Genomic DNA, 115343 nt, shown 5'->3' on the forward strand with positions numbered 1-115343 from the left:
GCCTTTGAACAGTGTGATGCCAATGCTGAGGGTGCATTGGTGTTGCAAGCCAGATTGGGCAAGCGTTAGATCATAAGGCTCGGCTAATTGCCAGAGAATTTTATCGACAATTTTTTGGGTTGAAGCCATGGCTTCGCTGTAATCGGTGCTGAGTTCAGACAATATAATAATAAACTCGTCACCCCCAAAGCGAGCGACTGTGTCGGTTTCCCGAACGGCTTGCGTTAGGCGCTGGGCGGTTTGTAATAAGAGTTGATCGCCAATGTCGTGCCCATAGTTGTCATTTAAAGGTTTAAAGTTGTCTAAATCCAAAAATAGCAAAGCGGCATAAGTTTTTTTGCGTTGCCCAAGGGTTTGCTCTTGTTGTAAACGCTCCATCAGTAAACGGCGGTTGGGTAGCTGGGTTAAGCTGTCGTAAAGAGCGAGTTGCTTAGTGGCTAATTCTGATTGTTTTTGTTGGGTAATATCCCAGGCGATGCCGCAAAGGGCGTATACACTGCCGTTTTCATGTTTTAGAGGAATTTTAACGGTATGAAGGACTTTAACCACTTCTCCAGCATCGTTTAGAACAGATTCTTCTCTATGCGACTCTTCACCTTTTTCAAAGACTTTGCGGTCCTCAATTTCGGCGGAATTGGCAAAATCTTCATTGAAAAAACTGTGATCAGTTTTACCAATAATATCCCGCAGCGGGGTTTTAAATAAATTTTGAACCGCCTTGTTCACATAGGTAAAGCGCATTGCTGGGTCTTTGATAAAAACAAACGCCGGAATGATGTTTAGGATGGTATTGAGCTTGGTTTCATTTTCTTGCAAGGCAAGTGTGCGTTCTTGAATTCTTTGTTCAAGCGTTTCTTGGGTATATTTAACTTGTTCAATCAGGCTTTTAAACTCAGTAGAAAGGGTGTCCATTTCTTGAGAATAACCCCGTACAGAAGTATTGGGCAATTGGTGCGGGTCAACCCGAAATTGTTGAACGGACTGGGTGAGTTGCACCAGCGGTTGGATAAACAGTGCATGATTCACGCGGAATAAGATAAACAAAATCAGCAAAATCAGTCCAGACAGCGTGGACACAATAAATAATGGGTCTATAAAAACCAGCTCATCGGGTTCAAACAGCGTGATGTTAAACCAGCCGATTTCAGGTAAATAAGTGATCCCAATCAGGCGCTGATTACCGTCATCGTGGCTCCAGAAGGTTTTGATTTGTTCAACACTGTTAGCAGACTTTAATTGTTTGGCAAAGGTTTTAATGGTGTTAAGGTCTTCTGGATGGCTGAGTAGAAAACTTAAGTTTTCTTGTTCTGAGGGTGGCTTAATAAAACTGGCTAAATTGATGCGTCTTTCATCTCTGTCTAATTGAATATTGAGATTTTCATCTATAAACAGATTGCGTATGCCTGGTTGGCTAATGTCGACACTTTGTTTTAAAAACGAATCTAGTCCCAGTCCAGTGCCAATAATGCCAACGACTTCACCTTGGTGTTTGAGCAGGAGGTTTATCCAAACCTTAGTGGTGCCCAGAACAGTGTCTTTGTTGACATTAATTTGATACGGACGGTCGGTCAGTTGTATGGCGCGGAAAAACCATTGGTCGTCAGCAGTCTGGGGGTTGAGCGTGTAGGCTAAGGGATTATTTTGGCGGCTGTTATCCGCATCATTGTAAAAATAGTGTTGGGTTTTACGAAAGGCGGCGAAAAAGCTGTGGTCTTGAAATTTTAAACGGTAATTTTCTAAAACGGCTAGGCCGGCTTCTCGGGCAGCTAAGTCGTTATCATCTAATGCCATGGCCAGCAGGGCAGGTTCTTGCGCCATTTGCTTGGCAAGTGCGGTTTCTTGCAGAATGGGTTGAAGCGTACGGTTTTTATCAAAAAATAACTGTTTTTCAATCAGGCGTTGCGCCCAGTATTCGTTCAGTGATTGCGTGGCCAGATTGGCGTAATACCAGACACCTAGCATAAAAACTAGGAAGACACCGCCCAAAGCTAAGAGGAGTTGGTTTTTGATTTTCATAGAAACGCTTGAATCAACCTATTCATTTTATTAAGGATATTCTAGCTCGTTATGCTGAGCTTGTTGATTTAATTGAGGCAATTTTGTTGCAAAATAACAAAATAAAACTGCCAATTAACGAACTGAAATCGTTAAAATTGGGAAATTAATAGAATTAGGGTGGTTTAACAATGACGCTGAAAGTGCAATACAAAATTTTAGACAGCCGTTTGGGCAACGAAATTGAAATGCCACATTATGGCACTGCGGGCTCTGCAGGCTTGGATTTACGCGCTTGTATTAATGCGCCCCTAGAGTTGCAACCCGGGCAAGTGGTGATGATTCCAACCGGCATGGCGGTGCATTTGAATGACCCAGGGTATGCGGCAATGTTACTGCCGCGCTCGGGCTTGGGACATAAGCATGGCATTGTTTTGGGGAACTTGGTGGGCTTAATTGATTCAGATTATCAAGGGCCATTAATGGTGTCTTGCTGGAATCGTGGCGATACGCCTTACACCATTCAAGTGGGGGAGCGAATTGCTCAGATGGTCATCGTCCCCGTGCTACAACCCCTGTTTGAACAGGTGGATGATTTTGGCGAAGCAACGGCGCGTGGACAAGGCGGATTTGGGCATACTGGAACACATTAAGGAATAATGGAGCAGGCAGATGGCAGTCACTTTAGATATTAAAAACATGACCTTTGAAGAAAAAATTATGACGATGGAAGCACTTTGGGATGATTTGGTGCAAAGTGCCAATGACATTAAGAAAGCAAATAAAACAGAAACATCCATATTGCCTGATTGGCATGAAGATGTTTTAAAAGAGAGGCTACTGGCCGCTCAGGAAGATAAAGCTGAGTATTCAGATTGGACAGAGGTTAAGGCAAGGCTAGAAAAATTATGAAGCACATTCGTTTGTCGCTTCGTGCTGAACAAGACTTAGAAAAGGGCTTTGCGTTTTATGAGCATCAACAAATAAAACTAGGTTATTACTTTTTAGATAGTCTAAAAGCAGATATTGATTCATTAGTGATAAAAGCGGGTGTGCATCAGGTTACAAAATTGGGGTATTTTGTCATGATTGCTCGGCGTTTTCCCTATGCCATTTATTATCGAGTTGAACAAGATTTGGTTTTGGTGGACGCGATTTTAGACACACGACAAAATCCACAATCTATTACGCAGCGATTTTCCTAGTGAACCAATTTAAGAAATAAAGGATTTTTATTTATGTACATGACTCACGAAAATGAACACGAATACCGTTTTGGCACGCATGGTCCAAAATACTTAACTTTGGGCCCAAATGTCGATTTAGGCGTGGTGGTGATTACACCCGGTGAACATCACCCTTGCCACAAACACACCATTCAAGAAGAATCTTTTTTAGGGCTTGAAGGCGAATGTGCGGTATATGTGGATGGCGAGCGCGTGGTGATTACGCCAGGCGTGTATTTGCGTTGTGATCCAAATGAGGCGCATTATTTCCGCAATGAAGGTGATGTGCCATTTAAGGCAGTCTTTATTAAAGCCCCGCATCTAGAAGAAAAAGATTCGGTTTATATCGACTGGGAACCCGGTCAGCCGTTTGTGAAAGAGGGCGTTTAAGTGAAAAACTTTTGGAAAGACAGCGAAGCAACCAGTATTCAAAATGATTTAGAGATGCGGGTTTACACCTCGCGTTTATTGGGCAAAGACATGAATTTGGTCATGCACGGCGGCGGTAATACCTCGGTTAAATCCACGGTAAATGGCGAAGACATTTTGTATGTCAAAGGTTCTGGCTGGGATTTAGAAACCATTGAACCTGCGGGTTTTGCGCCGGTCAAAATGTCGGCCTTAATGGCGATGGCACAGCTCGACAGCATGAGCGATACTGACATGGTTGCCCAACAAAGAGAAGCAATGATTGATGCGTCAGCCCCCAATCCGTCGGTTGAGGCCATTTTGCATGCCATTATTCCGTTTAAATTTGTAGATCACACCCATGCAGATGCGCTAGTCACCTTAAGCAATACCCCAAAAGGCGGCGAGCTGTTGCGCAAACTTTACGGCGACAAAGTGGTGTTTGTGCCCTATGTGATGCCAGGATTTATTTTAGCCAAAGCGGTGTATGAGCAAACCAAAGATTTGGATTGGTCAAAAGTTGAAGGCATGGTGCTTGAGCATCACGGTTTGTTTACCTTTGCCGACACAGGCAAAGCCGCCTATGACAAAATGATTGAATTGGCCGGCAAAGCCGAAGATTATTTACGCAAAAACAGCAGCTTGCCTGTTTTGGAAGACGAACAAGGCATTTCAGAAGACTTTTTTTACGAATTGTTTGAAGCCGTTGCCGAACTCAAATACCCCGATGCCCCCGAAGACATTATGGGCGCCTTAAACGAATCGAAAGTATCGCAAATTTTTGCGGCACAACCCGATGAAGTGATTCACCAAATCAGCGTACTCACCCCAGATCACATTATTCGCACCAAACAAAAACCCCTGATTTTATCTGGACGACTCGAGTTTATACGCGAAGAATTAGCGGCTTATGTTAAGCAATACAAAGCCTACTTTAAAAAATACGCAAAAAACGAAACCTGTTTAAATGTGGCGCCGAATTATGCGGTGATTAAAGATGTTGGCTCGATTGCATTTGGTAAGTCTGAAAAAGAAGTGCAAATTATCCAAGACATCAATGACCATACCTTTGAAGCCGTACTACGCGCCCAAGCCTTTGGCGGATACAAACCCTTGTCTGCGTGCGAGTTGTTTGAGATGGAATATTGGGAATTAGAACAAGCGAAGCTGAAGAAGGCTTGAGATAAGTAATTGGTGTCAAAGTAAAATTAATTTAAAGGGCGAATGAAAGCAGGCTAAAGCCTGCGCCCCGAGGAGTTTGAAAACTTAATGGGGCGAAGGCTTTAGCCTTCTCATTTTTGGAACCAAAGGATCTACGCCAACTGTGTCACTTTTTTGTTTCGCCAAAAGTAATTGAAAGTAATTGGGGTCAGAGTGAAATTAATTTAAAGGGCGAATGAAAGCAGGCTAAAGCCTGCGCCCCGAGGTGTTTTAAAAACTTAATGGGGCGAAGGCTTTAGCCTTCTGATTTTTGTAGCTAAGGGTTTTCGCCAACCGAACGGCTAAACTTTAGATATCAAGGAGCAACGATGCAAGATGTTTTATTGGCCTTAGATGCGGGCACTGGCTCTGGTCGTGCGGTGATTTTTGATACGGCGGGTCATCAACTTGGCGTGGGTCAAGAGGAATGGACTCATATCAGTGAACCGAATGTGCCCAATTCCATGGCGTTTGATTGCGCTGCCAATTGGCCATTATTGTGTCGTTGTATTAAAACGGCTATCCAACAGGCCAATATTCAACCGGAACAAATCAAAGCCATTTCTTCCACCTCCATGCGCGAAGGCATTGTGCTTTATAACGCGCAAAAGCAACCTATTTGGGCAGTCGCCAATGTGGATGCCCGTGCGGGTGAACAAGTGAAATGGTTGCATCACACTTATCCCGAACTTGAAGCAGAGTTTTATGCCGCATCTGGCCAAACCTTTGCGTTAGGCGCTTTGCCGCGCTTGTTGTGGTTGCAACAACATCATCCCGAACGCTTTGCACACGTGCGTCATATTAATATGATCAGTGATTGGGTGCTCACCGAACTCTCGGGTGAAATCATTACCGAGCCTTCTAACGCCGGAACTGCGGGCATTTTTGACCTTAAAAGTCGCCAATTTTCACCAGGCCTGGTCAAAATTTGTGCGGATTTAGGCATTTCTGAGTCGATTTTTCCAAGCACGATTGAAACCGGTACGCCGGTTGGCGTGGTGAGCCAAGCGGCTGCTGAGGCCACTGGGCTTACAGCCGGCACACCCGTGATTGCTGGCGGGGGTGATGTACAGTTGGGTTCGGCAGGTCTGGGCATTGTAGAATTGGGTCAGTCGGCGATTTTGGGCGGCACTTTTTGGCAGCAGGTGGTGAATATTCCTGCAGACACACCACCGCCTAAAGACATGAGTATTCGGGTGAATCCGCATGTGGTACTCGGTATGTCGCAGGCCGAGGGCATTACTTTTTTCAGTGGACTGGTGATGCGCTGGTTTAGAGATGCGTTTTGTGAGTTAGAAAAACACCAAGCCGCCGCGCAGGGTGTGGATACCTATACCTTGATGGAGCAACAAGCGGCGCAAGTGCCGGTGGGGTCTTATGGGATTTTGCCAATTTTTTCAGATGCCATGCATTATGGCCATTGGATGCACGCCAGTCCGTCGTTTATTAATTTGGGGCTGGATGCCAGCAAATATAACAAAGCGTCGATGTTTCGTGCCTTGCAAGAAAACGCCTGTATTGTGTCGGCATTGAATCTGCAAGCGATTGAAGCGTTTTCTGGGGTTTCAAGCGACACCTTGGTGTTTGCGGGTGGGGCAAGTAAAGGTCAATTATGGCCTCAGATTTTGGCCGATGTCACCGGTAAAACCATTCAAATTCCCGAGGTTAAAGAAGCCACCGCCTTAGGTGCCGCCATGGCAGCTGGCGTGGGTGTGGGTATTTATGAGTCTTTACCTCAGGCGGCTAAAACCCTGGTGCGCTGGGAGAAAACCTATGCGCCCAATCTTGCAAACACTGCGCTGTATGCGCAAATTGCCGAGCGTTGGCAGGCGGTTTATGTAGAGCAACTCAATTTGGTCAAACGAGGGCTGACCGAGTCTTTGTGGAAAGCCCCTGGACTTTAAGAGAACCGCATGACAGACGTTAATTCATCCATTTTTAAAATGTACGACATCCGCGGCAAGGTGGATAGTTCGCTCACTGAACAAACGGTTTATTGTGTGGGCAAAGCCTTGGGGTCAGAGGTGGTTAAAGCCGGTGGTAAAGCGATTGCCTTGGGGCGAGATGGTCGTTTGTCTGGCGAGCGTTTTCGTGATGCCATTGTAAAAGGCTTGCTGGAAACCGGTTTGCGTGTGATTGATTTAGGGTTGGTGCCGACGCCGATGGTGTATTTTGCGGCAGCCACCTTGCCCGAGGTGCGTTCTTGTGTGGTGATTACGGGGTCGCACAATCCGCCGCAAGACAATGGCATTAAAATGGTGATAGAAGGTGTCACCCTCTATGGTGCTTACATTCAAACCTTGTTACAGCGCATTTTAAATGATGACTATCTGTTGCAACCTAATGGCCAATATGAAACCTTAGACATTTTTGCAGACTATCAGCAACGCATTGCCAGTGACATTCAAATCGCGCGACCCTTAAAAGTGGTGGTGGATGCGGGCAATGGAGCGGCAGGCATTGCTGGGCCTGCGGTATTGCGTGCGATTGGTTGTGAAGTGATTGAGTTGTTTTGTGAGATTGATGGTCGTTTTCCCAATCATCATCCTGACCCAGCCAAACAAAAAAATTTATTGGACTTGATTGCTGCGGTCAAAACCCAGCAAGCCGATTTGGGCATTGCTTTTGATGGCGATGGCGACCGCTGTGGCGTGGTAGATAATTTAGGGCAGTCGCTCTATGCCGATCGCCAAATGATGCTCTATGCTAAAGATGTACTCAGTCGTCAGCCGGGTGCTGAAATAATTTATGATATTAAGTGCTCCTCTCTACTGGCTAAAGAAGTCGAGGCCGCCGGCGGCAAAGCCACCATGTGGAAAACCGGACATTCGTTTATGAAAGCCAAAATGCGTGAAACTGGTGCCGCCTTGGGCGGTGAAGTGTCGGGGCATATTTTTTGGCAAGAGCGTTGGTTTGGGTTTGATGATGGTATTTATACCGCTGCGCGCATGTGCGAGATTTTGGCCAAACAACCGCTGAGTGCAGCCGAGCTATTTGCCAGCCTGCCCAATGCCTTTAATACCCCAGAGTTAGAAATTGCCTTTGAAGAAGGCGAACATTATCAATTTATGGAAGCCTTTAGGGCCTTAGCCCCTTTTCAAGATGGCAAAATTTTTGCGTTGGATGGCATTCGGGTGGATTATGTGGATGGCTGGGGTTTAGTGCGCCCGTCTAATACCTCACCGGTAATTACCCTAAGGTTTGAAGCAGATAATTTAGAGGCCTTAGAGCGTATTAAGGCAAGATTTAGGTACAAGATTTTATTAATTAAGCCAGATTTGGTTTTACCCTTTTAGGATTTTAATGGGGTTATAAAAGTTATTGTCAGTAATTATCAGTATTTTTTTGTTGTTATTTTTTAGGCTTTGTGCAAAATGGTTCGAAAAGTTCAAATCAGCGCGGAAAACTTTATGCAAGAAAAATTACGAGCAGCTCTAAAAGCCATTCAAGGTGTAAAAATTCCGGATTTACCTAAAGAAATTATGGAACTGGATCAAGCTCTTGGATCGCGTTTTCCCAATAATCAACACATCACTGAAATCATTGAAAGTAACACCAAACTCAGTGGTGAAGTGTTGCGCATTGTTAACTCTCCCGCCATGAAGGCTAAAACCCCCATAAACTCCATTCGCAAAGCGGTGGATACGTTGGGGTCAAACAATCTTAAAAACTTGGTGTTGTCGGCTTGTTTACAAAATTTATCTAAGACACCACCGGTGGTCGATATTATTGAGCATTCTAAAGATGTTGCTTATTGTTGTGCCGAACTGTCGGAAGTGGTTCATGATGTGTCTCGTGATGAGGCGTACTTGGCTGGCCTGTTTCATAATGGCGGTTGTTTAATGTTGGCAACCAAAGACCCAAATAATTATCTAAAGGTTTTTTCCAAGCTCAATACCAATGCCCAGCAAGGTGTTGAAAGAGAGCAAGAGCTCTATGGTTCAAATCATATGTTTGTCGGAATTTTGCTCGGGCAAAAGTGGAAGTTACCCGTTAATTTGCTCAATATTATTATGAAACACCATTCCCCCTTGAGTAGCTTACAAAATGATAAATTGCGCAGTATGGTGGCAATGATGACCTTGGCTAATTTTATTGTGAATGAGGTTGCTTATGGAGCTTACATTACTGAGCAAGCCCAAAATGAATTTAATGAAGCGCAAGCAGAGTTAATGATATCCAGTGCGCAGATTAATTTAGTTAGAAATGCTTTGTTATCGAGTGGCTAAATAGTCCGTGATTCTTTTGACCGCCTCGGTTAAACGCTCGGGTGAGGTGGTATAGGCCAATCGTATATGGTGTTTGGCTTTAAATTCTCCAAAATCTTTCCCCGGGGTCACCGCCACTTTGGCGTGATGTAAAATATCCAACGCCAGTTGCTCGGCATTATCCGTTAAATTTGACACATCCCAGTACACATAAAATGCGCCTTGCGGTTGAACGCTGACTTGCCAGCCGGCTTGTTGCATGGCGTTTAATAAAGCGTTACGGCGCATTTCAAAAGCTTGACGACGCTCTTCCAGTTGCGCCAAGGCATCTGGCTCTAACACGCGCAAAGCACCATATTGCGACAGCGTTGGTGCGGCTAAAAAGAGGTTTTGTCCCAGTCGGTCTAAAATGGGCATTAAAGCCAACGGCGCCACCAACCAACCCAAACGCCAGCCTGTCATGCCAAAAAATTTAGAAAAAGAATTAATCACCAACACATTGTCAGGCAAGTTGGGGTGCGCCAAAATCGATTCGGCAGGACGCTGGTAAACCAAGCCTTGATAGATTTCATCGACCAATAAATAGGCATTTTGCTTGGCGAGAAACTGCGCCATTTTAACCAGTTCAGTTTGCTCAATAACGGTGCCAGTTGGGTTCGCCGGACTGGCGACCATCACCACCTTAATACCTTCTTGCCAATGCGCTTGCAGCAAGTCACTATTGAGTTGATATTGGCTACTGGCATCCACCGGCACACTGATGACTTGCCCATGCAGTAAATTGACAAACTGGCGATTACAGGGATAACTAGGGTCGGTGAGCATTACCTTGTCCCCGGGATTTAAAATGGCAGTGAGCAACAACTGTAAACCAGAGGACGAGCCGGGGGTGAGCATAATGCGTTCCATAGGCACTTGCGCGTGATAAAACTGGCCGTAAAACTCAGCCAACTTTTGACGCAAGGCGGGTAAACCTAAGGTGGGTGTGTAATGGGTTAAACCGGCTTGCATGGCTTGATTAACCGCCTCATGCACACAAGGCAGGGAGGGGAAGTCTGGCTCGCCAATTTCAAGGTGAATGATGTCTTGCCCAGCGGCTTCTAGGGCTTTGGCTTCGCCTAAAATTTTCATGACATGAAAGGGTTGTACCGCCGCTGCAGTTTTGGATACCGGTAGATGGGACATCTTGTTTTTCCTAATGACGATAATCCGCACATTCTGACTGAGAGTTGAGCAGATGACAATCTTAACTCACCGAAAAGATTCCCCAAAGTTCATAAAAAGGTCATAAATTTAACCAGGCCTGGGCAAAATAAACTCTATTGGATTTTGGAATAATTTTTATGTGGCCTCGCAAATTTGCGCATATAATCTTAAAGTTATTATCACTAGAGCCTATTTTTAATTTATGAGTCGATTCAAAGCGCTGCAGCAAATTATGGTCATAACCAGTATTGTGTTTGTCATATCTGGTTATTTCGCGCACCAAAAAATGCAGCAAGAAAATGCCATCTTTGAAGCAGAAATTTTAGGGATTGAAACCATTCGTCCTTTTAATGAGCTGCTGAAGTTATTGCCAGAGCATCGTGGCCTGACATTTGGCTACCTCTCAGGTGAGCAAAATTTTGCTGCACAACGCCAACAAAAACATGATGCCATTAATCATGCGTTTGGCGCATTGCAAAATCATCTAGACAAGCGAGCGCAGCAAACCAAGGAGCAGGCCAGTTTTACTCAATTAAAAGTGCAGTGGCAAACGCTAGAATCACAGCTCTATCCTGCAGCCGTTGTGGATGCAAAACAAAGTTTTGAGTTGCATAATCAACTGATTAGCCAACTGCTGTTATTCTATTCTGAGGTTTCGGATGACTACAAACTCACCCTAGAACCCGATTTGGCCAACTATTATCTCATGGATTTATCTTTTCACATTTTGCCGCGTTTGGTGAACGAAGTGGGTCAAGTGCGTGGTTTTTCGGCAGGATTGGCGTCATTACAAGATTGGTCTAAGGTGAATCAATTTGAGTTGATTCAATACATCGCAGATGCCAAATATGTGATGGAAGATTTAATCAAAGCACATCGCATTTTAGAAAAAGCACTGCCTAATCAAAAAGTTGTTGATATTGCAGAACTCTATGCTGCAGAAAATAAATTAGATGCGTATTTAAGCGATAGTTTGCAATTATTAGCAACTGATACTGCCAGTTTTGTTAGCCAAGATCGTTTTAAAATGGGCACAGAAATGCTGGGTTATTTGTTTGCAGAACAAAACATGGCTATGGAGTTTTTATATCAGCGGCTCAATCAAGCCTTGACCATTAAAAAGTCTGATCAAAGGCTGTTTTTAATCGGATTATTTTTCAGTATTTTGTTGGTGAATGCCTTGGTTTATGTTGGCGCGCTTCGTTATTCGCAAAAAGTTGGCAAAGAGAAACGCCAAGTTGAACACCAAGCTGCACGCAATCAAGCCTGGTCTGAAGCCATTATTGAGTCCAGTACCGATGGGATTCATGTGCTTGATGAGAAAGCCAATCTCGTATTTTGCAACAACGCATTTGCACAGATGTTGGGTTACAGCAAAGCAGAACTTTTAAACATGTCTGTGTTTGATTGGGACACTAAAAATGACCCCGTTGAAATTCGGCGAGAGATGTTTAATCAAGCCATTATGCATATGGACTCGATGAGTTTTGAAGCCTTGCATACTCGTAAAGATGGTACTTATTTTTATGTAGAGCTGATTGCTCAAAAAATGGTTTTTGATGGTAAAACCTATATGTTTGCCTCGGCGCGGGATATTGATGCTCGAAAGAAAGCAGAAGTCAGCTTGCAACAAACTCAGAAAGCGCTAGAAGCCTCTTATGCGGAATTGTCTGAGCAAAATGCCAAACAAAAAGAAATATTCGCCATTATTGCCCACGAACTGCGCACCCCTGCCGCCGCCATGCAAATGATCTTGTCACAAGAAAATGTGGTCGAAAAATTGAATCGGGGCAAAATGTTGTTAAAAACCTCGAATCATCTGCTGACCATTTTAGATGACATGCGTGCCGTGATTCACCCAGAAGCAGTTTTGGAGGGCAAGGTTGAAGATGCCAAACTCCATAACCTAATTTATGACGCCATTGCTTTACAGGGCAAGTTGTTAAAGTCACATCAATTGCAACCCAACTTTGTGGCAGATAAAGCCGCCAAACTGTTTTTTCATTTTAATGTGCAGCTGTTGCGCCAAATTGCGTTTAACTTGGTTAAAAATTGTGCGCTGCACGCTCAGGCAAGCCATCTGTGGGTCAGTATTGTGTTGTTGGATGAGCAAGACGATTGCATGACCTTTGAAGTGCATTTTAGAGACGATGGCAAGGGAATTTCTGAGACCGATCAAGCGAATCTCTTTCAAAAATTCTCGCGTGGCAATACTGAGGCGGGTGGTTCTGGTTTGGGGCTGTATTTAAGTCGGCAATTTGCGCGTGAGCATTTGGGCGGTGATTTAATTTATCAACCTAGCCCAGAAGGCGGCAGTGAATTTATTCTAACGGTCACCTTAAACAAAGCAAACCCTCAAGAAGCCAATCATCCAGCATCGCCTACCGATGCTTTGAACGATTTATCTGGTTATCGATTGCTACTGGCAGAAGACGATTTGTTGATTCGGGAACTCACCCAAGTTATGCTCGAAGAAAAAGGCGCGCAGGTGGTTGCCTTTGAGAATGGACAAAAGGCGCTTGAAGCCGCACAATCTCAAACTTTTGATGCTGTCATAACCGATGCTTTTATGCCGGTCATGGATGGTTTTGAGTTGGTAGCGCAACTTCGTAAGTTGGGCTATACCCAACCGATTATTGCGGTCACCGCAGCCACAATTGGCTTTGAGTCCAAGCGTTTAGTAGAAGCAGGTGTAACCGGTGTGATTAGCAAGCCTTTGGACATGGCAAAATTATTACAGCTCCTTGCCTCATCAAAATCGATTTAAGTCCCACACTTATTTAAACTCCTAATTTCATAATGTTAAAATACGCCAAATCTTAATAAAAAGTCCCTAAAAACAACCAGGCCTGGTTGTTTTTAGGGATTTTTGGCCGTTTTTAACCCATTTTTTAGGAGTGATTTATGCCATCATTTGACATCGTATCTGAACTAGACAAACATGAATTAACCAATGCCATCGACCAAGCCAATAAAGAAGTCACCACGCGTTATGACTTTAAGGGCACCGATTCTAGCTACGAGCTCAAAGACACCACGGTCACTTTAAAAACCCAAACCGAATTTCAATTGAATCAGATGTACGACATTTTGGTTGAAAAAGCCAACCGTCGTGGCATTGACATTAAGTGTATGGAAGTGAAAGACCCAGAATTGCAGTTAAAAACAGCTAAGCAGGTCATCGAAATGAAAGAAGGCTTAGATGCACCCATCGCCAAGAAAATTGTCAAAGCTATTAAAGACTCTAAGTTAAAAGTACAGGCCGCCATTCAAGGTGACAGTGTACGAATCACCGGCAAAAAGCGTGATGACTTGCAAGATGTGATGCAATTGTTGCGTGGTATGGAAGATTTAGAGTTGCCGCTGCAATTTAATAATTTTAGAGATTAATTTCCGCTAGAATTGACTGGTTATTTCACTCATTAACACAAAGGCCTTTTGCCATGAGAATCCAAAAAAGCATGAATCTTAATAAACAACAAGCCCAAAACATCGCCTCGGTTTTGGCCGAAGCGTTACCTTACATCCAACGCTTTTCTGGCAAAACCATCGTGGTGAAATATGGCGGAAATGCCATGACCGAAGATACCCTAATGGACAGCTTTGCCCGTGACATCGTATTGATGAAGCTGGTCGGCATGAACCCTGTGGTGGTTCACGGTGGCGGCCCTCAAATTGGTGATTTATTAAAACGCATCGGCAAAGAATCTAAGTTTGTGGATGGTATGCGTGTCACCGACGAAGAAACCATGGATGTGGTTGAAATGGTGTTGGGTGGTCAAGTGAATAAAGAAATTGTGCATTTGATTCATCGTCATGGCGGTAATGCCGTGGGCCTAACCGGTAAAGACGGCCACATGATTGAAGCTCGCAAAATGACCATTACCAAAAGCACGCCAGGTATTGATGTGCCAGAAATTATTGATATTGGCCATGTGGGTGAAGTGGTGCGCATTAACACCAGCGTGATTGATATGTTGATCAAAGGTGATTTTATTCCGGTGATCGCACCGGTCGGTGTCGGGCAAGATGGTGAATCTTACAATATCAATGCGGACTTGGTCGCAGGTAAAGTGGCCGAAGCCTTAAAGGCAGAAAAGCTGATGTTGCTCACCAATACGGCAGGTTTGTTGAACAAAGAAGGCGAATTGTTGACCGGCTTAAATGCCCAAAAGGTAGACGCTTTAATCAAAGACGGCACCATTTACGGCGGTATGTTGCCTAAAATTCAATGTGCGTTGGATGCGGTGCATGGCGGCGTGAAGTCATCACACATTATTGATGGTCGTGTTGAGCATGCGGTGATGTTAGAAGTATTCACCGATGAAGGTGTGGGTACTTTGATTACTTCGCGTTAATTGCCGAACCCATTAACTTTTTAATAACGCCCTGAAATTTCAGGGCGTTTTTGTTTACGAGAGCAGAATCATGGATTTTTATGAGCAGGGCGTGTTGTTGTTGGTATCCTTGGTGGCCAACTTTTTTTCGGCCTTAGCCGGTGGTGGCGCAGGGCTTTTGCAATTGCCGGCCTTGTTATTTTTAGGCTTGCCCTTTGCCGTGGCTTTAGCTACTCACAAGGTCGCCAGTGTGTTTTTGGGGTTGGGTGCGACCGCCAGACATTTAAAAAGCTCAACGCTCAGTTTAAAGTTTGTGGCAGTGGTGTTGGGGTTTGGTTTACCCGGTGTTGTTTTGGGTGCCAATGTTATTTTGCACATTGAAGAGCATATCGCGCAATTTGCGCTGGGTGTTTTAACCTTGGGCTTAGGGGTGTATTCCTGGAAAAAACCCCAGCTGGGGCAAGTGCTGAACTTGCAAAATCAAACCTTCAAGGGGTTGATGTTGGGCGGTGGTGTGTTGTTTTTAATTGGTGCTTTAAACGGCTCACTGACCTCAGGAACAGGATTGTTTGTCACCTTGTGGTTGGTGCGCTGGTTTGGGTTAGATTATAAAACGGCGGTGGCTTATACCTTGGTATTGGTGGGCATTTTTTGGAATGGCTCTGGTGCCATTACTTTAGGTTTGCTGGGCAATATTCAGTGGGATTGGTTACCTGCCTTAATTTTAGGGTCTTTAGTGGGCGGTTATTTTGGCGCACACTTGGCCATAGTTAAAGGCAATGCTTGGGTCAAGCGAGCGTTTGAGGTGATTACCATTTTGGTAGGTTTGGCGTTAATCTACAAAGCGCTTTCTAACTAAACAACCTACAAAAAAGCGGCTAAAAAAGCCGCTTTTTGTGTTTTTGCTTTGTTTAAAAGCGTTTAAAAGTATTTAAAAGTGTTGTGAAGGGATTAAAACTCACCCCATTCATCATCGTTGTGGTTTGAAGTTGCGGCTGCTTTTTTAGGCGCAACGGCTGGAACTGCTCTAGGTGTTGTCGTTCTAGCCGCTGCCGTTGGTGCTTTAGCTGCGGGTTTTGGAGCCATTGTGCTGGTTTTAGGCGCACTGGCAGACGCTTTGGGTTTGTTGCTCGGCGCTTCTTTTTTGTGCGATGAAGCAACCACGCGTTCTGCAAGGCTGAGGTTTTCAATCACTTTAGCACTGACTTCATCTAGGTTAGTAAATTCACGCTCTAGGGTGACTAGGTCTTGAATTTTATGAGCTTCTAAAATGCGTTTAATGGTGGCGTGTAATTCTGCGTGATATTTTTCCACTTGTTGCATTTCAGGTAAATGCGCATAAGCTTGTCCCGCAGGGCTATAGAACCATTTGCCCAATCCACATTCACGATGATCTGTCGCCACTTTTTCATTGATTTCAACTTCCATACCATCGACATAAGCGCGGATGAGTCCTTTCCATTGACGGTGTGCACGACGCGCTTGGGCAAAAGCAAATTCGCCCGTTTGCATGGCCGTGCTAAAGCCGATTTGGTCAAGGTCAATTTTAAAGGTGCTAGAAACTTGAATCACTTCTTTTGCTTGGCGTCCCATTTCATCAGTGCGCGCGGCAGTTTCATCCACTAGGGCGGCATTTTTTTGCGTGGCATGGTCAATCGAGGTAATGGCTTGGTTAACCTGCTCAACGCCTTGCGCTTGTTCCGCAGTGGTTCGGGTGATTTCACTGACTAAGCCACTGATTTCTTCAATGGATTTATTGATAACTTCTAAGGCTTCACCAGAAGCTTTGGCAAGCTCTGCACCTTGATGGACTTTATCGACGGTGTCATCAATTAGGGTACGAATTTGTTTTGCCGCTTCGGCAGATTTGCCAGCCAAGCTGCGAACTTCAGAAGCAACTACCGCAAATCCACGCCCATGTTCGCCCGCTCTAGCCGCTTCTACCGCGGCGTTTAAGGCCAGTAGATTGGTTTGGAAAGCGATACTGTCAATCAAGGTGGTGATTTCTGAGATCTTGTGGCTGGCATCGTTAATTAAGTTAATCGATTGAATGGTTTTATGAACCACTTCATTAGCCTGGCGCGCTTCGTTAAGCGATGTGGTGGCTTTTTCATTGGCTTCAGTGGCATTGTCGGCCGTGTGTTTGATGGTGGAGGTAATTTCTTCCATACTGGCAGCAGTCTGTTCTACCGCTGCGGCTTGCTGTTGGGTTCTGGCTGAAAGGTCATTAATGTCGCGAGCTATGGCTTGCGCACCTTCTGATAACTTGTAGATAGAGTAGTTTGATTGTGACATCAAGCTTCCCATGTTGGTTACGGAGTTATTAATGCCGTCTTTTAAGATGGCCAGCGTGCCTTCCATTTCTGATTTAATACGTCCGTTTAAATTACCCGTGCCTTGGTTAATCATCACATTAGTGGTTTCAGAGATGGCTTCTTGTAACTTATCTAAAGAGGCATTGATATTGTCTTTTAAGACTTGCAATTCACCTGAGGCTTGGGCTTTGATACGGCGTGTAAAGTAACCACGGGCAACCTGACTCATCAGTTCATTCACCTCATGGAACACGCCTTGCAAGATGGCCATGGCAGACAGGGCGGTTTGCATGGCTTCTTTAAATTGCCCGCTGACTTGCAGTTTGGGCTCATAATGAAATTTCCCTTCGCGAATGTAACTTAATACTGTGGTCAGTTCAGCGAAAGTTTTATCAATGTTTTCGGCACTGCGAGTCATGTTATGGTTAAGCACTTCATAGTCGCCTTCATATTTCATCACACTGCTGGCTTTAAAGTTACCCATTGATATCTCGCGTAAAATTCGACCGGCTTCGCCCATAACTACCTGAGAAGATTGCATTTGATGATTATAAGCCGATGCAATTTGCCCCATTTCATCAGAGTAACGGTCATCTAAACGCACTGATAGGTCGCCATGCTGTGCCGCATGGTGAATGGCTTTAACCATATGTTTAATCGGGCGTGAAACATTGATATAAACAATCCAAACCAAGATTAAGGTGATAATCAGTATGGCAATAGATACTTTAATAACCGAGTTAATCGCGGTCGCTTTAGAAATAGCGTTTAGTTTATCGATTTTACTGAGGTCTTCGGTAATCAGTTGGTAACCAATCAGCTCATTTCGTGCATCATAAATTGGAAAGCTACTGAAAAAATGCTCAGCGCTCAATAAAGCCCCTTGGGTGATAAGTTGTTCAATATCGATGCCTGTAAACCATGCCAGTTCTGGTGCTTGAGTATCGGTTTGAGTGGCTAGGGTGTAGTTACCCAGTTTAGGGTTACTGGCTTCTTTATTGGCAATGCTGACGGCACTGTCACTGAGGACAACAAAGTAGTGGGTATTGTTTTTGGCTAAGGCAGCTTTCAGTGCGGTAATGGGCGTAATGACCTCAAGTGAGCCGATATATTTGTTCGTAGCGTCATGGCTAAAAACTGGAGATAAGCTACGAATGGCAATGCCAGTGCGACCCAGTTCAAGCGCAGCCATGGCTTTTTGGCTTTTGATGACTTGATTGACAGAGAATCTAAAACTGGATAATTCATCATCAGACTTGTCGTTCCAACTTCTTAAAAATGAGGTGGCATCTGGGCGGTGAATTTGAACCTTGTATTTTTCTGCCCCAACCATTTCATAAGCGGGCAGTTTTTCGGCTAAGACGGTTTTGGCTAATTCATTGCCTTGATCTGCCTCTAAGCTTTGCTGAATTTGAGCGTTGGTTGCTAAGCCGATGGCGGTGTTCAGTCCAGCCATTTTCAAAGCGTCTAGTTTATCGGCAATTTGCTTTTGCAGGGTGTCATGGCGTTGATTGGTATTGGCTTCAACCGCATTTTCGTATTGCAGTTTGCTTGAAACGCCAGCCATGATAATGCCCAATAACATAATGATGATGGCAGGCACCATCAATTTGCCCATAATGCTCAATTTTGCATAGGGGTTGTTTTTAGCCCAAAAATATTGATTTGGTGTGTAAACACGCGCTTCATGAATCACCATTTTTTTGGCGTTAATTTGCTTGTAGGCTTCAGTTGCGGCGCTAATTTCTGCAGGTGTGGCGGGTTTGCGCACAGAAATATAACCGACGCATTGACCATTTTCAATAATGGGGGATGCATTGGCTTTTACCCAATAGTGGTCACCATTTTTGGCGCGGTTTTTAACGATTTGAGTCCAAGATTTACCCGCCTTTAAGCTGTCCCACATATCCTTGAAAACCGCAGAGGGTACATCTGGGTGACGCAATAAATTGTGAGGCTGACCAATCAATTCTTTTTCTGAATAACCACTGACATGAATGAACTCGAAATTGGCTTCGAGAATCGTGCCATTGAGGTCCGTTCGAGAAATTAACCGAAAGTGTTCAGGCATTTCAATCGCATTTTGGGTAACAGGTAAATTTTCTCTCATGGCGTTTCTTCTTGTATTGTAGAGCTGTAAAAGGTAAAGCGTTTTTAAAGGGCTCGTAAGACTTGCTGCTACGAGAGCTGTAAAAAAACTTTAAGGGTTTTTGTAAACAAAGCAGAAAAAGTGCCAAGGTTTTATATCGCTATAACCCCTTGGCCTTTTATGGCGCTAAATTATTGAGTGATTTCTAACTCAACACGACGGTTTTGGGCACGGCCATCGGCAGTGTTGTTGTCCGCGATAGGGTTGCTCTCGCCCATGCCTTTTGCGGTGATGCGGTCGGCAGCAATGCCTTTAGATTCTAAGTAAGTTTGTACTGCTTTAGCACGCTTTTCTGATAATTTTTGGTTGTAAGTGGCTGCACCACGGTCATCCGTAAAGCCAGTGACCACAACACCTTCGGTTGGGTGGGCATTTAGGTAATCCACATATTTGTCTAATTGCGCTTGCGCATCAGCGGTTAATTTATTGCCATTGGTTTTAAAGAACCCACTGAATGCCAAAGGCTTTGCGACCGCAATAGGGGCTTCTGCAACAGGAGCAGGTTCGGCAACGATGGCAACAGGGGTAGGTTCAACAACAGGTGCAACAGGGGCAGGCGCGGCTACTGGAGCAGGTGCTGCTACCACTGGCGCAGGCTCTGGCCAACCTTCACATTTAGCGGTTGCTAATTCTTTAGTCCAGTGAATGGTGCGCACACAACGACCCCAAGAATCGCGCACGATGTCGCCATCTGTGTCTTTGGCATAAGCACGGTTGCCGTCATGGCGAATATCGCCTTCCCAAGCAATGGCTTGACCTGAAAGACTTGAAATGCCTAAAGCGATGGCAAGAGGGAGTAATTTAATTTTCATAGGGTTTCCTTAAGTTTGTTAATGAAAAAAGTGTTTAAAGCTGAATGGGGTTATTGAGCCGTCACGCTGAGTTCTCGGGGCCGAATGAGGTTGACCAATTTACCTGCCCCAGCGCTCAGTTGCGTCCAGTCATTTGGCATAATAAAAACCGCCAAGGCAGCCGTTGGAAAACGCTTGGTTTCAACGGTCGCTGTTTCTTCTGACTGGTCATGTGCCAAAAAAGACACTAATTTTTCTAAACCAGGGTTATGTCCTACCAACAAAATGCGCTGTGCTTGGGGGCTTTGAGCCAGGGTTTGTAAAAGAGTGTCTAATTCGGCTAAGTAGAGTTCGTCTAAATAAAGTGTGTTGATTTGGTTGTCTGGGTTGATGCGTCTAACGGTTTGGGTGGCGCGTTTTGCGGTGGAGCTGAGAATCAGGTCTGGTAACAGTTTTTGGTCTTCTAGCCAGCGCAACACTTTAAGAGTGGCTTTTTTGCCGCGTTCGGCTAGGGGGCGTTCAAAATCGTCCAGTTCTTGTTTCCAGTCTGATTTTCCGTGGCGCAAAATCAGCAGTTCACGCAATTGACTCATGGGATTAAATTCCGTAGGTTTCTCGGTAAGACTTCATTGCCTCTAGGTATTCGGTTTTTTGATTGGCTTCTAGGTATTCAATAATATCGTTTAGGTTGATGATGCTAATCACCGGAATGCCATAGTCATCCTGTACTTCTTGAATGGCAGAACGAGCGCCTTGTCCTCTTTCCATGCGGTCTAGCGCAACAATAACACCGGCCGGTTTCGCGCCTTGCGCTTTAATCAGGTCCATAGACTCACGAATCGCGGTACCGGCGGTAATCACATCGTCAATAATCAAAATATCGCCTTCCAGAGCGTGGCCAACAATGTTGCCACCTTCGCCGTGATCTTTGGCTTCTTTGCGGTTGAAAGCATAGGGTTTGTCGATTTGAAATTCTTGCGCCAAACACACACTGGTGGTTGCGGCTAAGGGAATACCTTTATAGGCTGGGCCAAACAAAACATCAAAGTTAATCTCGCTATGAGCGATGGCACTGGCATAACCTTTAGCCAGTTGAGCGAGTTGCCCGCCGGTGTTAAATAAACCTGCGTTGAAAAAATACGGGCTTTGACGACCCGATTTTAGCGTAAAACTACCTAGTTTTAGCACGCCAGTTTGCATAATGAATTCAATGAATTGCGCTTTGTGAGATGGGTTTTTCATAGGAGATTTATAAGGCTTTGTCGTTATAAGAAATTTTGTGTAAGTATCGCCTTTATCCCTACGGATATCAAGTTTTTCACGGAAATTTTCTCACGCCATTTGAGCTTAATCGAAACTTGGCACGCTTGATGCAATAGAGCCGTTGATGAAACAATAAAACTGTCAGTAATTTGACGATTCGAGTTGCTGGGAAACAGATAAAGGATAAGATTATGGCGATTGATTTAAGAAAAATAGAACCACTGGGCTCAAAAAGTGTCTTGTTAGAACAGGCTTTGCGCCGTCATCGTCAAAATAATGGCCACTCTGATATGAATATTGATGACGATGATATGGTGGCACCGGATTATGCTTGGCTAAAAGAAGATAAAACCGCCATTGAAAGTTTGGTGAAGCAAATGGATTCGTCGATTGGACAGTTGGCTATTCAAATGCGTGACCTAGAGCAAATGTCTGAAAAAACGCGTGCCAAGGTTGATAAAGAACAACAGTTATTGTTTAAACAAATTAAAACACTCAACGGTTTATTGAAAAAACAAGTGGATATTTTTACCCATGTAGAGCGTCAAATGTCTGACATTGAAATGAATCAAAACAGCATTATGCCGCAGGTGGGTATTGGATTGGTGGCTGGCTTAATGTCTGCGGTGACCATTTTAGCAACTGCCCCTTGGATGACGCTTTTAATGGAGCATTTGCGCGCCATGTAATTTATACTCCTAAGCTTATTATTTTGTTTAGGAGGCAACATGCAGCTGTCGGTGGTGTTTAATCACAAGTTAACCCCCTTATCTGATAAATCGATTTACCATATGCAATTGTCCGGTGACGCAACTTTGACTTACGAACCGGGCGATTGGCTTAAAATTACCCCTCAAAATCAACCAGGCCTGGTTAAAATTCTGCTCGAAAAACTCAATTTAAGCGTTTCTGAAACCCTAGAAATTCGCCGAGTGGGTCAGGTGACGGCTGGACAAGCCTTGTTAAATCACCTTGAAATTACCCAGCTCAATCCCGCCATTCTTAATAAAATACAACGCCAATTTGATTTAAAAATCTGGCCAGACCGCAGTGCTATGATGGCGGATGCCATGGGCAAAGATATTTTAGATTTATTAGAGCGCTTTGATTTTTTGCTTGAGTTGGGCGTGGAGTTTTTAGAACTCTTGTCGCCGCTCGCCCCGCGTTATTACTCGATTGCCAGTGCGCCAAATGCTCAAAATACGCTGGATTTACTGTATCGTGAAGTGGTCAGTTGTTGTGAAAAGCGTCAACGCTTGGGTGTGGCTTCGGGTGGTTTGGCGCAAAAGACTGCAGGTGATCTTGTGGCGGCGGAGCTCAACACCAATGCGGCTTTTAAACTCCCCGAAACCTTAGCAACGCCCATTATTATGGTGGGCGCTGGCACGGGTTTGGCGCCGTTTAGAGGGTTTTGCCAAGCACGCTTTGCGAATCCGCAGGCTTCTGAAAACTGGTTGTTTTTTGGTGAAACCCACGCCAAACAGTGTTTTTTGTGGCAAGACGAACTGCAGCAATGGCAGGCGCATAGAGGGTTGCAGTTGTTTTGTGCGTTTTCTCGTGACCAAGCCCATAAACGCTATGTGAGCGATTTACTTTGGGAGCAGGGTAGTGATATTTGGGCGTTGATGCAACGCGGTGCAAACTTGTATATGTGTGGCAGTAAAACGGGATTGGCTTTGGGGGTGGAGCAGGTAATGCTCAAAATTCTGCAAGACATTGCGGGTATGGATGAAGAATCTGCCAAAAATCTCTGGCAAAGTTGGAAAACCCAGCGGCGAGTTCAATTAGATGTTTATTGAACGCTATTGAGCCGCTGTGAGATGGGTTTGCGAGATGGGGTTATTTAAAAGTCAGCGTAAAACCCGCCAGCGCTAAGCGTTCGGCTTCTATGTTTAAGTCTAAGCGCGTCAGCGGATGTTTATCCAGCCAGTTGCTTTCAAATTCAAGATGAACATGGGTTTCTTGCTCGATAAAAATGAGTGGCAAGATTTGATCATTTTCACGCCCACGGTGGATACGCACCGCCAAACGCAACAACAGGGTTAGAAAAGGCAGTTTTGAGCGTTGTGGTTTGGGAAGGTTGTCAAACACTTCGGGAATAAATTTACCGCGATGATTGAGCAACATGGCCGCCAACATCAATTTTTCTTGTTGTGAAAACCCCGCCAGATCAGCATTTTCGGCAATATAGGCACTGTGGTGTCGGTAACGCTTATAGCTTAGTGCCATGCCCACTTCGTGAATTTGAGCCGCCCATTCTAATAGTTTTTTATAAGAATAATCTGGGCTGTGCAGTTGCCAAGTATTGTGTGCTTGGTGATATAAGCATAAAGCCGTTTCAGCAATGAATTTAGCTTGTTGAATATCCACCTTCATCCACTGTTGTAACGCGCTGATGCTGATTTCTCGGGCATCTTCGGAGTGCAAACGCCCAAGGGTATCAAAAATAAGTCCTTCACGTAACGCATTGGCAGAAACCTGCATGATTTCAATTTTTAATTCTTCAAAGGTCACCATGAGAATGACCAGTCCACCCAGTAAGACGGGCACGCGCTCTTCTTTAAGCCCAGGAATCTCAGCTTGTTCGATATTGCCCACTTCTAACAGTTTTTCACACAGACGCTGCATACCTTTGAGGGTAATGCCATCTTTGCTCCATTGGTTTTCTTCTAGGATGGTGCCAATGGATTTAATGGTGCCAGATGCACCGATGGCGGTATCCCAGCCTAAGCGCATCAATTTACGATAGTGGGGGCGCAACACTTGGCGGCAATAACTGAGGGCGCGGTCTAAGTTGGCTTGGGTAATTTCGTTGTTATTAAAAAATAACTCAGAGACACTGACGCAGCCCATTTCGGTGCTGGTGAGGTGGTCATAAGAAAAATCTTTACCAATAATGTATTCGGTTGAGCCACCGCCTATGTCCATAACCAAACGCTGTTCGGCGTTTTGAGGTAAGCCGTGTGCCACGCCAAGATAAATCAAGCGTGCTTCTTCTTGCCCTGGGATGATTTGAATTTCGTGGCCGATGGCTTTGCGGGCAGCTTTGAGAAACTCGCGACTGTTTTTGGCATTGCGCAGGGTGTTGGTGCCCACGGCACGCACCTGTTCGGTGGGAATGTGTTTAATCAGTTGCCCAAAGCGCTCCAGACAGGCGATGCCGGCTTCAAAGGATTCTGCGGACAACATACCGTTAGAGTCGAGCCCGGAGCGTAGTCTGACCATTTCTTTGTGCTTGTCAATCACTTGCATTTGTCCAAGAACATCACGCGCAATAATCATGTGAAAACTGTTCGAGCCCAAGTCTATCGCGGCGTATAAATCTTTAGAGGACTGTTCTGGGGCGGTTTCTTCTGAGGGTTTTGATACAGGGGTATCAAGCTCAAGGTCATGTTCGGTCATAAGCTGCTACAGATTAAGAAAGAGGTGTATTTTAACCCAAAAAAAACTTGTGGCGACGACTTTGGCCATTGAAGATGCAATTGATTCGTTTAGGGAACCCAGAAAACATGGACAACAGCAAATCGGCTAAAGAATCCTGCCAAGCTGAAAATGCTTATTTGGCAGGTTTTTTAAGGACGGTTTAAGAGTATTTTTCAATCAGCGTTTTTTGAGCGCTGAATGCCAGTTTGGTAGCCGTGACTTGTTTGGGTACATAGGTGCCGTCTGATTGCAGTACCCAAGCCCCAATGTTGTCTTCCAAATAAATGGCCAAACCTTCGGTATAGACCTGTTGAAAACAATCTTTATCTAAGATAGGGAAGCAGGTTTCAACGCGCGATAACAGGTTGCGTTGCATCCAGTCGGCACTAGAACAATAGAGTTCTGGTGAGGCTTGGCTGTTTTCAAAGTAGTAGATGCGGTGATGCTCTAAGAAGCGTCCAATCACGGAAGTTACGGTAATGTTTTCTGAGAGATTGGGAATGCCAGGTCTTAAGCTGCAAATACCCCGCACAATCAAATCAATTTGCACGCCAGCGTTTGAGGCTTCATAAAGCGCATCAATAATGCCTTGCTCTTGTAAGCCGTTCATTTTAGCGATAATGCGTGCCGGTTTGCCGAGTTTGGCATTTTCAGCTTCGCGTTGAATTTTGGCAATCATACCGCTGTGAAGCGTGAAGGGAGATTGCAACAATACTTCTAGGTCTTTGGTGTCGCCTAAGCTGGTCAATTGCTGAAAGATTTTAGACACATCACGGCAAATCGCTGGGTGAGTGGTAAACAGCCCAAAGTCGGTATAGAAACGCGTGGTGATGTGGTGGTAGTTGCCTGTGCCCAAATGCACATAATGGCGCAATAGGTTTTCTTCGCGGCGTACCACCAAAATCATCTTGGCGTGGGTTTTATACCCCACCACACCATACAAAACATTCACGCCCGCATCTTGCAAACGGTTGGCTTGGATAATGTTGTTGTCTTCGTCAAAACGCGCGCGCAATTCCACCACCGCCGTCACTTCTTTGCCATTGCGAGCCGCTTTTTCTAAGGCATCAATAATGGCCGATTTTTCACCCGTACGATAGAGCGTCATCCGAATGGCCAATACATCTGGGTCATTAGCAGCCGTTTTTAAAAAGTCGATGACGGGCGTAAAAGAGTCATAAGGATGGTGCAATAAAACATCTTTGCGTTTAATGCGGTCAAAAATAGATTCAGGTTGTTTGTTGCGCTTGAATAGACGCAAAGGGCCTTGCACCGCTTTATTGCCAGGTAATTGGCGTTGTGCGTAAGGCTCAAATGATAAGTCAGGACGATTACACATATCGGGTACGGCATTGATACGATGCAGGTTGACAGGGCCACGCACGCGATAGAGTTGGTGCTCTTTCATGTTGAATTGATCTAGCAGATATTCATACATGGGTTTTGGACATTGGTCTGAAACCTCAAGGCGAATCGCACCACCATATTGACGACTGGTCAGTTCGCCTTGTAAGGCTTTCATAATGTCATCGACTTCTTCTTCATCGATAAAGAGGTTGGTATTGCGTGTTAAACGGAATTGGTGACAACCGGTGACCATCATGCCTGGGAAAAGACGCGATACATTCGAGTGCAAAATGGACGACAAAAACACGAAATCGTTAGGACCATCGGTGGCATCTGGCGGTAATTTGATAATGCGTGGTAAAGAGCGTGGCACCTGCACGATGGCTAAACCATTGGAGCGGCCAAAGGCATCTTTGCCTTCTAAAGAAACGATAAAGTTTAAACTTTTATTGAGTACGCGCGGAAACGGATGCGATGGGTCTAAACCCATCGGGCTTAAGACTGGGTGCAAATATTGGGTAAAATAGTTGCGCATCCATTCTTTCTGTTGCTCGCTCCAATGGCTGCGGCGTAAAAAGCGAATGCCTTCTTTTTCGAGCGCGGGAATAATAATGTTGTTCAGTGTGTGATATTGGTCTGTGACCAGATCATGCGCCACAGCAGACAACATTTGAATAGCATCTTCAGGACACATATCATCAGGACGCGTGCGTGCTGCCGAATCTTTGGTCAACTCGTACATACTGGCCAAGCGTACTTCAAAGAACTCGTCCATATTGGTACTGGAAATGCACAGAAACTTTAAACGCTCTAACAACGGAATTTCAGGGTTCTTAGCCTGTGCAAGCACACGACGATTAAACTCTAAAAGACTTTTTTCTTGGTTGATATAGTTAGGGTGTTCTGTAATATCGATTTGCATGGGGCGTCTCAACTAAAAATGAATCTAATATTTTACGGATTTATCACTTGAATAAAATGACAGTTGAATGAAATAAGTGAAATAACGAACTTATTCAGGGTCTTTTTTGGGTTTTGTCGCGTTTTCCGAAGCAGTAGACGTTTCTGCATTGGGTTTATGGCAGCCGCAACTGGGCACCATATCGACGCCACCCGGATTACCGGGGTGGCAGCGTAAAATGCGTTTGATGCCGAGCCAGCCGCCGCATAGCACCCCATGGCTTTGAATGGCTTCTAGGGTGTAATGTGAGCAACTGGGGTAAAAGCGGCAACGCGGACCTAGCAAGGGGCTAATAACCCATTGATAAAATTTAATCAGCGTTATCAACACCCATTTAATGGGGTTGAGTTTAGACCAGGGGATTTTTGATGGGTTCATGGAGTGCTTTTGGGGGAATGATATTGTCGTGATGTTGTGCATACCAAGCTTCAAATTGCTGGGCATTAATGGGTTTGCTGAAGAAATAACCTTGCACCATGTCACATTCGTGTTCGCGTAAAAATTCGAATTGTTCTAGGGTTTCAACCCCTTCGGCAACCACTTTCATTTTTAAGCTGTGCGCCAGCTGAATGATTGAGCGACTGATAGAAACATCGTCTTCATCGCCCGGAAGCCCGTCCACAAAAGACTTATCGACTTTTAAAATATTCAGTGGAAAACGCTTGAGGTAACTGAGTGAAGAATAGCCTGTTCCAAAGTCGTCCACCGATAAAGACAAGCCGCGCGCTCTGATGTCATTAAATAGCTCAATATTGCTTTGGGCGTTAGACATGATAGAGCGTTCTGTGAGTTCCACTTCTAGCAGGTGGCTGGGCAATTTAGCCGTTTGCAAAGCTTCGTGTAATTTATCGGCTAGGTTTTTTTGCTCTAATTGTTGGGCGCTGATGTTGATGGCGATTTGTAGGTTCGCTAAATCCGTGTTTTGCCAAGCCAATAATTGTTTGATAGCTGCTTGAATAACCCAGTCGCCGATTGCCAAAATTTGTCCGGATTCTTCGGCAATGCTGATAAACATATCGGGCGGTACAAAGCCTAAGTCTTTGCTGTTCCAACGAATCAAGGCTTCAACCCCAATGACTTTTAGCGATTGGGTTTCGATTTGTGGTTGATAGAATAACTCAAATTCATCATGGTTTAGGGCAAAGCGCAGATGTTTTTCAATGAGTAAATGCTGTGAAAGTTTTTCTTCCATGCGGTCTTCGTAAAGCGTAAAAGTATTTTTGCCTTTGAATTTGGAATGATACATGGCTGAGTCTGCATGGCGCATCAGGGTGTCTAAATCTTGACCGTGTTGCGGGTAGCTGGCAATGCCCACACTGCAAGAAATTTGGATTTCATGGTCGTCTATTTTAATGACTTTTTGAAGTTGTTCGATAATGCGTGTAGCGGTTATTTGCGCCGCATTGGGGGTAACATTGTCTAAGAAAAACAAGAACTCATCGCCCCCAAAACGGCAGAGATGGGTGTTGCGTTGATTGCCGCGAATAGCGTTTTGAAAGCGTAAAGCCACGATCTTTAATAACTCATCGCCCACCGAGTGCCCAAGGGAATCATTGACCTTTTTAAAGCCATCTAAGTCTATAAACAGCAGTGCGGAACTTAATCCTAAGCCTTCAGAAAGTATTTCTGTGACCTTATTTGAAAAATAAGTGCGATTTTCTAGGCCGGTCAGGCTGTCATAAAATGCCAGGCGTTTGATTTCTTCTTCTTGAGAGTGGCGTTCTGAAATGTCTTCAATAAAAAACGCCAGCTCTTGACGCGCATCTAGCGTCAGTTTTGAAACGGCAATCTCGCAATTAATGATATTGAGGTTTCGTTTTTGCAGTTTTGACTGGGCCTTAAACGATTTTTTATTAAACAGGTCGGCAGATTTTAGGATGTCTTCTGACTCGTTACAGACGATAAGGTTTTGAATTGTCTTACCAACAGCTTCAGCATGACGATACCCAAATAAGGTAGCGGCACTGGGGTTCCAGTTGGTAATGAGCCCGGTTTCATCGGTGAGGATAATGGCATCGTGTGCCGCCGCCATAAACTCGTTAAGACGATTTCCTTCAAGTTTTAAATGTTGGGTATAGTCGTTATATGCTTTGAAAACAAGCCAGGTTGCGATCAAGGCTAAGGTTGTTAAAAATGCAATGAGCAGCAACTGAATCCAAGGCAGATTTTGCCATGCCAGATAGTCAATTTTGAGTTGAAAGGGCGTGTTGAGTAAATTAAGTGTCAGTTCATGGTGCGAAGCCAGCATGGATACCATAGTGTTTGGCGCTGAATGGGCAGGGGAGAAGGTATATTGGTCTAGTTGACTACTGATTAAATTAGCTTGTACCCAGTCATCACCGAGGTTCTTTTCAAGTAAGCTACTGAGTAAACTTTGTACATGATAAGCACTGAAAGACAAACTTTGCGTGGGTATCAACTCTTTTTCAATTTGTGCCCAGAGCGGTTCGTGGTGCCAAATAATGATCATTAAGGGTTCGTTAAATAAATGTACCAGAAGGGACTGGGCGTTTTTTTGTTGCAGCATGGCTGCCAGTTTGGTTTGAAAGTTTGGTAAGTCAGAGAGTGTTTTACCTAACAAGGCTTGAGTTTTGGGTTTGAAGGGAAAAACCTGATCGATCACATAGCCTTTTGCATACGCTTGAGTGGTTTGGTCATCTTGTGCAAAACGGCTTAAAGTTAGGTTTTCATAGCCTTCCTGATATTTGTCGGCAAGCCATGCGGATATTTGCGCTGGCTCCCATTCTTGAGCAGTTCCGAGAGCAACAAAAGCGGCATTTTTTTGTGCCAAACTGAGGCTTTTAATCAACATTGGATTGGCTTCAGACTGGGTTTGATCGAGTGCAATGTCCGTATTTATAAGTTCATTGGCTTGGGTTTGAACGAAGTCTTCAATTTTAACTTTTAAAGATTGTAATTGTTCTTTATAGGCTAAGTTTTTAGCGTGATATTGATAGGTGACGAGCAGCAGTGTTAAGGCCAAAAACAGCAATAATGCAGCGACCAGGGTTTTGCCGGGTTCTAAAAGTACCCGTTTGTAACGAAGGATTCTATCGCTGGCATAAGGTTGTGGGTTGATGGCTGTTTTCATAGGTTCATATTTTAGGGCATTGAACTGTGATAAAGCTGAAAATTCCGTGGAATTCGCAAGTTTGGGAATTTTTTGGCGGTGGTTGCATTCACCCAGGTATCAAAATGGTGATTGGGCACTATCGGGATTTGCGCAGGTTTTAAACCATTTAAAATCTCTAAACTACTCATGGCGGCCCATTCGCCTTGTTCTTTGGCAGATTTGGTGATACCCAAATTGGCATAAGCCAACATCCAGGGTTGGATGGCGACCAAAGGTTTGGTTTGGTGTTTTGCAATAAATGCCAGATTGGCTTCCCTGTCCCAAGTTTTAAAAGGTTTGTAGCTGCCCAGAACAATCAAATCGACCTTGTCATCTTGGTTAAGTTTGCGAAAAGCCTCTTGCCAGGCTTTTTCGTTAAGTGTTTCTATGCCAAAACCTAGCAGGCGTTCTTTGTTTAGGGCTTCTTCAAAAAATTGGATATTGCGTTTTTCGGTGATTCCCGTGGTGCTGAGATAGACAATTTGATGATTTAACGAGGTCATTTTTTGAAGGGTTTGAAGTACGGCGGCAAAGTTGGATTTTTCAATCATGCCGGTGGTGTTTTGATAGGGTAAACCATAGGCCTTTCCGGTTTCATTCACCCCACAAAACACGGCAGGTAAATCGCTGTCGCGATAATAGGGCATTAGCACTTCTTTGACCGCATTGTCGTCCGAAAAAATTAATAAGTCTGGCGCAAAGGCTTGAATAAATTGCTGGGCATCCTCAGCGCGTTGTTTTAAGGCAGCCTCATCTAGCAACTGTTTAGAGTTCATGTAAAAAGTATCGATTTGACAGTGCGGGCTTAAGAGGGGTTTTAGGCCAGATTCTAATTCTGCTTGCCAAGCATAGCTGGGTTCGTAAGAGGCGATATAAGCGCATTTGGGCAGGGCGCTCATTTCAGCGACAAGCGGTTGGCTTAAAAAGGTGCTAAGGCCAATTAAAAGCACAGCCAGCTTAATAATAGCTTTGTTAGTTTTGCGCATGGCTGAGGTGTGTGGTGAATTCAAATGGCGTTACTCTAGCAAGGTTGAACAAAAATCACTTAAGGTTGCCCAATTTATTTTAATCGACATATTACTGTATTTTGTAGTTAAAATGTTAGCGATTCCAAAACGGCGCGCATCGCCCCGCAAAAACCTTAAAAGGAGTGTTTTCTCATGTCAACTATCTTGATTACTCAAGCGACCTTAGTCAATGAAGGTCAGCGATTTGAAGCGGATGTTTACATCAAAAATGGCCGCATTGAAAAAATTGCGTCGCAGATTGATCAAGCGGCTGACCAAGTCATCGATGCCAAGGGTCAAATTTTGATGCCCGGCATGATTGATGACCAGGTACATTTTCGTGACCCAGGATTAAATGCCAAAGGCTCTATTGCCACTGAGTCAAAAGCCGCGGTTGCGGGCGGAACCACCTCCTTTATGGATATGCCCAATGTTAAGCCCGCTACGGTCACCAATGCTATTTTGGAAGAAAAATATGTGCTGGGTGGCCAAACATCTTGGGCCAACTTTTCATTTTATCTGGGCGCAACCAATGACAATATTGAAGAGGTTAAGGCCTTAGACCCTAACAAAAGCTGTGGGGTAAAAATCTTTATGGGTGCTTCAACCGGCAATATGTTGGTCGACAGGGAACAAACCCTGACCGATATTTTTACCTATAGCCCCACCCTCATCACAACACACTGCGAAGACACACCGATGATTCAAGCCAAAGAAGCATGGTATCGTGAAAAATATGGTGAAGATGTGCCGATGATTGCGCATCCTGAGATTCGCTGTCGCGAAGCCTGTTATAAATCGTCTAGTTTTGCGGTGGACTTAGCCAAGAAAACCGGCGCAGATTTGCATATTTTGCATTTAACCACGGCTGATGAGATGGCCTTATTTGAGCCAGGTCCGGTGGAGGGTAAAAAAATCACCGCCGAAGCCTGCACCCATCATTTGTGGTTTTACGATGCAGACTACGAAACCTTAGGCAGCCTAATCAAATGTAATCCCGCCATCAAAAAACAGTCAGACCGTGATGCCATTCGCCAAGCGGTGATTGATGGTCGCATTGACATTATTGCCACCGACCATGCGCCCCATACTTGGACAGAAAAACAAAACAAATACTTCACTGCGCCAGCCGGTTTGCCACAGGTGCAACAGTCTTTGGTGTCTTTACTAGATTTGGTGCATGAAGGCGTTTTTAGCTTGGAGTTAGTGGTACAAAAAGTGGCGCATAATCCGGCGATTCGTTATCAAATTATTGAGCGTGGATTTATTCGTGAAGGTTATTGGGCCGATTTGGTATTGGTGGACATGAATCGTCCGCACGTGGATGACAAGGCAAACAATCTTTACCATTGTGGCTGGTCACCGTGGGAAGGTCACGAGTTTAAGTCGACAGTTATGACGACCATAGTGAATGGCGAGGTGAAATACCATCAAGGACAATTTGCGGCCTTTACCCCAGGGCAACGCTTGCTGTTTGATCGACGCAAATAAGACAGTGTAAAATCGCATAATTTAAGCGTATTTTTACTTAAATTTAACCAGGCCTGGTCATTTTTAAGCGTGAAAACGCAAGGGATTAGGCGGTTTTATGGCTAATTAACTTTTTTTGCTTGCGGTTTTTTAAAGCCCCGAGTAAAGTTTTATAAAATTCATTTCTAAGGTAATCAACATGTCACAAGTATTTATCGGTCGCCAACCTATTTTAGATAGAAATATGCAGGTTTTTGCTTACGAGCTGCAATTCAATCAAGGCTTAAACCCCGGTAAAGAAGCCATTCAAGCCACGGCAGATTTAATTGCTAAAACTGAAACTGAAATTGGTTTTGACGCCATCGTCGGTAAGCACGCCGCCATGATGAAATTGCCAAAAGAACTGATTAAAAAAGATGTTCTGCCCAGCTTTGATCCGGATAAGCATGTGGTGTTAGAAATCCCTAACAATGTCACTAAAGATGTTGAGGTGCTTAGAAATCTTAAAGAATTGAAAAGCACGGGTTCAACCATCGCTTTGGACAACTTTATTGATGATGACTCCAGCATTAAGTTGGCTTCTATCAGTGACTTTGTCAAAATCGATGTCGAAAAAAACTCCGAAGTGAAACTGAAAAAAATTCTGGAAGAGTTGCACGCCAAAGGCGTCAAAGTCATTGCTGACCGTGTTGAAACGGAAGAAATGTTTAATTATTTGAAAAAACTCGGCTTTGACTTTTTCCAAGGATATTTTTTCACGAATCCTGTCATCATTAACGGCGAAAAGCTCTCAGGTAACAAGCTAACCCTATTGCAACTCTTAGCAAAAGTGAACGATCCCAAAACTGATTTTCATGAACTTTCTACCATTATCGGTCACGATGTGGGTTTAACCCATAAGTTGTTAGTTGCGGTCAATAATCCGGCCACGCTGATTCCGGTTAAAGTTGAAAGTGTTGCTGATGCTTTGAAATATATGGGTTTAAAACGCTTAAAGTTTTGGGTCAATATGTTAATGCTGTCGGGTATGGACGATTCGCCACAAGAATTATTAGTCACCTCCTTAATGCGCGCCCATTTTTGCGAGCAACTGGCAGTGAAAGCTGGCCATGTTCATGATAAAGACAGTTATTTCTTAGTGGGTCTATTCTCTAACCTGGGCGCATTTTTCCGTTCGCCCATCGGTGAAATCTTGGCAGAAATGCCCTTGGCGCCTGAAATTAACGATGCCCTTGTAAACAAGAAAGGCCCTATGGGTGAAGCCTTGAAATGTCTAGTGGCTTTAGAACAATGCAACAATTCGGTGACGAAATTGCAGTTTGAAACCTTGGGTATTTCAGAAATTGGCAATATCTTTATGTCATCATCTGCTTGGGCCCAGCAGGTTGTTCAAGACTGATTTAGTCAAACAGGTAAATGCGTTACAATTAAAGGCCGGGCTTTCCCGGCTTTTTTATTCTTTTCAGAAAACTGGATACACTTATGGTCATGCAATCAATTAACCCCGCCACTAACGAACTGCTTGCCGAGTTTGACACTTGGGATGACGCCACTTTAGATGAAGTGATGACGCAAGTCAGCTATGGCTTTGCAGACTGGTCACAACTGACGCCTTTAGAAGACCGCTGTTTGTTGTTGCGTCGCCTAGCCGATGTTTTGCGTGATGACCAAGATTTATTGGCTGAACTGATTACGCTTGAAATGGGCAAACTCTATACCGAGGCCATGGCAGAAGTCGAAAAGTGTGCCGTATTGTGTGAGTTTTACGCCGACCATGCCGATGAGATGCTGGCCGATGAGTTGGTAGAAACAGATGCTTCGAAAAGTTATGTGGCTTATTTACCCTTAGGCGTTATTTTGGGGGTAATGCCCTGGAATTATCCCTTCTGGCAGGTGATGCGCTTTGCAGTGCCAGCGGTGACAGCTGGTAACTTAGCGGTGTTAAAACACGCCTCTAATGTGCCGCAATGTGCCTTAGCCTTAGAAGAAGTCTTTCGTAAAGCCGGTTATCCAGACGGAATTTTCACCAACTTGATGATTACTTCTAGCCAAGTTGAACAAGTCATTCGTCATCCTGCGGTGCAGGGTGTGGCGCTGACCGGCAGTGAAACTGCTGGTCGTAAAGTTGCCAGTATTGCCGGTTATGAGCTGAAAAAAACGGTTTTAGAGTTGGGTGGTTCGGATGCGTTTATCGTGCTTGAAAATGCCAATATGAAAGCCGCCATTCAAGGTGCTTTAAAAGGGCGCTTTCAAAACATGGGGCAAAGCTGCATTGCGGCCAAACGCTTTATTCTGGATAACTATATTTCTGAGGATTTTATTGCAGATTTTAAAACCGCCATTGAAGAACATTTTGTGGCGGGTGATCCGATGGATAAAAACACAACGCTTGCCCCCATGGCGCGTCAAGATTTGTTAGACGAACTGCACGATCAGGTCATGCGTTCGGTTGAATTGGGTGCTGAGCTTGTCTGCGGCGGTTATCAATTGGATCGGGAGGGTTGTTATTATGCGCCGACCATTTTGAAAAACATTACCAGCAATATGCCCGCATTTAATGAAGAATTTTTTGGCCCAGTGGCCATAGTGCTTAAAGCTTCTGAACCAGCCCATGCGCTCGGCCTAGCCAATGCCACGGATTTTGGTTTGGCAGGCTCTGTGTGGAGTGATGATTTGGCAACGGCAGAGTCCATAGCGATTGGCATGCAATCGGGTGCCAGTTTTGTGAATAGCATCAGTTTCTCTGACCCCAGAATGCCCTTTGGCGGTATTAAAAACTCAGGTTATGGACGAGAGTTGTCGGCTGAAGGACTGCGAGAATTTGTCAATATAAAATCTGTTTGGATAAAGTGAGCCAGTTATGAATTTATTATGGAAAACACTGGCAGACCTCAAAGAACCCGCCATTTTAATTCGTTTGTTTATCCCTTTTGCAGCAGGCTTGGTGCTGGTCTCTTTATTGGGTTATGGTATTTTTGGTTTGTTACTGACCAGCGATTGGGTGTTGCAAAGCACGGTTGTGCAAGATGCGCAAACTTGGCAAATGCACGCCGAAAGTACCATCGGTGCCATTCCCTTAATTGGTGGGTTAATTTTGTGGTTTATTGGCTTGGCAGTCACGGTCATTGCTGGCGTGTTGGGGATTATTTTAGGCAGTTATTTGGTGTTACTGTTTGCCATGATTATTACCGGCTTTATGACGGATACCTTGGTGAAAACCGTCCAGCAAAAACATTATCCGCATACCGCCTATAGCGGTCATGGAACAACTGCCGGTATGATTTGGAAGTTGGTTAAATATGGCCTGCTGATGTTACTGTTACTCATCGTCACCATTCCTTTGCTCTTTATTCCACTGGTCAATGTGATTTGGTTTTGGATGCTCGGTTTTATGTTTTTTCGCTATTCAATCGTCTTAGATGTTGGGCAAGTCATTTTGCCTGAGCCGCTTTTCGAAAAACTTAAGCCTATGACCAACTGGGAACCCACCATGGCAGTGGGCATTTTGTTCGCCCTGAGTGTCTTCCCAATGGTGAGTTTTTTTGCGCCCGTGTTGGCTGTGATTGCTTTGTCACACTATTACTTAGACCAACTCTCTCTTGAAAGACCTAACCCTGCCGACATTTCGTAAAACCTACAAACGATAGCGCGCTATTGATTTTTAGATTGGAATTGCAAGCAGGCTAAAGCCTGCGCCCCAAAGAAAACAATTGTCAAAGGGGCGAAGGCTTTAGCCTTCCTGGATTTTTACCTCTAGCGTTCAAGTGCTTTTTCACTATTTATGACGCTTGTTATAAGGTCGCTTTTTAGGTTTGTATTTTTAAATAGGACTTTTGCCCCGCGCCCTTGTTACTTTTTGGCTCGCCCAAAAAGTAACCAAAAAGTCGACCCTCTCATCATTTCTATGCCCCTAAAACTCAGGACTGGAAAGTGGCGAACTCGCTTCGCTCAAACAGCGCCACTTTTTCTCCAGTCCTTTCGTTAAGGGGCATCACGAAATGATTCAAAGGGAACTCTGGATATTCTGACAGAGCAGTTTGTCCTTTCAGAAAAAAAGTGACAAGAGTGCAGGGCAAAATTTCAAGAAGGCTAAAGCCTTCGCCCCTTTGAAAACACCTCACTTCGGGGCGCAGGCTTTAGCCTGCCTTTGTCTTAAACAAAAAAGCCACTCTGTTGAGTGGCTCTTTAATGTGCTGATTTATTTCTTTTTAGGCTTGCTGGGCGCTTTGCCTAGGCGTTTGGCTTTGGCGGCGATTTTTTTCTTGTGGGGTTTCTTTTTGGTTTCTGCGGCTTTTTTAGGATTGACTTTAGGTTCTAATCCTTTGATCTTTGCCACAGGAATTTTTGTTTGTAAGTGGAATTCAATGCGCTGTAAGTGACGGTAATCATGGGCTTCAACTAGGTTTATGGCAATGCCCACGGCTTGCGCACGACCGGTGCGTCCGATGCGATGAATATAAACATCACCACGGAAAGGCAAGTCGTAATTGATAACATGGGTGATATTGAGTATATCTAGCCCTCGTGCCGCAACATCACTCGCAACCAATACTTTGATGCGACCTTGTTTAAAGCGGGTGGCCACATCTAAGCGTTTGGCTTGGTCGAGATCGCCATGCAGGGCGCTTGAGCTGATTTCTTGGGTTTGTAACCAATCACTTAATTCGATGGCGCGTTCTTTCTTATTGCAGAAAATAAGGGCGCTGACACAGCTTTCATCTTTTAATATGGCTAACAATAGCGCGTTTTTGTGGGTTTTATCATCTGCGTAATAAACCACCTGTTGAACTTGGCTGGATTGTTGGTTGGGCGCATCGACTTGAATAACGGCTGGTTCATCCAAAATCTCATTAGCAAAACGCTCTACCCCTGAGCCCGATAAGGTTGCTGAAAAACATGCGCCTTGAAAGTCGCCTGCAAAGGTATCCATAATGGCCGCCACATCTGGCCCTTGCCCCATGTCGAGCATGCGATCGGCTTCGTCGATAATGAGCATTTCAATGTCGCTTAAATCGATAGCGTCTTCGCCAACCATGCCGATTAAGCGTCCTGGGGTGGCGACGATGATGTCGGCAGGTCGTGTGAGGTGTGTTTTTTGTTTGGCTAGGTCAAAGCCCCCGGTGATGATGTTAGAGGTAATGTCGCAATGTACCCCCAGCTCTTTGACCACCTTGTGAATTTGAAAAGCCAGTTCACGCGTGGGCGCCAGCATTAAAATGCGGGCTTTGGTTTGATAAGCTGGGCTAGGATGGTCGAGCAAATATTGTAAAGCGGGCAATACAAACGCCGCGGTTTTTCCGGTGCCAGTGGCTGCACCCGCTAAAACATCCCGACCTTCGAGCATTTCAGGAATGGCGGCCGCTTGCACGGGCGTGGGTTTGTGAAAGTGGTTTTCTCTCAGGGCTTGCAATAAGGGTTCGTCTAGGTCTAGCTCATCAAATGTCATGCGTTTCTTCTTTAATAGATTATTCAGTGACTATTTTATAACAAGGCTCGTAGTGGGCATCGCCTAATTTCATGCGTTTTTGTTTAACAAAGTCTTTGAGCAGGTTATCCATCTCGCGCATGATTTCAGGGTCACCATGAATATGGAAAGGCCCTTTTTCGGCAACCATTTGCACCGCATCTTGTTTAACATTGCCGGCAACTATCGCTGAAAATGCTCGGCGCAGTTGGCTGGCGAGTAAATGGGGCGGTTGATCTCGATTGAGATTTAGAGCGGCTACATTTTCATGCGTTGGGTTAAAGGGTTGCTGCACTTCATAAGGAATGTGGAGTTTCCAGTTGAAATAATAGGCATCGCTGTTGTTTTTGCGGTATTCGCGAACGCGTTCAAAGCCATTGCTCATAAAATCAGCGAGTTCTTCAGGTTGTTCAATAAACACTTCAAATTTACTGCAAGCGCTTGCGCCCAGTGTCAGCTCAATAAAGCGTAAAACCGAGTCAAAATAGTTGCGATAACTTTCGGGTGCGGTAAAGGCCACAGGGAAAGGTAAGTTTTGGTTTTCTGGGTGCATCAAAATGGTGAGTAGATAGAGAATTTCTTCCATGGTCCCTGCACCACCCGGGAAGATAACAATGCCGTGCCCAAGGCGCACAAAGGCTTCAAGGCGTTTTTCAATGTCTGGGAAAATGGTCAACTCATTCACGATGGCATTTGGGGCTTCGGCAGCGATAATGCCAGGTTCGGTTAAACCGATATAGCGTCCATTCGTGTAGCGCTGTTTGCCATGCCCCAGCACGGCGCCTTTCATGGGGCCTTTCATGGCGCCTGGACCACAGCCGGTGCAAATGTCTAGTTTTCTAAGACCTAGGTGATAACCGACATGCTTGGTGTATTTGTATTCGTCTAATGAAATTGAGTGGCCGCCCCAGCACACCACGATATTGGGTGAAACACCGGATTTCAGCAATTGCGCGTTGCGGGCAAAGTGAAAGATGGCATTGGTGATGTCAAAAGAATCTTCTAGGTTGAATTCTTTGGCTTCTAGAATTTCGTTTTTGGCATAAATTAGGTCGCGGATAACCGCCCACAGGTGTTCTTGTAAACCGGTGATGATTTCGCCGTTCACAAAGGCATTTTTGGGCACGTTGTCTATTTCAACTTGCAGACCGCGACCTTTCGCATTGACATGGATTTGATAGTCGGGGTGTGCCGATAACAGCGCCATACTGCTGTCTTCTTTGCTACCGGTATTGAGCACAGCGAGGGTGCATTGGCGTAATAATTCATTTAAACCTTTATCTGAGTGGTCACACAGCTGCGCCACTTCGTGTTTTGATAAGATTTGTAAGGTGCCGGCTGGGCGAATTAAGACTTTGTTGTTCTCTAATTCCATGTTAGATTTACCCTCATTGATATTTCATAGACGAGACTATTATGCGTGGAAAACAGCCTTATGAAGAAGGTTTTTTAATCATTTTGATGATTTTGTCAGTGGTGGGCTTGTTGTGGCTTTTTTCGCCATTTTTAGAAGCCTTATTGTTTGCCATGATTTTATCCACCGCCACCTATCGACTTTATCTGTGGGTGTTACCTCAAGTTAAAGATAACGAAACCAGCGCATCAGGTTTAATGAGTTTGGCAGTTTTTGTCACCGTCATTGCGCCAGTGTCTTATTTATTGGTGGCGGTGAGTTTAGAAATGGGGGATATTTATGGCCATGCCCAGTCTTGGTTGGTGCAACAAACCCCAGAAAGCTTGGCTGCTTTAAATGCACAATGGATGCAAACGTTGGGCATAGAAGCCAGTAATCAGCAAAAAATTCTGACCCAAATTAAAGACCATGCAGCGGATTTAATTTCGTTAGCGCAACAAGCGGCCGTGTTTTTGGTGCAGGGTGTTTTGGGCAGTGCCACCTCTTTTATCAGTTTTATTGCCTTATCGGTGTTTGCCTTGTTTTTCTTTTATCGCGATGGGCATCGCATTGCCAGTCACTTAAAAGTGTTATCCCCTTTAGAAAACTATTACGACACCATGATCATGAATCGCTTTGCGGGTCTTTCAACCGTGTTGTTGTTATCTATTTTGGGCATTGCCATTATGCAAGGCGTTTCGTTTGTTATTTTGGCTTGGATTATTGGCTTGCCAGCCTTATTTATCGGCATGGCCATAGCGGTCACCTCGTTTATTCCCATCGTGGGGGCGGCACTGGTTTGGGTGCCTATGGCGGCTTATTTAGGGCTCAATGGCAGTTATGTTTCGGCAGGCCTGGTGGTTTTTTGGGGTGCGGTCATTAACGGATTTTTAATTGATAATTTGGTGCGACCGATTTTGATTCAAAAAATTTCGGGCTTGCTGGCAACGCCTGATAAAGCCAATGATTTGGCAGTAGCCAATCATACTTTAATTACGGTGCTGTCGACCTTTGCGGGTTTGATTCATTTTGGCATGATCGGTTTGTTTTTTGGCCCAGTGATTGCGGCCATGGCCATTACGATTTTTGATGTTTACGAGCATAAAAATACTGATTTGCTCGATAGAACTTAGTAATGTGCAGTTATAAATGAAAAGTGTTAGTATTTATGAGTAAATAAAAAGTTCAGCTTTTCAGAGGAGGAAAGTCATGAAAAAAATTATAAAAACAACTATAAAAACAACCCTGGGAATAGCATCGCTATCCTTAGCCTTAGCCACTCCTAATATTTATGCCAGCGGTTCTGAAGACCCTTATATTGCAGGCTTTGAGGCTTGGGCAGCCTCTATGAAAAAAATTGGCGGAGAAAGTGCTGCGCATGGTCCTGAGCAGTATATAAAAGATGTTAAAGCGGCCATGAAGAAAGCCGGCTATATTGGTGCTGAATTGCCTATGCCGCAAGCCACCCAAGTAACCGAAGGCGTTTATACCATTGTTGGTAGTCAAATTTGGCACAACCCGTCTAACTTTGGGTTAAACAACAATATCTCGTTTGTGATTTTTAAAAATGGGGTGTTTGTGTTTAATGCCGGTGCCAACCCTGCCATTGCATACAGCGTGCATCAACAAATTAAACGCATTACAGATAAACCGGTGAAATGGTTGGCGGTTGAAAATAATCAAGGCCATGCCTATTTAGGCGCGAGTTATTGGGTAGATGTTGGGGTTAAAAATCTCTACTCCAGCGAGTTGGCGAATGCTCAGTTCGAAGAAGCCTACGACTTTATCAAAGAAGATTGGGCAACCAAAGTTAGCCATGTTTTAACAGACCCAGCAAGAGATGTGTCGAGCCAATTTACGACTTTCAAGGGCAAAAAGGTTATTGATTTAGGCGGTGGCGAAACGCTGGAGTTGTTAGATTTTGGCCCGGGCCATACCCCTGCTTCGACCAGTGTGTATATTCCTAGCAAAAAAGTTTTCTTATCGGGCGATTTAGCGTTTAACGAGCGTATGCCGGTCATGTTTAATTACACCAATAGTTTTGATTGGATGAAATCGTTTGAAGCCATGATGAAAACCATCCCACAAGACAGCTTTGTGATTCCTGGGCATGGCACACCCACCGATATGGCGACCATCAAAAAACAAACTTACGATTACTTCCGCTATGTACAAAAAGAAGTGCAAAAAGTGATTGATGCTGGCGGCAAGCAAGAGCAAGCAGAGATGGTAGATCAGTCTATGTATCAAGACAGACCGGTGTTTGAGCAAGCGGCGCGTAACAATGCGCGTCGTATTTATATTGAATTAACGGGTGGTGATTTTTAACCCCGATTTTTGAGTGCTTAAAAGCAAAAAAGCCCCTAAATTTAACCAGCACCCAAAGGGCATAAAGCCTGGTCATTTTTAGGGGCTTTTTTGGTTTCTACAAAGATGATTTTATAACCGATCCATTAAATTAGGGTCTTGAATATAACCCCCTTCAACGCCTTTGGTGACGATGGCAACCGCGTCATGCGGATGCAAGCTTTCTAAATGGTTCACTCGAATCCAAAAATCTTGGAAATGGTCATTGGTTAAAAATTGCGCCTGTAAACGACGCGCCGCATCTTCACAAAACATTAGGTTTGAAGCATTTAATCGGGCAAACTCTTGCTCATCTTCGCGTTTAACCGTGGCTTGCACCGGCGTTTGCACAGCATCTTCAATGGCATTAATCACACCTGAAATATCCAAAGATTGTTCATTGGCTAACTTCAATTTGACCTGCGCATACGAACGCTGGCTGTGCGGCGTGGCGCAAATGCCTTCGGGCGAGCCCAGCCAATCCACCACGGTTTGGTAATCTAGGGTTTGCTTGGCAAACTGTGCTTCAAAGGCTTCTTGAATCAATTGGCGCGATAGCGCCGCCGAGCAAGGGCAAGTGGAAGAATAGGGTACGGTAATGCTGATTTCACATTCAAATTGACCGTTGCGTAATTCACCACGCAAAATCGTTGGATAGTGCTTCCAGCCGCTATTGTCGCTTTTTAAAGATTTGCGACGCTCGTAATAGTCAAATTGGAATTCCACAAAGGCTTGATTGCTTAAGCCTTGATGCGAAGCTAAGAAGGCTTTAAGAATGGCTTCAATGCGTTGTGGAGATAAAGGTTCTTCTGAGCCCATTTCATCCAAAATTAAATATAAGCGCGACATGTGAATGCCTTTGCTCATGGGGTCGTCCAAACTCACATAGGCTTGCACCTGAGAAGACAATTCACGATGAATATTGGCGGTGCTGATAAGAATAGGCAGTTCGATGCCACTCATTCCGACCCAGTTGAGTTTTCCTTGCGGGCCTTGATGGGGCTGGCAGGCGATATCGGGCATGTGCTTGGTCATGCAATTTCCTTCGACTTGTGGGCTAGAAAGCATTCATAAGCGCAGGAAAAGCGCTTGAAATTCTAGCCAAAAATAAATAAGTAAGCCATTTTAGCAGACTTGGCCTTATGGCATAAGGCTTAATTGTCTATTAGTTGACTATTTTAGTCAGTTATTGGGGTGGTGGATTAAATGCTTTAAGTAATTGATTTTCGAGCATTTCAATTTGAGTGCTATCTAACACTTCCGAAAAGATTAACTCTAAGCGACTGTCTTGGCGCCAAGCAACATCTTCCAAGGTTAGTTGGTCATCTGCCCAGTTGAGCAGTTGCCATTCGAGTCCGGTTTTTAAAATACCTTTTCCGCGTTGCAGTGCTTGTGCCCAATCGGCAAAGAAGCGGCGCAATTGGGTGCGGTTAAAGGTTTGTTGTGGGCCAAAAATCCAACCTAAGGCGCTACTGTTAGATGCGCTTTGATGCCAGCTTTCAATCACATTGGGTAGTTGACTTTTAAAGGTTTGGTGCAGCGTTTGGGTGGTATGGGTATGCTCTTCAAGGCCAGCTAATAAAACAAAGGGTGCTTTATTGCGGGGTTTGTTTAACAGGTCAAGGTCTACTTGGCCTTGTGTGGTTGTAAGGCGTTGTGTTTTGGGCGGATAACAAAGGTCTAGAGTTTGATGGGCTTGGGTGAGTTCGTCGGTGGAACACAGGTCGGTTTTATTGAGTACGATAATATCACTTAGCGTCACCAAATCACGCATCACTGCCGATTTTTGCCAGCGTACAGGGGTGAGATGTTGAGGATTTAAGATGCAAAGACTGCTGTGTAAAACCAGCGGTCTTGGGAAGGGATTTTTTTGCAGGGTATCGAGTAACTTTGCAGGATGCCCCAGCCCGGTGGGCTCTATCAATAAGCGCGTGAGTTGCGGGTTTTGCAGTAATTTTTGTAAGGCTTGCGTTAAGCCAAATTGAGCCGTGCAACAAATACAGCCGCCAGACACTTCTAACACATCCAAATTGTTTTGGGGCGAGATGCTGGCCGCATCTATCCCAATATCACCAAATTCGTTAATGAGCACGCCCCAAGTTTCAGAGGCGGGTTTTTGTTGGATTAGGTGTTTGAGTGTGGTGGTTTTGCCGCTGCCCAGCAATCCGGTAATCAGGTTGACGGGCAGAGGTATTGATGACATGTCTAGTTAAGCGTCTAGGTCTTGACCGTCAAGTAGGTCGTTTACAAAAGCTTCACGGTGCATCGGCACGCCCAGTTTTTGACAAATAATTTTGGCATCACGATAAGCATTGCCTAAACAAGTGGTTGCCCCTGGAGAGGGTGTCATATTGAAAATAATATTGTCTTTTTCAGGCACGATACTGGCTTCGCCCAGCTTGAGTAACATTTGGGTTTTGTCGATGACTTGACCGCGCACACCGCCATAACCTGAGGCATAGGTGAGGTCTTCAGCTTTTAAGTCTGGGATAATCTTTTGCGCGTCTTTTACAAAGAGTTTGCGGTTAATCCAAGGAATTTCAAACAGGAAATTACGCAAAATATAGTTGCGAATGGTGCTGTCTTTCATCAAATCCCAAAACACACGGATGACTTTGCCATCGAGTTTTAAACTTTTCCAAAAGTCTAAATAAGTGCCACCGGTATAGCGCTCCAGTTTGGGTAACGCCAAGGCGGTTGGGCCTAAACGAGTTTTACCGGGTTCGGTTAAGTCAGGGTCGCCATGCAGCGCTGCAAACGGCAGTTTGTCGTTTTGCATGGTGTAGACTTTGCCTTTAAGCATTTCTGGGATGAAATAAAAGCTACCCGCCATCGGTAAAATCGACATATCCATGCCGTGGCCGAGTTGGTTGGCCAGCATTAGGCTGTGCGCACCGGCCGATACCACCACAAATTTACCCATAAAAACACCTTGCGCGGTGTGCAATTCGTAATGGTCGTCAAATTTAACAATGCGCTCTACCTTGGAGCTCAAAGCAACTTGTACTTCCTTGCCTGTTTTGCGAGCAGTGTTGATGAAAGATTTAGTCAGCGTGCCATAGTTAACGGCAGAGTATTCGTCTATACAACCAGAGGCCAAAATTTTCTCAGGGCGGGGTTTGCCATCTTTTAAAGCCACAGCGGGTTCAACTTCAGCGATTTTTGAGGCATCCCACAATTCCATGTAAGGAAAGGCTTCTTTAAATTCTTCGTAGCGCTTTAGCAGGCGATCACATTCATCGTCGCCGACCGCCAAAATCATTTTGGGATATTTATAAAGGAAGTCGTTTTTTTCAACCTGTTCAGCATACTTCACCAACATATTGGCTGTGCGTTTGACCGAGATGGCTTTGGTGAGGGTGTAATTGGTTTCAATATCACCGCAATGCAGGGTTTGGCTGTTACTGCGCGCATTAGAATTGAGTGCCGCCAGAGAGCCGTATTTTTCGAGAACAGCAATGCTTTTTATGTCGGTGTATTTGGCCAAGACATAAGCTAACGCAGAGCCTGTAATGCCGCCGCCAACAATGACTACATCAAAAAAACGATTTTGCATGAAATTTCTCAATCTAAAAAAATAGCTAATAACGCGTAATTATATAAGAAATGGCTTATTCAATTTTAAAATTATTTTGGAGTTTATTGGCTTGGCTTGAATAACAAACGCCAAACAACCAGAAGGCTAAAGCCTTCGCCCCGAAACTCAGCTACTCTAACCTTAATTGCCCTCCAGGCTATTATTGTCATCATTGGGGCGCAGGCTTTAGCCTGCTTTTTTGAGTAGAGTATTTAATGTTCACACACTTTACAGCTGGCTGCGGCTTGTTGAGCTTGTTCTCTGGCTATGAGTTTTGCCAAGTCGCTTTGGGTGCTGGGCAGTTTAGCTAGGGTGTTTTTTAACACTTCCAGGTTAAGAGGGGTGAGCGCATTTGGCAGTAATTGATAATGCATCCAAGCCCCTTGTCGAAAGGAATCAATAATCTGGGCATTTTTTAAATAGGCCAAGTGGCGTGAAACGGTGCTTTGACCTGCCTCTAAAATTTCCACCAGTTCACACACGCACAAACTGTCGCGTTGCATCAGTAGGTGCAACACTCGAATGCGTAAAGGTTCGCTGAGCGCTTTAAAAAATTGACAGTAAGTTTCAAGGTTATCGGTCATGCTAAACGCCCATGTTAAAAATTTGGTCAAGGGAATTGCTAATATCTGCTTATGCGGATATGATGTTATCCAGTTTTATTCAACTCTATTCTAAGGGAGTTTGCGTGTTTCAACAACTGGGAAATTGGGTTGCATTTGACGCTTTGGGTTTAGAGCCGGCCAGTGCGCTGGCTCAGGCGGTACAGTTTTTTGTGATGGATACCGCCAAAATCTTTGTGATGCTGGTGGTGATTATTTACCTAATGGGGTTGTTGCGGGCGTTTGTGTCCACTGAAAAAATTCGCCAGGTGGTGGCGGGCAAACCCTTATGGATGGGACGCAGTTTGGCGATAGGGCTGGGCAGTGTGACGCCTTTTTGCTCTTGTTCATCCGTGCCGTTATTTATTGGGTTTGTTGAGGCGCGCATTCCGTTAAGCATTACTTTTGCATTTTTAATCGCCAGCCCCATGATTAACGAGGTGGCTGTGGTGTTATTAATCGGTATTCTTGGTTGGCAGGTCGCCGCTTTATATGTGTTGGCAGGCGTAGTGGTGGCTTATGTGGGGTCAGTGGTGATGGGTTGGCTTAAGCCCGAACGCTGGGTTGAGGCTTATGTGTGGGACATTAAAGCCCGCAAGATGGCGGAGCAGCAAGCTTTGCAGTCGGGTTGGCAACAACGCCATGTGTTTGCATGGCATGAAGTTAAAGTGATTGTAAAACGCATTTGGCATTGGGTGTTTTTGGGCATTGCCGTTGGCGCAGCATTTCATGGTTATGTGCCGCAAGCTTGGGTCACGGAACATCTGGCCGATGCCCATAATCTTTGGTCTGTGCCAGCAGCGGTTCTGTTGGGTATTCCACTTTATTCAAATGCCACCGGGGTGATTCCAATTGTGGAAGCCTTGTTGAATAAAGGCGTGCCGATTGGCACTAGCTTGGCTTTGATGATGAGTATTGCCGCCTTGTCTTTGCCCGAGTTATTGATTTTGCGCCAAGTCATTCGTTGGCCAGCTTTGGCTTGGTTTGTTGGGATTTTAGCCCTTGCGTTTATGCTGGTGGGTTTTGGATTTAATTTTTTATTTCATTAATTAATTTGGAGAGAGTTATGACAATTCAAGGTAATAAACCCTTGCGTTTTTTTGCAGCCGCTATGTTTATATTAACGGTTGTTGCCCATTTATTAGGGCAGGTTAATTTGCTGGAGGCTTGGATGCTTTGGCCTATTTTGTTGATGAGTGTGAATGCGTTTCAAGCCTCTTTTACGGGCTTTTGCCCGATGTTTAAAAATGCCAAAGGTGAATGTATTGGGTGTGGCACAACTTGCAGCACAGCCAGCTGTGCGCCAGCATCAACCAATGCAGCCGCTGCGGGTTGTTGCGCGGGTGAAACCAAAACCGCTTTTTGTGATGACTCGGCCAAAGGGTGCTGTGACTCAGAAACGCCCAAAATAGCAGAAGCTTCAAAAACAGGGTGCTGTGGCACTCAAGCGCTTGAAGTCAAAGTGTTGGGCACTGGCTGTGCAAATTGTGAAAATACCGCCAAACTCATCCAAAAAACGGCTGATGAGATGGGCGTTGCCATTACCTTGGTTAAGGTTGAAGGCGTTGCAGACATCGCCAGTTATGGCGTGATGTCTACGCCTGCGGTGGTCATTGGCGAGCAAGTGGTGCATTCTGGTGGTATTCCTGCCAAACCCCTTGTGCAATCTTGGTTAAAACCTCAAGGTTGTTGTTAAATTTCATCGTCTTGTCATGCAAGTTAGGTAAATTACAGCGTTTTAAATGGGAGCAAAAAAATGAAAATTCGCATTGCCATTAATGGGTTTGGCCGCATGGGGCGTTTGGCCATGAGAGAGGTCTATGATTGGCCGAATGTGCAAGTGGTGCATATTAACGAAATCGCTACTGATGTGGTGGGATCGACGCATTTATTAAGTTTTGATTCAGCGCATGGACGCTGGTGGCACAAACCCGAAGTGGTGGATGGTGGCTTTTTGGTCGATGAGGATTTTATTGGTTACTCCAGCGTTAAGAATATCGCCGATTTTGATTGGGGCGCACTCAATGTGGATGTGGTGATTGAAGCCACAGGCAAATTTCGCACCCTAGATACTGTGGGCGAATATCTCAAGCAGGGCGTTAAACAGGTCGTGGTGGCCGCGCCCATGAAAGAAGGCGTTAAGAATATAGTGATGGGGATTAATGACTCGGTGTTTGAAGCCGGCAAAGACCCGATTATCACCGCCGCTTCTTGTACCACCAACTGCATCGCACCGGTGATTAAAGTCATGCACGAAAAAATCGGGATTAAACACGGCATGATTACCACCATGCATGACCGTACCAATACCCAAAAAGTGGTCGATCACGGTCATAAAGATTTGCGCCGGGCGCGTTCTAGTTTTGAATCGCTTATTCCCACTTCAACCGGTTCAGCTTCGGCAATCGGTTCTATTTTCCCTGAACTGAATGGCAAGTTGAACGGGATTGCGGTGCGCGTGCCTTTAATGAATGCATCCTTAACCGATTTGGTGTTTGAGATGCAACGCGAAACCTCAGTCGAAGAAGTGAATGGGTTTTTAAAAGAAGCCTCAGAAACCTACTTGGAAGGTATTTTAGGGTTTGAGGAACGCCCTTTGGTGTCGGTAGACTTTGAAGGCGAAACCAACTCGAGTGTGATTGATGCGCTCTCGACCATGGTGGTGAATGGCACACAAGTCAAGCTGCTGGCGTGGTACGACAACGAAATCGGCTATGTCTTACGCATGATGGAGTTGGCGGTTTCTGTGGCCGAGCAAAATCGCAAGGCGCTGCAAGGTTAAAAACACTCAAAAATGCGCTAAAAATAACGAGGCCTGGCCTGATTTTACTATTTAACAGCAATATTTTCTCAAGGACGATATGAATCCCCAACAACAATATACCTTAGTGACGGCCAATTATTGGGCGTTTACCCTGACCGATGGCGCTTTGCGGATGTTGGTGTTGCTGTATTTTTATCAGTTGGGTTATTCGCCTTTGCAAATTGCAATGTTGTTTGTGTTTTATGAGTTTTTTGGGGTGGTGACCAATTTATTGGGCGGCTATTTAGGCGCTCGTTTGGGGCTGAATGTCACCATGAATATTGGCTTGAGCTTGCAGGTGTTCGCGCTGGTGATGTTAACCGTGTCGCCAGAGTGGCTAACAGTGGTTTATGTGATGGTTGCGCAAGCCTTGTCGGGGATTGCTAAAGATCTCAATAAAATGTCCGCCAAAAGCAGTATTAAAAGTTTGGCATCAGATGCTAATGGCCAACTCTTTAAGTGGATTGCCTTGTTAACTGGCTCTAAAAATGCACTCAAAGGCATTGGCTTTTTTATGGGCGCTGTGTTGCTAGAGTGGCTTGGGTTTGCAGATGCCATGTGGTTTATGGCAGCCATGCTTGGCATCGCTTTGTTGGTGTCGTTGTTTGCATTGGATGGACAATTAGGCAAGGCTAAAAATAAGCCAAAGTTTTCTGAGGTGTTTTCAAAATCGCCAGCCATTAATTGGCTGTCAGGCGCGCGATTCTTTTTGTTTGGGGCGCGTGATGCATGGTTTGTGGTGGCCTTACCGCTCTATTTGCAGGGCGTACTGGGCTGGACTCACTGGGAAGTGGGGGCGTTTTTAGCGCTGTGGGTTATCGGTTATGGGTTTGTTCAGGCGCTGACACCAAGCTTGCTCAGATCGCAAGGGTCGCCCACTAAAAATACCGCTTATCAATTAGCCTTGCCGTTGATGTTATTGCCCTTGGGTATGGCATGGTTGTTGGATTGGCAGCCGCAAACGGTTTTGTTAATCGGCTTAGGACTATTTGCATTGTTGTTTGCGCTAAACTCTTCGGTTCACTCTTATTTGATAGTGTCTTATGCCGATGCCGATGGCGCCTCGCGCGATGTTGGATTTTATTATATGGCGAATGCCGGCGGTCGTTTGCTGGGCACGGTCTTGTCTGGTTATGTTTATCAAGTTGCTGGATTAGAAGCCTGTTTGCAGGTGAGTGCGCTGATGGTACTGTTGGCGGCGATTTTGGTGGCTAGAGTCCCATCCAAAAATCCAGTAAACTGAGCCTTTAACTGGGAGAGTCGAGCGATGTTACAGGATGCAGTTCTCATCACCGGTGCCGGACAGCGCATTGGGTTTTATTTGGCAGAAGCTTTTTTGCAACGCACGACGCATCCGGTGGTGTTTACCTATCGCACCTATCGCCCCAGTGTACAAGCCTTGCTAGATCAGGGGGCGATGGGGTTTCAGGTGGATTTTACCGATGACCTGGCAGTACAAGTTTTTTTGCAAGATTTTTTAGAACAGGTGAGCAGTTGTCGCGCGGTGATTCACAATGCCTCGATTTGGGCTCGCGAGTCGCAGTTGTTTGAACAACCGCATTTGTGGCAAGACATGATGGCCGTGCATGTGCGAGCGCCTTATTTAATTAACCAAGCCTGTGAGCCTTTGCTGAAAGCGGGCAGTCATTTGCCCAGCGATATCATTCATATCACCGATGCCAAACTTAATGAAGGCCAAGCAGACCAAGTGGCCTATTTAGCCAGCAAAGCAGCATTGCATTCCATGACTTTATCCTTTGCCAAAGCACTTGCGCCAGCGATCAAAGTCAACGAAATTCAACCAGGCCTGGTTATTTTTAATGAAAATGATGACGAAAATTACCGCCAAAAACGCCTTGCTGAAATGTCTATTCCCACTGAACCCGGAGCAGAAACCATTTGGCAAATGGTGCAAACCCTAATGGCATTGCCCAATACCACTGGCTCTGCCTTTAGATTATCCAATGATTAGCCACGGGATTTTTGCGGCGGTTTGGGTCTAGGTGCTCTAGCTGCTCTGGGTTCTTTTGGGGGTTTAGGCTTTGAAGGCGCGCGACTTGTGGGTGAGGCCGGGGGTTTAGGGTTTGCAAAAGGTTTATTAGATTCTTTGGGTTTGCTGGGTGAAGTCTGCTCAAGATGCGCTGCAGTTTTGCGAGAGCCTGCAACCGCTTGATTGATTTGAGCCATCTCTGCCGCAGTCAGATTGCGCCATTGGCCTACTTTTAAATTGCCCAAAGTCACATTCATAATACGGGTGCGCACCAAACGCACCACCTCATACCCCAAGTATTCGCACATACGGCGAATTTGGCGGTTTAAACCTTGCGTTAAGACAATTTTAAAGACAAAGCGACTTTGCAATTGCACTTGGCAAGGCAGGGTAACCGTATCCAAAATCGGGATGCCACTCGACATGCGTTTTACAAATTCGTTAGTTAAGGGCTTATTAACGGTCACTATATATTCTTTGTCGTGCGCATTTTCGGCGCGCAAAATTTTGTTGACGATATCACCATCGCTGGTCAAAAAAATCAATCCTTCAGAAGGTTTGTCTAAACGCCCAATCGGGAAAATTCGTTCAGGATGATTAATGGCATCGGTGATATTGCCAGGCACGGTTTTTAAGGTCGTGCAAGTGACCCCCACCGGTTTGTGATAGGCGATATAAGTGCGGTCGGTTTTGTCGGCTGCACTGGCGGCAATGCGTTTGCCGTTGACCGTTACCTCATCACCTGGCATAACAGGTGTGCCTAATTCAGCGGGTTTGCCATTGATTTTGACCGCATTTTGGGCGATCAAACGGTCGGCTTCGCGGCGCGAGCAGTGCCCGGAATCACTGATGAATTTATTGAGGCGAATGGCGTCGGTCATGCATTTTCTCTTGAGCGTTTAAGGTGGGTTGATTAAACCCAAATTTCTTCGGCATATTGAACGATATGCACGGTTTTATTCAACTGGGTTTCAATGGCGATTTTAAATGCCGCTTGCTTGTCAGGTTCACCATGAATCAAAAACACTTTATCCAGTTGGTTGAATTGACTCATCCAATTTAAAAGTTCGCTTTGATCGGCATGGGCTGAAAACCCATTAATCATACTGATTTTTGCCCCAACTTTAATTTTTTCGTGATAAATATGCACTTCTTCTGCACCATCCACCAACAATCTACCCAAAGAGCCTTGTGCTTGATAACCCACAAATAAAACGGAATTGCGCTCGTCCCACAAACGGTGTTTGAAGTGATGCAGAATACGCCCACCGGTGCACATACCACTGCCCGCAATAATGATGCAACCGCTTTCATGCTCATTGATTTGCATAGACTCTGCCCCCGTTAGGGTGTATTCCAAATAGGGAAAATCAAAAATCGAACCGTCAGTGGCTAACAGGTTTTGGGCGGTTGCGTTGAGTTCGGCATGATATTGGTTATAAATGCGGGTGGCACGAATCGCCATAGGCGAGTCCACAAACACTTTGCAGCGTGGTAATTCGTTGGCTAAAAACATTTGTTTTAGCAATACCAAAACTTCTTGGGTGCGTTCGATGGCAAAGGACGGAATAATCACATTACCTTGGCGTTTAAGGGTTTGTTGGATAATTTCCTTAAACTCCAATAAACTATTTTCCATCGAGCGGTGATTACGGTCGCCATAGGTGGACTCAATATAAAGTGCATCCGCCTGAGCAACAGCCGTTGGCGGCTGCATAATAAGACCATTACTGCTGCCTAGGTCGCCACTAAACACCACTGACTTAGGCTGATTGTCGACTAAAAAGCTGACTTGAATGCTGGCAGAACCCAAAATGTGACCCGCATTACGAAAAGTGGCGCTCACCTCTTTGGCTAATGAGATGGGGGTGTCATATTGAGCAAACTGAATATTCAAATCGAAAACGGCTTTAACATCATCCAAAGTATAAAGCGGTTCTTTTAAGGTGGATTCTTCACCGCGGCGTTTGGCTTTTTTACGCTGAGTGGCAAAATCTTCTTCCATGATTTTGGCGCTGTCGAGCAAGACCACTTCCATTAAATCGAGGGTTGCGCGTGTGGTGATGATGCGACCTTTAAAGCCTTCTTTAACCAGTTTAGGCACTCGTCCAACATGGTCAAGGTGTGCATGGGTGATGAGTAAAATATCCACATCTTGAGGGTTAAAGCCAAAGGGTTCAAAAGAGCTTTTTTCGGCACCGCCTTGAAAAAGACCGCAGTCCACCAAAATTTTGGGGCCTTGTCGTAATTGTAAAAAGTGACAAGAACCAGTAACGGTTTCTGCCGCACCAAAAGATTGAATGGGGGTCATGGTCATTTAAGGCATCCTGCTTTGGATAAACATTCACTATAGCATAGCTGCCAAGTAAAGTGAGGATTGAAGCCAGAGGATTTGGCGGTTATTTAAACGCTTGGTTCTCGGATAAAAAGGTTTCAAAATCATTAGCCGAGAGCGGTTTGCTGAGATAGTAGCCCTGGATTTCGCTGCAGTTTTCTTGTTGCAAGAAAGCCATTTGCTCGGCAGTTTCAACCCCTTCTGCAATGGTTTTTAGGCCTAAGTTTTCTGCCAAGCTGATAATGGTTTTAACGATGGCGCGGTCATCCATGTCGTCCATAATGTCGCGCACGAAAGATTGGTCAATTTTGAGTTTGGTGGCATTAAAGCGCTTTAAATAACTGAGCGATGAATAGCCTGTGCCAAAATCGTCGATGGCAATTTGAATGCCGCTAGAAACCAGGGTGTTAATCATTTGAATCGCTGCTTCTGGGTCGGCCATGGCGGCACTCTCGGTGAGTTCTAGTTCTAGGTATTCGGGCGAAATTTCGTATTCGTTTAGCAAAGCCAACACTTGCTGTGGCAGTTCTGCTTGCTTGAATTGAATAGCCGATAAATTTACGGCCATGGTAAAGGGCGGATAGCCCATTTTTAGACAAGTCTTTAACTCTTGTAACGCCGTTTTCAAAATCCAAACGCCGATGGGAATGATTTGCCCACTTTGTTCGGCAATCGGAATGAATTCGGCAGGCGATAAATTGCCCATTTCAGGATGGTTCCAGCGGATTAAGGCTTCTGCCCCAATCATTTGACCAGTGAAGGCATCAAACTGGGGTTGATAGTTTAGGCTGAGTTGGTGGTTATCCAGCGCAGAGCGCAGAGCATTTTCGATGCGCATTAAGCGCAAAGAGCGTTGTTGCATTTCGTCGGTAAAAAACTTGTAGGTGTTGCGGCCATCTTGTTTGGATTGATACATGGCGGCATCGGCATTTTTAAGCAGGGTGGCGACATCTTTGCCATCTTGGGGGTAAATGGCAATGCCAATCGAGGGCGTGATAAACACCTTGTAAGTTTCTAGTGCCATTTGTTTAGAGATTTCGGTGACCAGTTTTTCTGCGACATGCACGGCGCCTTCTTCGCCAGTGCCCGGCAATAACACAATAAATTCATCGCCGCCAGGTCTGGAAACGGTATCTTCTTCGCGCAACAAATGTTGCATGCGTTGACTGACTTCAATCAACAACAGGTCGCCTATGTGGTGTCCGAGCGTGTCGTTGATATTTTTAAAATGATCTAGGTCTAAAAATAAAATAGCCACTTCAGCTTGGTAACGCTCGGCACTGCTAACGGCATGGCTCAAACGGTCCATCAATAGTTGGCGGTTGGCTAATTGAGTTAAGGGGTCAAAATGAGCAAGATTGATAATTTTTTCTTCAGAGGCCTTCACTTGGGAAATATCTGAGAACATACCGATATATTCAGAAACCTCACCGAGGGCATTCTTACCGCGCGTTATGCTGAGTAACTGAGGATAAACTTCTCCATTTTTACGGCGATTCCAGATTTCGCCTTGCCAATGACCCTCTTGATTGAGCGTTTGCCAAATCTGTTGGTAAAAATCAGCGTTATGCTTGCCAGAACTTAATATTTTGGGTGTTTTGCCAATGGCTTCTTCAGCGCTAAATCCGGTGATTTCGCTAAAGGCATTATTCACCAATAGGATTTGCTGTTGGCTATCAGTAATCATAATGCCTTCGTGGGTTTGTTCAAAAACCTTGGAAGCCAGCTCGATTTTTTCTTGGCTGTTTTTTTGCTCGGTGATATCGTTAATGAAGCCGTGCCATAAAATTGAACCATCATTTTCTTTTTCGGGCATGGCGTTGCCAGAGAGCCAACGAATCGTGCCATCTTGGTATTTTAGACGATACTCATGACGCCAAGGGGTTAGGGTTTGTGCCGATGCAAAGATAGAGCTGTGTAAGCCTTCCAAATCTTCAGGGTGGATGAGGTCATTAATTTGAGAGGCATCTTCAGTGACGGCTTCAGGTTCTACCAGATAAATATCCTTGATGGCATGGCTGGCAAACGGAAAGCTCATCACACCCTCGGGCGTGACTCTAAATTGATACACCATGCCGGGTAAACTTTGCGATATTTTGGTTAAGCGAGCCAGTAATTCATTTTGAATTTTTTCAGAGGCTTGCTGGATTTTTGCATAGGCAAAATTATTGAGGGCAAAGCTGACATTGGAGGCCATTTCTGTGAGTAGGTTTTGTGCTGGCGTGTCAAAGGCATTTAAAGTCTGAGAATAAATGTTTAAGGCGCCAATCACTTTGCCTTCTTGGTGGAGCGGAATTGCAGCCGAAGATTGCCAGCCGGCTTGTTTGCCTTTTTCGTGCCACGGCTCTGTAATCGGGCTGTTTGCAAAATCTTGACACCAGAAAATGCGGTTTTCAAAAATGGCTTTGCCGGTTGGGCCTTGTGCACTGGATGACAGGCCATTCAAGTCAATTTCAAGGTCTTGTAGATAGTCGGAATGAGTGCCAGCAAAGGTGACAGGCCTTAGGATGTTGTGTTCATCAATTAATCCAATCCAAGCCAATTGAATTCCCGTGTAATGAACGGCAATCGCGCAGACACTTTCAAGTAATTCGGTTTCATTTTTACAACGCACGATGGCTTCATTCATTTCGTTGATGGTTGCGTAAAGTTGGCTGAGTTGTGCTAATTTTTCTTCGGCCGCTTTTCTAACGGTGATGTCGCGCGCTATCCCTAAAATACCAATCACTTTGCCTTGTTCGTTTAAAACAGGTGTTTTAATGGTGGCGAATAAACCACGGTATTGGTTTTGAGCAAAGGTTAACCATTCTTCATTTTCAGTCGGTCTACCTTGCTTCATGGCATTTAAATCGTGTCGGCGGAAAAAGTCGGCGGTTTCTTTATCTACAAAGTCATAGTCGGTTTTGCCGATAATTTCGTCTTCTTCTGTGCCATACAGCTTTTCAAACATTCGGTTACAGCTGAGATAAACACCGTTTAGGTCTTTTACCCAAATTAAATCAGGAATGGTATTAACCAAGGTTTGTAATTGCCGTTTTTGCGCAGCATTTTGTTCAGAAACCTCTGTCAATTCGCTGATATCTTGCAAGGTTGCCAAATATAAACTGGGTTTACCATCATCGTCACGAATACATTTAATGTCCAAGTTAACAATGCTTGTTTCATGGGGTTCGCCACTGAGTTTTACAGACAATTTGATGCCATCTTGTTTATGATTGGCAATGTCTTCAAAACTTTGAATTAGGGTGTTGTGATGTTGCACATCAACAATATCGAGCAGCGTTTTGTTGCTAAGGTCATCTGTTTGGTCACCTAATATGCTTAGTAGTTGTTGATTAAAGCGGGTAAATCCAAAGTGCTGGGGTTCCAAAATGGCCATGCCGATAAAGGGCATTTCGTAAAAATTTTGCAGCACTCTTTCTGATTTGGTTTTCTCGTTTTGAATTTGCAGTTGCATGGACTGCCCTTGCTTTTTAAGCACAAACCAAAGGGCGATCGCCGTAATCAATAAAGCCAAAAAGGTAATGAGGATTAGGCTTTCAGACAACTCAATTAAGGGTTGATTGGCTTCTTCCATGTCTATTTTTGAAATCAGCATCCAATCCGTACCTTCCACGGGACTGTAAGCGGCATAAACTCTATGGTTGCGATAATCTAGTCCAATCATCGAGCCAACGGTGCGTTCTTTGAGAGCAATATTTGCAGGGAGTTTGGGGTCGTCAAAATCTGCAATGGGGTCGTTAAGATGATGTTGATGAGCATGGCGAACGGGGTTTAAAACTTCTATCAGTTGGCCAGATTGGCGAACCAATAAGGTTTCGGCAGATTGACTGGGGGTTGGCCAATTGCGAATGTAAGGAAAGATAAAATCGTTGGGGTCAAGATGAATTAATACCAGCCCAAACACTTGGTTATTATTTGCCGTTTGATGAATAAGGGGCACAACATAATCTAAGTGTGAACGCCCAAATTCATCGTAGATTTGATAGTGGTTAACTGAATTTTGGGTTGCGATACTTTTTTCAATTAACAGTTTTGTTTCCAAAGAAATGTTGTGCGAATTACCAACGCTGACCAGTTTATTTTGATCCGGAGTGATTAAAGAAATGGATTCAAATTCAAATAGAGTTCGCAAAGATTCAAACATCTTAGTCAAAGTTTGAAGTTCTTCAGTTGAGTCGGGGTTATTGATTAAGGCTTCGGCGTGTGACAGCAAAATGGGATTAGAGTTTAAAACCTGTGAAACTTTGTATTTATCATTAAACCAATGTTCTAGCTGGCGAGTTTTAAGGTCTGTAATGGCGGCAAGGTTTTCAAAGGCTCTATTTTGAACTTGGCGCTCGTAATCATTAATCACAAAAGCGGCTAACAAAGGAATGATCAGCATGAGCAGCAAGAAAGTAATGCCAATCTGCACCAGTTGCTTAATCGATTTTGGGTTAGATGCGATGGAATAAGACAAAATTAGGCCAGTTATTTTTTTACAAGTTTCCATTTTAGAGGAAACTTTTAAAGGTTGCCAATAATCTTGTAATAAACGAATAATCCTGGCTAGTTAGCAAGCCTAAAATGGTTGTTAAGGTAGAATTTAAGCGTTGAAATAACGAGTCGAATTAAGGGGTTGATTCGTTGTTTTTGGTTTTTGTTGATCCCAATTTTGTGGCCAGTACTTGATCAACACGGTTGTTATCGACATCAACCACTTCAAAGCTCCAGCCAGACCAGTCAAATTGTTCGGTTTTGCGGGGAATTCTGCCAAGAGAGGCCAGTACAAAACCACCAACGGTATGAAAATTACCTAATTCCTCTTGATTAATATAGTGAATGTCTAGCTTTACTTTCAAATCATCGATGGCCAAAAGCCCATCGAGCAACCAAGAGCCATCAGGCCGTTTAATTGCCAGTGCATCTTCTGGATTATCACCTGTCGGCATCATATCACCCACTAATGACAACACTAGGTCGTCCATGGTGACTATCCCTTCGTTAAGTCCAAACTCGCTTACCACCAGCGCAAATGTGGCGCGTTTTTGACGAAAAGTACGCAGTAAATCAAATAAAGATAAGGTGGAGGGTATAAAAAGGGGTTGCTCTATATGAATTTCAGCAAAGTCAATTTCACCATCGAGCGCACTTTTTAAGATATGCTGACTTTCTACAATCCCAATAATGTGCTGCAAGTCGCCATTGCAGATCGGCATACGAGAGTGGGGTGTTTCGCGTAAAGTGCGCATGTTTTCTTCTTTAGGCGCCATTAAGTTAAGCCAAACCACATCGGTTATTGGCGTCATAATAGAAGCCAAACTTCTGTCATCAAACTTGAAAATATTACCCACTAAATGACTCTCTTCAGGGGCAAGCGTTCCGCAGCGTTTGCCTTCGTCTACATAGGCTAAAATATCCTCAATACTGGTCACTGAGGGGGCATTGTCAACGGGTAAGATAAGCAAAATTTTATCGGAAATCCAAGACAGGATAAAAACCGCCGGGGTCATCATATTGATAAAAAATAACATAAAGGGGGCGCAAAACACCGCCACTTTTTCAGGCTGAGCGATCGCGATTCGTTTAGGCACAATTTCAGCCAAAATAATGGTAACGGCGGTAACCAATATGATGGTAAGGGTGAAGGCGATTTCTTCTACCCAGGAGATTAAAATTGGAAAGTAATGGCTTAAAAACTCGACAAAAAATAAAGACATGGCCGACTCACCATAAATACCCACTAACAAAGCTGCTGCCGTAATACCAGTTTGCGTTGCAGCCAGCAATCTGCTTGGGTCTTCCTTAATTTTTAAAGCTTTTTTCGCGCGCGCATCCCCATCTTCAGCCATTTGGGCTAAACGAGACTGACGAGAAGAAGCCAAAGCCATTTCTGCCAGTGAAAAATAAGCGGAGAGCACTATCAGAAAAGCAAGGATAAAAAAGGCATTCATGAAAAAGATTCCAATAGGGGTAGATAAATCAAGATTCTAACAAACCCATTCAAAAATGTTCAAATTATCATCAAAGTTGATACTGACCTGAAAATCAAATGCTTTGCGAAAATTCAACTTCTCTCAAAAAAATTTGAAACTTAATTCTCAGAAGTTAGAAATACTTTCATTAAATGCTGCCAAAACCCTATAATATGGCTTCAAAAAAAAGCTTTCGTAGTTAAATGGATATAACTTGCCCCTCCGGAGGGTAGATTGGAGGTTCGATTCCTCCCGAGAGCGCCATCTAATTTCCGAGTTTAGTCCGAAGTCACCAATTTTTATCTAAGTGACACAATGATGCCAAATTTGGTGATACCAAAACCAGCAAAATCCGAGCGTATTATTTTGGCCACTCAATGATTGCTTTTTATTTGTTAATCAACTTAAATTCAATTCTCTTGTCTTAGGCTTTTTCTGTCAGGTAATGCGCGTCAAACCTGTTAAAAAATTCTGAAAGTTTTTTAAATCCTAGTCTCTAAGGTCAAAATAGGGTTTTAGATATTTAAGTAGTTTTGACTGGGTTAGATTGAGGTTTATTCTGAGTCTGCTGCAAGCTGCTGAATTTGTTGTTCAATAAAGGCTTTCATGGTTTCAGGTTTCGGTAGTTCTAGTTGGTACTTAGAAACAAATAGTTGGTTGTCCATGCCGGCCAGCGCATATTCTGCTAGGGCGTTATTTTGGTTGGTGCATAGCAAAATACCTATGGGGGGTTGATCGCCCTGCGCCATCATATTGGCCTTATACCAGCTGACATAGGTATTGAGTTGGCCGATGTTGGTATGATTAAAGTCTTCAAGTTTTAAGTCTACTAATACATGACATTTGAGAATGCGGTGGTAAAACACTAAATCGATAAAGTAATAGTCATCGCCAATTAAAATGCGTTTTTGTTTGGCTTCAAAACAAAAGCCGTGCCCTAGTTCTAGCATAAAGTCTTCTAACTTTTTGATTAGCTGGGCTTCTAAGTGCGTTTCACTCATGACTTCTTGCGGCTTTAAGCCTATAAATTCAAAAACATAAGGGTCACGAATCACCAGGCCTGGTGTATTTTTTGGGTCAGATTGATTGGCCAGTTGTTGTAGTTGAGCCTTGTTATTTGATAACCCAGAGCGCTCGTAATAAAGGCTGTTTATTTGGCGCTTAAGTTCTCGCACACTCCATTGCGCTTGCATGGCTTCTACTTCGTAAAATTGGCGTTTAATTGGGTCTGCTATGGCAATCAACTCGACTAGATGGCTGAAAGACAAACGACTGACCACTTGAGTTTGCCACAAGGTTGTTGATTGGTTTTGAATTTGGGAGATATTGTCTCCCATTTCTAAGCTTTGCAATTTTAATTCGGGAGTCAGTGTCTCCCGAATGTGAGGGTAGGTTTGATAAAACTGTGTGTAGCGGCGTAACTCACGGGCATCAACTCGAGAAACTGCAAGACTTTTGAGTTGTTTAGCAAGTTTTTCGAAGAGTTGTTCTCCATAGTCAGCACGGTCTTGACCTTGCAGCTGGTATTCTGCTATGTAGTACCCAATAAGCCAGTTTCTGAGCGTTAAGCTGATATTGACCGCTTTGCTGGCAAGCTTGGTAAGTTGTGAGTCAGCCTGTTGAATTTGACCGAGTAGTGCAGAAAAGTTTTGCGGTTTTTGGATAATTGACATTGGTGCACACTCATTTGGTCTTGATAAGGTTGCTCTTTTTATTTAAGTATCTTAAGCCAAAATTAAGCCTGAGATTGTCAAATTTTTCTGAGTAACAAAATTGCTGACTAGAGTGATGAAATTAATATTGAGCATCGACATTCAAACATATAAGAATCGTATTATCAGGATTTAAAGCTCGAGTGTTGAAATTTTGCGATTGAGTGAGTCAGTTTGTGACAAAATTACTGCATTAAAAAACGAATGAGAATTGCATGATAGATAAGATTTCATGGCTTGATAACTTGCCTTATGTACAGATTGTAATCAGTGTATTGATTCCATTTGCCATTGTCTTTACACAATGGATGGCGAAAAAACTCATTTTAAACATCAGCCTGGTTAAGCATGTGCCGCATGAGCGCGGTTATCAAGTTTACCGCTACTTTAAGTCACTGATTGTGGTTGTTTGGTTAGTGGTGCTTTTGGTCGTTTGGGGGATTGATTACCAAGCGCTGCTGGTTGTGGCTTCGTCAGTATTGGCGGTGATAGGGGTAGCTTTGGTTGCCCAGTGGTCTATTTTGAGCAATATCACTGCGAGCATCATCGTGTTTTTTACCTTGCCGGCCAAAAATGGTGATGAAATTGAAATCCTCGATGGGCCTAATACCGTTAAAGGCCGCATTCAAGAAATTAACTTTTTTAATGTGCTACTCAAAGACGATAAGGGCAATTTGATTGCCTTTCCCAATAATTTGATTTTGCAAAAAGCCGTCCGCAAAACAGATTTTCAGCCGCCAGAAGTGCCTAAGCCTTCTCGTCGTAGTTTACTCAAGCAGCGCCTTTCAAAAAGTCAGGAGTAAATCAGGGGGTTGAGTGCAAGAACTGTCAAAAATATTTGGCATGAATGGATGCCAGTAGAAGACTTTGGCATTTTGACTTATTGTGTCGCTTAATAGATGTGTGGTATGTTGTTTTTTTATTTTTTTGAAGATGTTTTATGGGCTTATTGACTTGCTTTAAAACCCCAGCGCAAGGGTTTGCTAAAAGTTTAAATAATCAGCGTTCTTATCCGTTATTGGGTTTGATAGCGCTGGTTTTTAGCTTGTTAAGCAGTCCTCAGGGTTTTGCGAATGCCCCGCTTCAATCCTCAGAAAATGTGTCTAACGCCAAAGCAGCGCTGACTTATCGATTGGCGGTCTTGGCCTATAGAGATAAGCCCAGCACCCATAAGCGTTGGCAGCCGTTAGTTGACTATTTAAATCAAAAATTTTATCCCGTTTCTTTTCAATTAGAAGTCTTGCATTTGGCAGAGCTAGAAACGGCGGTTCAGCAGCATCAGGTTGATTTTGTACTGACTCAGCCAGCACATTATGTCTTATTAACTTATCAATCAGGGTTAACTTCGCCCTTAGCTTCGTTGATTAATTTGGAAGGGGACTTTGCCACTGACCGCTTTGGTGGGGTCATTTTTACGCGTCATGATCGTGATGATCTAGTGACGCTTGAAGATATCAAAGGGCAACGCATTGCGGCGGCGGCAACCAGTTCGTTAGGGGCCTATGAAATGCAAGCCTATGAGTTGCTTAAGCATGGTGTGCGTTTACCTGGGCAAGCCACCTTGATAGAAACAGGTCAACCACAAAGTTTGGCGCTAGAGGCAGTTTTGTCTGGACAAGCAGATGTGGGCTTTGTGCGCACCGGTGTTTTGGAAGGCTTGGTTAAAAAGGGCAAGCTAGACATGGGGCAGTTGAAGTTAATCAATGCCCAGCGCCTACCCGATTTTCCCTTTGTGACCAGTACGGCTTTATACCCTGAATGGCCATTTGCTGCCATGCCGCATGTTGATAAAGAAGTGGCGCGTCAAGTCGCTGCCGCCTTATTGTCGATACCCAGTATGGGCGACTTGGCGCGTTCTATGAATATCGCTGGATTTAACATTGCCGGTGACTATCGCACCATTGATGCCCTGATGCGCGAATTGCGTTTAGCCCCGTTTGACAAAGAAACCTTTACCTTGCGTGATTTTGTGGATATGTGGTTTACAGAATTACTCATTGGATTAGGGGTGTTTGTTTTTTGGGTGATGGCAACTTTGTTTTTTATGGTTCAGCGTCAAAGGTTGCTGTCGCAAGAGCGCAATCGTTTAGAAGTGGCGCTTAATCAAGTGAGGTTATTAAACCAAGCGGTGGATCAAAGCCCCGAAGCCATAGTGATTACCGATTCAGAGGGGCATATTAATTACATGAACCCCATGTTTCTAGATATGACCGGCTATTCAGAAACCGAAATGCTGGGCAAAAATCCGCGTGTATTGCAGTCGGGATTAACCCCTGTTGAACAGTATGAAGCCATGTGGGCAATTTTAAAAGAGGGCAAGGTTTGGCGTGGTGAGCTGTCTAATCGACGCAAAGATGGCTCTGTTTATCCCGCACAGGCAATCATTTCACCCGTCAAAAATGCTATGGGCAAAGTGACTCATTACTTGGGTATACAACGGGATTTGACCGAAAGAAAGCGCCGCGAAAAACGCATAGAAGAGTTGCTGTATCAAGATGAAGTGACGCAGGTTGCCAATCGCAATAAACTCATTGAAACCTTAGATAAGTGTTTACAAGCAAACAATACTTACCCGGTTAAAGGTTGTTTAGTGTTGATTAATATAACGCGCTTTAAGTTTATTAATCAGTTGCATGGCATGGAAGTCGGGGATGGTGTTTTGTGCGCTGTGGCGCAACGCTTGAGTATTGTTTATGGTTCTAGAGGGTTGGTGGCGCGTTTAGCAGCGGACCATTTTGCGATATTTTGTGAGAATAGGGTCGAAAAGTCTAAGGTAGACGAATGGATAGAGCAGATGGGGCAATTGGCAGCGACCGCCCTAGAACCGCGCTTAGAAGTCGGGCGTAAACGCTTTATGCTGGAAGCTTGTTTTGGTGTCGGTGCCTTTAGACAAGCGGAGGGGCAATTGCCCATTGATGCCATTAACCAAGTATTTAATCAGGCAGGCATGGCGTTAAGAGCGGCGCGTCAGCCCAATGCGATAAGGTTGCAAATTTATAACGCCCAAATGATGGCCGAGCAATTGGAAAAACATCATCTGCAGTCAGAGCTGGCGCACGCCATTAAAGACCAGCAGTTGCGTTTATTTGTGCAACCCCAGGTATCGCAGGGTCAAGAATTGGTGGGGTTAGAATGTTTGGTGCGTTGGCAGCATCCCGAAAAAGGGCTTTTGCCACCGGGTCACTTTATTACGCTGGCAGAGGAATCTGACCTGATCGTGTCCCTTGGCGAATGGGTTATGGAGCAGGCCTGTGCCATTTTGGCTCAGGTTCAAAAAATACAGCCCAATATTCGAGTGGCGGTGAATATTAGCCCCAAGCATTTTCGCCAAGCCTATTTTAATGCTCAGTGTTTAGGGTATTTGGCAGCGGCAGGCGCAAATCCAAAGGGTTTGATGATTGAAATCACGGAAAGCCTGTTTGTAGATGATTTGGACGAAGTTATTGCCAAAATGACAGAGCTTAAAAAACACGGTATTCGCTTTTCGATTGATGATTTTGGTACCGGCTATTCTTCGTTGAGTTATTTACAGCATTTACCGGTAGATGAATTGAAGATAGACCGTGCCTTTATTTTGGGTATGGAGCGTTACGGGTTGGAAGGCAGTTTAGTGTCTTCTATTTATGCCATGGCACAACAAATGCAATTAGAAGTGGTTGCTGAAGGCATTGAAAATACCACGCAATGGCAACGATTGGCCAGGTTTGACCAGTTGCAGTTGCAAGGGTTTTTGTTTGCCAAGCCGCAGTTTTACCCTGACTGGTTAAAGACTTGGCAAAGCACGATTAATGTATAGGTCGTAGCGCGTATTGGGGCTGCTGATTTCTGCTTGCGGTTTTTGGCCACCAATATAGGGCGCGCCTTTAGGGCGTTTAACCACCACACGATATTTGGCGATTTGCCGAGCAGCCGCGAGCAGGTTTTGGCTGTCTAGGTCGGGGCCAACTAAGGTTTGCAACAGTTTCATTTCTTTTTTAGGCGCAGCACTTTTCTTTTTCTCTGGGTACATGGGGTCTAAATAAATCACATCGACACTGGGTTTTTCTTGCAGCAAATATTCGGTTGCATCGGCGTTGACGAGGGTTATGCGGTTTAAGATGTCTTGTATTTCTGGGTCTTGGAGGCCGCGAGCTAAACCATCTGCCAAAATTTGGGCAACCGGCTCGCTTTTTTCAATCATTAAGACTTCGCATCCCAAACTGGCAAATACAAAGCTGTCTGAGCCCATGCCGGCGGTGGCATCGATCACGCTGGGAATATATTGAGTGTGAAGGCCGATGGCTCTGGCTAAAGGCTGCCCTTTGCCTCCCCCAAATTGGCGGCGATGCGCTTTTTTACCGGCATTAAAGTCAATAAAAACCGGCCCGCTGTCAGCGGGTAAAATGGCCAGTTTGGTTTGACCTTGGTCAAGAATGTATTCAATGGTCGGTTGGCTTAAGCCAGATTGGGTGTTTTGAGTCATAGAATAAGCAACCACTTTTTAAAAAAAAATTAATTTGTGTGGCACTATTATAACTTCGATAATAAATAAAATTGTTTTGAGTAACGCGGGCGTTACCGACTAAGAATAAATCAGGGGTTTTTGTGAACTTTACGCTGACTTGGCGCTACTGGATTTTGTTAATCATGGCTTGGATTGTGCCCGCTGTTGTCATGGTGCCGTTTTATCAATCGGATCGACAAAGCGTTAGCCACAAAGTATTTACCAATTACCAAGAGTATTTAGGGCGCGAAATCAAAACCCAAATCGACAGTAAACAACACAGCAATTTAGTTTTGGCAACGGCCTTGTCGCACTGGCCTAGCTTAATTTCTGTGTTAGAAAATGACGCCCCTGTTTCTGAATTACACCTGAATGATGTGTCTACCAGCCTCGCTTTAAATACCCGCTATAAAAATGTCTGGATTCAGGTGGTAGATGCCAAGGGCGTTAGCCGCTTAAGAAGCTGGACAGATAAAAAGGGCGATTCCTTGATTGAGGTTCGCAAAGAACTGGCTGATCTGATTAAACACCCGCGGGTAGATACGGCCATTAGCATTGGTAAGTTTGCCTTATCACTGAAATCGATTGTGCCCTTGTATGGTAGTCAAAAACAGTTTTTAGGCTTTGTTGAGGTCATTACCCAATTTAACTCCATTGACTATGATCTGCGAAAACAAGAACATCTGATGTCCATGTTGCTGATTAATCGCCCTTATTTAGATCAACTGTCGCGCTTGAAAGCGATTGCTGAAAATGAAGGGTACTTGCTCACTAATCATGCCGCAGGAGAGCCAGAAAAAGTCTTTTTGCAAAGCCATTCGGTAGACGACTTGGTTCGTATCAAGGATTACAAGCTAATCGATGGTCAGTTTGTGGCCAGTTATCCCATTCGGGATGGAATGGGCGAAGTGCTTGCCTATTGGTTAATGGTGAAACACATAGAAGCTTTTGATTGGCACGAGTTTGATAACTTAGACAGCCGATATCTCTGGGGCTATTTTTTCATCGCCTCTTTGATGTTTTTGCTGGTTTTATTGGTATTCTTTAAACGCAAAGCGGATTTTGAGCGTTTGTTCTTTTATCAAATATTTAATCACGCCCAAGAAGTTGTGTTTGTGAGTGATCGCAAGGGATTGGTCAAAGCCAATCAGGCGTTTTTTGACTTATTCAATGAATTTAAAACCCTTGAAGAGTTTCACAATACTTACCGTTGCGTCTGCGATACCTTTGTCAAAGAAGAGGGGTATCTGCAAGAGCACATGGGGGATTTGTATTGGTATGATTACATTCTGCAAAACACGGACATGACCCATCAAGCCAAAATTCAATATCGTGATAAAACATTCATTATGACCGTGACCGCATCTAATATTATGCAGGCTCACCAAGAAAGCGGGCTGGTCAGTATTTTAATGGCCGATGTTACCGAGCAAGAGCTTTATAAAAAAGAGCTTGAGCATATCACCATCCATGATGATTTAACCGGTTTACGCAATCGCCATTATTTTAATCAGCGCATCGATGAAGAAATTCAGCGCTCGCAACGCTATCAAAATCCTTTGTCATTGATTTCATTTGATATAGATCACTTTAAACAGGTGAATGACACTTACGGTCATGATGTAGGGGATTTGGTACTTAAAAAAGTAGCGCGCGAATGCTCGCCTTACATTCGTGAAACGGATGCCCTCTGTCGCGTTGGCGGCGAAGAGTTTATGGTGATTATGCCAGAAACCAAACTGGAAGATGCCGCGCTCATTGCCGAACGCTTGCGCATGGCGATACAAAATATGTCGTTAGGCAATTTGGAATTGCCGGTTACCATCAGTTTGGGCGTAGTAGAACTGAGCCACGTAGAAAACTTTACCCTGCTCTATAAGCGCGCTGACCAAGCCTTATATGCCGCAAAAGATAAAGGGCGAAATTGTGTGGTGGTGGGTTAGCTCAATAAAACAAACCCACTAATCTTGCCTACAAAAATCCACCCTCAAAAAAATCTCGCAAAACACGCGCAAAACCCATTTAAAAATCACCAGGCCTGGTCATTTCTTGGTATGATTTTGCCATTATTATGGTTTGTTCTTAGAGGTGAAATATGAGCGTGTTACCCAGTCATTTAAAATATGCCGAAACCCATGAATGGGTTTATATTGACCAAGACGGTTTAGCCGTGGTTGGTATTACGGATTTTGCCCAAGAGTCTTTGGGCGAATTGATGTCAGTGACTTTCCCCGATGAGGGTTCTGATGTGTCTGCCACTGATGAAGTCATGTCTTTAGAATCGGTGAAAGCCGCCTCTACCATTTTTGCCCCAATCAGCGGCGAAATTGTCGAAATCAATGAAGACTTAGAAGACAGCCCAGAGTTGGTCAATGACGAGCCTTATGATGGCGGTTGGTTATTCAAAATTCGTCCGCATGATGAGTCTGAGTTAGAAGACTTATTGTCTGATGAAGAATATGCCGAGCTCGTAGACGCTCAGTAATGCATGTGCGAGTGCGTTGAGTGAACGGTGTTTCACTCAACCTAATTTTTTAAAGCCGTCTTTGACGGTTTTATTTTTTATAAAGACTTTTGCAAGCCCCACTTGCAAGTCTTTTAGATGAACAGAGTTTAGGAAAATCCATGACCGATAGCCCAGCCTTGGCGAGTTTACGCCTTAAAAAAAATGAAGACCGCCGTTTAAAGCAAGGACATTTGTGGATTTTCAGCAACGAAATCGATACCGAAGCCACGCCTTTGAAAAACTTTGAAGCCGGTCAAGTGGTCCAAGTAGAAGAGTCGAATGGGCGTGCCATTGGCATTGCTTATGTTAATCCCAATACCTTAATTTGCGCGCGTGTCTTGAGCCGTAATCCCAAAGTAAAACTTAACCAAACTTTTATCAAAAACCGCCTGCAAGCCGCCTTGCAATTGCGTGAGATGAATTTTTCTGAACTTTGTTACCGTTTGGTGTTTGGTGAAAGTGACGGTTTGCCTGGTTTGGTGATTGACCGTTTTAACGATGTGTTTGTGGTGCAAATCACCACGCAAGGTATGGAGCGTGTTAAGCACGATATTCTTCAAGTTCTAGAAAATCTATTTCACCCGCAAGCCATCGTGGTGCGCAATAACTCTGGCAGCCGTGAATTAGAAGGATTGCCTGTGGCGGAAGATGAAGTGATTGGTACTTTGCCAGAGGAAATCATCATCACCGAAAACGGCACGCAGTTTGCCATTCCGGTGAAAGATGGCCAAAAAACCGGCTGGTTTTACGACCACCGCATGGCGCGTCGCCGTTTACAGGATTTGGTGCAGGGCAAGCGCGTGTTAGATGTGTTTAGCTATTTAGGTGGTTGGGGCTTGGCAGCGGGTGTCGCCGGTGCGGCAGAAGTTACTTGTGTGGATGCCTCAGAATTTGCATTGGACGGTGTGGATCGCAATGCTTTGCTCAACGGCATTGCCGAAAAAGTCATTACGGTGCAAGGTAATGCGTTTGATGTGTTGAAAGCTCTCAAAGAAGAAGGCCATAAATACGATGTGGTCATCGTAGATCCACCAGCGTTTGTCAAACGCAAAAAAGATTTAAAAGCGGGTTCAGAAGCCTATCGTCGCATCAATGAAATGGCGATGCGTTTAATCGAAAAAGATGGCATTTTGGTGTCGGCATCTTGCTCACATCACATGACCCGTGATGGACTGATCAATCAAGTGCAACAAGCGGCACGCCATGTTGACCGCCATTTGCAACTGTTTGATCAAGGCCACCAAGGGCCAGATCATCCGGTGCATCCGTCTATTCCAGAAACCGAATACATCAAAACATTTTTCTTTAAAGTTTCATCCAGTCTGTAACCCTTGCCTATGAATTTTAGCCCATCGCAACTTAAACTTTTGGCGGCACACGCTGCCAAACACAGCTATTGGGATGGTGCTGAAAATGTCTTATGGGTCGACTTTAGGCAAGTGCTGCCTAAAGTGGGCGTGGTGTCTATTCCTTCGTGGGACAGCATGATGCTTTCCAACGAACCCATTCCGGTTTATCCCGAACTGCTCAAGCCGCTGGCTTGGCCAAACTCAAATGCCTTAATGGATTGGAAAAAACAAATCCCCGCTTGGGTGCAAGAAAGTTGTTTGCTGTTTCAAACTCACCAACTGCGCTTATTGCATTTTTGTGGACGCTATCCGCAAATGTTAGAGTTGCTAGACCATTCTCCTGTGTTGGCATGGCGCTTGGTTGCTTCCGCGCAAACCGAAGCAGAATTGGTCGCCATTCTGGCGGACAAACGCACCGCGCAAGCCTCGTTGGTGGGTTGGCCTGGCAAAGCAGAAACGGTTAAATTTTTACGCAGTTTGCGTTTAAAAATGGTGAATCCGCAAATAGCTGAGCAGGTGGATATTTGCCTGCTCGATGATAAGCGTTTGAATGCCTTGCAGGATTTTCCGCGCATAAATTCCATGGCCTTATCCTTGGCTGCCAGATTTCCTGAGATGATTGGCTGTCGTCTGCATCGCGCCTTAGCGGCAATGCCCTGTCGCCCGATGCAATGCCAAAGCATGATAGCCCAACTAGAAGATGTTTATGCCTTAGCGGCATTTTTACAATTACCCGAAGCTGAAGTGGCGCAAATTGCCAATGCGCGTTATTTGGTAGAAGTGGATAAAATCAACCAGGCCTGGTTAAAATTGGCTTTAAAAACGCCTGAAAATGGCATTTTAAAACTCAGCGAACAACCCCAATTATTGGTAAACGAATCTGAGTGGCATGCCTTGAGTGCATTGCAACAGCATGCTTGGTTGGTAGATTTTGGTCGTGCAGGTCTAGAGTTGTATGCCTTTGAATTGGCAGGCGAGGCGATTGGCTTTTTGTGGGATACCCAGGTGCAGCAAGTGGTTCGGGTAAGACGAACAGAGAACCGATTGCCGACAGCGGAACAGCTGAGCCATGTGTATTTGCGCCCACAAGGCTAGGGTTGTGTGGGGTTTTTACAACTCTCGCCTGGCGAATAGCTAGCCAGGCGAGATGATGCTTTTAATCAATAATCGACTTCAGCAACGGTTTTAATCTGATTTTCAATCACTTGCTTTAAGCGCAATGATTTCATCTCATCCAGCAGTTTGGATTTATCGAATGCAATATAACCGCCAAAGACTTCCATAATCACATCGGCGATCGGACTGCCGGTTGCAAGGTCGTACATGGGTTTATTCCCTAACTCATTTTCTAGAAAAGCTAAAGAGCGAAAGTTTAAAACGATGTCTTTAGATTCTGCATAGGCTTTGAAGTTATTGAGGTTTCTGGCAGGGCAAACTTTTTTGGCCTTTTTCTTGGCAAGCTCTAGCAGCTTTGCAAAGTCTTCGGCGTTTGCAGTGCCTTGTTGAATTGTTTGATTGACATAATAGGTGAGGTTGTTAGTACCGAAGCCGTAGCCCGATTTTTCCGCTAAAGCGACGATTTCATCAGCGATGGTTTCCATAGTTTGCATGAGTCAGTTCCTTTTGGTAATGTTTTACATGGCATTTTGTTGCAGAACCGCCGATGGTTCAATGGCAGAAAGCGTTGTATTTTCAACAGGCTATATAATCCCACATTAAAAGTTATAAATAAACCTTATGGGTGACTATTTTTAACAAAAAACTTAAGGGAATTTTAGTGATGTGCGTTTGGTGGTAAAAAAGCAGGCTAAAGCCTGCGCCCCTTTGACAATTGTTTTCTTCGGGGCGCAGGCTTTAGCCTGCCTTTAACTTACATCAAAAATCATTCGAGAAGTTTTACATTCATTTTGGATTTTTGTATTAAGGTCGCTTTTGCAATGTGTATTTCTTAATTGAGATTTATTCTTAGCGCCCTTGTCACTTTTTGGGTCGCCCAAAAAGTAACCAAAAAGTCGACCCTCTCATCATTTCTATGCCCCTAAAACTCAGGACTGGAAAGTGGCGAACTCGCTACGCTCAAACAGCGCCACTTTTTCCCCAGTCCTTTCGTTAAGGGGCATAACGAAAGGATTCGAAGGGAAGCGTGGGTTACCTGATAAGTCAGCACACTCATTCAGAAAAAAAACATAATTAATTCAAAAGGCTAAAGCCTTCGCCTCAAAGTGGATAATTTTTAATGGGGCGCAGGCTTTAGCCTGCTTTCAGTTTAGTCAACAATCAATAAACGCTGGTGAATTAAGCCGGTAAACAAACCTCGGAGCCCATGAGGTCTTCATAGGTTTCACGCGGACGAATCACATAGGCTTGTTCGCCATCCACCATCACTTCAGCAGCGCGCGGACGCGTGTTGTAGTTAGAGCTCATGCTAAAGCCATAAGCACCTGATGACATCACCGCTAATAAATCACCGGCCAATAAATTCATTGCACGGTTTTTGCCTAAAAAATCTCCGGTTTCGCAAACAGGGCCCACCAAATCCCAAGCCGCTGCAACGCCATCCGTGCGTGGTTGCACCGGGATAATATCTTGCACCGATTGATATAAAGCAGGGCGAATTAGATCGTTCATGGCGGCATCGATAATGGCAAAGTTTTTATGTTCAGTGGGTTTTAGATATTCAACTTCGGTGACCAAGATTCCGGCATTGCCAGCAATGGCACGACCAGGTTCAATAATCACCTCTATGCTCGAATCATTCAGTTTGGTCAAGAGCGCTTGAATGTAATCCGCAATTTTTGGGGGGGTTTCTTGGGTATATTGAATGCCTAAGCCGCCGCCTAAATCTAGATGGTGAATGTCAATGCCCATGTCTTCTAGTGTGGCTTTGAGTTTTAAAACCCGCTCTAAAGCATCTACAAAAGGTTTGACTTCGGTGAGCTGTGAACCTATGTGGCAATCAATTCCGATGATGTTGATGTTAGGGCAAGCTGCCGCATCCGCATAGAGTTCTGGAGCGGTATTGATGTCTACCCCAAATTTATTGTCTTTGAGTCCGGTTGAAATATAGGGATGCGTTTTGGCATCGACATCTGGGTTAACCCGAATTGAGATATTGGCGATGAGGTTCATGGATTCGGCAACCCCTTGAATACGGTCGAGTTCGGCGTGGGATTCAATGTTAAAACAACGGATGCCGACTTCAAGCGCGCGGGCAATTTCAGCGTGTTTTTTGGCAACACCTGAAAAGACCACTTTGGCAGGGTCGCCACCGGCGCGTAAAACACGCTCTAATTCACCTTGTGACACGATATCAAACCCAGAGCCTAATTTAGCCAGTACATTTAAGATAGCAACATTTGAGTTGGTTTTGACGGCATAACACACTAAATGGGGTTGTGCGCCAAAAGCGGCATCAAAGGCTTTCCAGCGATTTTCAAATTCTGCACGCGAATAGACAAATAGCGGTGTTTGGTGTTGTTTAGCCAGCTCGCTCACAGCGACTTGTTCGGCAAAAAGTTGGTTGTTTTGGTAGTGAAAAACGCTCATGGACAATTCCTGAAAATGCTATAAATGGCTTAAGGTTGAGGGGTCGGTTGTGTGCTGGTCGTCGCGGGTTTTTGCGGCTTTTGGCGCTCAGGCGGAAACACAAAGGCTTGGTCTGACTGGGCATTGCCTTTGTCGACATCTGGGTGATATAAGGGCGCTTTTTTGCCACATCCGCTAACACTCAGCGCACCAACCGTTAAATAACCGCAGAATGTGAGTAAACTAACTTGTTTAAAAAACGACATTTTGATTCCGGTTGGTTAAAATGAAAGCTATTTTAACAAAATCATTGAGCTTAAATTTAATATGATGCAACAGATGCCCAATTCTAACCTGTCTGTTCCCGCCCCAATTGTGGTTGAACCTTTTTTAACGCATGCGCCTAACGCAGTTGCCGATGCATGTGTGATTTGGCTGCATGGTTTGGGGGCAGATGGTCATGATTTTGAAGGGTTATTGCCGGAATTGGATTTGCCTAAAAACGCCAAGATTCGATTTATTTTTCCAACCGCCCCTTTGATGCCAGTGACCTTGAATATGGGCATGGAAATGCGCGCTTGGTACGATATTGCCTCTATGCAGTTGCGTCAAAAGGCGGACTGGGACATGATTAACCTCTCAAGCGGTTATGTGGTGTCTTTGGTGCAGACGCAGCTTGCACAAGGCATTCCGTCAGATCGCATTGTGTTGGCGGGGTTTTCGCAAGGGGGCGTGATTGCGTTGCACAGTGCGTTGTTATGCCAGTCTGCAGGTATGCGTTTGGCAGGTGTGTTGGCGTTATCGACTTATTATCCAGAAATTTCGGATCAAAATGATGCAGTTGCAAAAGGGCAAAGTTTTGCTGAGCTATCTATTTTGATGGCGCATGGGTTGTATGATAATGTGTGTGATATTGCGTTTGCGCGTGCTTCAAAAGTCGCTCTGCAAGATTTGAATGCGCAAGTTTCTTGGTTGGAATATCCCATGGCACATCAAGTCTGTGCAGCTGAAATAGCAGATTTATCCGCATTTATCCAAGATAAATTGCCTGAGTGATAGGACTTTATTCATGAGTAATCAGCGCCGCCATTTTCGTTATGATGTGAGTGTGCCACTTTTTTTTGAAAAGGTGGACAGCCAAGGGGTGAGTTTGCATGCCAAACGCCGTGAACTTTTTAAGATAGATGAAGAAAGTCGTTTAGAGTATATAAACGAGGAAGTTGCTCAAATTTTTGAGCGGGTTTTCAGTCAAAACTCCGAAACGGCGATGTTGTTTCATGTGCTCAATCATCGTATGGACTTGTTGTTATGGATGCTAGACCATTTGATGGAAGCTAAAGATCCGCGCTTGGCGCATGACTACAAGTTTAGAATGCGTGAAGACGCAAAACATATGCCGCCAAAGGTCAAAGAAAACTCAACCATCGGTAATTTGATTAAGGGCTTTTATGAGCGAATTGATCAGTATTTGCTTGAGTTAAAAACCACAGTCAATGAGAGTGTGGATGGCAAAATATTCCTGTTTAAAAATGATTTGCCCTTGCTATTTAATGACCTAGATTATGTGAAGAACTTAAAGGCTTTGTCAGAGTCGGGCGTTGTACAGGCTCAGGTATTGTGTTTTTTAATTGAAAAATTGAATTTGATTGAAACCATTTACACTCGCCTAAAATTGGCTTATCAAGGGATTTCGGACCCGAGTGTGTGGCCAGTTGAAAAAATAAACCTCAGTGCGGGTGGTTTTAGTTTGTTAACCAACCAAGAATATCCGGGTTTTAGTCACTTGAATATTTTTCTCAGTCTTGGGCATGAAGTCATCGTGTGTCATGGCAAGGTGGTATTGAACAAGCCTATGAAATCGGGTGAGTTTAAATATCGCGTGGCAGTCGAGTTTGAGTTTTTGTCGTCTGAGTATGCGGAATTTATTACACTGTTTGTGCAACGCAAAGAGTTAGAAGAGGCGATGCAAAAATTCCCCAAAGGCGTGGCTTTGCCTAAGGCAAGCGATTAGCGTTTAAGAGGTTTTTTGGGCGGCGGCTTTCTTTTGTAAATTTTGGGCGTGGCGATATTTCAACAACTTCACATCATGCGCACTTTTTAACCAACGCGCAAAATAGGGATATTCTTTTTCAGTCATGGCATACATTTCCGCCAAACTCATCCCCGGCTTTCCTAGGGCGTAAGCGGCAATTTCCAACAGTTTATTGATATAGCTATTGGGATAGGACAGTGAAATGGTGAAATAACTGAGCTTGGTGAGTATCACCGCATCTAGGGTTTCAGTCCATTGTTCAGAAGTTAGCAGAAAACGATTGCGCAAAGCCATAGGCGGCGCAGTTTGGCGCATTTCAACTAAGGGTTTTAGGCGATTAAATTTGAGTAAGTCTAGCGCGGCATCTCGATGGGTAAATGGCAATCTATCCATAAACCCTGCCTCAACCATGTGATTCGTTCCAATCATATTCTTTTGATGAAATTAGTCTCTTGGGGTAAGGTCTAATTCCATGCACTCCTTAATTTCAAATTTTTCAATTTCTGATTGCAGATAATTTTGGCTTTTCCCATCCGGGAACTCAAAATTCAGGGCAATCCGTTCCTTAAAAGTGTCTTCAATGGTGCGTATATCCACAACCGATGCTTCAAAATGTAACACCTTATTGGCATCCGAAAAGTAAAAGTACACATCCACCTTGTCTTGAAATTTAAAGCGTTTTTCCATCATGATCCCCAAGCCACTGGCGCTGACATTGGCTGTTTGGGTTTTCCAAAGCTCTGGAAATTGCTTTAAATAGTTATCGTCGATGATTTTGCGATAAACCCCCATGTAAACATCCATTAGATTGGATAGGTGGTGTAAGGCTTGAATCAGCGGGATTTTGGCAAATTTGGGGTCTTCAAACTTTGCCATGATTTCATCAATTTTGAAACCATAAGGCAAAGAGGCATCTACTTCAAAATGTTCGGGAGTTGATTTTTCAACACTGCTGACCAGACTGTTTAAAAAAGTCAGGTACTTTTGTTCAATCAATTTAAAGTATTGATAAGTTCTCGGGGAGGATACTTTTAAGGCTTCAATGGTTTGAAAACCTTTTTGATGGTGCGAAAGTTTTAACCAATATTCCGTTTCAGACTTTGGACTACGCCCTTCAGAAATTAAAGAGGTGCAATAACCAAAAAACTCGATAAACTCCATGACTTCTTCAAATAACACGGTCACCAGTTCTTTTTGCTCTTGAATCTTGGAAATCCACAATTTAGTTTTGTAGGTTTTGTCGCTGATGCTGTGTTTGATAGATGGCGGAAAATAATCAACGCCTGTGGCGTAAATTTCACGATCTCTGATGGATGAACGCGGCAAAATAAACACACGCACCGGCATATCTATGCGATACCAGCGGCGAGCATTGCCTTTTTGAAACCATCTGTTCATGAAACGCCTCATCTGTTGACCTGGATTAGGTCTTTTTGAAAATGCTATTTAAGGCGCTATTCTAGTGTACTTCTATGGATAATAAAAGGTTTCGATGGGCTTTGCTTGTCCAGCGATATAGCGTCTTGGCAGAACTTGAAGCACAGCCCGTGCCACAACCACTGCTACAAGAGGCGCCACTCATTTTTTGAATATGACCTTGCTTGAGTAAAGGTCTGATTAAAGCTTGCAGCGTTTCCTCAGAAATGTCGAAACGATTTTTGATGTCATCACTGCTCACTTCTAAGCGTTGTTTGATGTAGTTTTTTAAGTCGAGCAAAATCATACGATAACCTTAAAAGGGCTTGGCCAGCAATTTGCGTGGCCCAAGGTTTTGAGCAATGCGTTTTAAAACAAGCCATAAGGCGATATAAGACAAGGTAATGCCAATCAACCAAACCGCCGCGGTGTTGGGGTGTTGAGAATAGGTCATGGCTTGGTAAAAACCTACCGACAGCGTATACCCTAAAAATAGACTCCAACCGGCACTGAAGCTGACCCAGCGCCATCCCAGTTCCTGTTTAATGGCTCCTAAGGTGGCCACACAAGGGAAGTAAAGCAACACTAAAATCAAATAGGCATAGGCCGCAATGTCGCCACCAAAATATTTGGCCATTTTTTCGATGGTGGTGAGAGAAACATCCAGTTCTGCGGCAACCGCTTTGATGTCTTGCACAGTGTCGATATTTTCAAGTCCCAATGGATCGTTTAAGTTGGTCACGATACCGCCAATATTGGCGGGTAAGGTGGCAAAGGCTTCTAACAGTGCCCCCCCCAAAATCATAGGGTTCAGGGGTTTCAGGCTTAGCAGGATGGTCAATGTTTTTATACAGAGAATCCAGCGCACCCACCACCACTTCTTTGGCGAGGAGTCCAGTAATCAGACCCACGGTGGCAGGCCAGTTTTCTTCGGTAATGCCAAGCGGTTCAACCAATGGGGTCGCGGTTTTGGCGACCGTGCTTAAAACCGAGTTGGATTGATTGTCGTTGCCAAAGCTACCATCTGTGCCCATGCTGTTAAAGAAGTTCAAAATTAGCACGATGATGACGATAATTTTGCCGGCATCCATCACAAAACCACGCAGTTTGTTTTTGGTGTTTAAGACCACATTCAGTACCGCGGGTTTGTGATAAATCGGAAGTTCCATCAAAAGCGGCGGTGCTTCGCCAGGAAGTAGCGTGTGTTTAAGCACCCAAGCGGTTGCGACCGCTGCCAAAATGCCCAGTAAATAGAGTGAGAAAACTAACAGTGCGGCGTGTTCGGTGAAGAAAGCTGTGGCAAATAAAATATAAACCGTTAAGCGCGCACTGCAAGACATAAAGGGCGCCATCATGGCCGTCATAATGCGGTCGCGGGCATCGGGCAAGGTGCGGGTAGCTAATACGGCAGGCACATTGCAACCAAAGCCGACAACCAACGGAATAAAGGCTTGCCCAGACAGTCCCAAGGCTCGCATGGCACGGTCCATAATCAAGGCGGCGCGTTGCATATAGCCAGTTTCTTCTAGGATGGATAAAAATAAAAACAGTGCTCCGATGACCGGGATAAAGGTAGCCACCACTTGAATACCTGCCCCAATACCATTGGCTAAAAGGGCAATGACCCATTCTGGCGCAGAAACCGATTGTAGCAATGCGGTCGGACCATCCACAAATAAGGCTTGAGCACCCAAATCAAAAAAATCAATAAACGCATTGCCCACGGTAATGGATAGGGCGAACACCAGATACATTACCCCAAAAAATATCGGCATTCCCCAAATCGGGTGCAAAGCCCAGTGGTCCATCACATCGGTGGTATTGCGGGTGAATTTATCGGTGTGGATTAAGCTGGCATGACTGGCATCATGCGCAAATTGAAAATACAAATCTGCGGCAATCAATGCAAGGTCTTCATCGTAATGCTGCTCAAGTTTTTGCTTTTCGGCTTCGGCATAGCTGCGAATTTCTAAGGGCGCTAAATGCGGTTTGATCAGCGTTTGCAGTGTTTTCCAGCAAGACTCTTCGGTTTTGGGTTGTAGGTCACGGATGTTATGCACCGAATGATGCAGGGTTTCGGGCAAATCAAAGTGCAAACTAGACTTATGATTCAGTAAGCTGGGCAGTTTTTGTTTGAGTTTATCCAGCCCTTGATTAAAGTAAGCCGAAATCGGAATCACTGGGCAACCGAGTTTTTCCGCTAAGAGGTCAACATCAATTTTCAGGTGGCGCTCTTTGAGCATATCCATGCGGTTTAAAACCACCACCACAGGCAAGCCCATGTGCAACAGTTGGGCGGTTAAAAATAATTGACGCTCTAAGCTGGTCGCATCTACCACATTTAAGATTAAATCAACCGGTTGGCACTGCAAAAAGTCGCAGGCGACTTTTTCATCTAAGCCAGAGTGGCTAGAGTTTTCTAGGCTATAAACCCCAGGTAAATCAATCAGTTTATAGTTGTCTTGATTGACTTTAAAGTGGCCGTGCTTTTGCTCAACCGTAACACCTGGCCAGTTGCCGGTGGTTTGTTGTGCGCCAGTTAAGCGGTTGAAAAGGGTGGTTTTGCCGCAATTGGGATTGCCAATGAGTCCGATTTGAAAGGTGGTTTTTTGGCTGAGTTTTCGATTGGGTTTTACCGTCATGACAAGGGTTCTACTTTAATAAATTGCGCCAAGCGATCGTCGAGTGCAAAACGACTGCCATCTACGCAGACCACTAAACTTTGGTGGCGCTTCATCACGATTTTGATGTGTCCTTGGGTATGAAAGCCTAAATTGACCAAGCGTAATTTGGTGTCCAGTTCGCCGGTGAGCGCAATAATGCGTGCGGTTTGCTCTGCCGAGCAGTCGCTTAAGCTGGGATAACTGTCTAGGGTTTTCATAGGGGGAGATATCTCAAATGATAATTGTTTTTAATTGAAATGAATTTTAGCAAATTTTTTGGAATGAGAATGGTTTTTATTTGAAGCTTTATTGAGAGAGCCTTAAGTGTCATTAAATTCAACCAGGCCTGGTTGAATTTGCTGAGATTTAAGGCTTTTTAAGGGAGGTTGAAGGGGTTGAGTCAGGCTAGATTTTGCGTTGCACTTTATAAAGTGCCACTTCACCTAACCAGTTGGGTAGCAGCTTCATGCCCAAGGTGGTTTGGTGATTGGAGTTAACCACGGTGCGGTCAACCACTTCAATGTTTTTGGCTGCACACAAGTCTTCAAAATCGTTAAAAGTACACATATGAATATTGGGGGTGTCATACCAATGATAGGGCAGTGTATCGGTTTCTGGCATACGGCCATTCCATAACAGTTGCAATCGCATACGCCAATGACCAAAGTTGGGGAAAGTGATGATGCATTGTTTGCCAACGGCCAGCATGTCGTCAAGCAAGATGTCTGGGCGGCTGACCACTTGCAATGCCTGAGTCATAATCACATAGTCAAACGAGTCTTTGTCAAAGTAGTCGCAAATATCGTGACTGTTCAGGTCGCTTTGAATGACGTTAACACCGGCTTCTAGTGCTTTGATGTTTTTAATGGGGTCAATTTCCATGCCGTAACCCGATACATTAGAATGGTCACGCAAATAAGTCAGCAGCTTTCCATCACCACACCCTAAATCTAGCACATGGCTATTGGGCTGAATCCAGTCGGCAATTAATTCAAATTCGGGGCGAATGGGCGTTGTCATGGGGCTGCAACTTCCTGAGAGTGAACATGTTGAATCACGCGTTTCATATAGGCTCTGAAGATGCCTTCATAATGTGCATTGGGCAATAGGAAGGCATCATGACCATGTTCAGATTCCACTTCGGCATAGGACACGCGTGCATCGTTGTCTAGTAAGGCTTTCACAATTTCGTGCGAGCGTTCAGGCGCAAAGCGCCAGTCGGTGGTAAAAGACACCACTAAAAACTCCGCTTTGGCATGAGCCAGTGCGGCGCTTAGGTTATTGTCAAAATGACTGGCAGGGTCAAAGTAGTCGAGCGCTTTGGTCATGAGTAAATAGGTGTTGGCGTCAAAGTTGCGTTTTGTGGCAAATTTTTCGCCCTGGTAACGCAAATAACTTTCTACCTGAAACTCCACATCAAAACTATAACTCAATTTGCCTTCACGCAGCTCGCGCCCAAATTTTGCGCCCATCATGTCGTCCGACAAATAGGTTAAATGCCCGAGCATACGCGCCAAGGCGAGGCCGCGTTTTGGGGTGGTGCCCATTTCAATAAAGCGACCATTGTGAAAATCTGGGTCGGTCATAATGGCACGGCGCGCCACTTCGTTAAAGGCAATGTTTTGTGCCGACAGTTTAGGGGCAGCGGCAATGACTAAGGCGTGTTTAACGGCATCGGGATAAGCGATCGACCATTGCAAAACCTGCATGCCGCCCATTGAGCCGCCAATCGCTGCGGCCCATTGCTTTATGCCTAGGTGTTGGCGTAATTCGTTTTGGCTGTTAACCCAGTCTTCTACTGTTACGATGGGGAAGTCAGGGCCAAACACTTTACCGGTTTCGGGGTTGATGCTGGCAGGGCCGGTGGAACCATTACAGCCGCCCAAATTATTGGAGCAGACCACAAAAAATTCATCGGTATCGATGGGTTTGCCTGGGCCGATATAGTCATTCCACCAACCCGCTTCTTTGCTTTGCACGCCGTCGATTTCATAATAACCTGCCACATGGTGACTGCCGCTGAGGGCGTGACAAATTAAAATAGCATTGGTTTTTTGTGAATTTAGCTGACCATAGGTTTCATAAACCAAGTCATATTCTGGCAACACTGAACCACTGACCATTTGTAATGGCTGGCGCACATGGAGGGTTTGAGGGGTAACTATACCAACGGAGTTTTTCATGGCGCGTATTTTACCCTAAAGTGACCAGCATTTGCCCATATTGTGCGATGCCACCCACCACCACAATTTGGGTCAATTTTATGGCGAGAATCGCAATAATAGGCGACAAATCAAATCCACCGATTGGCGGCACTAATTTTTGAAAAGGTGCCAAGATAGGTTGAGTCATTTGCACGAAAATGGCGGTGTTTGGATTGTAGCCAGGGCTAATCCAACTGATAATAACATTGATGATAATCAGCCAAAATGCCATGTCGAGCAATTGATTTGCCACTTCGGTAATCGAAGAAATCGCAATCAAACCTACACCAAAATTTCGACCGGTAAGCCAGCCTAAAGCAATCACCACCAAAGCTTGTAATAGCATGGCGGTGATGATCGCCGACCAGTCCCAGCGGCCACGAATGGTCAGCACTTTATTGACCGGAGCGCACAAGGGATTGGTCACCTTGGCCACAAAGTGCACCACGGGATGACGCCAGTCAACATGGGTCGCGCGCATTAAAAAGCGTAACATTAGGGTAAAAATAACCAGGCCTGCGATGAATTGGATTAAAAATAATCCACCTTGCGTTAAAGGGGTGGCTTCCATTAGTGTTTGGCTCCTGTGGTGTCGGCTTGTCCGAGTTGGTCGGCCAATTCTACGGCGCGGTTTTGCGCCGCGCTCATGGCATCTTTGACCGTTTGTCGCAGATTTTGCGCTTCAAAGGTCAGTATGGCTTGTTCGGTGGTGCCTTTAGGTGAAGTCACTTTTTGGCGTAGCGTGACCAAATCGTCGGTGCTTTCCAGTGCCATTTTGGCAGCGCCAAAAGCCGTTTGCAAGGTTAGCAAACGCGCACTTTTTTCATCCAAACCTAAGTCTTGCGCCGCTTGTTGCATGGCTTCCATAAATAAAAAATAGTAAGCAGGGCCACTGCCAGACAAGGCGGTCAAGGCATCAATTTGTTCTTCGGTTTTGACCCACACAGTAATACCCGCGGCACGCAAGATATTTTCGGCCTGGCTGCTCTGCTCGGGTTTTACCTTAGCATTGGCAAAAAGGCCAGTGGCACCACTTTGAATGAGGGCGGGGGTGTTTGGCATGGTGCGTACGATGGCATTATTGCCCCCTAGCCAACGGTCCATATCAACCGTGCGAATGCCTGCGGCTATCGAAATAATCAGCGGGCGTTTGGCTTGAATACTGGCTTGTACTTCATGGCACACGCCTTGCAGTTGTTGAGGTTTGACCGCAAAAACGACTATGTCGGCTCGCGCAACCGCTTCGTTGTTGTCTGAGTAACAATAAATGCCCATGCGTTCTGTCACCGAGCGGCGTTGTGCTTCGCTGGGTTCGGTGGCGATAATTTTATCTTTGGCGTAGCCGCTGGCAAGGAGTCCGCCAATCAGACTCATGGCCATATTGCCTGCGCCAATAAAGCAAATAGTCGCGTTCATAAACAATCCTTGTAAGTTTTGAGTGCGCTTATTATAACGATTACGGCGCTTTTTTAAACAGCTTATGGTTGCCGCGCTGATCGATTGCACCGGCTAGGCGTTTAATGCCATGTAAATAGGCCGCGGTGCGTAAAGAAGTTTGAAATTCATTGGCCAAGTCAAACACGGTATTGGCTTCGCGGCGCATGGTTTTGGCTAAGCGAGTTTGCACCTCTTCAAGCTCCCAATAAAGCCCCGAACGATTTTGCACCCATTCAAAATAACTCACCACCACACCGCCATTATTGGCGAGCACATCTGGGATGACGGCAATGCCTTGGGCTTCTAAAATTTCATCGGCTTGCGGCGTGATGGGGCCGTTGGCAATTTCTAACACCAAATGCGCTTGAATGCGATGGGCATTTTCTTGGGTGATTTGGTTTTCTAGGGCTGCCAGCACCAAAACATCTACTTTTAATTCGAGTAATTCGGCATTACTGAGTCTTTGAAAGGTTTGCAGAGTGCAAACCGTGCCATTGCACAAAACCGATTCAAGTTGGTTGGTGTCGTCTTTGTGGTTTTTAATATCTTTGATATTAAGACTGTTTTCAGAATAAATGCCGCCTTGCGAATCTGATACTGCCACAATACGAAACCCAGCCTCTTGTGCCAGTTGCGCAAAATGAAACCCTGCATTTCCAAAACCTTGTATGGCAACGGTGAGTTCAGCGGGGTTTAATTGCTGGCGTTTGCAATACTCATTAAGCACATGCAAAGCGCCGGAACCAGTGGCCGACTCACGACCTTCTGAACCATTTAAATGCAAAGGTTTGCCTGTGATAATGCCGGGTGCTTGACGACGCGCCAATACCGAGTATTCGTCTGCCATCCAGCCCATAATGGTGGCATTGGTGTAGACATCAGGCGCGGGAATGTCTCGCGACTCGCCCAAAATATCGGCAAAGGCACGAATATAGCCGCGTGATAAGCGTTCCAGCTCCAATTGCGAAAGTTCTTTGGGATTGACGGTAATGCCGCCCTTGGCACCGCCAAAGGGCAGGCCGGCCACAGCACATTTGACCGTCATCCAAAAACTCAAAGAGGTGACCTCATCCTCATTAACGCGCGGGTGATAACGAATCCCGCCCTTTGTTGGCCCACGGGTGTCGTCATATTGCACACGATAACCGGTGAAAATGCGCAGGCTGCCATCATCCATGCGTACCGGAATGCTGGCTTTAATGGAACGCTTGGGATAAGACAGGCGAGTAATGACTTCTTCATCCACCTCAATCAATTTAAAAACAGGTTCTAGGCGTTGCTTGGCAATTTCGAACATGGCGTTTCCTTTGGCTTTGGCTTGAATTTATTCAATTCTAAGCCTAAAAACAACCAGGCCTGGTTATTTTTAGGATATTTATACGAATTTTAACGAAAAAAAAGGGCAGTTTGCACTGCCCTGATCTTGAAATAGGGTGACTTTAAAATTCGCCCCATTCATCTTGAGAGTTGGTTGACTTGGGCTTAGCAGTAGCCATTGCCTGAGTCGGTTTGGGGCTTGCAAGCTTCGGTGTTGCTGTATTGGGTTTTGCTGTATTGGGTGCGGCAAGTTTTGGCGCTGGTATTTTTTTGACAGCCTGTTGAGTGGCTTGCTTTTCTAAGCGTTCATGCTGAGCCATAGGTGCGCCGCCTCTTGCGATGTCATTTTCAAGTGCATCGATGAGGGAGATGATTTTATTACTTTCATTTTCGAGTTGCCCCATTTGAATATTGGCTTGTTCGATATCTCCCACATCTTTCATGTCGAGGATGCGACCGATAAAGGCGTGCAATTCAGCATGGCCTTTTTCAAGTGCTTGATAAGACGCCATGCCTTGATAATCGGTGCCGTGTCCATAAATCCATTTGCCCAGCGCACACTTTGAAGCATCAGCAGCAGTATTGCGATCAAAGGCAATATTGACATCGTTGATGTAAGCGCGCACTTTAACACGCCATTGACGATGCGCACGGCGTGCCGAGGCAAAGTCAAAGTTGCCGGTTTTTAGCGCAGTACCCATATGTACAGCCGACTCATTGACTTTAAATTGCGAGACATTGGTGTTCATTAACATGGCCATTTCGCCTAACTCTTCAGAGGTGGCGGCAGATTCTTCGACCAAGGCGGCGTTCTGTTGCACCGCCGCATCAATGGCAGTAATGGCTTGGTTTACTTGCGAAACCCCTTCGGCCTGTTCGTTGCTGGAACGCGCGATTTCTTCAATGACTTGATTCACAGTATCAATTGAGGAGGCGATTTCGTTTAAAGCATCGCCAGAACCTTTGACATGTTGCGTACCTTCGGCGACTTTTTTAACGGTGTCTTCAATCAGTCCTCTAATTTCTTTTGAGGCCTCGGCAGATTTGCCAGCTAGGTTGCGTACCTCGGCGGCGACAACGGCAAAGCCGCGACCGTGCTCACCGGCGCGCGCGGCTTCTACGGCAGCGTTGAGTGCCAGCAAATTGGTTTGGAAAGCGATGCTGTCAATCAGTCCAATAATGTCGTTAATTTTTTGGCTGGAGGCATGAATTTGTTCCATGGCACGAATCGCGTTATCCATCACGCTGACACCGTCTTGCGCTTGTTTTTTGGCCGTGGCGGTCGAGATTTCGGCTTGATGCGCATTGTCGGCATTTTGCTTAACGATGGCGTTCATTTGTTCCATGCTGGCGGCGGTTTGCTCTAGGGCAGCGGCTTGGTTTTGGGTACGGTCATTAAGGTCGATACTGGCATTTTTAATTTCATTGGCACCATCGGATACCGCTTGAGAGGCGACTTTGGTTTGAGCCATCATAGACGCTAGGTTGTCTACAGCCACATTAAGACTGTCTTGCAAAACGGCAAAACGACCATAATATTGACCTTGCATATGATGGGTTAAGTTGCCCTCAGATAAGCTCACGCCCACATCAACCGCGCCATTAATGGGTTTTTCAATGGTTGCAATCATATCGTTGAGCGCTTCAGAGAGTTCTTTGGCAACGCCGGTGATTTCAGAGGTGTCGATGCGGCTGCTTAAAAGCCCATTTTTAGCGGCTTGCACCGCGCCGTTAACATCACGCAATAATAGAATTTCTTGGGTTTTATCGCGCCATTCAGCCAGAGTGGCGGTGCGAATACCCGCACGGTTGAAAATGGGGATAATGTTGACTTCAATTTGCACCGTGCCCAAGTCAATATTGGCAAGGTAAGGTTGTTTGAGTTCGGCAACCATATTGCGTTTTTGATGCGGGTGTTTGTGGAAAGCATCAAAATTCATCCCAATGATTTTGTTGGCGTCAAAGTCTGGTAAAAAGCGCTTTAATGCTGGCTGGGTTTGTTGCATATAGTCTTTCATATTATTATTGAGATACATAATATTAAAGTTGGCGTCTGCAATCATTAAGTTGCTAGAAACCTGGTCTATCGCAATTTGCAATTTGGCCGCTTCATCGGTTTTGGCGTGACCATCTTCAATGGCGTGCCGAATGGCGATTGAGGCGGAAATGACCGGGTTGATGAGTTTGCCAATAAAATGCTTGGGTCGAGTACAACTCATATTAATGGGTTCGTTGGCTGAAACTCTTCTTAAGGCATTGCGCAATGAATCTTGTGCTTTAAAAGTTGTGTAGCCATAAATAAACGACACACTTACCATGAGTGTGCTTAGCAATAAAGTCCAAAGTGGATTGAGCCCCTGCAAACTACTGATGACTGCAAAGGGCATGACGCTGAAAATGAGGGTTAATAGGCTAAGTTGCCATTGCGGGTCGAGTTTTCCAAAAAAGTTAAGTTCAGTCCAATTAATGCCGCTGTAAACTTTACCGTATTGAATTTTTTTAGCGCCAGACTTAATGTCTAGGTAGGCTTGAGTGGCTAGGGCTTTTTCGGCATCGGTGATTTCTGTTCTAAAAGAAATGTATCCGACAGGTTTGCCATTTTCAAAAATTGGCGATACATTGGCTCTTACCCAATAAAAGCCACCGTCTTTGCGGCGGTTTTTAACCAATTGTGACCAGGTAGAGCCCATTTTAAGGGTTGTCCACATATCCTTAAACACCGCTTCTGGAACATCTGGGTGGCGCACAGTGTTATGAGGCTTACCTAAGAGTTCGTCACGGGTAAAACCACTGGCAATTTCAAAGGCATCGTTCAGCTCGGTAATATTGCCTTGCAGGTCAGTTTTGGAAACTAATGTCAGTCCTTTGGGGACAATATATTCATCTTGAGTAATGGGTTGGTTATTTCTCATGCTGCTTGTCCTAGATTAGTAGTCGTGACTAATATAAATTCATTTTATGCGTTTGTTAAGCATTATTTCTTATATGGGAATAATTATTTTTACGCACATTAAAAAGGTTGGCTAGAAAATGAAAGATGCGTTAAAAGCCGTGGTTTTGGCGGGTGGGCAAGGTAGTCGAGTGGGTTATCAGCAAAAAGCCTTGTTGGTCTATCAAGGACAACCCTTGTTAGTGCCGATTTTAGAGCGTTTGCGAGCGCAAGTTGCGCAGGTATGTATCAGTGCCAATCAAGCCTTAGACACCTATCGCAGTTTTGAACCCAAGGTATTTGAAGATGTGACCGAAGGTTTTTTAGGGCCCATGGAGGGGATGAATTCGGCATGGCATGCCCTTGAGGGGGATTGGTTGGTGTTTGTGCCTTGTGATAATCCGCATTTTCCGGCAGATTTGGTGGATAGACTTTGGCAAAAACAACAAGACACTGGGCAGCATTTGGTGGTGGCATTTGATGGCGAGCGTTTGCAGCCTTTGTATTGTTTAATGCACCGCTCACTGCAAGCCAGTTTAGCGGCTGCGATTGCTAAAGGGCATTTGAGTGTGTGGCGTTGGATAGATGAAAATCCGCATGCTTTAGCCGATTTTAGTGATGTGGGTGCCAAAGCCTTTCAAAACTTAAACACCTTGGCGTTGATTGAAGCGGGTTCAGTTGGGTAATGATTAGTTGGGTAATGATTAGTTGGGCAATAATAAAGTGCCATTGATGGTCACACTCAGTTGGCTTTGTCCAGCTTGCATAACTGGCGCATTGCCAACCGCATCACTCGCCATCATGTTGCGCGCGAGATAGGGCGATGGAAAGTGCGGTGATTGAATATTGGTTTCTATAATTTTATACACCTGGGTTTGAAAACCTTGCGCAATCAACTGTGCTTTCTTTTGAAAAGTGTCTAGGGCTTTACGGGTGAGGTCATCAATAAACAATTGGCGTTGTGCGCTGGAAACACCAAACTCCATATTTTGATAACGCAAATAAGGTTGAATTTGCGCCATAATTTTAACCAGGCCTGGTTGATTTTCCATGTTTAAAGTGAGCGTTTGTTGGCCACGCCAAGTGGTTAAGGCTTGATTTTTGTCGTAAATGGGTTGAATTTGATAGTCTGAGGTTTCCACTTTGATTTGCGGCGCACGCTTTAAAACCGCATAAGCAGCTTGCATTTGGGTGTTGATTTCATTGGCGACCACTTGCGGATTCAAATCTTGGGAATAGGCGCGAAATGTAAGCGTCACTTGATCGTTATTAAAGTAGGCGCTTTCAGTCACGGAAAAAGACACACGGTTTTCATTGCGTTGGTTTGTTTCAAACGCATGGGCGTTCATGCTGAAAACGCAGATTAACAACAGGCAAAATCGGCTGAATGTCATAGAGCCTCCTAGAGAATGATATAATTCGCGAATTGATTATAACCCGACCCTCAATTGAGTCAATTGTTGAAGTGTAAAGAGATTTCTGATGTCCGAAAAAATTCAAACCACCTTGCCACATGAAACCGTGATGCAACCTCAAGAAAAGCAAGCCGCCTTTGCTGTTGCGGGCATTTTTGCCACGCGTATGTTGGGCTTGTTTATGATTTTCCCGGTGTTTGCCTTGTTTGCTGAGCAAGAATTTAAAAACATTACTGGCTTTCAAATTGGTCTAGCGATGGGCATTTACGGGCTCACCCAAGCATTGCTGCAAATTCCTTATGGTATGTTGTCCGACAAGTATGGTCGCAAACCGCTCATTATGGTCGGTATGCTGGTGTTTATGTTTGGTTCGGTGGTCTGCGCCCTGGCAGATTCCATAGAAATGATGATAGTGGGGCGCGCCATTCAAGGCATGGGCGCGGTGGCCGCGGTGTTGATGGCAACGGTTGCGGATACGGTGACAGAACCTTTTAGGTTACGCGCCATGTCTATTGTGGGCATGACGATTGGCTTGTCTTTTACCTTGTCTTTGGTGGCAGGACCTTTGTTGTCCGAGCTTGTTGGGGTGCGTGGCATTTTTTGGGTGATTGCGGCTTTGGCTGGCGTGGGCATGGTGTTGGTGATGTTTGCCGTGCCCAAAATTGAAGGCCAGCGTTTTCAGCGCGAAGCCGAAGCCGACCCCGCCCAATTTAAAGCGGTGTTGTCTAATCCACAATTGTTGCGCTTAGATTTGGGGGTGTTTGTATTGCATGCCATGCTCACCGCCATGTTTGTGGTGGTGCCCATGCTGATTCGTGATAACGCAGGTATGGATTCGATGCATCATTGGGAATTATATTTGCCGGTGATGTTGTTGTCGTTTGTCTTAATGGTGCCGTTTATTATTCAAGCCGAAAGCAAAGGGCGCATGAAGCAAATGTTTGTGGGCGCGATTGCGGCTTTGGTGATAGTACAGTTGGCGATGCTAAATTTTGCCCATGGATTTTGGTCCATCTTTTTAATTATGTTGCTGTTTTTTACCGCGTTTAATTTATTAGAAGCTTCTTTACCCTCTTTGGTGGTTAAGTTGTCGCCAGCCGATAAAAAAGGCACGGCCAGTGGTGTTTATTCGTCGAGTCAGTTTTTTGGTGCAGCCATCGGTGGCGCATTGGGTGGCTATTTTTATCAGTTTTACGGTTTTGATGGCGTGTTTGTGTTTACCACGGTTTTGGGAGCGGTTTGGTTATTCGTAGCCATTAGCATGACTCAGCCTTTGCCCTTAAGCATTGCATCAGTGAGTTATGATGCCATTTTGGCGCCCGAAGAAATGGATAGTTTAACTGAAAAACTACTGTCTTATGACGGGGTTTATGAAGTCGTAATTTTATCCAATGAACAACGCATTTACTTTAAAATAGACCGCAAAGTTATTAATGAAATTGGCTTGATTGATTATATTCACAAGGGTTTGTCCCGAGAATAAGGGTCTTCAAACTGGCTGGGAGCCGAATCCGTGGCAAAAACTTCTGACAAAAATGCGCTATTAACCGATTTTGATTATTGGGAGTCTTCGTTTGGCTCTTTGCAAAACTTAATTGAATTGCCCAAAGTCAGACAAGCGCGTCGCCGTGTCAATTGGTTATATTTTTCAGCTTTTTTCCTAGGTGCGCTAACACTGGCTCTGTTTGTGGCGGGCAATGCACTTGATTCCAAAGTATTTTTTTATTTTGCGCTGTTTTCTGGTGTGGTGGCGTTTTTAGTTTTCTGGCTGGCTTATCATCAAAGCCAGCAGCAAATGCAGGTGATTGAAGAAGTTTTGCGGGTGGCGCAATGCCAGCAAAAAGCCTTAGATAATCATGCCATTGTTTCTATGACCAATTTACAAGGTCGCATTGTGTATGCCAATAGCCGCTTTATAGAAACTTCGGGCTACACTAAAGAGGAGTTGGTTGGGCAAACCCACAGTATTATCAATTCTGGTCTGCATGATAAAGCCTTTTTTGCAACACTTTGGCAAACCATCGGTAAGGGTGAAACCTGGCGCGGTGTGGTGCGTAATAAAGCCAAAAATGGCACTTATTATTGGGTGAATTCTATGGTGATGCCCATTTTTGATCTCAATGGCAACAAAACGCACTATATTTCTATCCGCACCGAAATCACCCGCCAAAAAGAAGTTGAAGAAGCCCTAGGGCAAGCGCTGTTAGATGCGCAGGCCGCAAGCCGAACCAAAAGTGAGTTTTTGGCCAATATGAGCCATGAAATTCGTACCCCCATGAACGGGGTGTTTGGGATGTTACAGTTGATTCGCGAAGAACCCTTGTCGGATAAAGCCAAAGATTTTGTGGATACGGCCATGGCTTCGGCAACCAGTTTATTGCGAATTATTAATGACATTTTAGATGTATCCAAAATAGAAGCCGGCAAGTTGACCTTAGAAATGCGCGCTTTTGAGTGGTCTTTATTTGTTAAGCGCGTGTTACATCCGTTGCAGTTGCAAGCCAATGCGAAAGGCTTAAATTTTACCTTTGATATCGACCCCTGCATTTCCCCAACCCTTTTTGGCGATGAAACCCGCTTAGGTCAAGTCTTAACCAATTTGGTGAGTAATGCGGTTAAGTTTACCGAGCAGGGCGATGTGGCCTTAACCTTTAAGTGTTTAGAACACAAAGACAGCGATCTGATTTTGCAAGTCAGCGTGAAAGATTCTGGCATAGGCATAACGCCCGAACAAAAAGCGCTCATTTTTGACGCCTTTAGCCAAGCAGATGCCACCATTACCCGCAAATTTGGTGGTACAGGTTTAGGGTTGTCCATTACCCGCAGTTTGGTCGAAATGATGGGCGGTTCTTTGTGGGTAGAAAGCGAGTATGGCAAAGGCTCTACCTTTTTCTTCACCACAAAACTGGGCATTCCCAAAGAACACCATTTAGATTCTGCTGCACTTGAAACCGAATATGAGTTTTCATTGTCGGGCGTGAAAATTTTGTTGGTAGAAGACAATGTGATTAACCAAAAAATTGCAGTGGCTTTGTTAAAGCGTCTCAATATTGGTCAGATTGATGTGGCGGATGACGGTTTAAGAGGTATAGAAACCTATCAAAAAGCCGCCGAAAGCGACCAACCCTATGACTTGGTTTTAATGGATATGCAGATGCCCAATATGGATGGGCTTGAAGCAACTCAAGTGATTCGCAGCCTAGAGGCAGAGCGCGGTTGGTCGTCTAAACCGATTATTGCCATTACCGCAAATGTGGGGGAGGAAGACCGTCAAAAATGTGAGTCTGTCGGCATGAATGGCTTTGTAGGCAAGCCCTTTAAAAAAGACGATCTTTACCTAGAAATTGCACGGCTTCTGGTCATAAAATAAGTTATGATTCTCCAATCTAAAACGAAGAAAAGTGGAGTGAAGAGATGGCGCGTGGCGTAAATAAAGTGATTTTAGTGGGTACTTTGGGCAGAGATCCTGAAGTGAAATATGCGGCAAATGGCAATGCCATTGCCAATCTAAGTATTGCCACCAGTGAACAGTGGAACGACCGTGCCACGGGTGAAAAACAAGAAAAAACCGAATGGCACCGTGTGGTTATTTTTGGAAAACTGGCCGATATAGCCGGCCAATATTTAAAAAAAGGGTCGCAGGTTTATCTAGAAGGTAAATTGCAAACCCGCAAATGGCAAGATCAAGCCACAGGTCAAGACCGTTATGCAACCGAAGTGGTGATCGACTTTAACGGTCAAATGCAAATGTTGGGCGGTGGCGGTGGTCGCGGCGATACTGCTTTTGATAATGGTTCGCAAGGTGGCTTTGCCCCACAAATGAATCAAGCACCACAGCAACCCATGGGCAATATGGGCAATCAAGGTGGTTATGGTCAACAAGCACCTATGGCAGCGCCGCAAGCCCCGAGTTATGGTGGTGGGCAAGGTGGTTACGGACAACAAGCCCCTGCACAAAATAATCCATCTCCCATGCAAAGAGCTCCGGCTTATGCGCCCAATGACTTTGATGACGATGATGTTCCGTTTTGAGTCTCACAATAAATAAAAATGTTGATTAAAAAATAATAGAACCCTGTTAATACAGGGTTTTTTTATATCTATTGAAAAAACATTGACTAAAAGGCGTGGCTTGAAAATGGCAGGAATGTACGAGCATTCTGTTGTTTTTAGGTTGTTAATATTCTCGTCAGATTCAGCGTGTTCACTTCTGGTCAGGCTTCAAATGCTCATCGCTAAAGGTGGGCTTTCTATGTACTTAAAAACTCAGTTAAATAAGCAGGTTATCTCAAGGTGCTTAAAAATAACCAGGCCTGGTTATTTTAGAACTTTGGTAGTTGTGGTGTAATGATTCTATTCAACTAAAGGAGTTTTAGCGATGTTTGAAAGTGCATTTGTTGAACTGAGTATGTTATTGGCCATTGCGGCTGTCATAGGTTTTATTGGGGTACAGCTTAAACAGCCTTTAATTGTTTCTTTTATTGCGGTGGGTATTTTGGTCGGGCCAGCGGTGCTTGGAATCGTGACGCTAACAGATGAAATCAACTTGTTAGCGCATTTGGGTATCGCAGTGCTGTTGTTTGTGGTGGGGTTAAAATTAGACCTCCATATTATACGCACCATGGGTGTTGTTGCCTTGTTTACGGGCTTGGGGCAGGTGATTTTTACCTCGGTCATTGGCTTTTTGATAGGCTTGGCTTTAGGGTTTTCATCCATAGGTGCGCTCTATGTTGCAGTGGCACTGACCTTTTCATCGACCATTATCATTGTTAAATTGCTCTCAGATAAACGCGAGCTCGATGCCTTGCATGGTCGAATTGCCATCGGTTTTTTGATTGTGCAGGACATAGTTGTGGTGTTGGCCATGATCGGCTTAACGGCAATTGGTCAGTCGGAGACTTCTGGCAATTTGGGTTATGAGGCTCTGATGGTCTTGATCAAAGGCGCGGTGTTATTGGTTGCGGTCGCCTTATTGATTAGATATGTGATGCCCAAATTACTCGCCAAATTGGCGCATTCTTCTGAGCTTTTGGTGTTGTTTGCCATCGCCTGGGCGGTTTTAGGTGCTTCAATAGGCTATATGATGGGCTTTAGTCAAGAAGTGGGCGCATTTTTAGCGGGTATTACCTTGGCATCAACCCATTATCGGGAGTTGATTGGTGCCAGATTGGTGAGCTTACGCGATTTTTTACTGCTCTTTTTCTTTATCAGTTTGGGTGCGAGCTTAGATTTAAGTACCTTGGGGTCGCAAATTTGGCCAGCTTTAGTCTTTTCTATTTTTGTGTTGGTCGGGAATCCTTTAATCGTGATGGTGATTATGGGCTATATGGGGTATCGCAAGCGCACCGGGTTTTTAGCAGGATTAACGGTGGCACAGATTTCTGAGTTTTCGCTTATTTTGGCAGCGCTTGGGTTTAGTTTGGGACACATCGATCAAGAAACCGTTGGCCTAGTCACTTTGGTTGGGCTCATTACCATTTCAGCCTCGACCTATATGATTTTATATTCTCACCCGCTTTATCTGAAATTATCGCCCTATTTGGATATCTTTGAGCGTAAGGTACCTTATCGTGAAGAGAATATTGATCAGGTGATAGAACGCAAGCCCGCCGATGTGATTTTATTTGGATTGGGACGATTTGGGATGGTGATTGCACAAAACTTGCAAGCGCAGGGGAAACAAGTACTCGCCATAGATTTTAATCCCCAATTGGTTCAAGAAACCGCCTTGCACCAAGTGCCTATTCGTTATGGGGATGCAGAAGACCCTGAATTTATCCAAAGCTTGCCCTTATCGGAAGCCCAATGGGTGGTGAGCACCATGCGAGATAGGCACTTAAATTTGGCGCTGTTGCGTTCACTGGCTGAATCGCATTATGAGGGTAAAGTGGCGGTGGCTTCCAGTCATTTGAGTGAAGTCGAATTTTTAAAGCAACAAGGTGCCAATCTAGTATTAGTGCCTTATCAAGATGCCGCTTTAGAAGCGGTGCATCGCATTATGAGTTTTGAAGAAACCGGTGCTTCAGCCGAAGTCAAAGGGAGTTAATTGATGTTAAAACATATTTTATTGGTTTCTCAAGACCCCTTGCAAGAGGCGGGTTTGTTGGATTGGGCATTTCACTTTGCAGGGCAACAGCAGGCAAAATTAACCATCTTAAGTGTACTGCCAGAGATAGATTATTCGTTATTGGAATGGCTAAAGAATATTCGCCCACAAGATCAGCAGGCGCAAGAAAGGCTGGGACGACAACAGGTGTTCCAATCATGGCTTGATCAAGCTCAGAGCCTAGGTTTGGATTGTGATTTGCATATTGAATTTGGCAAGGTTTATTTAAAAACCGTGCAGCTGGCGTTACAGAAATCGGTTGATTTGGTCATCAAAAAAATCGATACACCAGCGCATGCGCACGCCTCATTGTTTAGCAGTCAAGACCAACATTTACTGCGAAAATGCCCATGTCCTCTTTTATTGTATAAGGCCGAATCATCTTTGCCATTTAATAACATACTGGCCAGTATTGATGTGGCTGTTGAGGGGCTTGATGAAGAGACTTATAACTCGAACTCTGATACAGATTTAAATCAAAATATCCTAGCCTTGGCTAATCATTTTGCGCAAGCAACACCAAACCCCTTGTCGGTTGTTCATGCATGGAATGTGGATGGCGAAAACTTGGTGCGTTATTGGAATGTTGACCTCACCTCAGACGATTTAGAACGCCTGAATCAGCATGTTTGGTTTGGTCACCACTTAGCACTCGACAGAGCGTTAGCTTTTCTAAAGCAAGCGCAACCCAACTTAAAGGTGATTACCCCCAAAGGCGAGCCAGAAGTGGTGATTCCTCCTTTAATTGTCGAGGCACAAATCGATTTGTTGGTGATGGGAACCTTAGGGCGTTCAGGATTATCGGGCGTGTTTATTGGTAATACAGCAGAAAATTTATTAGAAAGTATTCAGTGTTCCGTATTGGCAATCAAACCCAAGGGATTTATTTCTCCAATTCAACCCTAAAACCCGCTAAAAATGACCAGGCCTGGTCATTTTTGGGGTATTTTTCTGGAAGATTATCATGACCTTATTACAGTTGTTCACTGCCAGTATGCCTGTTTTGGCGGTGTTGGTTTTGTTGGTGGTGTTGCGATTGCCTGCCAGTCGAGCCATGGGGTTAAGTTTAGTTTTGGTGGCTGGGTTGGCTTGGCAGGTATGGGGCATGTTGCCCCAGCAAATTGCAGCCTCTGTTTTAGAAGGTTGGGTGATTGCTTCTTCTATTTTAATGATTGTATTTGGCGCAGTACTCTTACTCAATACCCTCAAAGCCAGTGGTGCGGTTGAAGCGATTCGCCAAGGATTTACCCATATTTCGCCCGATAGACGGGTGCAAACGGTGATTGTTGGCTGGTTGTTTGTGGCGTTTTTAGAAGGCGCCAGTGGCTTTGGTACGCCAGCGGCCATCGTAGCGCCTTTGTTGTTGGCTTTGGGGTTTCCCGCACTCGCAGCGGTTGTTTTGGCTTTGATTGCCGACAGCGCGGCGGTCTCTTATGGCGCAGTGGGTACGCCTTTGGTGGTGGGTATTTATCAAGGTTTAAATGGAGCAACCCTAGCGCAAGTGCAGACGGTGGCTGAGACAGCCGCCTTTTTAGATTTATGGGTGGCCAGTTTTTTACCTTTATTAATGGTGATGATGCTCACACGATTTTTTGGCGCAAATCGCTCGTGGCGTGAAGGCTTGGGAGCTTGGAAGTTTGCGTTGTTAGGCGGTTTTTCGTTTACCTTATCAGCGCTTGTGGTTGTGCATACTTTGGGGCCTGAGTTTCCAGCTATTTTAGCGGGGCTGTTTGGACTGGCGGTGACCGTTTTGGCGGCCAAAAAAGGTTGGTTTTTACCAAAAGACACTTGGCTGTTTGCGTCTGACTATCCAATAAAGACAGCTTTAGGCTTAAATGAAAGTGTGCCAGGCTTTGAGGCAGATGCGGCTTGCAAAAACGACACTTCATTGGGTGGGGTAGGGTGTTTGCTACCGACACCGCCTTTGCAACCCTCTTTAAGTTTGTTACAAGCTTGGATGCCCTATGTGTTAGTTGCCGTGGTTTTAATTTTAACGCGGCTTGATTTTTTGCCTTTTAAATCTTGGCTACTTTCTTTTTCGGTTGAATTTAATCAGCTGCTATCCACCGATATTTCTACCAAACTCACACCGCTGTATTTACCCAGCAGCGCCTTTATTTTAGTGGCGGTGTTTACGGTTTTTTATCACAAGGTACCTTTTAAAGAAACGACTCTGGTGTGGCGAGATTCGTTGCGTGTTTTATTGCCCACCTTTGTCGCCTTGATGACCGCAGTGCCGATGGTGAGGGTTTTCTTGAATTCAGGCATAAACACCATGGGTTTGGCCAGTATGCCGATAGAGTTAGCAGGGTTAGCAGCGGATATCTTTGAGCATCAATGGGTGTTTGTAGCGCCTTTAGTGGGGAGTTTAGGCAGTTTTGTGGCAGGATCGGCGACTTTTTCAAATATGATGTTTGCCGAATTTCAGGTGAGTGCCGCCCAGGCTGTCAACTTGCCGACTCATCTTGCCTTAGCGTTACAAGTGTTGGGTGCCAATGCGGGTAATATGATTTGCGTGGTAAATGTGGTGGCAGCGGCTTCGGTGGTTCATCTGACGGGCAAAGAAGGCCAAATTATCCGCTTAACGCTTTTGCCCATGACTTTTTATATTTTGGCAACAGGTTCCATTGCTTGGCTGTTGGCGCAGTTTTTGTGACAAGACATTAGAGACCTTTTTCCTGAAATCTTCTAAATTGAGTTCCAGGTTACAGGTCACGGATTCTTGTGGGTAAGTCAAAGCTTGTACCCAAATCGTTCCAAAAACTTGGACATTGAAAATAGTGAATTTGAACAGCTTTTAAGAAATCAGCTTGAAGGGTTTAGCCACTCGTTTGCTTGTCCCGAGATTGATTTTTTATGTCTATTAAAAATGAATAACTCAAAAGTGGATTTATAACTGCGCGATTTTAGCGAGTAACTCTTTACTCAGTTTTTTAAACGCGACGAGTTTTTGAGCAAGTAACAGGGTGTTGTTTTGTTCATTGAGGCTGACCAATTCCGCGGCTAAAATATGAGATTTTTGATGTAATGCTTTGATGTCCACCCATTGTGCTTGGTTTTGTGGGTATTGTAGTTGGTGCTGTTTGTGTTCAATAGAGTTAATCAATTTGCCAAAGCGACATTCATCTTGGTTCAGTTTTGGCACATAGGGGTAGTCGCCTTTTAGGAAAGCAGTAATGGAAGAAGCCCAGGCCTGATATTCTACCTTGGCAAACAGCAACGAAACTTCGTCATGCGTTTGAAGTTCTGAGTTAATCCATTCTTGGGGTGGTTGCCAATTGGATAGCCAATTTGGAAAGTCGCTGGCGGGTAAGGGCTTGGAGATGGCATAACCTTGGGCCAACTCGCAGCCCAGCTGTAATAAGATGTTTCCCTGTTCAATGGTTTCAACGCCTTCTGCCAAAACTTCATGTTGAAAGGCTTCTGCCAGACTGATAATGGCTTCTAATATGGAGAGGTCATTGATGTTGTACAACATTTCCTTAACAAAACTTTGATCAATTTTGATTTGATGAATCGGCAATTTTTTGAGGTAAGTTAAAGACGAATAACCCGTACCAAAATCATCCAACGCAAAACTGACGCCAAGCTTGTTGCAAAGGTTAATCATATTGGTGGTGTGTTTAAGATCTTCAATTTGGCTGGTTTCTAAAATTTCAATTTGCAAGTCAGCTGGATTAACGCTTGGGTGCTCTGCGAGTATTTCAGCCAAGCGTTCTGCAAAGTTAGATTGCATTAAATGATGGGCGCTGATATTGACACTGATTGCAATGGCAATGTTTTTTGTCTTCCAGGTTTCTAGCTGTTTGAGTGCCTGATGGATTACCCATTCCCCCAGCGTAATAGACAGAGGGTGCTCTTCAATTTGGGGTAAAAAAGTCAGTGGCGATAGTAGCCCTTTGTCTGGATGTTGCCAGCGAATAAGGGCTTCTGCCCCTATAAGATTTCCTGTTCTCATCTCGACTTTGGGTTGATAGTAGAGTTCAAATTCACCCATATTTAAACCATTGGAAATTTGGTCTAGGTATTCATAGTGGGCTTTCAGGTTATCGTTCAGTTGTAGATTAAAAAACTCAAAACGGTTTTTGCCTGCAATTTTGGCTTGATACATCGCTTGATCAGCCTGACGCATCAGTTGGTCTGCATCTACAGTGATTTCTTGTGGAAATTGCGTTAACCCAATACTGGCAGTGACATTGATTTTAACTTTTTTGATTTGAATTGGCAGCGCAACCGTTTCTAGCAGGCGCTTGATTAAGGGGACGGCATCATTGATATGCTTGAGGTTGGGCATGAGAATGACAAACTCATCACCACCAATTCTAGCGAGCGTATCGCCTTCACGGAGGACTTTTTGCATGGTTTTCGACAGGGTGACTAACAGCAAATCTCCTTGATCATGACCATAGTTATCATTGATTTCTTTAAAACCATCTAAATCCAAGAAGGCTAATACCATCGGATTGAATGTGCGCTGTGTCAATATCATTGCTTGATTAATGCGGTCAGCCAGCAGTGTGCGATTAGGCAGGCCTGTCAGTGGGTCAAAGTGAGCCAGATTTTTAAGTTGTAATTCACGCTGTTTGACCAAAGAATTATCGCTGTAGAGTGCAATATAGCGTTGTACTTCATTCACATGATTCACGATGGTTGTGATGTGCATAATCACTTCTATCAGTTCACCATTTTTACGACGGTTAATAATTTCACCTTTCCAAGAGCCTTCTTTTTCTAGGCGATTCCAAAGTTGCTCATAAAAAGATTGGCAGTTTTCACTTGAACTGAGTATTTTTGGGTTTTGCCCGATGACTTCTTCGGCTTGATATCCGGTGATGGTGGTGAAAGAAGGGTTCACTTTTAGAATGTTATTTTGCGCATCGGTAATCATAATACCTTCACCCGCAGCGCTGAAAAAACTCGCGGCTAATTTTAGCTGTTCTTCGCTCTTTTTTTGCTCTGAAATATCTTGTATGACTAAGCGAAAAACGGTTTGGGATGCGTTGTTAAATGAGGTCGCCAATGTTAATTTTGCCCAAAAAATACTTTGATCTTTTTTGAGTAAGCGCAGATCGCAAGTTTGGGTTGAGTCTAGCTGTGCAATGACTTTTTGGCGGCAGAAATAATAAGTATCTTGGTCTTCTGAAAAAATGTAATTGGTGATGGCGGTATTAACCAGCGATTCTTCAGTTTGGTCAAGTAAGGCGAGGGTGGTCAAATTGGCTTCTAAAATTTGGCCCTTTTCATTAAGTGAACAATAGCCAACAGGCGCATTTTTAAAGAGTTCTTGGTAGCGGTTTTTGGTGGCATTTAAGGCTTCTTGAATATGCTGAAGCTCTTCGTTTTGAAACTCTAATTCAATTTGATGCACTTGCAGTTCGTGCAGCGCTTCCTCGAGCTTAGCGGGCGAATCTAAGCCTTTTATGTTTTCCAAATGAGAGGCGTGACGCGTTTTAGCAAGAGCTTCTGCTTTTTCGCGTAATGCTTTTTTGTGATCTGCGGCGCTTATGATTGCTTTCTCGATTATTTTTTTATGTCAGTAGCACTTAGTATAACAGGGGGTTTCTTATTAAGCGCTCTTTCGGTGGTACTGATGGCATAAATTTGTCCGGCAGGGTTAATGAGTGCGGTACTGATGATTTTAATTTCTAGGTTGTCACCTGACTTGGTTTTTCGCTGAGTTTCATAAGGTGTGAGGTGTTTGGCAAGGCTTAAATCTTGGGTGCGCTCAAGAGATTCGTGTAGCAGTTCAGTTGGAGTAATCTGTTGGATATTCATGTGCAGCGCTTCGGCTTCTGTCCAGCCATAAAGGGCTTCTGCGGCGGGGTTCCAGTTGAGTATGTTGCCCTTTAAATCTTGCACAATAATGGCGTCGCGCGCATCGTTAATCACCGAGGCTAAGTTGGCTAAGGCTTGCGATTTTTGCAGTGCTTCCCTCATCATGACCAATTCGTTAATGTTGACAAAAGAAATGACGGCACCTTCGATGACATTTTCTAAGGTGCGATAGGGTTGAATCTGCATGAGATACCAAACATGATCAAAAGATTCTACCTCTACTTTAATGGGGACTAGGCTTGTTAACACTTGTTGTATATCTTGATGGAGTTGGTCATAGTTTTTTAGGTTAGAGGCAATGTGATTTACCGGTCTGCCGATGTCGGTGCTGATCAAGTTAATGACTTTGGTGATGGCGGGGGTAAAGCGCAAGATGTGCAAATCATGGTCTACAAAGACAGTGCCTATGCCTGTGCCCGCCAAAAGGTTGTTCATATCGTTATTGGCGTGAGATAACTCGGCAACTTTGCTTTGCAGTTCGGTATTGACCGTTGAGAGTTCTTCATTTACCGATTGCAGTTCTTCTTTGGAGGTTTCCAGCTCTTCGTTGGTGGACTGCAATTCCTCGTTCATGGATTGCATTTCTTCATTGTAAGACTTGAGTTCTTCATTGGAGGCTTCTAGCTTTTTATTAACGGCTGTTAAATGGCGCTCTTGTAATTGCAGGGCTTGTTTCAGGTCACCGATTTGTGGGCTGTCTATTGCTGAGTTTTGTTCTGTTTGTCGCGGCATATCAGATAAAAATGCCGCGGGGTGTTCTTCCAATATAACCAGATAAAGCGCCGACTCTTCGAGAAGAAGAGGGTGGTCTGTAACGGGTTGCAGGGTTAAGTTAAGCAAGTAAGTGTGGTCTTTGGTATTAACCTGTATGCCCTTGCTGACACTGGTGGTTTGCGATTGGGTAACTTGCAAAAGTGCTAAGGTTAAGTCGTGTTTTAAGGTTTCTGGCGCCATTTGCAAAATATTATTAGGGCCACTCAAGCCTTCAGGTAGTTCTAAGTATTTACCCAAGCGACCGTGCACATACAAAATGTCGCCTTGTTCATTAATCAGTGCAGCACTGGGGGCGATATTTTTTAAAAGCGTTTGTTCAGTCAGTTCGCGCAAGGGCAACTTAGGTTGGGTTGATTCTTTGGGGTTTTGGCTTGGTAAGCTTGGGTTATTTGATTTCATAGGGTGCGCAGCTTTGGAAAGTAGGGGGGTTGGGTGTTTGTGCGTTTGCAGTTTCTTTTGGAAAATTTTGGCTTTGGCATCTGGTGTGTCAAATAAGTAATCTAGGTTGCCAATAGCTTCTGATGAGCCCAAAAATAAAATACCATCCTTGTTTAAAGCATAGTGCAGGGTGTTCAGCAGTTTTTGTTGCAGGCTTTCGGTCATGTAAATCAACAGATTGCGACAGCTGATAAAATCCAACTTTGAGAAAGGTGGATCTTTAATAATGTCGTGCTCCGAGAAAACCACCATGTCGCGAATTTTCTTTTGAATACGATAGCCGTTACCTTCGGGATCTAAAAAAAAGAAGTCTTGCAATCTTTGTGGCGAAACTTCTTCTGTAATGCTTCTGGGGTAAAGCCCTGTACGGGCTTGAATAATGGCGCGGCTGTCTAGGTCGGTAGCAAAAATTTGAACGCTTAAATTTTGCTTAGTTTCCGCCAGGATTTCTTGAATCAGTATGGCAATCGAATAAACTTCCTCTCCCGTGGAGCAGGCAGACACCCAAAAACGCAAAGTGTCTTGTGGTAATTTTTTTTGGAATAGTTGGGTTTTTAAGAGGGGTTTTAAGGCTTCATAAGCGTCAGCATCTCTAAAAAAGCGTGTTACACCAATCAGTAAACTTAAATAAAGCGTTTCAACTTCCTTGGGGTTTTGTTTGAGGTGATGCAGGTATAGCTTGATGGATTTAATATTTTTAATGGCCATTCTGCGCTCTACACGGCGCAAGATGGAGCTGGGTTTATATTCTGAAAAATCATGTCCTGTTTGGCTTAAGATTAAGTCAAACAATGGCTTGAGTAAGCGTTCTGTATCCTCCGGGGCTACCAAATTTTGGCCAGTGGTGTGGTTTTGAGTTAGCTCCATTATTTGTGGAATTATTTGCTGGGCTGGCAGTACAAAATCAACCAGGCCTGTGGCAGCCGCGTTTTTAGGCATGCCTTCAAACGCAAGGTTGTTGAGGTCTTGCGTAAAAACAATCCCTTCTTGTTGTTTGATGGCCATTAAGCCTTGAACACCATCATTACCTGTGCCCGATAAAATAACGCCTATGGCTTGGGCTGCTTGAGTTTTGGCGAGCGATTGAAAAAATATATCAATTAACAGTGGGTGAACATTCGGCGAATTGTAAGGTTTTAGTTTTAAGGTGTCGTGGTCTAAAGTCATTTCGTGGTTCGGTGGAATCACATAGACGCAATTAGGTTTGACTTGAATGCCATTGGTGACTTCGAAAACGGGCAGGTGTGTATAGTGGCGAATCAGTTCAGATAAAATACTGTTATGTTCTGGCGAAAGATGTTGAATGAGCACAAACGCTACATCTGGCTTTGAACCCGCTGGCAGGCCTGAGAAGAAGGTTTCAAATGCGGCTAATCCACCTGCCGAAGCGCCGATGCCAACGATAGGGAAGTTATTCAAGCGGATTCTCTTTTAATAGGGGGTAAATAAGTAACAAGACTCAGCTCCTGAGATAGACCCTGATAAGTATAGCGGGTTTCTGTGGGGCAGTATTTTAAAAAACCTTTTGAAAAAGACTGTATTAATTTGCCTGCTTGCCGATACAGCGTTTAGAGGTACTCAATATGAAAAAAACTTCAATGACTCCCGCGCTAAAATTCTTTTTTAGAACGATGGAGAAGAAATCGCAATCGCTAGAGGCGGAGCGCCTGTTGTTGCTTGAAAGCCAAAAAGAGGTGGGTTTTGATGAAATAGAGCGGTTTTTTAGAGCGTTAAAAAGCCAGAATATTTTTATTCATACCGTCGGGGCGAGTGGTAAACCGGTTTCTATGTTGTTAGAAAAAGCGGTGTTCAGCTTAAACAGCGTGATTCGCATTTATTACAGTACCAGTTTTGATGAGGTCAATCAGGGGTATGTGCGTATTCAAGTGGATGATGTGGCGAAGCTGGTGGCGGTAGAGCGTATGCATGGTTATCGGCCTGTGCCAGAATTGCTCTATGCCAGTCATGATGAGTGTCATGTGATTCGATTTATGGTGCGTTGGATTATGCGCCGCATTGATTGGGATAAAACCAGACTGGATAATCTTGATTTGTATAAACGCTATCTTGAAAATCAGCGTGAAGAAGCCGAGGCGAAGTTGATGGCCGAGATGGCGGAGCAAGAAGAGCGCGAAATTCAAGCGGCCTTAGAAAAGCATTTTGGCAAAAAACACGCGGATAAATCAGCGCAAAAGAAAGCTAATGCCCATTAATTGATTGGTAGCAATAAAAAAGCAGGCCTCGGCCTGCTTTTTTATTGCGTCATTTAAATAGGTTAGCTTAGTGTGTGCGATTAACTGCTAGGTCGGCAAGTGATAACAGCGCCACTTTAAAGTCGGATGCTTCTAATGGTTCTAGTGCTTGTTTGGCTTTGTCGGCCTCTTGATGGGCAATTTTATAAGTGTGTGCAATGGCGCCAGAGCGTTCAATGATTTCGGTCACTTCTGCCAATAAATTTAAACCTTCGGTTTCAATGGCACGGCGAATAATGTCTTGGTCTGCTGCTGAGCCAGTTTCTAGCACATAAATCAATGGCAAGGTTGGTTTGCCTTCGGCGAGATCGTCGCCAATGTTTTTGCCCAACTCTTCTTCATTAGCGGTGTAGTCGAGTGCATCGTCAACCAATTGGAAAGCGGCCCCCAAATGTTTACCGTAAGCAATAAAAGCGGCTTCGAGTTCTGGGCGATTGCTTAAAACAGGGCCCATTTGGGTTGCGGCTTCAAACAGCTTGGCAGTTTTGCGGTGAATGACTTCCATGTAGCGTTCGGTGGTGGTGTCTGCGTCATGGCAATTGAGCAATTGCAAGACTTCACCCGCGGCGATCACATTAGTGGCTTCAGACATGACCTGCATGATTTTCATTAGGCCAGGTTCAACCATCATTTCAAAAGAACGCGAATATAAAAAATCCCCAACCAAAACCGAAGCAGCATTGCCCCATACTTCGTTGGCGGTTTTGTTGCCACGGCGCGTGTCGGATTCATCGACCACATCATCATGCAATAGGGTAGATGTGTGAATAAATTCTATGACAGCCGCCATCGTTAAATGATCTTTACCTTGATAGCCGCAAGCTCTGGCAGACAAGAGCACTAAAAGTGGGCGCAAGCGTTTGCCGCCACTGTTAATAATATAGTGTCCAATTTGATTAATAAGAACGACATCAGAAGCAAGTTTGGTGAGGATTAAATGATCCGTGGCTTGTATGTCTTCTAGGATGAGTTGGCGAATATCAGCTAAGGTCATGAAGGATTTAATTCTTTATAAAAGACTTTTAAGTAAATTGTTGCAAAGTTTAGACGGATTCAGTGCAATTGCCTAGTAATAATTGGTAAAATCCGCCCAAATTTAACCAGGCCTGGTTAAATTTGGTGGTTTTTTGCAGTTTTTGGGAAGAGAATCAAAACTTTATCAAAATGGTGTTTGACCCAAAAAATAAAAGACTGTATAATCCCGCCTTTGCCGTTTTTGACGGTGCACTAAAAGAATTTAGAATCCGGGAGAAGTTCCATGTACGCAGTAATTAAAACCGGTGGTAAGCAGTATCGAGTACGCGAAGGTCAATACTTACGCATCGAATCATTAAATGCAGAAGCAGGTGATTCAGTGCAGTTTGACGAAGTCTTGATGGTGGGTGAAGGCGCTGACATTAAGTTGGGTGCGCCATTTGTTGAGGGTGCTAAAGTTGCAGCAACTGTTAAGTCTAACGGTCGTGGCAAAAAAGTGACTATCATCAAGTTCCGTCGTCGTAAGAATGGTTCGCGCACTAAGCAAGGCCATCGCCAAAACTATACTGAAGTTGAAATTACTAAAATTTCAGCTTAATCAGTTAAGGTTTAATTGACTAGAATCACTGTTTAAACCTGTTGTCTTCGTGTAAAGATAACCTAGGTTTTAAACTAAAATAAAATATAAAATTGCGTCACTTCTGAGTAGGGGGTGAACAATTTAACTAGAGGTTATCACCATGGCTCATAAGAAGGCAGCAGGTAGTACTAAAAACGGTCGCGACAGTAACGCCAAACGCTTAGGCGTTAAGCGTTTCGGCGGCGAGCAGGTTTTAGCTGGTAGCATCATCGTTCGTCAGCGTGGGACTAAGTTCCATGCAGGTGACAACTGTGGTCGCGGCAAAGACGATACCATTTTTGCATTAGAAGCCGGTCAGGTTGCTTTTGTTAAAAAAGGTAAGCCAGTTCGTACTTATGTAACAATTGTTTCTGAATAATTAGAAATTAACTTTGTTATTGAAAACGCCCCGCTTGTCGGGGCGTTTTTATTTGTCGCAAATTTTATGGAAACCTAAACAAAGGTTGTTTTGATTTGCGAAAAACAGTTTAAAATAAGCGACTTAAGTTCGCAGCGCACGCTCCCAGCGCAAATGGGAAATTCCTCAAGATAAAGAGTAGGTTATGCAGTTTGTAGATGAAGCAAATATTCATGTAGAAGCAGGACGCGGTGGTAACGGTGCCGCCAGTTTTAGACGTGAAAAATTTATTCCATTTGGGGGACCAAATGGTGGTGACGGCGGTGCCGGCGGCAGCGTTTACTTAGTGGCTAACCGAAATTTGAACACCTTGATCGATTTTAGATTTATCCGCAACTATAAGGCTCAAAATGGCCAAGGCGGCATGAGTCAGCAAAAGTCGGGTCGTGCGGGTGAAGATTTGTTAATCGCTGTACCCGTGGGAACCATTGTTAGAGATTTAGATACCCAAGAAATCATTGGTGACTTAACCGAGCACGAGCAAAAATTATTGGTGGCTCAAGGTGGGCGCTATGGTTTGGGCAATGTGCATTTTAAAAGCTCGCGTAACCGCACGCCACGCCAGTTTACGCGTGGTGAGGATGGGGATTCTCGCGAGTTGTCTTTGGAGTTGGCAGTCTTAGCCGATGTCGGTTTATTAGGAATGCCAAATGCCGGTAAATCTAGCTTGATTACTGCGGTTTCTGCAGCGCGCCCAAAAGTGGCTGATTATCCTTTCACCACGCTTTATCCTAACTTGGGTGTTGTGCGTGTTTCCGCCGAATTGAGCTTTGTGATTGCCGATATTCCCGGGTTGATTGAAGGGGCATCCGAAGGTGCCGGTTTGGGAATTCAGTTCCTGAAGCATCTGTCTCGCACCGGTTTATTATTACATGTGGTGGATATTGCACCGATTGATGGTTCTGATCCGGTTGAAAATGTGCGCATTATTCAGCGTGAGCTCGAAAAATACAGCGATGCGCTCTTAGAAAAAGAGCGTTGGTTGGTCATGAACAAAACGGACTTGTTGATGGAAGATGAAGCGCAAGCGGTGTGTGATGACATTGTTAAACGCTTAGATTGGCAAGGCCCATATTTCAGTATTTCGGCAGCCAATCGCACTGGAACGGACGACTTGGTGAAAGCCATAGCACAAGGTCTGCACGATAATAAAGTTGCCGCACAAGAAGCGGCAGATGCCGAAGCTTATGAAGCCAGAAAGGCTTTGCGTGATGCTGAAGCGTCAACTGAAACCCATACGACCGAATCATGATTAAGCGCTCTTCTGTCTCAACCACTAAACGCTGGGTGGTAAAAATTGGCAGCGCTTTATTAACAGATGATGGGCAAGGTTTAAATGTTGCCGCCATGCGTCGCTGGGTTGCGCAAATGATGTCGTTAAGACAGCAGGGCGTAGAACTGGTGATCGTGTCTTCTGGTTCCGTGGCTGAAGGCATGAAGCGTTTGGGTTGGGCTAAGCGTCCGTCAGAAATTAATGAGCTCCAAGCCGCAGCTGCGGTTGGACAAATGGGCTTGGTGCAGGCTTATGAGTCGGAGTTTGCGCAACATGGCGTTTTAACGGCGCAAATTTTAATGACGCATGATGACTTATCAAGTCGTGAGCGTTATTTAAATGCATCTAACACCATACAAACCCTTTTAGAACATGGTGCAGTGCCGGTTATTAATGAGAATGACACGGTGGTGACCGATGAAATTCGCTTTGGCGATAATGATACGCTCGCGGCCTTAACGGCTAATTTGGTATCCGCTGATATTTTGGTCATTTTGACCGATCAGCAAGGATTGTATAATGACAATCCGCGCACCAATCCTAAGGCGGAGTTGATTTCTGAAGCGCAAGTCAGTCGCAAAGATATTGAAGCCATGGCCAGTCCCGAAGGTGGTGCTTTGGGTAAAGGTGGGATGTACACGAAAGTGATGGCGGCCAAAAGAGCGGCTCGTTCTGGTACGGCGACATTTATCGCCTCAGGTCGTGAAGAAAATATTTTACCCAGATTGTTTTCAGGGGAAACCGTGGGGACTTTATTAATTCCAGATTTAGAGCCCATGACCGCTCGCAAACAATGGTTGGCAGGACATTTGCAAGCCAAAGGCACTTTGGTTTTGGATGCGGGTGCGGCCAAAATTTTGCGTCAACCTGGAAAAAGCCTGTTGCCGATTGGGGTTTTGTCTGTGGCGGGTAAGTTTCAGCGTGGCGAAATGGTGGTTTGTGTGGATGAGCAGGGCAAGGAAATTGCCAGAGGTTTGGTCAACTACGCCTTAAAAGATGCCCAAAAAATTATTGGCAAACCTTCTAGCCAAATCGAGAGTATTTTGGGGTATTCGGAGGGTGAGTTTTTAATGCATTGTGATAATTTAGTGCACGCCGACATTTGAAATTGAGCGCTTTTTACCTTTTTTAAGCCCGCATTTGCGGGCTTTTTATTAAAAATCATAAAATTTTTTAATTTCGCTCTTGAATCGATCAAATACGCCCTTATTAATGGGGGACAACAGATTAATCTGAACTTAAATTTAATAACCTTTAAAAAACTTTATAAATTGTTCCCTTAGGAGAAATACTATGAATATTAAGCCATTACGCGACCGCGTTGTGATTCGTCAAGTTGAAGAGCAAAAAGTATCTTCAGGTGGGATTGTTCTTCCTGGCTCAGCACAGGAAAAACAAACCATAGGTGAAGTGGTTGCTGTGGGTCCAGGTAAAGCTTCTGACTCAGGTTCGATTGTCGCTATGACGGTTAAAGTCGGCGATAAAGTAATGTTTGGTCAATATTCTGGCCAAGAAGTTAAAGATGACAAAGGCGAAAAGCTGATGGTGATGCGCGAAGACGACATTATCGCGATTATCAGCTAATTAACGCTCGAACCCTTTACTAATAGTTAATAGTTTTAAAAACAAGGAATTTACAAATGGCAGCAAAAGATGTTCGTTTTGGTTTAGATGCTCGTGAAAAAATGGTTGAAGGGATTAACATCCTAGCCAACGCAGTTAAAGTAACTCTAGGGCCAAAAGGTCGTAATGTGGTTTTAGAAAAGTCTTTCGGTGCACCGACTGTGACTAAAGATGGTGTGTCTGTGGCGCGTGAAATTGAACTTGAAGATAAGTTCATGAACATGGGTGCGCAAATGGTTAAAGATGTTGCGTCACAAACCAATGATGTAGCCGGTGACGGTACAACCACGGCAACTGTTTTGGCTCAAGCCATTGTTCGTGAAGGGATGAAATCAGTTGCCGCAGGTATGAACCCAATGGATTTAAACCGTGGTATTCACAAAGCGGTTGAAGCGGTTGTTGCTGAAATCCAAGCCATGGCACAGCCTTGCACGACCTCTGCAGCGATTAAGCAGGTCGGTACAATTTCAGCAAACTCTGACGAAAGAATTGGTCAGATGATTGCGGATGCAATGGAAAAAGTGTCTACCGAGGGTGTGATTACGGTTGAAGAAGGTTCTTCACTAGATGATGCTTTAGTGGTGGTTGAAGGGATGGAATTTGACCGTGGTTACCTATCACCTTACTTTGTGAACAACCAAGAAAAAATGGTTGCTGAACTAGACAACCCATATATTTTGTTACACGACAAAAAAATCTCTAATATCCGCGAATTGTTACCTACACTAGAAGCGGTTTCAAAAGCGGGTCGTCCGTTATTGATTATTGCGGAAGATGTTGATGGCGAAGCCTTAGCGACTTTGGTAATCAACAATATGCGTGGCATCGTTAAGGTTGCAGCAGTAAAAGCACCTGGATTTGGTGAGCGTCGTAAGGCTATGTTACAAGATATGGCAGTATTAACTGGCGCAACAGTGATTTCTGAAGAAGTGGGTCTATCTTTAGATTCAGTGACTTTAGATATGTTAGGTCAAACTAAGTCTGTTGTGGTTGGTAAAGACAACACCAAGTTAATTGATGGTATCGGAACTAAAGAAGACATTGATGCTCGTTGCGCGCAAATCAAATCTCAAGTGGAAAACACCACTTCTGAATACGACAAAGAGAAGCTACAAGAGCGTTTGGCTAAGTTAGCCGGCGGTGTGGCTGTCTTGAAGTTGGGTGCGGCCACCGAGATGGAAATGAAAGAGAAGAAAGACCGTGTTGATGATGCTTTACACGCAACGCGTGCAGCGGTTCAAGAAGGGATTGTTGCCGGTGGTGGTGTTGCCTTAGTTCGCGCTAAGTCTAAAGTGAAAGTTGTGGGCGATAACGCGGATCAAAATGTTGGTATCCAGATTGCCTTGCGCGCTATGGAAGAGCCAATGCGTCAAATCGCAGCTAACTGTGGTTTAGAAGGGTCTGTTATTGTGAGCAAAGTCATGGAAGGTTCTGGAAACTTCGGTTTTGATGCCGCTAAAGAAGTTTACTGCGACATGATTGAAGCTGGTATTATCGATCCTGCAAAGGTCACGCGTTCTGCTTTGCAAAACGCCGCTTCTATCGCTGGTTTGGTATTAACAACTGGTGCTGCGATTGCAGACTTACCTGCTAAAGAAGGCGCTCCAGACATGAACGCTGGTGGTGGCATGGGCGGAATGGGCGGCATGATGTAATCAGCCGTGTAAAACACCCTGCTTAAATTCCCCTTAAGCGGATGTCTTCGAAACCCCTTAAATATTGTCTTTAAGGGGTTTTTTTATGTCTGCGAAAAACCAGTCAAATGATTTGAGTTATGATGAAAAAAATTAAAAAAATTTACGAATATATAAGCCTTATCTAATGTGTCTAATGGCAAAGTTCTTTTGTGCTATATTTTAGTCATTAATATCCGTTCGCAAGTCATTTTGCGGGCATCTGTGGGAGTGTTGTCATGATCAGTCCAAAAGGTGGTTACTCCAGCTTTAGTATCATCATGGTGTTGTTTTTTGTTGCGGTGAGTTCACTCCTGGGTTGGCGCGCGCACTCGATTGTGTCGCAATTTGAAGACTACCAAAAAGATTTGGCTTTAAAGCAGGCCAAAGCAACCGAGCATGGCGTCACTTCGTTGCTAGACTCTATCCGTAATCGTATGGTTGCTGTCGCACTCGATCAGTTTTTTATGGTGAATATTAGGCATTTTGAGACAGATAACGCGGTGCAAGACAAAATTACCGCAAGGCTCAAACACTACTTTCCTGATATGTATGTATTCAGTTTGGTCAGTGAACATGGTGATTTGGTGGGCGGTGACATTGATTTTTTAATGGGTGAAGTGTGTAAGTTAGAAACAAAAATACAAGCCGATGCCTTGCGTAATAAAGATTCTAATACGCAATATTTGCCCCATATTCATGCCACACCTGGTGCTTTCCATTTCGATATGATGTTCCCGGTTTATGTAGACAAAAATCCCATTATTTTCTTCATGAGTTTTAAGGCAGAACTCCTGCACAAGGTGCTTTTAGAGCAGCGCGTATCTGCCAATGATGTCTATTTAATGACAACTACGGATAAGGAAGATTTAATCGAGGTCAGTTACGAGGGCGTTAGGGATCATTTAAGTCGCGACTATTTCCTAAGCGCCTCTGAGCGCGAAGACATTTTGGCCAGTGTGAATGTGCCTAACAGTCGCTGGAAAGTGGTGGTTATTTCCAATCCTGAGCTGTTCCAAAACTTTAAACATAAACAAATGATTGACTCAATCTTACTGTTTGTTGGGTTTGCCTGTTTGTGGGTTTTACTGTTTATGATGGGCATTCAAAACGAAAGCAAACGCTCCAAATTATTAGACCAGCTTGATTTTACCGCACATCATGACTTTTTAACCGGCACGGCTAATAGACGTTATTTGGTCAAAAACATTAAAACTGCGATAGAAGATTTACGACATTTACAAGAGTATTCCGGTTTGCTGTTTATGGATTTAAACAACTTTAAACCCATTAATGACGATTTTGGGCACGAGGAAGGCGATAAAATTTTGAAAATGTTCGGCACTCGTTTAAAAGACTCTAGCCGTAATAATGATTTGGTGGCGCGCTTAGGCGGAGATGAATTTGTGGTCTTGTTAAGACATTTGGGTAAAGATGAAAATCAAGCCTATATACACTTGACCGAAGCGGCGCATCGCTTTAATGAAAATTTGGCTAAGCCTTATATTATTGACGATTATGTGCATCATGTGACCGCCAGTATTGGATCGCTGTTGATCACGGATGTCAGTATATCAGTCGATGATGTGCTGAAAGAAGCGGACAATTTAATGTATCGTGCTAAAGAAAGTGCAAAATTGAAAGCGGTTGATAAAGAAGCTGTTTGAACGGTCTAAAAAATCTTAAAGCAACCTAAAAACAACCTAAAAACAACCAGGCCTGGTTGTTTTTAGGCGGTATTTAGTCAGAATTAAGGGCTTATTTGGCCTTTTTTTGCATGAGCATCGCACGCAAATTATCCAAGTGCGCATTGCCAGTCACCTTTTGTTCTTCTTCCGACATGACTGCTCCGGGCTTGCCTTCCCAAACCAAACAGTCTTCTGGCAGTTCATCTAAAAAACGACTCGGGTCGCAAGGGGTGTCTTCACCATATTTGCGGCGTTTTTGCGCATAGGTCATGGTTAGGCTGCGTTGCGCACGGGTAATGCCCACATAAGCCAAGCGGCGTTCTTCTTCTAGACCGGGTGATTCTAAGTTTTGTTTGTGTGGTAAAAGTTCTTCTTCCATGCCAATCAAAAAGACATGTGGAAATTCTAAACCTTTGGAGGCGTGAAGGGTCATTAGGCTGACGCTGTTATGTTCAGCATCATCTTCATTGCGTTCCATGATGTCCATGAGTGTCATATGCGACACAATTTTGCCCAGCTTTAACTGCTCGCCATCTTCTTCTTCCGCTTTGGTCAAAATCCGCTCTATCCACAGCAATAAATCGCGCACATTTTCGATGCGCTTTTCTGCTTGAGAAGGTGAGGTAGCCACTTCGTGTAGCCAGTTGTCGTATTCAATGCGTTCAATCATGGCTTTAATAAAATGAATAACTTCTTCGCCTTCCAGGGTTTCTGCGTCTTTCACCCACTCTAAAACCATTTGACCAAACCACTGCACACGCTTAAGCGCTTTATCCGATAAGACGGATTCTAGCCCCAGTTCTTGCGTGGCATCCATTAAACTGACGTCGCGTTTGGTGGCATAGGTGGCTAATTTTTCTAAAGTACTGGCACCCACTTCGCGGCGTGGCGTGTTGACGATACGCAAAAAAGCGGCATCGTCATCCGGATTGACAATCAGTTTTAGATAAGACATGACATCTTTAATTTCCGCCTTATCAAAAAACGATTGGCCGCCGGATAAGACATAGGGAATGTTTTGTTCCCGTAAAGTTCGCTCAAAAATACGCGATTGAAAGTTGCCACGATACAAAATGGCGTAGTCTTTGAACTGCGTTTTATTTTTGAATTTATGCACAATAATTTCTGAAACCACGCGTTCCGCTTCTTGGTTTTCATCGGCACAGGCAATGGCGCGCAGGGGATCTCCCATACCCATTTCTGACCACAGGCGTTTTTCGAAAACATGCGGGTTGTTAGAAATCAGTTGGTTGGCGGCTAATAAGATACGGTTACTGGAGCGATAATTTTGTTCCAGTTTAATGACCACCAATGCTGGAAAATCAGTTTGTAACAAGGCTAAGTTTTCAGGCTGTGCGCCACGCCAGGCGTAAATGGACTGGTCGTCATCACCCACCACGGTAAAGCGTCCACGGATGCCGACCAGTTGTTTGACCAGTTCATATTGGGCGGCATTGGTGTCTTGGTATTCGTCCACCAGCAAATAACGCACTTTGTTTTGCCATTTATCGAGTATATCGGGGCGTTCATTAAATAGGCGTACCGGCAAACCAATCAAATCATCAAAATCCACCGCATTATAGGCGTGCAGTTGCTTGAGGTATAAACCATATAAAATAGCGCGCGATTCTTGCAACTTATCTTCGGCCATGCTTAAGGCTTTTTCTGGGCTGATGTGGGCATTTTTCCAGCCTGAAATGACCCATTGAATACCATCGAGTTCTTCGTCCATATCCTCGTCGTTGGTATGTTTTTTCATTAACTCTTTGAGGATTTGTTTGGTGTCTATGGCATCCATAATTGAAAAATTGGCTTTGTAGCCCAGCGCCGCATATTCTTGGCGAATGATGTTGAGCCCCAAGTTATGAAATGTTGAAACATTCAATCCTTTGCTGGGGTCATTAACCAATAATTTGCTCACACGCTCTTTCATTTCTTTGGCGGCTTTATTGGTAAAGGTTAGGGCGTAAATGTGATGCGCTTTAATATCGTGCTTGCGAATTAAGTGGGCAATTTTTTCGGTAATCACGCGAGTTTTACCCGAGCCTGCACCGGCTAAAACCAGCGCAGGGGTTTCAACATGGAGGACGGCTTGTAATTGGCGTTCGTTTAAAGTGTGCATAACCTGAAAAAATACTTTTGAAATGGGCGCGTATTTTAACAGGTCTGTGGGGTTCTGGGCGAAGAAGGCTCGGTAATTTTATATTGTTGGCGTTCGGGATGGATGGCGATAAAAGCCTCCACCAATTCGGGGTCGAAATGACGATTTTTTTGTTCAATAATATAATTCAGCGCGGCTTCATGAGACCAAGCTGGTTTGTAGGGGCGTTCTGAGGTGAGCGCATCAAACACATCACAGATGGCCGCAATCCGAGCCTCAAGAGGGATTTGTTCTGCTGTTAGACCTTCGGGATAACCCGTGCCATCCCATTTTTCATGGTGGCTGTGGCAAATGCGTTTGGCCAATTCTAGCGTTGCGCTTTCTTGTGCGTCGCCAAGAATGTGGTGTCCTATGCAAGGATGTGTTTTCATCACCTCAAATTCTGCTGGGGTGAGTTTGCCGGGTTTTAGCAAAATATGATCGGGTATGCCGATTTTTCCGAGGTCGTGTAAGCTACTGGCATCTCTCATGCGCAACGCTTCTTCTTCATTAAAGCCGATTTTTTTGCTCAGTAAATAAGCGTTTTGGCTCATGCGCGAAATGTGATCGCCCGTTTCTTCATCCCGATATTCACTGGCTCGCCCTAACACATGAATCACCTGTTGTTTGGCATTTTCAATTTGGTGATAGCGGGTCACATTGCCAATAAAGTGTTGGCTAAAACGATAGGCAGATGAAAAGATAAACCCAAAGGCTAAAGTCGCTATAACGATTGCAATAGGGGTTGCTTGCGTGGGTTGTAAAATAAACCCCAGATAAATCGATGCTACGATCGGGGTGTTCATGGCGGCATAAGCCATAAAAGATGGCGCTGCAGATAAAATACCTGACCCACAGTAGCCAATGGCCACCGCGAGTACCAAATTGGTATAAGCGTCCTGTCCCAGTAGCGTGATGGTTAAAAATGCTATTCCCCAAAGGCTGCCCATTAACCAAAATGTAATGCGAGTTTGCTTGTATAATCTTTTGTGATCGATGGGTTCATGGCCAATTTTAGGGAGTATGGTAAACATCATGCGTATTCGATGCCCGCTGACCAAGATATGCCCAATGACCCAGAGAACGATGAGTTCTGTAGCAACCCCAAGTTGGGATAAGAGATAAACAAAGATTGCAACCAGTAACAAATTGGCCGCCTGAGACGGGCGCCCCTCTTTAAGGGTGTATTCAAACTGCCGTTGCGTAATAAGATTTTTTAAGATGGTTGTCATAGTGTCCAATCCTAAAATTTTAAAAATTTATGATAGGTTATTTTTTAGTAAAAATAAAGGGTTAAGTGCTATACCCCTTAAAAATTTAAGTTAATTATTAAAGAGAAGATCATGAGTACGATTGCTGAACTCAAACAGGATTTAAGTTTTAATGCCGAATTGAAAGGCCATGCGCTGCAATTTCGTTCAACTTGGGGAATTTTTTCACCGCGTGATATCGACTCAGGAACAGATTTACTGTTGCGTTATATTGATATTAAGGAAGACGAAATTGCGTTAGATATTGGCTGTGGTTATGGGCCTATTGGATTGACCATTGCGGCTTGCGCACCCAAAGGGCAGGTTCACATGGTGGATAAAGATTTTGTGGCGGTTGATTTTGCCAATAAAAATGCGCAACTCAATAAACTCCCCAATGCCAAAG

At 44.5% G+C, this 115343-nt stretch carries 93 protein-coding genes and 1 tRNA gene (2 of these 94 cut by a window edge); 50 read left to right on the forward strand and 44 right to left on the reverse strand.

What is annotated here, in order from left to right:
* Positions 1-2016: the 5' portion of a GGDEF domain-containing protein gene (locus THMIRH_RS01510; protein WP_173290078.1), read on the reverse strand. Its footprint begins 111 nt before the window's first position; the window shows 2016 of its 2127 coding nt (coding positions 1-2016); its start codon is at positions 2014-2016; its stop codon lies off the left edge, out of view.
* 170 nt (positions 2017-2186) lie between these two features.
* Between THMIRH_RS01510 and dut the strand changes: the two genes are divergently transcribed.
* The 8 genes from dut (at position 2187) to THMIRH_RS01550 (ending at position 9058) form a co-directional block, all read left to right on the forward strand.
* A complete protein-coding gene (gene dut, locus THMIRH_RS01515) occupies positions 2187-2648 on the forward strand; it encodes a dUTP diphosphatase (protein WP_173290079.1) in 462 nt (153 codons plus the stop codon).
* Positions 2649-2667: 19 nt separating this feature from the next.
* A complete protein-coding gene (locus THMIRH_RS01520; RefSeq protein WP_173290081.1) occupies positions 2668-2907 on the forward strand; it encodes an addiction module protein in 240 nt (79 codons plus the stop codon).
* On the forward strand, positions 2904-3200 hold the full coding sequence (locus THMIRH_RS01525; RefSeq protein WP_173290083.1) for a type II toxin-antitoxin system RelE/ParE family toxin: 297 nt from the start codon (positions 2904-2906) through the stop codon (positions 3198-3200). Before THMIRH_RS01520 ends, THMIRH_RS01525 begins: the two co-directional genes overlap by 4 nt.
* Before the next feature lie 33 nt (positions 3201-3233).
* Complete coding sequence (locus tag THMIRH_RS01530; protein ID WP_173290085.1) at positions 3234-3611, forward strand: cupin domain-containing protein; 378 nt, start codon at positions 3234-3236, stop codon at positions 3609-3611.
* Positions 3612-4811 carry a class II aldolase/adducin family protein gene (locus THMIRH_RS01535; protein WP_173290087.1) on the forward strand — a complete coding sequence of 400 codons (1200 nt, stop codon included), beginning with the start codon at positions 3612-3614 and terminating at the stop codon, positions 4809-4811.
* A gap of 347 nt (positions 4812-5158) precedes the next feature.
* Positions 5159-6733, forward strand: coding sequence for an autoinducer-2 kinase (gene lsrK, locus THMIRH_RS01540; protein WP_173290089.1), 1575 nt, complete (start codon positions 5159-5161; stop codon positions 6731-6733).
* A gap of 9 nt (positions 6734-6742) precedes the next feature.
* Positions 6743-8125 carry a phosphomannomutase/phosphoglucomutase gene (locus THMIRH_RS01545; RefSeq protein WP_173290091.1) on the forward strand — a complete coding sequence of 461 codons (1383 nt, stop codon included), beginning with the start codon at positions 6743-6745 and terminating at the stop codon, positions 8123-8125.
* A 78-nt stretch (positions 8126-8203) separates the two neighbouring features.
* Positions 8204-9058 carry an HDOD domain-containing protein gene (locus THMIRH_RS01550; protein ID WP_243831466.1) on the forward strand — a complete coding sequence of 285 codons (855 nt, stop codon included), beginning with the start codon at positions 8204-8206 and terminating at the stop codon, positions 9056-9058.
* On the opposite strand, the gene THMIRH_RS01555 is transcribed toward THMIRH_RS01550, so the two are convergent.
* Positions 9044-10222, reverse strand: a complete 1179-nt coding sequence (locus tag THMIRH_RS01555) for an aminotransferase class I/II-fold pyridoxal phosphate-dependent enzyme (protein WP_173290093.1) — start codon at positions 10220-10222, stop codon at positions 9044-9046. The two genes, THMIRH_RS01550 and THMIRH_RS01555, sit on opposite strands and share 15 nt — an antisense overlap.
* A 223-nt stretch (positions 10223-10445) precedes the next feature.
* Here THMIRH_RS01555 and THMIRH_RS01560 point away from each other — a divergent pair, with 223 nt between their 5' ends.
* The 4 genes from THMIRH_RS01560 to THMIRH_RS01575 all read left to right on the forward strand — a co-directional run bounded on the left by THMIRH_RS01560 (position 10446) and on the right by THMIRH_RS01575 (position 15439).
* On the forward strand, positions 10446-13010 hold the full coding sequence (locus tag THMIRH_RS01560) for a hybrid sensor histidine kinase/response regulator (RefSeq protein ID WP_173290095.1): 2565 nt from the start codon (positions 10446-10448) through the stop codon (positions 13008-13010).
* A 137-nt stretch (positions 13011-13147) separates the two neighbouring features.
* Positions 13148-13633, forward strand: coding sequence for a YajQ family cyclic di-GMP-binding protein (locus tag THMIRH_RS01565; protein WP_173290097.1), 486 nt, complete (start codon positions 13148-13150; stop codon positions 13631-13633).
* Between the two features lie 53 nt (positions 13634-13686).
* Positions 13687-14601: an acetylglutamate kinase gene (gene argB / locus THMIRH_RS01570; protein ID WP_243831467.1), complete on the forward strand. Its 915-nt coding sequence runs from the start codon at positions 13687-13689 to the stop codon at positions 14599-14601.
* 70 nt (positions 14602-14671) lie between these two features.
* Positions 14672-15439 carry a sulfite exporter TauE/SafE family protein gene (locus THMIRH_RS01575; protein ID WP_173290099.1) on the forward strand — a complete coding sequence of 256 codons (768 nt, stop codon included), beginning with the start codon at positions 14672-14674 and terminating at the stop codon, positions 15437-15439.
* A 92-nt stretch (positions 15440-15531) separates the two neighbouring features.
* Here THMIRH_RS01575 and THMIRH_RS01580 read toward each other — a convergent pair whose 3' ends face one another.
* The 4 genes from THMIRH_RS01580 to pyrE form a co-directional block, all read right to left on the reverse strand.
* Positions 15532-19005 (reverse strand): methyl-accepting chemotaxis protein, encoded by a 3474-nt coding sequence (locus THMIRH_RS01580; RefSeq protein ID WP_173290101.1) that lies wholly within the window; start codon positions 19003-19005, stop codon positions 15532-15534.
* Between the two features lie 170 nt (positions 19006-19175).
* Positions 19176-19856 carry an OmpA family protein gene (locus tag THMIRH_RS12055; RefSeq protein ID WP_194240845.1) on the reverse strand — a complete coding sequence of 227 codons (681 nt, stop codon included), beginning with the start codon at positions 19854-19856 and terminating at the stop codon, positions 19176-19178.
* Positions 19857-19906: 50 nt separating this feature from the next.
* The gene (locus tag THMIRH_RS01590) at positions 19907-20428 is read right to left on the reverse strand and encodes a SixA phosphatase family protein (RefSeq protein WP_173290103.1); all 522 of its coding nucleotides are present in this window, start codon (positions 20426-20428) and stop codon (positions 19907-19909) included.
* Positions 20429-20432: 4 nt separating this feature from the next.
* Positions 20433-21077 (reverse strand): orotate phosphoribosyltransferase, encoded by a 645-nt coding sequence (gene pyrE, locus THMIRH_RS01595; RefSeq protein WP_173290105.1) that lies wholly within the window; start codon positions 21075-21077, stop codon positions 20433-20435.
* 212 nt (positions 21078-21289) lie between these two features.
* On the opposite strand from pyrE, the gene THMIRH_RS01600 reads away from it, so the two are divergent.
* Together THMIRH_RS01600 and THMIRH_RS01605 are read left to right on the forward strand one after the other, a co-directional pair.
* Positions 21290-21787, forward strand: coding sequence for a hypothetical protein (locus THMIRH_RS01600; protein WP_173290107.1), 498 nt, complete (start codon positions 21290-21292; stop codon positions 21785-21787).
* Between the two features lie 39 nt (positions 21788-21826).
* Positions 21827-22897, forward strand: a complete 1071-nt coding sequence (locus THMIRH_RS01605) for a ferredoxin reductase domain-containing protein (protein ID WP_173290109.1) — start codon at positions 21827-21829, stop codon at positions 22895-22897.
* Between the two features lie 40 nt (positions 22898-22937).
* On the opposite strand, the gene ppx is transcribed toward THMIRH_RS01605, so the two are convergent.
* From ppx to THMIRH_RS01630, 5 genes are all read right to left on the reverse strand, one after another.
* Positions 22938-24500 (reverse strand): exopolyphosphatase, encoded by a 1563-nt coding sequence (ppx, locus tag THMIRH_RS01610; RefSeq protein WP_173290111.1) that lies wholly within the window; start codon positions 24498-24500, stop codon positions 22938-22940.
* A gap of 181 nt (positions 24501-24681) precedes the next feature.
* Positions 24682-26790, reverse strand: coding sequence for a polyphosphate kinase 1 (ppk1, locus tag THMIRH_RS01615; protein WP_173290113.1), 2109 nt, complete (start codon positions 26788-26790; stop codon positions 24682-24684).
* Positions 26791-26880: 90 nt separating this feature from the next.
* Positions 26881-27207, reverse strand: a complete 327-nt coding sequence (gene yidD, locus THMIRH_RS01620; protein WP_173290115.1) for a membrane protein insertion efficiency factor YidD — start codon at positions 27205-27207, stop codon at positions 26881-26883.
* Complete coding sequence (locus tag THMIRH_RS01625) at positions 27179-29920, reverse strand: sensor domain-containing protein (RefSeq protein ID WP_173290117.1); 2742 nt, start codon at positions 29918-29920, stop codon at positions 27179-27181. Before THMIRH_RS01625 ends, yidD begins: the two co-directional genes overlap by 29 nt.
* Positions 29921-29931: 11 nt before the next feature.
* Entirely contained in the window at positions 29932-30951 is a 1020-nt protein-coding gene (locus tag THMIRH_RS01630) for an ABC transporter substrate-binding protein (protein WP_173290121.1), read from the reverse strand.
* 150 nt (positions 30952-31101) lie between these two features.
* Here THMIRH_RS01630 and THMIRH_RS01635 point away from each other — a divergent pair, with 150 nt between their 5' ends.
* The 4 genes from THMIRH_RS01635 (at position 31102) to THMIRH_RS01650 (ending at position 36049) form a co-directional block, all read left to right on the forward strand.
* Entirely contained in the window at positions 31102-32439 is a 1338-nt protein-coding gene (locus THMIRH_RS01635) for a dihydroorotase (protein WP_173290123.1), read from the forward strand.
* 178 nt (positions 32440-32617) lie between these two features.
* Positions 32618-33817 (forward strand): EAL and HDOD domain-containing protein, encoded by a 1200-nt coding sequence (locus tag THMIRH_RS01640; protein WP_173290125.1) that lies wholly within the window; start codon positions 32618-32620, stop codon positions 33815-33817.
* Between the two features lie 83 nt (positions 33818-33900).
* The gene (locus THMIRH_RS01645; RefSeq protein WP_173290127.1) at positions 33901-35271 is read left to right on the forward strand and encodes an NAD-dependent succinate-semialdehyde dehydrogenase; all 1371 of its coding nucleotides are present in this window, start codon (positions 33901-33903) and stop codon (positions 35269-35271) included.
* A 7-nt stretch (positions 35272-35278) separates the two neighbouring features.
* Positions 35279-36049: an EI24 domain-containing protein gene (locus tag THMIRH_RS01650; protein WP_173290129.1), complete on the forward strand. Its 771-nt coding sequence runs from the start codon at positions 35279-35281 to the stop codon at positions 36047-36049.
* A gap of 567 nt (positions 36050-36616) precedes the next feature.
* On the opposite strand, the gene THMIRH_RS01655 is transcribed toward THMIRH_RS01650, so the two are convergent.
* A complete protein-coding gene (locus THMIRH_RS01655; protein ID WP_173290131.1) occupies positions 36617-37864 on the reverse strand; it encodes a DEAD/DEAH box helicase in 1248 nt (415 codons plus the stop codon).
* 19 nt (positions 37865-37883) lie between these two features.
* A complete protein-coding gene (ppnN, locus tag THMIRH_RS01660) occupies positions 37884-39257 on the reverse strand; it encodes a nucleotide 5'-monophosphate nucleosidase PpnN (RefSeq protein WP_173290133.1) in 1374 nt (457 codons plus the stop codon).
* Positions 39258-39298: 41 nt separating this feature from the next.
* On the opposite strand from ppnN, the gene THMIRH_RS01665 reads away from it, so the two are divergent.
* Entirely contained in the window at positions 39299-40408 is a 1110-nt protein-coding gene (locus THMIRH_RS01665; RefSeq protein ID WP_173290135.1) for an AI-2E family transporter, read from the forward strand.
* 76 nt (positions 40409-40484) lie between these two features.
* On the forward strand, positions 40485-41603 hold the full coding sequence (locus THMIRH_RS01670) for an MBL fold metallo-hydrolase (RefSeq protein ID WP_243831468.1): 1119 nt from the start codon (positions 40485-40487) through the stop codon (positions 41601-41603).
* Positions 41604-41714: 111 nt separating this feature from the next.
* Here THMIRH_RS01670 and folE2 read toward each other — a convergent pair whose 3' ends face one another.
* From folE2 to THMIRH_RS01690, 4 genes are all read right to left on the reverse strand, one after another.
* Positions 41715-42656, reverse strand: coding sequence for a GTP cyclohydrolase FolE2 (gene folE2 / locus THMIRH_RS01675; RefSeq protein ID WP_173290137.1), 942 nt, complete (start codon positions 42654-42656; stop codon positions 41715-41717).
* A gap of 151 nt (positions 42657-42807) precedes the next feature.
* Entirely contained in the window at positions 42808-43824 is a 1017-nt protein-coding gene (locus tag THMIRH_RS01680) for a CobW family GTP-binding protein (RefSeq protein ID WP_173290139.1), read from the reverse strand.
* Between the two features lie 6 nt (positions 43825-43830).
* A complete protein-coding gene (locus THMIRH_RS01685) occupies positions 43831-45177 on the reverse strand; it encodes an FAD-dependent oxidoreductase (RefSeq protein ID WP_173290141.1) in 1347 nt (448 codons plus the stop codon).
* 233 nt (positions 45178-45410) lie between these two features.
* Positions 45411-45782: an ArsR/SmtB family transcription factor gene (locus tag THMIRH_RS01690; protein WP_173290143.1), complete on the reverse strand. Its 372-nt coding sequence runs from the start codon at positions 45780-45782 to the stop codon at positions 45411-45413.
* Positions 45783-45886: 104 nt separating this feature from the next.
* Here THMIRH_RS01690 and THMIRH_RS01695 point away from each other — a divergent pair, with 104 nt between their 5' ends.
* From THMIRH_RS01695 to folM, 5 genes are all read left to right on the forward strand, one after another.
* Positions 45887-46849, forward strand: a complete 963-nt coding sequence (locus tag THMIRH_RS01695) for a permease (protein ID WP_173290145.1) — start codon at positions 45887-45889, stop codon at positions 46847-46849.
* Positions 46850-46866: 17 nt separating this feature from the next.
* Complete coding sequence (locus THMIRH_RS12060; RefSeq protein WP_243831469.1) at positions 46867-47496, forward strand: thioredoxin family protein; 630 nt, start codon at positions 46867-46869, stop codon at positions 47494-47496.
* A gap of 60 nt (positions 47497-47556) precedes the next feature.
* Entirely contained in the window at positions 47557-48582 is a 1026-nt protein-coding gene (locus tag THMIRH_RS01705) for an ArsJ-associated glyceraldehyde-3-phosphate dehydrogenase (RefSeq protein WP_173290147.1), read from the forward strand.
* A 79-nt stretch (positions 48583-48661) separates the two neighbouring features.
* Positions 48662-49846, forward strand: coding sequence for an organoarsenical effux MFS transporter ArsJ (gene arsJ, locus THMIRH_RS01710; RefSeq protein WP_173290149.1), 1185 nt, complete (start codon positions 48662-48664; stop codon positions 49844-49846).
* A gap of 24 nt (positions 49847-49870) precedes the next feature.
* Entirely contained in the window at positions 49871-50575 is a 705-nt protein-coding gene (folM, locus tag THMIRH_RS01715; protein WP_173290151.1) for a dihydromonapterin reductase, read from the forward strand.
* Here the strand turns inward: folM and rluF are convergent.
* The 4 genes from rluF to THMIRH_RS01735 form a co-directional block, all read right to left on the reverse strand.
* Positions 50572-51474, reverse strand: a complete 903-nt coding sequence (rluF, locus tag THMIRH_RS01720; RefSeq protein ID WP_173290153.1) for a 23S rRNA pseudouridine(2604) synthase RluF — start codon at positions 51472-51474, stop codon at positions 50572-50574. The genes folM and rluF overlap by 4 nt on opposite strands.
* 32 nt (positions 51475-51506) lie before the next feature.
* A complete protein-coding gene (locus THMIRH_RS01725) occupies positions 51507-52910 on the reverse strand; it encodes an MBL fold metallo-hydrolase RNA specificity domain-containing protein (protein WP_243831470.1) in 1404 nt (467 codons plus the stop codon).
* 82 nt (positions 52911-52992) lie between these two features.
* Positions 52993-57423, reverse strand: a complete 4431-nt coding sequence (locus tag THMIRH_RS01730; protein WP_173290155.1) for a bifunctional diguanylate cyclase/phosphodiesterase — start codon at positions 57421-57423, stop codon at positions 52993-52995.
* Positions 57424-57541: 118 nt separating this feature from the next.
* The gene (locus THMIRH_RS01735) at positions 57542-58864 is read right to left on the reverse strand and encodes a hemolysin family protein (protein WP_173290157.1); all 1323 of its coding nucleotides are present in this window, start codon (positions 58862-58864) and stop codon (positions 57542-57544) included.
* 210 nt (positions 58865-59074) lie between these two features.
* On the opposite strand from THMIRH_RS01735, the gene THMIRH_RS01740 reads away from it, so the two are divergent.
* Positions 59075-59149 (forward strand) — tRNA-Arg (locus THMIRH_RS01740).
* A gap of 290 nt (positions 59150-59439) precedes the next feature.
* Here THMIRH_RS01740 and THMIRH_RS01745 read toward each other — a convergent pair.
* Positions 59440-60558 (reverse strand): PDDEXK nuclease domain-containing protein, encoded by a 1119-nt coding sequence (locus THMIRH_RS01745; RefSeq protein WP_173290159.1) that lies wholly within the window; start codon positions 60556-60558, stop codon positions 59440-59442.
* Positions 60559-60812: 254 nt separating this feature from the next.
* Between THMIRH_RS01745 and THMIRH_RS01750 the strand changes: the two genes are divergently transcribed.
* Positions 60813-61400 carry a mechanosensitive ion channel domain-containing protein gene (locus THMIRH_RS01750; protein ID WP_173290161.1) on the forward strand — a complete coding sequence of 196 codons (588 nt, stop codon included), beginning with the start codon at positions 60813-60815 and terminating at the stop codon, positions 61398-61400.
* A gap of 137 nt (positions 61401-61537) precedes the next feature.
* Positions 61538-64393, forward strand: a complete 2856-nt coding sequence (locus tag THMIRH_RS01755) for an EAL domain-containing protein (protein ID WP_173290163.1) — start codon at positions 61538-61540, stop codon at positions 64391-64393.
* Here THMIRH_RS01755 and THMIRH_RS01760 read toward each other — a convergent pair.
* Positions 64361-65059 carry a class I SAM-dependent methyltransferase gene (locus THMIRH_RS01760; protein WP_173290165.1) on the reverse strand — a complete coding sequence of 233 codons (699 nt, stop codon included), beginning with the start codon at positions 65057-65059 and terminating at the stop codon, positions 64361-64363. The genes THMIRH_RS01755 and THMIRH_RS01760 overlap by 33 nt on opposite strands.
* 122 nt (positions 65060-65181) lie before the next feature.
* Here THMIRH_RS01760 and THMIRH_RS01765 point away from each other — a divergent pair, with 122 nt between their 5' ends.
* From THMIRH_RS01765 to THMIRH_RS01780, 4 genes are all read left to right on the forward strand, one after another.
* Complete coding sequence (locus tag THMIRH_RS01765; protein WP_173290167.1) at positions 65182-67023, forward strand: GGDEF domain-containing protein; 1842 nt, start codon at positions 65182-65184, stop codon at positions 67021-67023.
* 152 nt (positions 67024-67175) lie between these two features.
* On the forward strand, positions 67176-67565 hold the full coding sequence (gene gcvH, locus THMIRH_RS01770; protein WP_173290169.1) for a glycine cleavage system protein GcvH: 390 nt from the start codon (positions 67176-67178) through the stop codon (positions 67563-67565).
* Positions 67566-67705: 140 nt separating this feature from the next.
* The gene (locus tag THMIRH_RS01775) at positions 67706-68914 is read left to right on the forward strand and encodes a class I SAM-dependent rRNA methyltransferase (RefSeq protein ID WP_173290171.1); all 1209 of its coding nucleotides are present in this window, start codon (positions 67706-67708) and stop codon (positions 68912-68914) included.
* A 9-nt stretch (positions 68915-68923) separates the two neighbouring features.
* Positions 68924-70030: a hypothetical protein gene (locus tag THMIRH_RS01780; RefSeq protein ID WP_173290173.1), complete on the forward strand. Its 1107-nt coding sequence runs from the start codon at positions 68924-68926 to the stop codon at positions 70028-70030.
* Positions 70031-70095: 65 nt separating this feature from the next.
* On the opposite strand, the gene THMIRH_RS01785 is transcribed toward THMIRH_RS01780, so the two are convergent.
* The 3 genes from THMIRH_RS01785 to THMIRH_RS01795 all read right to left on the reverse strand — a co-directional run bounded on the left by THMIRH_RS01785 (position 70096) and on the right by THMIRH_RS01795 (position 72726).
* Positions 70096-70545 carry a hypothetical protein gene (locus THMIRH_RS01785; protein WP_173290175.1) on the reverse strand — a complete coding sequence of 150 codons (450 nt, stop codon included), beginning with the start codon at positions 70543-70545 and terminating at the stop codon, positions 70096-70098.
* A gap of 685 nt (positions 70546-71230) precedes the next feature.
* Entirely contained in the window at positions 71231-72481 is a 1251-nt protein-coding gene (gene lysA / locus THMIRH_RS01790; RefSeq protein ID WP_173290177.1) for a diaminopimelate decarboxylase, read from the reverse strand.
* Positions 72482-72510: 29 nt separating this feature from the next.
* Positions 72511-72726 (reverse strand): lipoprotein, encoded by a 216-nt coding sequence (locus THMIRH_RS01795; RefSeq protein WP_173290179.1) that lies wholly within the window; start codon positions 72724-72726, stop codon positions 72511-72513.
* 73 nt (positions 72727-72799) lie between these two features.
* Here THMIRH_RS01795 and THMIRH_RS01800 point away from each other — a divergent pair, with 73 nt between their 5' ends.
* Together THMIRH_RS01800 and THMIRH_RS01805 are read left to right on the forward strand one after the other, a co-directional pair.
* Complete coding sequence (locus THMIRH_RS01800) at positions 72800-73516, forward strand: alpha/beta hydrolase (protein ID WP_173290181.1); 717 nt, start codon at positions 72800-72802, stop codon at positions 73514-73516.
* Between the two features lie 13 nt (positions 73517-73529).
* Entirely contained in the window at positions 73530-74471 is a 942-nt protein-coding gene (locus tag THMIRH_RS01805; protein ID WP_173290183.1) for a PilZ domain-containing protein, read from the forward strand.
* Between the two features lie 3 nt (positions 74472-74474).
* Here the strand turns inward: THMIRH_RS01805 and THMIRH_RS01810 are convergent, their stop codons facing one another.
* The 12 genes from THMIRH_RS01810 to THMIRH_RS01865 all read right to left on the reverse strand — a co-directional run bounded on the left by THMIRH_RS01810 (position 74475) and on the right by THMIRH_RS01865 (position 86441).
* Positions 74475-74885: a hypothetical protein gene (locus THMIRH_RS01810; RefSeq protein WP_173290185.1), complete on the reverse strand. Its 411-nt coding sequence runs from the start codon at positions 74883-74885 to the stop codon at positions 74475-74477.
* A 51-nt stretch (positions 74886-74936) separates the two neighbouring features.
* On the reverse strand, positions 74937-75890 hold the full coding sequence (locus THMIRH_RS01815) for a PilZ domain-containing protein (RefSeq protein ID WP_173290187.1): 954 nt from the start codon (positions 75888-75890) through the stop codon (positions 74937-74939).
* Between the two features lie 61 nt (positions 75891-75951).
* The gene (locus tag THMIRH_RS01820; RefSeq protein ID WP_173290189.1) at positions 75952-76215 is read right to left on the reverse strand and encodes a FeoC-like transcriptional regulator; all 264 of its coding nucleotides are present in this window, start codon (positions 76213-76215) and stop codon (positions 75952-75954) included.
* Between the two features lie 9 nt (positions 76216-76224).
* Positions 76225-76650, reverse strand: a complete 426-nt coding sequence (locus tag THMIRH_RS01825) for a nucleoside recognition domain-containing protein (RefSeq protein WP_173290191.1) — start codon at positions 76648-76650, stop codon at positions 76225-76227.
* The gene (gene feoB, locus THMIRH_RS01830; RefSeq protein WP_173290193.1) at positions 76619-78550 is read right to left on the reverse strand and encodes a ferrous iron transport protein B; all 1932 of its coding nucleotides are present in this window, start codon (positions 78548-78550) and stop codon (positions 76619-76621) included. The genes THMIRH_RS01825 and feoB overlap by 32 nt, the downstream gene beginning before the upstream one ends.
* On the reverse strand, positions 78547-78789 hold the full coding sequence (locus THMIRH_RS01835; protein WP_173290195.1) for a FeoA family protein: 243 nt from the start codon (positions 78787-78789) through the stop codon (positions 78547-78549). The genes feoB and THMIRH_RS01835 overlap by 4 nt, the downstream gene beginning before the upstream one ends.
* A 187-nt stretch (positions 78790-78976) precedes the next feature.
* Positions 78977-79591 carry a methionine biosynthesis protein MetW gene (metW, locus tag THMIRH_RS01840; RefSeq protein WP_173290197.1) on the reverse strand — a complete coding sequence of 205 codons (615 nt, stop codon included), beginning with the start codon at positions 79589-79591 and terminating at the stop codon, positions 78977-78979.
* Positions 79588-80754 (reverse strand): homoserine O-succinyltransferase MetX, encoded by a 1167-nt coding sequence (metX, locus tag THMIRH_RS01845; protein ID WP_173290199.1) that lies wholly within the window; start codon positions 80752-80754, stop codon positions 79588-79590. The genes metW and metX overlap by 4 nt, the downstream gene beginning before the upstream one ends.
* Before the next feature lie 10 nt (positions 80755-80764).
* Positions 80765-81346 carry a YggT family protein gene (locus THMIRH_RS01850; protein ID WP_173290201.1) on the reverse strand — a complete coding sequence of 194 codons (582 nt, stop codon included), beginning with the start codon at positions 81344-81346 and terminating at the stop codon, positions 80765-80767.
* Positions 81346-82191: a pyrroline-5-carboxylate reductase gene (gene proC / locus THMIRH_RS01855; RefSeq protein ID WP_173290203.1), complete on the reverse strand. Its 846-nt coding sequence runs from the start codon at positions 82189-82191 to the stop codon at positions 81346-81348. Before proC ends, THMIRH_RS01850 begins: the two co-directional genes overlap by 1 nt.
* A gap of 40 nt (positions 82192-82231) precedes the next feature.
* A complete protein-coding gene (locus tag THMIRH_RS01860; RefSeq protein ID WP_173290206.1) occupies positions 82232-83509 on the reverse strand; it encodes a Glu/Leu/Phe/Val family dehydrogenase in 1278 nt (425 codons plus the stop codon).
* Between the two features lie 142 nt (positions 83510-83651).
* The gene (locus THMIRH_RS01865; RefSeq protein ID WP_173290208.1) at positions 83652-86441 is read right to left on the reverse strand and encodes a methyl-accepting chemotaxis protein; all 2790 of its coding nucleotides are present in this window, start codon (positions 86439-86441) and stop codon (positions 83652-83654) included.
* Between the two features lie 118 nt (positions 86442-86559).
* Between THMIRH_RS01865 and mobA the strand changes: the two genes are divergently transcribed.
* The gene (gene mobA, locus THMIRH_RS01870; protein WP_173290210.1) at positions 86560-87144 is read left to right on the forward strand and encodes a molybdenum cofactor guanylyltransferase MobA; all 585 of its coding nucleotides are present in this window, start codon (positions 86560-86562) and stop codon (positions 87142-87144) included.
* Positions 87145-87162: 18 nt separating this feature from the next.
* Here mobA and THMIRH_RS01875 read toward each other — a convergent pair whose 3' ends face one another.
* On the reverse strand, positions 87163-87852 hold the full coding sequence (locus tag THMIRH_RS01875) for an SIMPL domain-containing protein (protein WP_173290212.1): 690 nt from the start codon (positions 87850-87852) through the stop codon (positions 87163-87165).
* 88 nt (positions 87853-87940) lie between these two features.
* On the opposite strand from THMIRH_RS01875, the gene THMIRH_RS01880 reads away from it, so the two are divergent.
* The 6 genes from THMIRH_RS01880 to THMIRH_RS01905 all read left to right on the forward strand — a co-directional run bounded on the left by THMIRH_RS01880 (position 87941) and on the right by THMIRH_RS01905 (position 96635).
* Positions 87941-89356 carry an MFS transporter gene (locus tag THMIRH_RS01880; RefSeq protein WP_243831471.1) on the forward strand — a complete coding sequence of 472 codons (1416 nt, stop codon included), beginning with the start codon at positions 87941-87943 and terminating at the stop codon, positions 89354-89356.
* Positions 89357-89386: 30 nt separating this feature from the next.
* Positions 89387-91243: an ATP-binding protein gene (locus THMIRH_RS01885; RefSeq protein WP_173290214.1), complete on the forward strand. Its 1857-nt coding sequence runs from the start codon at positions 89387-89389 to the stop codon at positions 91241-91243.
* Between the two features lie 44 nt (positions 91244-91287).
* The gene (gene ssb, locus THMIRH_RS01890) at positions 91288-91905 is read left to right on the forward strand and encodes a single-stranded DNA-binding protein (protein ID WP_173290216.1); all 618 of its coding nucleotides are present in this window, start codon (positions 91288-91290) and stop codon (positions 91903-91905) included.
* A 346-nt stretch (positions 91906-92251) separates the two neighbouring features.
* A complete protein-coding gene (locus THMIRH_RS01895; protein WP_173290218.1) occupies positions 92252-93919 on the forward strand; it encodes a cation:proton antiporter in 1668 nt (555 codons plus the stop codon).
* 3 nt (positions 93920-93922) lie between these two features.
* Positions 93923-94885 carry a universal stress protein gene (locus THMIRH_RS01900; protein ID WP_173290220.1) on the forward strand — a complete coding sequence of 321 codons (963 nt, stop codon included), beginning with the start codon at positions 93923-93925 and terminating at the stop codon, positions 94883-94885.
* Positions 94886-94943: 58 nt separating this feature from the next.
* Positions 94944-96635, forward strand: a complete 1692-nt coding sequence (locus tag THMIRH_RS01905) for an L-lactate permease (protein WP_173290222.1) — start codon at positions 94944-94946, stop codon at positions 96633-96635.
* A gap of 234 nt (positions 96636-96869) precedes the next feature.
* Here the strand turns inward: THMIRH_RS01905 and THMIRH_RS01910 are convergent, their stop codons facing one another.
* Together THMIRH_RS01910 and THMIRH_RS01915 are read right to left on the reverse strand one after the other, a co-directional pair.
* On the reverse strand, positions 96870-99410 hold the full coding sequence (locus THMIRH_RS01910; protein WP_173290224.1) for a sensor domain-containing protein: 2541 nt from the start codon (positions 99408-99410) through the stop codon (positions 96870-96872).
* Between the two features lie 89 nt (positions 99411-99499).
* Positions 99500-102445, reverse strand: coding sequence for a chemotaxis protein CheB (locus tag THMIRH_RS01915; RefSeq protein ID WP_243831472.1), 2946 nt, complete (start codon positions 102443-102445; stop codon positions 99500-99502).
* Between the two features lie 164 nt (positions 102446-102609).
* On the opposite strand from THMIRH_RS01915, the gene THMIRH_RS01920 reads away from it, so the two are divergent.
* Positions 102610-103239, forward strand: a complete 630-nt coding sequence (locus THMIRH_RS01920) for a hypothetical protein (protein ID WP_173290226.1) — start codon at positions 102610-102612, stop codon at positions 103237-103239.
* A 67-nt stretch (positions 103240-103306) separates the two neighbouring features.
* Here the strand turns inward: THMIRH_RS01920 and THMIRH_RS01925 are convergent, their stop codons facing one another.
* A complete protein-coding gene (locus THMIRH_RS01925) occupies positions 103307-104272 on the reverse strand; it encodes a polyprenyl synthetase family protein (protein ID WP_173290228.1) in 966 nt (321 codons plus the stop codon).
* A gap of 264 nt (positions 104273-104536) precedes the next feature.
* Between THMIRH_RS01925 and rplU the strand changes: the two genes are divergently transcribed.
* From rplU to THMIRH_RS01960, 7 genes are all read left to right on the forward strand, one after another.
* Positions 104537-104851, forward strand: coding sequence for a 50S ribosomal protein L21 (gene rplU / locus THMIRH_RS01930; protein WP_173290230.1), 315 nt, complete (start codon positions 104537-104539; stop codon positions 104849-104851).
* A 142-nt stretch (positions 104852-104993) separates the two neighbouring features.
* A complete protein-coding gene (gene rpmA, locus THMIRH_RS01935) occupies positions 104994-105251 on the forward strand; it encodes a 50S ribosomal protein L27 (RefSeq protein WP_173290232.1) in 258 nt (85 codons plus the stop codon).
* Between the two features lie 184 nt (positions 105252-105435).
* Positions 105436-106542, forward strand: a complete 1107-nt coding sequence (gene cgtA / locus THMIRH_RS01940) for an Obg family GTPase CgtA (protein ID WP_173290234.1) — start codon at positions 105436-105438, stop codon at positions 106540-106542.
* A complete protein-coding gene (gene proB, locus THMIRH_RS01945) occupies positions 106539-107669 on the forward strand; it encodes a glutamate 5-kinase (protein ID WP_173290236.1) in 1131 nt (376 codons plus the stop codon). The genes cgtA and proB overlap by 4 nt, the downstream gene beginning before the upstream one ends.
* Positions 107670-107856: 187 nt before the next feature.
* A complete protein-coding gene (locus THMIRH_RS01950; RefSeq protein WP_173290238.1) occupies positions 107857-108147 on the forward strand; it encodes a co-chaperone GroES in 291 nt (96 codons plus the stop codon).
* Between the two features lie 56 nt (positions 108148-108203).
* On the forward strand, positions 108204-109841 hold the full coding sequence (groL, locus tag THMIRH_RS01955; protein WP_173290240.1) for a chaperonin GroEL: 1638 nt from the start codon (positions 108204-108206) through the stop codon (positions 109839-109841).
* A 257-nt stretch (positions 109842-110098) separates the two neighbouring features.
* Positions 110099-111526 carry a GGDEF domain-containing protein gene (locus THMIRH_RS01960; RefSeq protein WP_173290242.1) on the forward strand — a complete coding sequence of 476 codons (1428 nt, stop codon included), beginning with the start codon at positions 110099-110101 and terminating at the stop codon, positions 111524-111526.
* Between the two features lie 91 nt (positions 111527-111617).
* Here the strand turns inward: THMIRH_RS01960 and rep are convergent, their stop codons facing one another.
* Positions 111618-113669 (reverse strand): DNA helicase Rep, encoded by a 2052-nt coding sequence (gene rep / locus THMIRH_RS01965; RefSeq protein WP_173290244.1) that lies wholly within the window; start codon positions 113667-113669, stop codon positions 111618-111620.
* Positions 113670-113704: 35 nt separating this feature from the next.
* The gene (locus THMIRH_RS01970) at positions 113705-114919 is read right to left on the reverse strand and encodes an HD-GYP domain-containing protein (protein WP_198415236.1); all 1215 of its coding nucleotides are present in this window, start codon (positions 114917-114919) and stop codon (positions 113705-113707) included.
* Between the two features lie 111 nt (positions 114920-115030).
* On the opposite strand from THMIRH_RS01970, the gene THMIRH_RS01975 reads away from it, so the two are divergent.
* Positions 115031-115343: the 5' portion of a class I SAM-dependent methyltransferase gene (locus tag THMIRH_RS01975; protein ID WP_173290246.1), read on the forward strand. Its footprint extends 272 nt past the window's final position; 313 of the gene's 585 nt are visible here — the first part of the coding sequence; it begins with the start codon at positions 115031-115033; its stop codon lies beyond the right edge, outside the window.

Origin of the sequence: Thiosulfativibrio zosterae (genome assembly GCF_011398155.1) — a bacterium.
GTDB classification, from domain to species: domain Bacteria; phylum Pseudomonadota; class Gammaproteobacteria; order Thiomicrospirales; family Thiomicrospiraceae; genus Thiosulfativibrio; species Thiosulfativibrio zosterae.

Coding starts and splice junctions, on each gene's coding strand:
- dut (WP_173290079.1), top strand. CDS start 2,187: ATGACGCTGAAAGTGCAATACAAAATTTTAGACAGCCGTTTGGGCAAC.
- THMIRH_RS01520 (WP_173290081.1), top strand. CDS start 2,668: ATGGCAGTCACTTTAGATATTAAAAACATGACCTTTGAAGAAAAAATT.
- THMIRH_RS01525 (WP_173290083.1), top strand. CDS start 2,904: ATGAAGCACATTCGTTTGTCGCTTCGTGCTGAACAAGACTTAGAAAAG.
- THMIRH_RS01530 (WP_173290085.1), top strand. CDS start 3,234: ATGTACATGACTCACGAAAATGAACACGAATACCGTTTTGGCACGCAT.
- lsrK (WP_173290089.1), top strand. CDS start 5,159: ATGCAAGATGTTTTATTGGCCTTAGATGCGGGCACTGGCTCTGGTCGT.
- THMIRH_RS01545 (WP_173290091.1), top strand. CDS start 6,743: ATGACAGACGTTAATTCATCCATTTTTAAAATGTACGACATCCGCGGC.
- THMIRH_RS01550 (WP_243831466.1), top strand. CDS start 8,204: ATGGTTCGAAAAGTTCAAATCAGCGCGGAAAACTTTATGCAAGAAAAA.
- THMIRH_RS01555 (WP_173290093.1), bottom strand. CDS start 10,222: ATGTCCCATCTACCGGTATCCAAAACTGCAGCGGCGGTACAACCCTTT.
- THMIRH_RS01560 (WP_173290095.1), top strand. CDS start 10,446: ATGAGTCGATTCAAAGCGCTGCAGCAAATTATGGTCATAACCAGTATT.
- THMIRH_RS01565 (WP_173290097.1), top strand. CDS start 13,148: ATGCCATCATTTGACATCGTATCTGAACTAGACAAACATGAATTAACC.
- argB (WP_243831467.1), top strand. CDS start 13,687: ATGAGAATCCAAAAAAGCATGAATCTTAATAAACAACAAGCCCAAAAC.
- THMIRH_RS01575 (WP_173290099.1), top strand. CDS start 14,672: ATGGATTTTTATGAGCAGGGCGTGTTGTTGTTGGTATCCTTGGTGGCC.
- THMIRH_RS01580 (WP_173290101.1), bottom strand. CDS start 19,005: ATGAGAGAAAATTTACCTGTTACCCAAAATGCGATTGAAATGCCTGAA.
- THMIRH_RS12055 (WP_194240845.1), bottom strand. CDS start 19,856: ATGAAAATTAAATTACTCCCTCTTGCCATCGCTTTAGGCATTTCAAGT.
- THMIRH_RS01590 (WP_173290103.1), bottom strand. CDS start 20,428: ATGAGTCAATTGCGTGAACTGCTGATTTTGCGCCACGGAAAATCAGAC.
- pyrE (WP_173290105.1), bottom strand. CDS start 21,077: ATGAAAAACCCATCTCACAAAGCGCAATTCATTGAATTCATTATGCAA.
- THMIRH_RS01600 (WP_173290107.1), top strand. CDS start 21,290: ATGGCGATTGATTTAAGAAAAATAGAACCACTGGGCTCAAAAAGTGTC.
- THMIRH_RS01605 (WP_173290109.1), top strand. CDS start 21,827: ATGCAGCTGTCGGTGGTGTTTAATCACAAGTTAACCCCCTTATCTGAT.
- ppx (WP_173290111.1), bottom strand. CDS start 24,500: ATGACCGAACATGACCTTGAGCTTGATACCCCTGTATCAAAACCCTCA.
- ppk1 (WP_173290113.1), bottom strand. CDS start 26,790: ATGCAAATCGATATTACAGAACACCCTAACTATATCAACCAAGAAAAA.
- yidD (WP_173290115.1), bottom strand. CDS start 27,207: ATGAACCCATCAAAAATCCCCTGGTCTAAACTCAACCCCATTAAATGG.
- THMIRH_RS01625 (WP_173290117.1), bottom strand. CDS start 29,920: ATGAAAACAGCCATCAACCCACAACCTTATGCCAGCGATAGAATCCTT.
- THMIRH_RS01635 (WP_173290123.1), top strand. CDS start 31,102: ATGTCAACTATCTTGATTACTCAAGCGACCTTAGTCAATGAAGGTCAG.
- THMIRH_RS01640 (WP_173290125.1), top strand. CDS start 32,618: ATGTCACAAGTATTTATCGGTCGCCAACCTATTTTAGATAGAAATATG.
- THMIRH_RS01645 (WP_173290127.1), top strand. CDS start 33,901: ATGGTCATGCAATCAATTAACCCCGCCACTAACGAACTGCTTGCCGAG.
- THMIRH_RS01650 (WP_173290129.1), top strand. CDS start 35,279: ATGAATTTATTATGGAAAACACTGGCAGACCTCAAAGAACCCGCCATT.
- THMIRH_RS01655 (WP_173290131.1), bottom strand. CDS start 37,864: ATGACATTTGATGAGCTAGACCTAGACGAACCCTTATTGCAAGCCCTG.
- ppnN (WP_173290133.1), bottom strand. CDS start 39,257: ATGGAATTAGAGAACAACAAAGTCTTAATTCGCCCAGCCGGCACCTTA.
- THMIRH_RS01665 (WP_173290135.1), top strand. CDS start 39,299: ATGCGTGGAAAACAGCCTTATGAAGAAGGTTTTTTAATCATTTTGATG.
- THMIRH_RS01670 (WP_243831468.1), top strand. CDS start 40,485: ATGAAAAAAATTATAAAAACAACTATAAAAACAACCCTGGGAATAGCA.
- folE2 (WP_173290137.1), bottom strand. CDS start 42,656: ATGACCAAGCACATGCCCGATATCGCCTGCCAGCCCCATCAAGGCCCG.
- THMIRH_RS01680 (WP_173290139.1), bottom strand. CDS start 43,824: ATGTCATCAATACCTCTGCCCGTCAACCTGATTACCGGATTGCTGGGC.
- THMIRH_RS01685 (WP_173290141.1), bottom strand. CDS start 45,177: ATGCAAAATCGTTTTTTTGATGTAGTCATTGTTGGCGGCGGCATTACA.
- THMIRH_RS01690 (WP_173290143.1), bottom strand. CDS start 45,782: ATGACCGATAACCTTGAAACTTACTGTCAATTTTTTAAAGCGCTCAGC.
- THMIRH_RS12060 (WP_243831469.1), top strand. CDS start 46,867: ATGACAATTCAAGGTAATAAACCCTTGCGTTTTTTTGCAGCCGCTATG.
- THMIRH_RS01705 (WP_173290147.1), top strand. CDS start 47,557: ATGAAAATTCGCATTGCCATTAATGGGTTTGGCCGCATGGGGCGTTTG.
- arsJ (WP_173290149.1), top strand. CDS start 48,662: ATGAATCCCCAACAACAATATACCTTAGTGACGGCCAATTATTGGGCG.
- folM (WP_173290151.1), top strand. CDS start 49,871: ATGTTACAGGATGCAGTTCTCATCACCGGTGCCGGACAGCGCATTGGG.
- rluF (WP_173290153.1), bottom strand. CDS start 51,474: ATGACCGACGCCATTCGCCTCAATAAATTCATCAGTGATTCCGGGCAC.
- THMIRH_RS01725 (WP_243831470.1), bottom strand. CDS start 52,910: ATGACCATGACCCCCATTCAATCTTTTGGTGCGGCAGAAACCGTTACT.
- THMIRH_RS01730 (WP_173290155.1), bottom strand. CDS start 57,423: ATGGAAACTTGTAAAAAAATAACTGGCCTAATTTTGTCTTATTCCATC.
- THMIRH_RS01735 (WP_173290157.1), bottom strand. CDS start 58,864: ATGAATGCCTTTTTTATCCTTGCTTTTCTGATAGTGCTCTCCGCTTAT.
- THMIRH_RS01745 (WP_173290159.1), bottom strand. CDS start 60,558: ATGTCAATTATCCAAAAACCGCAAAACTTTTCTGCACTACTCGGTCAA.
- THMIRH_RS01750 (WP_173290161.1), top strand. CDS start 60,813: ATGATAGATAAGATTTCATGGCTTGATAACTTGCCTTATGTACAGATT.
- THMIRH_RS01755 (WP_173290163.1), top strand. CDS start 61,538: ATGGGCTTATTGACTTGCTTTAAAACCCCAGCGCAAGGGTTTGCTAAA.
- THMIRH_RS01760 (WP_173290165.1), bottom strand. CDS start 65,059: ATGACTCAAAACACCCAATCTGGCTTAAGCCAACCGACCATTGAATAC.
- gcvH (WP_173290169.1), top strand. CDS start 67,176: ATGAGCGTGTTACCCAGTCATTTAAAATATGCCGAAACCCATGAATGG.
- THMIRH_RS01775 (WP_173290171.1), top strand. CDS start 67,706: ATGACCGATAGCCCAGCCTTGGCGAGTTTACGCCTTAAAAAAAATGAA.
- THMIRH_RS01780 (WP_173290173.1), top strand. CDS start 68,924: ATGAATTTTAGCCCATCGCAACTTAAACTTTTGGCGGCACACGCTGCC.
- THMIRH_RS01785 (WP_173290175.1), bottom strand. CDS start 70,545: ATGCAAACTATGGAAACCATCGCTGATGAAATCGTCGCTTTAGCGGAA.
- lysA (WP_173290177.1), bottom strand. CDS start 72,481: ATGAGCGTTTTTCACTACCAAAACAACCAACTTTTTGCCGAACAAGTC.
- THMIRH_RS01795 (WP_173290179.1), bottom strand. CDS start 72,726: ATGTCGTTTTTTAAACAAGTTAGTTTACTCACATTCTGCGGTTATTTA.
- THMIRH_RS01800 (WP_173290181.1), top strand. CDS start 72,800: ATGCCCAATTCTAACCTGTCTGTTCCCGCCCCAATTGTGGTTGAACCT.
- THMIRH_RS01805 (WP_173290183.1), top strand. CDS start 73,530: ATGAGTAATCAGCGCCGCCATTTTCGTTATGATGTGAGTGTGCCACTT.
- THMIRH_RS01810 (WP_173290185.1), bottom strand. CDS start 74,885: ATGGATAGATTGCCATTTACCCATCGAGATGCCGCGCTAGACTTACTC.
- THMIRH_RS01815 (WP_173290187.1), bottom strand. CDS start 75,890: ATGAACAGATGGTTTCAAAAAGGCAATGCTCGCCGCTGGTATCGCATA.
- THMIRH_RS01820 (WP_173290189.1), bottom strand. CDS start 76,215: ATGATTTTGCTCGACTTAAAAAACTACATCAAACAACGCTTAGAAGTG.
- feoB (WP_173290193.1), bottom strand. CDS start 78,550: ATGACGGTAAAACCCAATCGAAAACTCAGCCAAAAAACCACCTTTCAA.
- THMIRH_RS01835 (WP_173290195.1), bottom strand. CDS start 78,789: ATGAAAACCCTAGACAGTTATCCCAGCTTAAGCGACTGCTCGGCAGAG.
- metW (WP_173290197.1), bottom strand. CDS start 79,591: ATGACAACGCCCATTCGCCCCGAATTTGAATTAATTGCCGACTGGATT.
- metX (WP_173290199.1), bottom strand. CDS start 80,754: ATGAAAAACTCCGTTGGTATAGTTACCCCTCAAACCCTCCATGTGCGC.
- THMIRH_RS01850 (WP_173290201.1), bottom strand. CDS start 81,346: ATGGAAGCCACCCCTTTAACGCAAGGTGGATTATTTTTAATCCAATTC.
- proC (WP_173290203.1), bottom strand. CDS start 82,191: ATGAACGCGACTATTTGCTTTATTGGCGCAGGCAATATGGCCATGAGT.
- THMIRH_RS01860 (WP_173290206.1), bottom strand. CDS start 83,509: ATGTTCGAAATTGCCAAGCAACGCCTAGAACCTGTTTTTAAATTGATT.
- THMIRH_RS01865 (WP_173290208.1), bottom strand. CDS start 86,441: ATGAGAAATAACCAACCCATTACTCAAGATGAATATATTGTCCCCAAA.
- mobA (WP_173290210.1), top strand. CDS start 86,560: ATGAAAGATGCGTTAAAAGCCGTGGTTTTGGCGGGTGGGCAAGGTAGT.
- THMIRH_RS01875 (WP_173290212.1), bottom strand. CDS start 87,852: ATGACATTCAGCCGATTTTGCCTGTTGTTAATCTGCGTTTTCAGCATG.
- THMIRH_RS01880 (WP_243831471.1), top strand. CDS start 87,941: ATGTCCGAAAAAATTCAAACCACCTTGCCACATGAAACCGTGATGCAA.
- ssb (WP_173290216.1), top strand. CDS start 91,288: ATGGCGCGTGGCGTAAATAAAGTGATTTTAGTGGGTACTTTGGGCAGA.
- THMIRH_RS01895 (WP_173290218.1), top strand. CDS start 92,252: ATGTTTGAAAGTGCATTTGTTGAACTGAGTATGTTATTGGCCATTGCG.
- THMIRH_RS01900 (WP_173290220.1), top strand. CDS start 93,923: ATGTTAAAACATATTTTATTGGTTTCTCAAGACCCCTTGCAAGAGGCG.
- THMIRH_RS01905 (WP_173290222.1), top strand. CDS start 94,944: ATGACCTTATTACAGTTGTTCACTGCCAGTATGCCTGTTTTGGCGGTG.
- THMIRH_RS01920 (WP_173290226.1), top strand. CDS start 102,610: ATGAAAAAAACTTCAATGACTCCCGCGCTAAAATTCTTTTTTAGAACG.
- THMIRH_RS01925 (WP_173290228.1), bottom strand. CDS start 104,272: ATGACCTTAGCTGATATTCGCCAACTCATCCTAGAAGACATACAAGCC.
- rplU (WP_173290230.1), top strand. CDS start 104,537: ATGTACGCAGTAATTAAAACCGGTGGTAAGCAGTATCGAGTACGCGAA.
- rpmA (WP_173290232.1), top strand. CDS start 104,994: ATGGCTCATAAGAAGGCAGCAGGTAGTACTAAAAACGGTCGCGACAGT.
- cgtA (WP_173290234.1), top strand. CDS start 105,436: ATGCAGTTTGTAGATGAAGCAAATATTCATGTAGAAGCAGGACGCGGT.
- proB (WP_173290236.1), top strand. CDS start 106,539: ATGATTAAGCGCTCTTCTGTCTCAACCACTAAACGCTGGGTGGTAAAA.
- THMIRH_RS01950 (WP_173290238.1), top strand. CDS start 107,857: ATGAATATTAAGCCATTACGCGACCGCGTTGTGATTCGTCAAGTTGAA.
- groL (WP_173290240.1), top strand. CDS start 108,204: ATGGCAGCAAAAGATGTTCGTTTTGGTTTAGATGCTCGTGAAAAAATG.
- THMIRH_RS01960 (WP_173290242.1), top strand. CDS start 110,099: ATGATCAGTCCAAAAGGTGGTTACTCCAGCTTTAGTATCATCATGGTG.
- rep (WP_173290244.1), bottom strand. CDS start 113,669: ATGCACACTTTAAACGAACGCCAATTACAAGCCGTCCTCCATGTTGAA.
- THMIRH_RS01970 (WP_198415236.1), bottom strand. CDS start 114,919: ATGACAACCATCTTAAAAAATCTTATTACGCAACGGCAGTTTGAATAC.